The organism is Sphaerisporangium sp. NBC_01403, from assembly GCF_045040145.1.
Lineage (GTDB): Bacteria > Actinomycetota > Actinomycetes > Streptosporangiales > Streptosporangiaceae > Sphaerisporangium > Sphaerisporangium viridialbum.
The window spans coordinates 2,183,906-2,297,451 of sequence record NZ_CP109534.1 but is presented as its reverse complement, the minus strand read 5'-3'; the positions used below and the strand labels follow the sequence as shown (position 1 = coordinate 2,297,451).

The window sequence follows — 113,546 nt, the reverse complement described above, 5'->3', positions numbered from 1 at the left end:
AAGACGTCCTGGACGAATTTCTCCTGGAGGAGATCCGGCTCCTGGAGGAAACGAACCCGAGACTCGCCCCGCTGGGTTTTCAGGCGCACGTCGCGTCATCCGCGGGAAAACGGCTGCGATCGGCCTTCTGCTACTGGGGCTGGCGTGCCTGTGGCCAGCCGGACTGCGAGGAGGTCGTCAGGGCCGCCGCGGCGATGGAGCTGGTACACGCGGCCGCCATCGTCCACGACGACATCATCGACTCCAGCATGACCCGGCACGGCGCGCCGACCGCCCACGTCGCCCTCCAGGAGCTTCTCGACGGCGCTGAGCAACGGCACACGGGCGGTGTCGCCCTGGCCATCCTGGTGGGCGACCTGCTGATGACCTTGGCCTGCCAATTGTTCGCCTCCTGCGGTCTGCCCGGTTCCTACCTCGCCAGGGCCCGTCCTCTTTGGGAGACGCTCGCCAAGGAGCTGATCGCCGGCGAGTTCATGGAGATCCTCAGCACGGGCAGGCACACCGCCGTGTCGCAGTCGCTGGAGATCATCCGGTTCAAGACCGCGAAGTACACGATCGAGCGTCCCCTGCACATCGGGGGAGCCCTGGCCGGCGCCTCCGCCGACACCATGAGGGTGTTCACCGACTACGGCCTCCCGCTGGGCGAGGCGTTCCAGCTACGCGACGACCTGCTGGGCGTGTTCGGCGATCCCGAAACAAGCGGGAAGTCGAATGCCGACGACCTGAAGGGCCGCAAGCCCACCGTCCTGCTCGCCATGACCCGCTCCCTGGCCGAGCCCGCCGAACTCACGACACTGGACCGTCTCATGTCCGGCGAGCCCACCCCGAGCGCCATCGAGCGCATCAGGGAGATCATGCGGACGGCGGGTTCCCGAGAACACGTCGAAACCATGATCGACGAGCGCGTCCGCACCGCCCTTTCCGTGATCGACCGGTCACGTCTCCCTCCCGGCTCCCGCAACGCTCTGAAGGAGCTCGCACTGACCGCGACCGTACGCGAAGAGTGAAAGCGAGAAAGACATGATCTACACCGCGGAAACGCTGGCCACTCTGCGCCGGCAGGGCGACCCGTTGGCGGACGCGACAGTGGAGGAACTCTTCGCCAAGGGACAGGTCGGCGAGTTCAACGCGTTGATGCGCTGGTTCGGCCAGTCGGGGCAGGACCTGCCGAGCGGCCTGCCCGGCGTCGCCCGTGACTATCTCTCCGCGACGCGCATGCCGCCCGAGTGGGTCGACTGGACGATCATGGAGAACGCCCGGCTGTTCTTCATCGACAACAACGTCCACGTTTCCACGGCGCTGTCATTCGCGTCCATGCCCGCGTGCTACTCCGTTCCCCGGGTGGCCCGGCTGCTCAGCGCCACCCATTCGCTTGATTATCCTTCCCGGCGGATGGCGGAGACGGGCCAGTTCACGGTCTTCCTCATGCGTCCCGACGCCTTCGAGGCGGGTGGCAGGTTCATCCCCGCCGCGCAGAAGGTGCGTCTTCTCCATGCCGCCATCCGCTACCACCTGGGCAGATCAGGTCAATGGGACGAGACGGCCGACGGGCCGCCCATCTCCCAGGAGGACATGATCGGCGGCCAGATGATGTTCTCGATCCAGGTCCTCGACGCCATGGACCGACTGGGCGTCCACATGACGAGGGAGGGCGCCGACGCTTACTACTATGCGTGGCGCGTGGTTGGGGCCATTCTCGGGATCGAGGCCGCTCCCCCCGACCTCGAATCCGCCCGCCGGTACTCCGACCTCTACATGACGCACAACATGGGGCCCTCGGAGGAGGGCGCACGGCTGACGCGGCAGCTCATCAAGCTTTATGAGGACGCGGTCCCCGGCACCTTCTTCGATCCCGTGGTCCCCGGCATCATTCGCTATCTCATCGGGGACACCACTGCCGACTGGCTCGGCGTGCCCACATCCGCTTGGGACAACGTGGTCAAGGCCGTGCCTCTGGTGCAGGGGTTCCTGGAGGACCTCGAAGATCGCAGCCCGTTCGGGCAATGGCTGCTCGATCGCATCGGTAACGTCACGACGAATCTCGAACTGAGCTCGCTCACCCGCGGCAGGGTGATGCACTACGCCATCCCCGAACAGCTCAAGGCCGAATACGGCCTGAAGCCTCCCCGGACCGAGCGCTGGACCCCTCCGCCGATCACCGTGGAAGAAGTGGAAGGAGCAGTCTGAACCGGTGACGCACATCGAGGGAAACCGGTTCCCGCTGATCGCGCGAGGATGCCCACCTCGATGACGTCCTGGTCCGTCCTGAGTCCGGACACCTCGTCGATCTGCTTGATGACGCTGGGCCTGAACGGACGAGGGCTCAGGCCATCTGGTCGGCCGGCCTCTCGGCCTCGGTCGTCGGCGGCTCGTGGAAGTCGGTGAAGGTGAAGGCGTCCGGCCCGGGACCTTCCTCCCTGAGCGTCCGCAGCCTCTCCATGGCCTCCGCGAGGCTCGGGGTGTGGCCCTCGGGGATCCACCACATCACGCTGTACGGCTCGGCGACGCGATGGAACCACTCGCGGCGGCGGCGCAGGATGCCGAGGTGGGGGCTCCGGTAGACGAAGTTCCACAGGGACTCGCGGGACTCCCACACCGAGAAGTTGATCAAGAGCAGGTCGCCGTAATCGTGCTGGACGGTGTCGGTGGGGCTCTCCCCTCCCTTGAGGCGCCAGACGAAGCCCGGGGCCGCATCGGAGATCGCGTTGATCGGTTCGAGGGCGGCGACGAAATCGGCGATCTCCGGCGAGTCGATGGGGGCGCGCAGGTGGGCGACGTTGAGCTGGGCCAGGTGCATGCGCCTAGGACACCACGCCGGATCTTTCTATGTCAATCTCCATTGTTTTTAGAAAAGACGACGCAGCACTCCCCCGGCCGGGGTTCGAGCCGTGCGGTGACGCGGCGGTCCCCGAGAGCCGACAGCAGACCCTCGCACAGGGCCAGGTTCAACGAGCAGACGAGCAACGGACGCTCCTCGGCGAGCATGTGGAAAGGGCAGTTGCGCAGGCGGACCACGTCGCCGTCGTCGTAGGGCTCGTAGCCGCGCTCCCGCAGCGCCTCGCGCAGCTCGGACGCCTTGGCCCGCTCCCCCACCCGGCGGGCGGCGGCCTCGGCGGCCTCCTCGCCGCCGAGCGCGTCCAGGGCCTCGGCCAGCACGAGCGCCAGGGTGCGGTAGTCGCGCGGAGGCAGGCTGACCTGGTGCTCCACCGGGGAACGGCGGTAGACCTTGGCCGGGCGCCCGCTGCCAGGACCGGTGCGCCCGCTCAGCCGGCGGAAATCAGACTCCAGCAGGCCGGCCTCGACGAGCTTGTCCAGGTGAAAGGCGGCCAGCGTGCGGCCCACCCCCGCCGCCCGCGCGGCCTCGTCCCGGCCCACCTCATGCCCCTGCCCGGCCACGTAGTCGTACACCGCCCGCCGCACGGGATCGCGGAGGGCGCCGAGCACATCGAGGGCATCAGGATGGCCCAGATCGTCACTGCTCACAAGGGCGAGTGTATGGCGGTGCCCGCACCGCCTCTGGAAAGCCGAACGGCCGTACCCATGCCCGGAAAGGGCAGGGGTACGGCCGCGGCGAGCGAACCGGGAGGCGCGGAGGGGTCAGTAGGCGCCAAGCACGTCGACGACGAAGACGAGGGTGTCGGTGCCCTTGATCTTGTCGCCCGAGCCGGCCTTGCCGTACCCGAGGTCCGGCGGGATGGACACCAGCACCCGGCTGCCCACCGGGACGCCGACCAGGCTCTGGTCCCAGCCCTTGATGACCTTGCCGACGCCGATCGGGAACATCACCGGCTCGCCGCGGCTCCAGCTGCTGTCGAACTCGCTGTCACTGCCCCAGATCTTGCCGGTGTAGTGCACCAGGATGGTCTGGCCGGTCTTGACGACCGGGCCCGAGCCCTTGATCACGGTCTTGGCGACGAGGCCCTTGGGCGCGGGCTCGCTGGTCTTGGTGGTCAGCTTGGGGGCCTGGTCTCCGCCGGGGTTCTCCAGCTTGACGCCCGTGACACCCGGGTCGGTCGCGGTGCCCTGCGCGGCCTTGGCCGTGGGCACGCCCATCACGTCGACGACGTAGACGCTGGCGATCGAGGTGTCGGCGCCCTGCGACTTGGCCTGCTCGACCTGGTCCGCGGTCAGGCTGTCCTTGGCGACGACGGCGAGGAACCGGCCGCCGGGCTTGCTGTCCTGGAAGGCCTTGTGCACCACCGACGGGAGCTTGGCGTCGACCTTGATGAGCTGCGGCGCCCCGTCGTCGTAGGTGGAGCCCGAGGCCGCGTTGCTCTTGCCGTCCCAGCTGTAGGCGGTGAGGTTGGCGACGACCGCGTCGCCGTCCTTGACGGCGTTGCCCTGGCCCTCGGAGATCGTCTGCGCCGACGAGGTGGCGGGCGGCTTGCCCGCGGGGAAGGTGACCTGTGGTTTCTTCCCGAACTCTCCCGCCACCTTCACACCGGAGGGCGCGGCCCCCGGCTTGGCGGTCACGTCGCCGTTGTTACCGCCGCAGGCGGCGGCGAACAGCAACGGCAACGCGGCGAGAACGGCCAGTCGGCGCATGGGTATCCCTTGGAAAGACGTCACGTTCGCGTAACACTACCCGACCGTCATGACCACCTGAGTCAGCGCGACTCGATCTTGCCGAAGTGTGACCTTGCCTTCGGATTCGCTTCAGGGAACGTCCCCGGAAACACCGCCGCGACCACCGGAAACCCCGCTGCGGGCATGGATACGGGCGTAGCGCCCAGGTGGCCCGTGGCGAAACTTTCACCGGCGAAGGCCCCGGCCGGATCGTCGTGACGAACCGGCCGGGGCCTCGCTCACATGCCGGCGATCAGCTTGTCGACCCTCTCGTCCACACTGCGGAAGGGGTCCTTGCACAGGACGGTGCGCTGGGCCTGGTCGTTCAGCTTGAGATGCACCCAGTCGACGGTGAAGTCGCGGCGCTTCTCCTGCGCCTTGCGGATGAACTCCCCGCGCAGCCGGGCCCGCGTGGTCTGCGGCGGCACCGACTTGGCCTCGAAGATCTTCAGATCGGACGCCACCCGCTCCACGGCGCCGCGCTTCTGCAGCAGGTAGAACAGGCCCCTCTTGCGGTGCACGTCGTGGTAGGCGAGGTCGAGTTGGGCGACCCTGGGCGAGGACAGCGGCAGGTCGTACTTGTTGCGGTAGCGCTCGATGAGCTGGTACTTCGTGACCCAGTCGATCTCGCGCGAGACCAGGTCGAGGTCGCCGGTCTCCACGGCCCGCAGGGTGCGCTCCCAGAGCTCCAGGACCCTGCGCGTGATCGCGTCGCCGCCGCGGCGGTCGACGAAGTCACGGGCCTTGGAGAGGTACTCCTGCTGGATCTCCAGGGAGGATGCCTCCCTGCCGTTCGCCAGGCGCACGCGCCTGCGCCCGGTCATGTCGTGGGAGACCTCGCGGATCGCCCTTATGGGGTTCTCAAGGCTGAGATCGCGCATGACCGTGCCGGCCTCCACCATGCGCAGCACCAGGTCGGTGGCCCCGACCTTGAGCAGCATGGTGGACTCGCTCATGTTGGAGTCGCCGACGATGACGTGGAGCCTGCGGAAGCGCTCGGCGTCGGCGTGGGGCTCGTCGCGGGTATTGATGATCGGGCGCGACCGGGTGGTGGCGCTCGACACGCCCTCCCAGATGTGCTCGGCACGCTGGGAGACGCAGTAGACCGCGCCGCGCGGGGTCTGGAGCACCTTGCCGGCCCCGCAGATGATCTGCCGGGTCACGAGGAACGGGATCAGGACGTCGGCCAGCCTGCCGAACTCCCCGTGTCTGCCGACGAGGTAGTTCTCGTGGCAGCCGTAGGAGTTGCCCGCGGAGTCGGTGTTGTTCTTGAAAAGGTAGATGTCTCCAGCGATGCCTTCCTCGCGCAGCCGCTTCTCGGCGTCGACGAGCAGGCCTTCGAGGATGCGCTCCCCCGCCTTGTCGTGGGTGACGAGCTCCACGACGTTGTCACACTCGGGGGTGGCGTACTCAGGGTGGCTGCCCACGTCGAGATACAGGCGGGCACCGTTGCGGAGGAACACGTTGCTCGATCGGCCCCAGGACACGACTCTGCGGAAAAGGTACCGTGCCACCTCGTCGGGAGACAGCCTGCGCTGCCCCCTGAACGTGCAGGTGACGCCGTATTCGTTCTCCAAGCCGAAGATGCGACGATCCATCACATCACACTATGTCCCCGGGAGCCCGTAGGGGAGGGATCTTCTCCGGGTTTCCGGGTGAGCAGTCCGTGCCATCGCCCTCAGGTGACGAGAGGCCTACCCCGGAGGCGTGCGAATCTTCGCAACCTTGACGGTTCGCCCGCCGCCGACCGCCCGGTCATCCGAAGGCGTGGGGGTGGTGGCGGCGGGCCTGCTCCTCGCTGACGTACCCCTCGCGCACGTCCTCGGCCACGGCCGCCGGGTCGCGCTCGGCCGGGTCGCCGTACCCGCCGCCCGAGCCGGTGCGCAGGTGGACCAGCGTGCCCTTCGGCAGGTGGATGCGGGTCTTGAGCGCGTGGTCCTCGGTGGTGCCGTCCGGGTACTCGACCGTGAGCCGGTTGGGTCGTCCCGCGAGGCCGCCGGCGAGCCCCCAGGGGGCGAGGGCGGTGCGGGCAAGGGCTGAGGTCAGGTACTGGTCCTCCAGGCAGCGGAAGGACAGGTCGAGCCCGAGCCCGCCCCGGTACCGTCCCGGGCCCCCCGAGTCCTCGGCCAGCGCGAGCCGCTCGATGCGCCAGGGGTTGCGCGCCTCCCACACCTCCGCGGGGGTGAAGCGGGTGGCGGACTCCGAGATGTACATGAGGGCGCTGGCCCCGTCCGCGAACGGCGAGGCGCCCTGCCCGACAGGGTGGGGCGCGCCGTCGGCCCACGGCGCGCCGCCGTCCTCGCGGTTGCCCCACCACACGAGCGCGTTGATGTCGCCGCCGCTCGCGGCGGGCACGATGGACGGCACGGCGGGGGCCAGCGCGCGGATGACCAGCTCGATCGCGTGGTCGGAGGGGATCCCGTACATGAAGCAGGGCGCGGGCCGCACCGGGTGGAAGAGCGAGCCCTCACGGGTGACGACCTCAAGAGCCAGGAAGTGCCCCTCGTTGGGCTGCTCGCCCGCCCCCGCGAGGAACGCGATGGCGAGCCGGCAGGCCGCGACGGTGGAGGGCAGCGGGCAGTTGATCGGACCGGCCGCCTGGTCGGGGCAGTCGGTGAGGTCGACGACGATGCCGGATCCCTCGACGGTCACCTTCACCCCGAAGGGCACGGGGACCCCGCTGACCCCGTCGGAGTCGATCACGCTGGAGGCGGTGTACACGCCGTCGGGCAGCTTCTCGAACCAGCTCCGCACGAGCGCGTCGCCGTGGGCGTACATGCGGGCGACGCACTTCCTGAACGTCTCGACGCCGTGGCGCTCGACGATGGCGGACAGCGCCTCGGCCCCCGCCCTGGCCCCGGCGACCATGGCGTTGATGTCGCCGATCACCATGTCGGCCATCCGGCTGTTGGCGAGGATCATGCGGTACACGTCGGTGACCAGGCGCCCGGCGTCGTAGAGCTTGACGCCCGGGAAGATGGTGCCCTCCTGGTACACGTCCAGGGTGTCGGTGCAGTAGGGGTCCTTGCCGCCGATGTCGAGCCAGTGGGCCTTGATCGCCGAGTAGGCGACCAGCTCCCCCGCCACGAAGATCGGGACCACCATGGCGGCGTCCTGCGGGTGCGAGCCCGTGCCGTAGGGGTCGTTGTAGAGGATCACGTCGCCGGGGGCCAGGGCGCCGGGGCCGCCGACGCCCTCCACCGCCTCCCGCACGCAGAACCCCAGCGTGCCCATGAACGCGGGCAGCGTCGGGGCCTGGGCCAGCATGCCGAGGTCGTCGTCGTAGAAGGCGACCGCGAAGTCCAGGGCCTCGTAGATGATCGGCGAGAACGCGGTGCGCACCAGCGACCGCTTCATGTGGTCGGCCGCGGCGTTCAGCCCCTGCCGGACGATCTCGGTGGTGATCGGGTCGGCGCCGTCTCCGAGCCCGGGGTGGGGCTCGGCGAAGGTCGTCCTGACGATGGTCATCGGCTGCTCGCCTCCGTCCTCGCGGCGCCCTCGGCCGCCGCGATCCCACTGGGCGCGTTCCTGGTGATCAGGAGGCATCCGCTGGGGTGGGCCTCCACGGTGAACCCCTCGTCCACGTAGGTGGTCGCGGTGGGCTCGACGAGCACGAGCGGGCCCTCGGCAGGCCCGTCGAGCGCCGCGCGCGGTACGGCGCGGGTGGCGGCGAACGCGCGGCGCCTGAACGACCACAGCCGGATCTCCCGGCCCGGCTCCTCCTCGGCGGGTGGCGCGGGGACCAGCTCGTGCTCGGCCCTCATCGGGACGCGCAGGGTCGCGCGGACCGTCACGACCTCAAGCGGGTCGGTCAGCTCGTGGCCGTAGGAGCGGTGGTAGGCGGTGGCGAACCGCTCCCTGATCATGGCCGCGTCGTCGCCCGGCTCGGCCCGCACGGTCAGCGTGTGCTCCTGGCCCCGGTAGCGCAGGTCCAGGTCCAGCTCCCGCACCGCCACGGCCTCCTCCGCGTCCGCAGGTACGGCCGCGGCGCCGTCGTGTGCGGGCACGGCGCCGTCGCGCTCGGCCAGCCGGGCGAACAGCGTGGCTGCCGTCCCCGCGATCTCCTCCAGGCCGGCGTCGTCGAGGGCGCGGACGAGAGTGCGGGCGGCGCTGCGGACGATGTCGGCCTGCATGAGCCCCACCGCCGAGAAGTTGCCGGCGTTGGGCGGCACGACGACCTGGTCCACGCCGAGTTCGTCGGCGAGCAGGCATCCGAACAGCGGCCCCGCGCCGCCGAAGGCGACGATGGCGGCGCTCCGGGGGTCGGCGCCCCGGTCGACGCTCACCCCGCGCACCGCCTGCGCCATGTGCGCGGCGGCGATCCTGACGACGCCCTCGGCGACCGCGTCGGTGCCCGCCAGCCCCGACGGCCCGGCGAGCGGCTTCAGTGCCTCCGCGGCCCGCTCGGCCGACAGCACGACGCCCCCGGACATCGGCCCGGGGATGATCATGCCGAGGTGGAGCGCGGCGTCGGTGACGGTCGGCTCGGCGCCGCCGCGCTGGTAGCAGGCGGGGCCCGGCACGGCGCCCGCGCTTCGCGGCCCCACGCGCAGGAGCCCGCCCGCGTCGACGTAGGCGACCGATCCGCCGCCCGCGCCGACCGACCGCACGTCCGCCCAGGGGCTCTGCAGGGGAAGGCCCTCCACCTCGCCCTGGAAGAGCAGCGGGAGCCTGGCGTCCTCGATCAGGGCGGTGTCGAAGCTGGTGCCGCCCACGTCGGCGACGACGGCCGAGCGGATGCCGAGGGCCCGGGCGACGCGGGCGGTGGCCGCCGCCCCCGCGACCGGCCCGGACAGGATGGTCTCGAACGGCCGCGCGGCGGCCTCGGCCAGGGTGAACGCCCCGCCGCCCGAGCGGGTGACGAGCAGCCGCCCCGAGAACCCCCTGCGGTGCAGCTCGCGGTCGAGGTTGTGCAGGTAGGGGCCCATCCGCCGCCGTACGAACGCGTCGACCACGGTGGTGGTGGTGCGCTCGTACTCGCGGTACTCCCCCGACACCTCGTGTGACAGCGACACCTCTCCGGCGAACCCGGCCTCGCGCAGCAGGTCGCGGGCCCGCAGCTCGTGCGCCGGGTTGGCGTAGGCGTTGATCAGCACGACGGCGACGGCGTCGACTCCCTCGGCGCGGAAGACCTCGGCGGCGGCCAGGACGTCGGCGGGCGCGAGGTCGCGCACCGTCGTCCCGTCGTGGGCGATCCGCTCCCGCGCCTCCCTGCGGAGCCTGCGCGGCACCAAGGGAGGCGGCGGGGTCCAGAACAGGTCGTACGGGTCGTCCCGGTCGCCCCGCCGGATCTCCAGGACGTCCCTGAACCCCTCGGTGGTGATCAGGCCGACCGTCGCCCCGCGCCGCTCCAGCAGCGCGTTGAGCCCGACGGTGGTGCCGTGGACGAAGTATGAGCAGCGCTCGAGCAGACCGGCGCCTGCCGCCGCGTCGACGGCGGCCAGCACCCCGATCTCGGGGGCCTCCGGCGTCGTCGGCCGCTTGGCCACCGTGATCTCACCGGTCTCGGCGTCGTACGAGACCAGGTCGGTGAACGTGCCGCCGACGTCGACCCCTATGACTGTGGACATGTCACGGAAGGTAGGGCCGTGCCAGGCCGGTGTCGATGTGTCCTCACAACGTTCCCCCGTAGGTTGTTGTCTCCACGGCACACCCCGGTCACGCGGGGCCTGGACGGCGTCCCGGTCATGGGCCCGCCTCGGTCACGACGTGGCAGGCGAGCTGGAGGGCGAAGCGCGTCTCGGTGTCCGACAGGTCGAGGTCGAGGACCTCGGCGATGCGGCGCACGCGGTGGGCGACGGCGTTCGGGTGCAGGTTGAGCAGCGCGGCGGCCTTGGTGCGCGAGCCCCAGGTGTCGAGGTAGGCCTTGAGCGTGGGCACGGCGTGCGGCGCGAGCACGCCCAGCCGGTCAAGGGGGGCCAGCATGTCGCGGGCGGCCATGAGCGCGCTGTCGCTCCCGGCCAGCTCGGCGAGCACCGCGTGGACTCCGAGCCGGTCGAAGGCCGCCGCCTCGCCGGGGCGAGCGTGCGCGGCCGCCGTCCTGGCCTGCGCGGCGGTCCGCCGGAGCCCTTCCGCGCCCTGCTGGCAGGTGCCGATCCCCGCCACGACGCCGGTGGGCAAGGACTTGGCGGCCCGCGCCGCGTCGAGGACGTCCTCCGCGCGCGCCGGCCGCTCCTCGCAGGTGCGCACGAGCAGCAGGCCGTCCTGCCAGGGGGTGGCGAGCAGCGTGCCGCCCAGCTCCTCCTCCGCCCAGGGCGCGGGAGGCACGCCGGACTCCGCGCGGACGAACACCGCGACGTGCCAGCCGTCCACCGGCACGCCGGCGATCCTGGCCCGGCGCAGCGCGGCGGGCAGGTCCCTGGCGGGGGCGCGCACCAGTGCGAGGAGCGCGGCCGCACGCGCGGCCTCGGCGGCCCGCGCGGCGGCGCGCACCCGGCCGAGCATGGCGGCGACCACCCCGGCCACGATCGCGGCGGCCGGATCGTCATCGGCCCAGCGGACGTAGCCGTCGGCGCGGCCGTCCACGCGGATCACGGCCGAGGTGGCCGCGGACTCGGCCACCCCGGCGACCCCGTAGGCCACGCCGACCGCCTCGGAGGCGGCCCGCAGGATGACGTCCTCGCCCGCTCCGTCGACCGCGCCGAGCCGCTCCACCGCCTCCCTGGTGCGGCTCAGCAGGAGCCCCGGGTCGGACCGCACGACCTCTCTCAGGCCGAAGACCGTGTCGGACAACGTCTGGTCGAAGGAGCCCGCCAGCACGGCCACGCGTAGCTTGCGGGCCAGCTCCACGATGGCGGGAGAGGTGCCGGAGTGCCCGGGCAGCACCAGGGCGGCCAGCCCGCGCTCACCGGCGGTGCGCAGCATCGCGGCCACCCCGAGGCCGGCCTGGGTGGCGTTGCGCGACAGCACCGCGACGGCGCCCGCGGGAGCGCGCCGCAGCTCGCCCGGCTCGTCGACGATGACGACGCTCTCGACGGCGCGCGCGTCCCAGGGCCCGGCGACCAGCGTCAGCCGCCGCCCGGCCGGGGCCCGCAGCAGATCATCGACGTGGAGCAACCGTGAGGACCTCCTCCGCCCGGTGGCACGCCACGCGGCGCCCGCCGAGCGCTCGCGGCGCCGGGGCCTCGGCCGCGCACCGGTCCACGGCCAGCGGGCAGCGCAGCCGGAAGGCGCACCCGTCCTCGGCGGGCGCCGCCTCGGTGCGCCCGGTGGCCGCCGGCGGCGGGCCGCCGATGCGGGGCACTGCGTCGCGCAGGGCGAGCGTGTACGGGTGGGCGGGACGCGTGAGCAGGTCGCGGGTGGGCCCGGACTCCACCACGCGGCCGGCGAACAGCACGTGCGAGGTGCGGCAGAGCCGGTCGACCACCGCCAGGTTGTGGGTGATCAGCAGGTAGGTGAGTCCCCGGCCGGTGCGCAGGGCCTGCAGCAGGTCCAGGACCCGGGCCTGCACGGTCACGTCCAGGGCGCTGGTCGGCTCGTCGAGCACCAGCAGCCGTGGCTCGACCGCCAGGGCGCGGGCGATGGCGGCGCGCTGCCGCTGCCCTCCGGAGATCTCGTGCGGCCTGCGCGCCGCCAGGCCGGGCTCCAGCCCCACGTCGTCCAGGAGCTCGGCCACCCGCACGCGGCGGGCCGCCCGGTCGAGCCGGTGGTGGGTGCTCAGCGCCTCGGCGATCGAGGAGCCGACCCGCATCCGGGGGTTGAGCGCCTCGCTGCCGTCCTGGAACACCGGCTGCACCGCGCCGCGGAACTCCGCCAGCTCGCCGCGCCTCATCGCGGCCAGGTCGCGCGAGCCGTACAGGACCCTGCCCGAGCGGGGCGTGAGCAGGCCGAGCAGGGCACGGGCCAGGGTGGTCTTGCCCGAGCCGCTCTCGCCGACCAGCCCGACGCCGCCCTCCTCGACGGCGAGGCTGACCTCGTGCACCACCGGCGTCCGCCCGTAGGCGAGCGTCACCTCCTCGGCGCTCAGCAGGCTCATCGCCCCACCTCCGGCAGCTCGGGGACCGCGGCGATCAGCTCGCGGGTGTAAGGGGCGCGGGGGCGGGCGAACACCTCGGCGGCGGGCCCGCTCTCGACCACCGTCCCCTCGCGCATGACCAGGACGTGGTCGGCGATGGCCGACACCAGGGCCAGGTCGTGCGAGACCAGGAGCACGGCGAGGCCCCGCTCGTCGCGCAGGTGGCGCAGCACCCCGACCACCTCGGCCTGGACGGTGACGTCCAGCGCGCTGGTCGGCTCGTCGGCCACGATGACGTCGGCGCCGAGGGCGATGGCGAGCGCGATGGCGAACCGCTGGGCCTGCCCGCCGGAGACCTCGTGCGGGTAGCGGCGCAGGATCGCGCGGTCCAGCAGCACGGCGGCGACGGCGTCCTCGGCCCGCCGCACGGCCTGCTCGCCCTTGACCCCGTGGCGGGCGAGGGCGCGGCGCAGCAGGGTGCCGAGGCGCATCGTCGGGGTGAGCGCGGCGCGGGGGGACTGCATGACCAGGGCCGCCCGCGCGCCACGGATCTCCCGCAGCCGCCTCTCCGGGGCGCCGATCACGTCGGTTCCGCACACGACGATCTCGCCGGTGACCTCCGCGCCGTCCAGCAGGCCGAGAGTGGCCATCAGGGCGGTGGTCTTGCCCGAGCCGCTCTCGCCCACGATCGCGACGCACTGGCCGGGGGCGACGTCCAGGGCCGGGACGCTGGAGATCACCCGGTCGCCGATGCGCACGACCAGGTCGCGCACCCTGATGAGCGTCTCCGGGCCTTCGGGAGGGGCGCTCATCGGGGCCGCCCGGCGGGTTCGGGCAGGAGCGGGGGTGGGACGGTCATCGGGGCCGCCTGTGGGGGTCGAGTGCGGCGCGGAGTCCCTCGCCGAGCACGTTGAACGCGAACGCGGTCACCAGGATGGCCAGGCCGGGGAAGGTGACCACCCACCAGTCGGTGGTGAACAGGGTCTGCCCCTGCTCGACCATCAGGCCCCATTCCGCGGTGGGCTCGTGGGCGCCGAGCCCGAGGTAGGACAGGGCCGCGGCGGTGAGGATGACCCCGCCCCCGTCCAGGGAGAGCTGCACCAGCACGGGGGTGAGCGAGTTGGGCAGCACGTGCCGGAAGACGATCACCGGGGCGGGCACGCCGAGGCAGCGGGCGGAGTCCACGAAGCCCCGGCCCGCGACCGAGGCGGCCACCGAGGCGGTGAGCCGGGCGTACCAGGGCCACCAGGTCACCGCGATGGCCACGATCACGGTGGTGACCGAGGGCTGCAGCACCACCGCCAGGGCCAGCGACAGCAGCAGCGCGGGGAAGGCGAGGAACACGTCGGTGACCCGCATGATCACGTCGCGCGCCCAGCCGCCCGCGTACCCGGCGACGACGCCGAGCGCGACTCCGGCGACGGCGGAGACGACGAGCACGGCGGCCGCGATGAACAGCGAGGTGCGGGCGCCGAACAGCACCCGGCTCAGCACGTCCCGCCCGACCTGGTCGGTGCCGAACCAGTGGTCGGCGCCCGGCGGGAGCAGCGCCTCGGCGGGATGCGTCGCCGCCCCGCCGTCGTCGGGGAAGGGCGCGAGCCAGGGCGCCAGCAGCGCGGCGAGCACGATGAGGACCAGGATCACCAGGCCGGTGGCCGCGAGGACGTCGGCCCTGGCGAGGTCGCCCAGCCTGCGGAGGGGGGTGCGGCGAAGCGCGACCGAGGTCATCGGGTCCTCCCTGGCGTGAGTCCCACGGCGGGGGGCGGCGCGGTCATCGGGTCCTCGCCCTCGGGTCGATGACGCCTTGGAGGAGGTCGACCACGAGGTTGGCCAGCACGTACAGCAGGGCCACCAGCAGGGTGACGCCCGCGATCGCGGGGGTGTCCAGCGACCTGATCGAGTCGGCGGCGTACCGCCCGAGTCCGGGCCAGTTGAACACCGCCTCCACCAGGAAGCCGTTGACGACGGCGTAGGCGAACACCAGCGCGATCAGGGAGAGCACCGGGTTGAGGGCGGGCCGGAGGGCGAAGCGGGTCAGCACCGAGGTCTCGCCGAACCCGAGGGCGCGCGCCAGGCGGGTGTGGTCCTGCCCGGCCTCCTCGATGAGCGCGGCGCGGGTCATCTGGGCGATCAGGCCGGTGGGGTAGGCGGCCACCACCAGCGCGGGCAGCACCAGGTGGGCGAGCGTGCTGCCGAGGATCGGCCAGTTGCCGGTGATGGCCGCGTCCACGACGGTGATGTTGGTGTACACGTGCAGCGGGCTGGTGGAGTCGAGCGCGTTGTCGTACTCGCCCGCGACGGGGAACCACGCGAGGTTGCTGGCGAACACGGTCTGCACCGCGAGGGCCAGCCAGAACACCGGCACCGAGACGGCCAGCACGGACGACACCCGCACGGTCAGGTCAGGCCCCCTGCCCCGGAAGCGCGCGGCCAGCCCGCCGAGCGGGATGCCCACCACCACCGCCATGACCAGCGCGGTGCCGACGAGCTCCAGCGAGGCGGGGAACGCCGTGGCCAGGTCCTGGGCGACCGGCTGCCGGGTGTGCAGGCTGGTGCCCCAGTCGCCCGCGAACAGGTCGCGGACGTAGTTCAGGAGCTGCGCCGGGGGCGAGTCGTCCAGGCCGAACCGGGCGCGGGCCGCGGCGAGCTCGGCGGGGCTCGCCTTGGGCCCGGCGTAGGCCACCGCCGGGTCACCCGGCACCAGCCGGGTGACGACGAAGGTGAGCGCGATCACCCCGGCCACGACCAGCGCGGCCTGGCCGAGGCGATGGGCGAGGTAGCGGACCACCCGTTACGCGCCGGCCGTCAGATCGTGGACGAAGACGACGTTCGGGTAGGCCGGGTTGTCGGTGTACCCCTGGACGCCCTTGGCGTACGCGCGCTGGTAGTTCTGGGTGAACAGCACGGCGACGGCGGCCTGGTCGTCGACGATCCTGTTCTGCAGGTCGGCGTAGGCCTTCTCGGCGGCGGCCTGGTCGGTCGCGGTCAGCGCGGGAAGGCTGTCGATCTGGCCGTCCACCTGGTCGTCCTTCAGGTACGACAGGTTGAACGCGGGCTTGTCGGAGCCGCGGAAGACGTTGACGAACCAGGAGTAGGCGTCGGCGTAGTCCGGGTACCAGTACATGACGAAGATGTCCTGGCGCTTGGCGGGGTCCGCGGACTTGCCCTGGTCCCACTGGGTGTTCCACTGCAGCGGCTTGGCCTCGAGCTTGACGTTCAGCTTGTCCAGGGCCGAGCCGAGCAGGGTGGCGAGCAGCTGCTGGTCGCCGTCGCCCTGCGCGTAGGTCATGGTGAGCGTCAGCGGCTTGCCGCCCGGCCCGTAGCCCGCCTCCTTCAGCAGCGACTCGGCCCCCGCGAGGTCCTGCACGGGCTCGCGCCCCGGCGTGTGGCCGAGCAGACCCTCGGGCACCAGCCCGCTGGCCTTGACCCCCGAGCCCTTGAGCGCGGCGACCAGGCCGTCGTAGTCGATGGCCTTCTGCACCGCCTTGCGAAGCCGCACGTCCTTCAGCGGGCCGCTCTCGGTGTTGAACAGCGCGAGCAGGTTCTGGAACGAGGGGGTCTGCGAGGTCTGCGCGCCCTGGCCGCCCGCCTGGGCGAACAGCTGCGGGTTCAGCCGCTGGACGAAGTTGACCTCACCGCGCTGCAGGAGCTGCCAGGCGGTGGTCAGCTCGGGCGTGACACGGAACTCCACCCGCTTGTAGCGGGAGCCCGACCAGCCGCCCCAGTAACCGTCGAAGGCCTTGAGGGTCAGCTCGGTCTCCCGGCCCTTCTGCCAGGTGTCGACCGTGTAGGGCCCCGACCCCGCGTCGTGTCCCTCGCCGAACCACTTCTTCAGGTCGGGGGCGGCGGTGGTGTCGTAGACGTAGGCCCCGTAGTCGGAGGAGGCGACCAGGTCGAGCGGCGTCGCGTACTTGAGCTTGAACTCCACCGTGGTGGGGTTCACGGCCGTGACCGACTCCACCGAGTCCCAGATGTACGCGGGGCCGCCGGCCTCCTTCTTGGTGCGCTCGACCGACGCCTTCACGGCGGCGGCGTCCACGGGCTTGCCGGTGTGGAACGTCGCGCCGGTCCGCAGGGTGAAGGTCCAGGTCTTGCCGTCGCCCGAGGAGGTCCACGAGGTGGCGAGCCTCGGCTCCGCCTTCTTGGCCCGCGGGTCGTAGCGGGTGAGCGACTCGTAGATGTTCTCCATCGCGATGATCTCGTTGGAGTACGAGGTCGCGGGGTCCCAGTCGGTCACCACGTCGAGGTTGGGGACGTAGACGAAGGTCGCGTTCGCCGCGCCGCCCGCCGAGCCCGCCTGCGGGGTGTTCTGCGTACCCCTTACCTGGCCGCCTCCGCAGGCCGCGGCGGTGAGTGCCACCGAGCCCGCGGCCGTGAGGACGGCCAGGCTCCTGTGCCAGCGCATCATGGGGTCCTTTCTGTCAGATCAGGGGTCCGGCGGCCTTGACGTGGACGCGCACGGCCGGCTCGGGCAGGTAGCTGAGGGGGACCTCGGTGAGCTCGACGATCTCGACCCGTCCCGAGTCGGCTCCGGCCGCCACGGCCCGCGCGGCGGCCTCCTCCTTGGCCCGCTCGACGGCGGCGGCCCGTCCCGCGCCCGCGGGGGCGATGGTCTCGAACCGGCCGCTGGCCAGGGCGATGGCCGCGCCGACGGCGTTGGCGACCGCGGCGTCGGCGGGGCGGATGACCTCGCTGACGCCGGGCACCGAGCCGGGCAGGATGAACGCGCCGCCGCCCACGGCGATGAGCGGGCGGTCGGCCTTGCCGAGCGCGATCCGGTCGACCGCGTCGATCACCATCTCGTCGGCGAGCCGCACGGCGCGGCTCAGCCGCTCCGAGGCCGCCACCGGGCGGGTGCCGACCGTGCCGCGACCGGCGGCGACGGCGGCGTCGGTCATGGTCGGGGTCGGGCCGCCGAAGGCGAGCGCCTCCTCGGTGATGCGGTAGCCGACCGAGCGGGGGCCGAGGCCCTCGCCGGCCCCCTCGCCGACCACGGTGCCGCCGCCGAGTGCGACCGACAGGATGTCGGGCATCCGGAAGTTGGTGGTGACCCCGCCGATCTCCACGGCCGCCGCGGACTCGCGGGGGAAGCCGCCGGACAGCACGCCGAGGTCGGTGGAGGTGCCGCCGACGTCGGCGACGATCGCGTCGCTCACGCCGGAAAGGAACGCGGCGCCGCGCAGGGAGTTGGCCGGCCCCGAGCCGATGGTCAGCACCGGGTAGCGGGCGGCGTAGTCCACGGCCATGAGCGTGCCGTCGTTCTGGGCGAAGAACGTCTCGACGGCGAGGCCCCGCTCGTCCAGTGCCTGCCGCAGCCCCCCGGTGACGTCGCGGGCGACGCCGTACAGGGCGGCGTTGAGCACGGTCGCGTTCTCGCGCTCCAGCAGGCCGAGCGAGCCGATCTCGTGGCTGAGGCTGATCGCGACCTCCCCGCCGAGCTCGGCCAGGACGATCTCGGCCACCTGCTTCTCCTGCTCGGCGCTCGCCGGGCTGAAGACCCCCGTGACGGCCACCGCCTCGACGGGGACGCCGTCGCGGGGCTCGTTCAGGAAGCGTTTGACGGCGTCGGTGTCCAGGGGGGCGATGGGACGGCCGTCCACGAAGTAGCCGCCGCGCACGATGACGGCTCCCGCCGCGACGGCCCGGCGCAGGTCGGCCGGCCAGTCGGAGAGCGGCGGGATGGAGGTGGTGGCGGGGGCGCCGAGGCGGACGACCGCGACCTTGCCGAGGGAGCGACGTTCCAGGATCGCGTTGGTGGCGTGGGTGGTGCCGAGCATCACCCGGGACACCTCGCCAGAGCGCTCGCCGAGCTCGTCGAGGACGGCCGCCAGGGCGGCGCGCAGGCCGCCGGTGATGTCCGCGCTGGTGGGCCTCTTGGCCCGGGCGACGATGCGGTCGGCCTCGTCCAGGACGGCGGCGTCGGTGTTGGTCCCGCCGACGTCGATGCCGATGCGGAGGGTCATCGGGCGGACTTCCCGCCGGTGCCGGTGGTCATACGGCTGTCTCCTCCACGGGGACGTAGTCGAGGTCGTAACCGAAGGCCCGCGGGCCCGCGGTGCGCAGTCCCATCGGGGTGCGCCACAGGGGGTCGCAGGGCCACGCGAGGACGCTCACGCGCTGGCCGTACCTGAGCGCCTCGGTCTGCACGGCGGTGGCGGTCTGGCTGTCGACCACGCTGATCAGGTCGGGGACCATGGCGAGCGCCCTGCCCCGCTCGAAGGCGACGAGGTTCTCGTTCTGGATCTCCAGGGTGAGCGTGCGGCCCCGGTCGTCGCCGACGCCCTCGACGGTGACCGTGCCGCGCACGAACCCGCCCGAGGTGTGCCGGGCGACGTCGGTGACCTTGCCGCCGATCAGCCGCCTGGCCTCAAGCGCCTCCTGGAGGGCGGCCAGGGGGTCGGCGGCGTTCTCGGTGGCGCGCCCGACCGTGATGGCGCGGGTCACGGTGTCCTCGATGACGGCTCCGCGCGCCTCGCGCGCCGTGAGCACGTAGTCGGCCATGAGCGCGCTGGATCCGGCGGCGACGCAGACGGCGCGGGCGATCTGCTCGGCCCACAGCCCGTCGACCGGCCTGATGGTGACCACGTTGCCGACGACGTCCGTCATGATCACCACGTTGGCGGGCAGCCCCGCTACGTACATGGAGACCATCTGGACCTCGGGGAAGGCCCGGCCCATGCCGTCGGCGTCCAGCAGCGGCACCCCGAGGCGCGCGGCCCAGGCGACGGGGGCGACGCCGTTGCCTCCCCCGATCTCCGAGGACATCACCGCGGCGGGCGGGCGGCCGAAGATGCGCTCGATCTCGTCGCGGATGCGGTCGGGCTCGGCCTCGGCGTGGATCATCTCGTGGCTGACGGTCGGCGCGCCGATGCCGGAGAGGGGGACCACGAGATCATCTTCGGCGAGATCCGCGAGCGTGACCAGAGGCACTTCTCCGTGCTCCCTGATCGCCCTGCGGGCCGCGAGCGCCCCGGCCCGGACGTCACCGCCGCCTCCGGTGCCGAGCACGGCACAGCCCCGCGCGAGCGGTGCGACGTCGTCCAGCGTTATGGCTGCCTGCATGGCGAGAGCATGGTGCAATTAGGACATTCCCCTCAATGTCGTCGCATAATATGACATCCGGGTTTATTGTTACCAGACGACAATGAGGGGCTCCGCTTACCCGGGCGAAACGGCTCGTCGCGGTTCCCTCGTGCGGGGCCGGAAACGGCTCGTCCCGGCCCCCTCGCGTACGGGGACCGGGACGGAAGCAGGACCGATGAGACCTCGGCGGCCGGCTCAGCCGCCTGAGCCGTCGTCGATGTCGCCTTCGGGAGCGGTGGCCGCCGAGTCGCCCGGCGACCCGTTCAGCGCGCCACTCACGTCGTCGGCCTGCGGCGTGGAACCCGCGGGCGGCTTCTCGGCCGGCGAGGTGCCGGCGAGCAGCCGCTCCAGGCGCGGGCCGGTGAGCCGCTGGAACTTGCGGTGCTCCCTGGTGCGGTCGAGCACCGCGACCTCCAGCTGCGTGACCGGCGGGCGCTCGCCGCCGGGCTCGGTCAGGGCCCCGAGCGCGGCGTCCAGGGCCTCGGGCAGCGTCATGCCCTCGGAGAAACGCTCCTTCAGGCGGCCCGCGACCGCGTCGGCCACCCCGCCCATGACCACGAAACCGTGCTCGTCGGCGACCGAGCCGTCGAAGGTGAGCCGGTAGATCTGGTCGTCCTCGGGCGCGTCACCGACCTCGGCGACGACGATCTCAACCTCGTACGGCTTGCGCGACTCGGTGAAGACCATGCCGAGCGACTGCGCGTAGAGGTTGGCCAGCCCGCGGGCGGTGACGTCGCTGCGGTCGTAGGTGTAGCCGTTGATGTCGGCGTAGCGGATGCCGCCCAGCCGCAGCGCCTCGAACTCGTTGTACTTGCCGACGGCGGCGAAGCCGATGCGGTCGTAGATCTCACTGATCTTGTGCAGCGCCCGGGAGGCGTTGGGGGCGACGAACAGAATGCCGTTCTCGTACTGCAGCACCACGACGCTGCGGCCGCGCGCGATGCCCTTCCGCGCGAAATCGGCCTTGTCCCGCATCTCCTGTTCGGGGGACACATATCCAAAGGGCATGGACACCGGTGGTGATCCTCTCGTGGCCGTGGGTGGTGACTAGCGCAGCGGGGCGGTGGGCCCGTCGGGGTTGGTCATGCGGGCATCGAGCACCTGCCGGACGTACCCCTCGACCTCCTCGTCGGGCAGGCGGCGGAAGCCCTCGTCGGTGATCACCGCGACCAGCGGCCAGATCTTGCGGGTGACGTCGGGCCCGCCGGTCGCCGAGTCGTCGTCCGCGGCGTCGTAGAGCGACTGGATGCACGTGAGCACCGTCTCCTCGGCGGTGGCGCCCTCGCGGTAGAGCTTCTTGAGGGCGCCGCGCGCGAACAGCGAGCCCGAGCCGATCGAGGCGTAGTTGGTCTGCTCGTACGGGCCGCCGCCGACGTCGTAGGAGAAGATGCGGCCCGCGTCGCGGGTCTCGTCGTAGGCGGCGAACAGCGGCACCACGACCATGCCCTGCATCGCCATCGGCAGATTGCCCCGGATCATGGTGGCGAGCCGGTTGGCCTTGCCCTCGACCGAGAGCTCGCGGCCCTCGCGCTTCTCGTAGTGCTCCAGCTCGACCTGGTAGAGGCGGGCTATCTCGATACCCGTGCTCGCCGTTCCCGCGATGCCCATGCAGGAGTAGTCGTCGGTGCGGAAGACCTTCTCCATGTCCTTCTGGGAGATGTAGTTCCCCGAGGTGGCCCGCCGGTCGCCGGCCATGACCACGCCGCCGGCGAAGTTCACCGCGACGATCGTGGTCGCGTGCGGGATCAGGTCACCGACGGAGGCCGCCATCGAGTCGAATCTCCCCGGGAGGAGCCCTGGAGCATAGGACCCCACGAACTCGGTGAACGACGTCGATCCGGTGTCCAGGAACAGGTTGTTCGTCCAGCCCCGCTCTGCTGCCACGCGACTCCCTCCCAAGTGCTTTCGGCTTCTACGCCGACCCTACTCGTGGTGCTGTCGTGGTTGCACTTCCCACGATCAGCTCAGCGCGAACCGCTTTCGCCCATCGAGCCTCATCTTCCCCAAAAATAATCTTTACGGATCAGACCGGCCATGTAATTGTCGAGTTGTCGTGACATGTAAACAGGTATGCCTCCATCCCCCCTAGGGGAGGTCCCCCGTGACACCTACACGAACCCTCGCCGCCCTGGCCGCCACCGCGCTGACCCTCACCGCGTGCGGCTCCGGAGGATCCTCCGGAGACGGCGGCACCACTCTGACGATCACCGCGAACGCCATCTCGGGCGGGAAGAACGCGGCGACGGCCGACTGGACCAAGAACTGGCTGATCCCGAAGTTCGAAGAGGCGCAAAAGGCCAAGGGCAAGAGCGTCCACGTGCTGTTCCAGCCGAACGGCGTGGACGACGAGCAGTACAAGACCAAGATCGCGCTGGACCTGAAGTCCCGTACCGGCGCGGACGTGATCGACCTGGACGGCATCTGGGTCGGCGAGTTCGCCCAGGCGGGGTACGTCAAGCCGCTGGTGGAGACCGCGGGCCCCGAGGTCGGGCAGTGGGACGGCTGGAGCCAGATCCCCGAGGCGGTCCAGGGCCTCGGGATCTTCGAGGGCAAGAAGTACGGGCTGCCGCAGGGCACCGACGGGCGGGTGCTGTTCTTCAACAAGACCCTGTTCGCCAAGGCCGGGCTGCCCGCCGACTGGCAGCCGAAGAGCTGGCAGGACATCATCGACGCGGGCACGGCGCTGAAGAAGGCGGGGGTCCGGACGCCCGTCCAGATCAACGCGGGCACCGCGATGGGCGAGGCCACCGCCATGCAGGGTGCGCTTCCGCTGCTCGCCGGCACCGGCTCCGAGATCTTCTCCGGCGGCAAGTGGACGGGCGCCTCGCAGGCGGTCAAGGACGTGCTGGGCTTCTACCGGCAGATCTACACGACCGGCCTCGGCGACCCCCGGCTGCAGCAGGAGGCCAAGGGGCGCGACAAGTCCTTCCAGGAGTTCGCCGACGGCAAGATCGGCATCCTGGCGGAGGGCGACTACTTCTGGCGCGCCGTCATCGAGCCGAAGGCCGGGGTCGCGCCCATGCCCGATCGTGACAAGGTCGTCGGCTACGCCCTCATCCCGGCAAAGCAGCCGGGGGCCGGGGTGCGCGGCCAGGACTTCGTCAGCATGTCCGGTGGCGCCGTGCGGGTGCTCAACCCGAACTCCAAGAACCCCAAGCTCGCCTGGGAGCTGCTGGCGTTCATGCACTCGGCCGAGGCGACCAAGGCGGGCCTGGCGGGCGAGGCGAGGATCACCTCGCGCACCGACGTGAACGAGGAGGTCCTCGCCGCCGACCCGATGCTGGGCTTCGTCTCGGAGAAGGTGCTGCCGATCACCTCCTTCCGCCCGGGACTCGCGGTCTACCCGCAGGTCTCGGTGGCCTTCCAGGAGGCGACCGCCGACATCGTGGCCGGCAAACCCGTCGAGGAAGCCGCCGCCGCGTACGAGAGGAAACTCGAATCCCTGGTAGGCGGCCCCTCCAACGTCTCCCGGTGACCCCAGGAGCCACAAGGTGACCACATCGGAAACAAAAGAGCGCGTTCGGGCGCGCCGGTGGCCTGACCGAGGAAGGAGGAAGCGCGAGGAACGAGCGCTTCCGAGTGACGAGGGAAGGCCGCCGGCTCAAAGGCGCCCGAACGCCGCGCGAGCGAAGCGAGCGCCATGAACACGGACGCGGCTGGGCTTGGGAGGGCGAGGGCGGTCGGGTTCGTGCTGCCGGCCCTGGTGGTGGCCGGGGTGTTCCTGATCTTCCCGGCGCTCTGGACGATCTATCTCGGCCTCACCGACTTCCGGCTCACCGGGCTCGCGGCGGCCGATCCCCGGGTCGTGGGCGTGGAGAACTACACCACTGCGCTCGGGGACGAGCGGTTCCACACCTCGCTGTGGCTGACCGTCCAGTTCGTGCTCGGCTCGGCGGTCGTCGGCCAGGCGGGGCTGGGCTTCTCGATCGCCTGGGCCCTGCGCAACCGGACGGGCCCGGTCAAGCGGGTGGTCGAGGGCCTGGTGCTACTCGCCTGGATCCTGCCCTCCTCGGTCGTGGCGTTCCTGTGGATCGCCCTGCTCGACCGCGACCAGGGCACGCTGAACGCCCTGCTGCACACTCCCGGGTTCGCCTGGCTGCTGGACCACCCCATGCCGTCGATCATCGTCTTCAACGTCTGGCGCGGCACCGCGTTCTCGATGATGCTGTACGGCGCCGCGCTGGAGAACGTGCCCCCCTCGCACCTGGAGACCGCCAGGCTCGCCGGGGCCTCGACGTTCCAGCAACTGCGCGACGTGGTGTTCCCGAGGATCAGGGGGCACATGCTGACCAACCTGCTGCTGATCAGCCTGTGGACGTTCAACGACTTCACGAGCTTCCAGATCACGGCCGGCGGGCCCGAGGGCCGGTCGGAGATCCTGCCGGTCTACATCTACGACGTGGCACTCGGCGCCGGGCGGCTCGGCTTCGGCGCCGCGGTGTCGTTCCTGGTGCTGCTCGTCAACCTCGTGCTGGCGCTGGTGTACCTGCGCCTGCTCCGCGGACGCAGGGGGGTGGCGGCGTGAGCGTGCGAGATCGCGGCGCGGCCGGGACGCCTGCCGGGACGGTCGCGGGCGAGCGGGCGCGCCACGCGGTGGCGGCGATCGGGCGGGCTACGTTCCTCGCGCTCGTGGCGGGGTTCTTCGCGCTGCCGCTGCTGTGGCTGGCCACCGCCCCGTTCGACGCCCATCCGGCGATCACCGCGTCGGTCCCCGCGTTCACCCTGGACAACTTCAGGGCGCTGCTGGACAACCCGTACGTGCTCAGCTCGCTCGGCAACTCCGTGCTCCAGGCGGCGGCCAGCGCGGCGCTGGTGGTGGTGCTGGCGGCGCTGGCCGCGTACGCGCTGTCCCGGGTGCGCGTCCCGGGCAGGGACGCCCTGCTGTACGTCCTGCTGCTGCTGTCGTCTGTGGTCACCGGCACCGCCGCCATGGTGCCGATCTTCGAGCTGGCCACCCGGCTCAACCTGGTCGACACCCACCTCGGCGTCGTGCTCACGCTGTCCGGGGGGCTACTCCCGGCCGCGATCTTCATCCTGAAGGACTTCATGGACGGCACGCCCACCTCCTACGAAGAGTCGGCCCGGGTGTTCGGCGCGAGCCCGCTGCAGATCCTGCGGCACATCGTGGTCCCGGTGATCCGCCCGGGCCTCGCCACGATCGCGGTGTGGGCGGTCGCCTCGGTGTGGGGCAGCTTCCTGACGCCCTTCATCCTGCTGCGCGACCCGGAGAAGTCACCCGGCGCGGTGATCCTCTACACCCTCTACACCGAGGGCGGCTCGCCGCGCCTCGACCTGATCTCGACGTTCTCGCTGCTCTACTCCCTTCCCGTCGTCCTCATGTACGTCTTCGTCAGCCGCAGGTACGGCTTCCGCTTCCACGGAGGGATCAAACGGTGATCTCGCTGCACGGCCTGACCAAGGAGTTCGCCGGTGGCGTCCGGGCGGTCGACTCCCTCGACCTGGAGATCGCCGATGGCGAGTTCTTCGCGCTGCTCGGCCCGTCCGGATGCGGCAAGACCACCCTGCTGCGGACCATCGCCGGCCTGGAGACCCCCACGTCGGGAGACATCGTGATCGGCGGAGCCGATGTGACCGGGCTGCCCCCTGGCAGACGCGACGTCGCCATGGTCTTCCAGGACTACGCGTTGTTCCCGCACATGGACGTCACCGCGAACATCGCCTACCCGCTGCGGATCAAGAAGGTGCCGCGCGCCGAGCGCGAGGCCAAGGCGGCCGAGACGGCCGCGAGGCTCAGCCTCTCTGAGCTGCTCGCGCGCAGGCCCGCCCAGCTCTCCGGCGGCCAGCAGCAGCGGGTGGCCCTGGCCAGGGCCATCGCCTGCCACCCCACGGTGTTCCTGTTCGACGAGCCGCTGTCGAACCTGGACGCCCGGATGCGCCTGGAGGCGAGGACCTTCCTCAAGCGCCTGCAGCGGGAGCTCGCGGTCACCACGGTGTTCGTCACCCACGACCAGGCCGAGGCGCTGGCCATGGCCGACCGGATCGCGGTCATGTCCGCCGGGCGGATCACCCAGGTCGGCACCCCCTCGGAGGTGTTCCAGCGGCCGGCGAGCACCTTCGTCGCCTCCTTCATCGGCTCCACGCCGATGAACCTGCTGCCCGGCGTCGCGAAGGACGGCGCGCTACGGGTGGCCGGGGCCGTGCTGCCCATGCCGCCGGGCGTCGCCGACGGCGAGGAGATCGTGTACGGGCTGCGCCCCGAGTACATGGACCTGTCGCCGTCCCCCAGGCAGGATGCCTTCGCCGGGCACGTCTCGGTGGTGGAGAACCTGGGCACCTCCTATCTCGTGACCCTCGAAGTGGCATCGGAGGAGGGCGACCGCCTGGTCCAGGCGGTCGTCCCGGAAGACGCCGAGCCCGCGCAGGGCGGCCCCGCCTGGGCCGTCCCCCGCCATGCCCGCGCCCTGGTCTACCGCGACGGCGAGCTGGTGGTCCCGTGAGCGCCGTTCCCGCGCCGATCAGGATGAGCGGGCGGTGGACCCTCGACGACCGGCTGGCCGAGCAGGTCCACGCGGTGCCCGTCGAGCTCCCGCCCGGCACCCGCGCGTTCACCGTGGAGCTGTCCTACGACCGCTCGTCGGGCGTGCTCGATCTCGGGTGCGAGGGCCCGGCGGGCTTCCGCGGGTGGTCGGGCGGCGCGCGTTCCCGCTACACGATCGCGCCCGGGTGGGCCACGCCCGGCTACCTGCCCGGAGAGCCCGAGGCGGGCGTCTGGCGGGTGCTGCTCGGGCTCTACCGCATCCCGTTCGCGGGCCTGCCGTACGAGCTCACCGTCACCCCCCACGCCACTCCCCCGCCCGGCCCCGGCTCCCCTCCCCTGCCCGGGCCGCCCGCTCCGTCCTCCGCCGTCGTGCCCGCCTCGGCACTGCGGGGGCTTCCTGAGCTGGACGGCCGGCGCTGGCGGGCCGGGGAGCTGCACGCCCACACCGTGCACTCCGACGGCTCCCTGACCGTGGCCGAGCTCGCGGTCCTGGCCCGCTCCGAGGGCCTGGACTTCCTGGCCGTCACCGACCACAACACCGTCAGCCACCACGCCGAACTTCCCGGGGTGGCCTCGGCCGCCGGGATCACGCTGATCCCCGGTCAGGAGGTCACGACCGACCTCGGCCACGCGAACGCCTTCGGCGACCTCGGCTGGATCGACTTCCGCGAGCCCCCGGACGCCTGGGCGCGAGCCGTACGGGAGGGGGGCGGCCTGCTGTCGGTCAACCATCCCCTGGCCGCCGACTGCGCGTGGCGGCACCCGTTCACCGAGCGCCCCCGCACGGCCGAGATCTGGCACTCGGGCTGGTGGGACCGCACCTGGGGGGCGCCCCTGTCGTGGGCGCAGGCCTGGCGCGACGACCTGGTCTTCGTCGGCGGCGGCGACTACCACCGGCCAGAGGAGAACCACCCGCCCGGCGCCCCCTGCACCTGGGTGCTCGCCGAGGGGCACGGCGCGGGTCCCGCGATCGTGGAGGGCGTACGCGCCGGGCGCACCGCCGTCTCGGCCGGCCCCCTCGGGCCACTGCTGCTGCGGCACGGGGACGAGTTCCTGGTGCTGGGCGGCGACGGGCTCGTCCTGTGGGGCCCCGAGCACCGGTCGGTGATCCGCGGCGACCGCGTGACCCTGCCCGCCCGCCCCGGCCCGCACCGGCTGGAGACCACACGGAACGAGGTCATGGCCCTGTGCACCTGACCTCGGGCAGACCCTGGAGGCAATCGCGTTGAGTGAGATCGTCGTCGTCCCCCACACCCACTGGGACCGCGAGTGGTACCTGCCGTTCCAGCGCTTCCGGATGGGACTGGTGCGGATGCTCGACGAGGTGCTCGACACCATGGCGGCCGACCCGGCCTACCGGTTCACCATGGACGGCCAGCTCGCCGCCGTCGAGGACTACCTGGAGATCCGGCCCGAGCGCCGCGCCGACCTCACGCGGTTCGTCACCGAGGGGCGCTTCGCCGCCGGGCCCTGGACCATCCTGGCCGACGAGTTCCTGTGCTCGGGCGAGACCCTGATCCGCAACCTTGAGTACGGCCTGCGGGGCGCGCGTGAGCTGGGCGGGGCCATGGAGGTGGGATACCTCCCCGATCAGTTCGGGCACTGCGCCCAGATGCCGCAGATCCTCGCCCTGGCCGGGCTGCCGGTCGCCTGCCTGTGGCGCGGGGTCCCCCTGTCGGTCGAGCGCGACGCGTTCGCCTGGAAGGGCGCCGACGGCACGGTCATCCGCACCCAGTACCTGCCGGGCGGGTACGGCAACGCGGTCGCCATGTTCACCGGGCCGCCCGAGGGGCTCTCCGACCGGCTGGACGCGTTCACCTCGACCATGCGGCCCTGGCATCCGAAGGGCCCCCTGCTGGCGATGTACGGGGCGGACCACTCCGCGCCCTCGGGGGACATCACCGCCGCGGGCCTGCGCCTCGCCACGCTCGGCGAGTATCTCCGGTCCACGACCGGACGCGCGGAGACGAGCGGCCTTCCGGTCGTGGAGGGGGAGCTGCGCTCCCACGCCCGGGCGAACATCCTGCCGGGCGTCATCTCCGCCCGTATCCCGCTCAAGCAGGTCATGGGACGGGCCGAGCGCATCGTCACCCGCTACGCCGAGCCGCTGTCGGCGCTGTGGCTCGGCGACGACGCCCCCGGCCGGCACAGCGAGCACGAGGAGCACGGGACCGGCGGCCGGGCGGCGGGCGAGCGCAGCGCGAGCGAACGGCTGATCGAGCTGGCCTGGCGGGGCCTGGTGGCGTGCAGCGGCCACGACTCGATCACCGGGTGCGGCGCGGACGAGACCGCCCGGCAGGTCGAGGCGCGCGTCGCCGAGGCCGAGCAGATCGGGCAGGCGGTGGTCGACCTGGTGAGCGCCTCACTCGCCGCGAGGGCCGGGCGTGACCGGCTCGTCGTCGTCAACCCCTCGCCGTTCGCACGCACCGCGCTCGTCCTGGCCGACCTGCCGGAGGACCGGTCGCGCCTGACCGCGCCCGACGGCTCCGCGGTGCCGGTGCAGCCGCTGGACCGGGCGCCGCGGCTGCTGGACGAGTCGTCCATGGACGACCTCGCGCAGCTCCTCGGGCGGATCCACGAGCGCGAGCTGTTCGGCCACGAGATCGTCTCCTGGTCGGCGGACACGGCGGCCGGAGGGAACGTCTTCACGGTCGTCGTGAGCCGCCACGCGACCACGGGCTACCAGTACGCCGACCTGAGGGCCGCGATCCTCGCGGCGGCGGCGTCCGCTCCCGGCGCGTGGCGGGTGCGCACGGTCGCCGAGCCGGTGGTCACCGTCGCGGCGCGGGTGGAGGTGCCCGCGCTCGGACGCACGGTCCTCACATCCGCGGCCCCCACCGGCGAGGCGCTCCCGCCTGACGGGCAGAGGGGCCCTGGAAGGCCCCAGAACGGCGCTGGGGCGCCCGCGGACCGCGCAGCGGAGATCATCACCGAGGGGGTCGTGGACAACGGCCTGCTGAGGGTGTCCGCCGCGCCCGACGGGACGCTGTCGCTGCGCACCGCCTCGGGCCTGCGGGCCGACGGCGTGGGCCTGATCGTCGACGGCGGAGACGCCGGTGACACCTACAACTACGCGCCCCCCGCCGCCGACCGGCCGATCAGCGCCCCCGCCTGGGTGAAGGTCGCCACGGTGTGCTCGGGGCCGCTCGTGTCGGTGATGGAGGTGTCCAGGGGATACCGCTGGCCGAGCCACGCCACGGCCGAAGCGCGCTCGGAGGAGGACGCCGAGGTCACCGTCACCACCCGCGTGGAACTGAGGGCGGGCGAGCCGTACGTCCGGCTGGCGACGACGTTCGGCAACCCGTGCCGCGACCACCGGGTGCGGTGGCACGCGTCCCTGCCCCGGCCGGCCGGGGAGTCGTACGCCGGGGGCCAGTACGCGGTGGTGCGGCGGGGGCTGACCGGCGAGGGCGGCTGCGGCGAGGTGCCGCTGCCCACCTTCCCCGCGTCGGGGTTCGTCGCCGCCGGAGGCCTCGCGGTGCTGCTCGACCACGTCAGCGAGTACGAACTGGTGTGCCCGCCCGGCGGCGGGACGAGCGGGGAGCTGGCCGTGACGTTGCTCCGGGCCGTCGGCTACCTGTCGCGCAACCACAACGCCTACCGGGACGAGCCGGCCGGGCCGCAGATCGCCACCCCGGACGCCCAGTGCCCGGGGACCGTCACGACGCGATTCGCCGTGCATCTGTACGAGGGGACCTGGGACGAGGCGGGGCTCGTGCGCCTGGCCGAGGAGTACCGGCATGACCTGCTCGCCGTGCCCGGCTCGGGAAGCGCGGGATCGGCCCGCGATGCCGGGACCGGCCCGCTTCTCGCGGTGAGCGGCGACGGCGTCACGCTGGGCGCCCTGCGCGGGCGGGACGGGTGGCTGGAGCTCCGCCTGGTGGCCCAGCACCCGTCACCCACCGAGGCGGTCGTGCGGGGCCCGTTCACCGCGGCGCGGCTCGCGGACACCCTTGGCCGCCCGATCCGCCCGCTCGATGCCGCGGGCGGGGTCGTGCGACTACCGCTCCGCCCCTTCGAGATCGCGACGCTTCACGTCACCTGACCGGAGGCCGTGCGCGGGGGGCGGAGCGGGGTGACCCTCTGACCCTTACTGACCGCCCTTTTGCACGTAGCTGCGGACGAACTCCTCCGCGTTCTCCTCCAGAACCTCGTCGATCTCGTCAAGAATCGCGTCGACGTCGTCGGTGAGCTTCTCCTGACGCTCCTGGACGTCCGGAGACGCCTGTGCCTCGGTCTCCTCGACCTCGGTGTCCTGCCGACTGGTCTGCTTCTGTCCGCCGGTGTCCTTCGTCGCCATGTGGTACCTCCGCTTGGGGGACGCATCTGATTCATATCTTCCCCGAACCGGACGACAATTCGCGCGGATCGTTCTGTGATCTACGCGAGACCGTCTGGAGGAGGGCCGTCCTGTCAGACAACCTCCCCGCAAGGGGCTATGGCAAATCAGGCGAATTGGTGTGAATTATCCAACTGGACAGTGCCCCTATCCAATGATTGGATAGGGGCACTGTCCAACTATGGAGGTTCCCAGATGTCCCCCGCATCTCTCACCACCGCAGGAGTTCTCCTCATCACCGTCCCCGCGGTGGCGATCGGCGGCGCGTCCCTGCTGTCGTTCATCGGCCGCAGGACCCCCGGTTACCTCGACAACCCGGTGCGGCGCGGCCTGTGGCGGGCCGGCCACGCCCACGCGGGCGTGCTGGTGCTCTTCGCCCTGGTGGTCATGCTCTATGTCGACCAGGCCGACCTGACGGACGGTTTCAGGCAGCTCGTGCGCGTCCTGGTCACCGCGGCGCCGATCCTCATGCCCCTGGGGTTCTTCCTGTCGGTGGTGCGGCCCGGCGACACGCGGCCGAGCAAGCTCATCTGGCTGACCGGGCTCGGCGGCGCCTGCCTGGCCGCGGGCACCCTCATCCTGGGCATCGGCCTCCTGTAAAGCAGATCGTTACCCCGTACGTTGTGGCATTCTGTGGTGATCCACCCATAGGCATCCCGCTCCAGACGGAAAATGGAACGGCCGTGGGGGCAGGGGCATGATGCCGAGTGTGAACGGGTGAGATGAGAGCGGACCACGCACAGCTGCTCGGAGATCGGTACCGGCTGATCTCGCCGCTGGGCCAAGGGGGCATGGGGATCGTCTGGCGCGCGCACGACCGGCGCCTGGCGCGCGACGTCGCGATCAAGGAGTTGCGGCCGGCGCGCGACGACGAGCTGGACGTGCACACGGCCAGGCGCCACGCGCTGCGCGAGGCGCGGTCCGCCGCCAGGCTCAGCCATCCGGCCATCGTGACCGTGCACGACCTCCTGGAGGAGGACGGCCGGCTGTGGATCGTCATGGAGCTGGTGGAGGCCCTCACCCTGCAGGCGACCGCGTGGCACCTCGGGCGCCTTCCCGTCCACTGGACGGCCTGGATCGGCTTCCACCTCCTCAGCGGCCTGCGGCACGCCCACGCGGCCGGGGTGCTCCACCGGGACATCAAGCCGGGCAACGTGCTGCTGACGGGCGAGCGCGTCGTCCTGAGCGACTTCGGGATCGCGGTGCTCCAGGGGGAGTCCTCGCACACGAACACCATGCCGATCGTGGGCTCCCCCGGCTACATCGCGCCTGAGCGGCTGCACGGCCATCCGGCGACCCAGGCGGCGGACCTGTGGTCGTTCGGCGCGACGCTGTACTTCTCGGTGGAGGGCAGGCCCCCGGCCACCGGGGGCGGGGACATCCTCGCGGCCCGCTCCCCCGACGAGCCCCGCCCGCCGAAGCGGGCCGGGGCGCTGGGCGCGCTGCTCCAGGGGCTGCTCGAACCGGATCCGGCGGAGCGGCTCACCAGCGAGCAGGCCGCGCTGGTGCTGTCGGACATCCTGCGCAAGGAGGGCATCGCGGTGCCCCCCATGCGGCTGACGGGCAGCGGGCTGTTCCCGCCCGGCGCCTTTACAATGTAGATCAGCGACCTTTCAGGGCCGCGCGGCCCACCGCCGCGAGGTGGGCGCGCGGTGGGCGGTCAGCGCTCCCCGGTGAGGGCGCTGACCAGGTCGGCGGCGGTGCGGCAGCGGTCGAGCAGCTCGCCCACGTGGGCCTTGGTGCCGCGAAGCGGCTCCAAGGTGGGCACCCGCTGCAGCGACTCGCGCCCCGGGATGTCGAAGATCACGGAGTCCCACGAGGCGGCGGCGACCGACTCGCTGTACTGCCGAAGGCACCGGCCGCGGAAGTAGGCCCGGGTGTCGTTCGGCGGCAGCTCGATGGCCCGCTGGACGTCCTCCTCGGTCACCAGGCGCTGCATGCGGTCGCGCGCCACGAGGCGGTTGTACAGGCCCCGGTCGGGACGGATGTCGGAGTACTGCAGGTCGACGAGCTGGAGCCGGGGATGCGACCACGGCAGGCCGTCACGCGAGCGGTAGCCCTCCAGGATCTCCAGCTTGGCGACCCAGTCGAGCTCCCTGGACAGCTGCATGGGGTCCTCGGCGAGGCGCGTGAGCACGGACTCCCAGCGGTTGAGCACGTCCTTGGTGAGATCGTCCACGGCCGAGCCGAAGCGGTCCTCGACGTACTTGCGGGCCTGCTCCAGATACTCCATCTGGAGCTGGACGGCGGTCATCTTGCGGCCGTCCCGCAGGGTGATCTCGTACTTGCACGCCGGGTCGTGGGAGACGGCGCGCAGCGCGGCCACGGGGCTCTCCACCGACAGGTCGCCGGTGAGGAAGCCGTCCTCGATCATGGCGAGCACCAGCGCCGTGGAGCCCAGCTTGAGGTAGGTGGAGATCTCGGACATGTTGGCGTCGCCGATGATGACGTGCAGGCGGCGGTACTTCTCGGGGTCGGCGTGCGGCTCGTCACGGGTGTTGATGATCGGCCGCTTGAGCGTGGTCTCCAGCCCGACCTCCACCTCGAAGAAGTCGGCCCGCTGGCTGATCTGGAAACCCTCGCCGCGGGAGTCCTGCCCGATGCCGACCCGGCCGGCCCCGCAGACCACCTGGCGGGAGACGAAGAACGGCGTCAGGTGCCTGACGATGTCGGCGAAGGGCGTCGCCCGCCGCATGAGGTAGTTCTCGTGGCAGCCGTAGGAGGCGCCCTTGTTGTCGGTGTTGTTCTTGTAGAGCTGGATGGGGGCGTTCCCCGGCATCGCGGAGGCGCGGACCGCGGCGTCGTGCATCACCCGCTCGCCGGCCTTGTCCCAGATCACGGCGGCCCGGGGGTTGGTGCACTCGGGCGTGGAGTACTCGGGATGGGCGTGGTCGACGTACAACCGCGCGCCGTTGGTCAGGATGACGTTGGCCAGCCCGAGATCCTCGTCGGTGAGCTGTGTGGGGTCGGCGATCTCGCGGGCCAGGTCGAAGCCGCGGGCGTCGCGAAGTGGATTCTCCTCCTCGAAGTCCCATCTGGCGCGGCGCGCCCGGGCGGCTGAGGCCGCCAGGTAGGCGTTGACCACCTGTGAGGAGGTCACCATCGCGTTCGCGCCCGGCTGCCCGGGTACGGAAATACCGTACTCGGTCTCGATGCCCATCACCCGCCGTACCGTCACGCTCTCAGCCCTTCATCTGTGCTTCGCACCCGGACCATCGCCGTCGCGTCGCCCGTCACCACGAGCCTAGACCGTCGCACGGCCACCGAGACCGTCCGGTCCGCTGCCCGCGGACCGGGCTCGGAAACAGCGACGGCGCGGCTCCGGGAGGAACCACGCCGTCGCATGCCGGTATCAATCAGAGGTACTGGCCGGTGTTGGCGACCGTGTCGATGGACCGCCCGGCCTCTGTGCCCTGCTTGCCGGACACCAGGGTGCGGATGTAGACGATCCGCTCGCCCTTCTTTCCGGAGATGCGGGCCCAGTCGTCGGGGTTCGTGGTGTTGGGCAGGTCCTCGTTCTCGCTGAACTCGTCCACGCAGGCGGCGAGCAGATGCGAGATCCGCAGCCCCTTCTGCTTGGTCTCGAGGAACGCCTTGATGGCCATCTTCTTCCCCCGGTCCACGATGTTCTGGATCATGGCTCCGGAGTTGAAGTCCTTGAAGTACAGGACTTCCTTGTCGCCGTTGGCGTAGGTCACCTCGAGGAAGCGGTTCTCCTCGCTCTCGGTGTACATGCGCTCGACGACTCGCTGGATCATGCCGGCGACGGTGGCCTCGCGAGAGTCGCTGTGCTCGCCGAGGTCCTCCTCGTGCAGCGGGAGCTCGGTGGTGATGTACTTCGAGAAGATGTCCTTCGCCGCCTCGGCGTCCGGCCGCTCGATCTTGATCTTGACGTCCAGGCGGCCGGGCCGCAGGATCGCCGGGTCGATCATGTCCTCGCGGTTGGAGGCGCCGATGACGATGACGTTCTCGAGGCCCTCGACACCGTCGATCTCCGACAGGAGCTGGGGAACGATGGTGTTCTCGACGTCGGAGGAGACACCTGAGCCACGGGTGCGGAAGATCGAGTCCATCTCGTCGAAGAACACGATCACCGGTGTGCCCTCGGAGGCCTTCTCACGGGCCCTCTGGAACACCAGGCGGATGTGCCGCTCGGTCTCGCCGACGTACTTGTTCAGGAGCTCGGGGCCCTTGATGTTGAGGAAGAAGCTCTTGCCGGACTGGCCGGTCTTCTCCGCGACCTGCTTGGCCAGGGAGTTGGCGACGGCCTTGGCGATGAGCGTCTTGCCGCAACCGGGCGGGCCGTACAGCAGCACGCCCTTGGGCGGGCGCAGCTTGTGCTCGCGGAACAGGTCGGCGTGCAGGTAGGGAAGCTCGATGGCGTCCCTGATCTGCTCGATCTGCCGCGTGAGCCCGCCGATCTCCTCGTAGGAGATGTCGGGGACCTCCTCGAGCACGAGCTCCTCGACCTCGGATTTCGGAATGCGCTCGTAGACGTAGCCGGAGCGGGGCTCCAGGAGCAGCGAGTCGCCCGCGCGGATGGGCTGGTCGAACAGCGACTCCGCGAGACGGACCACGCGCTCCTCGTCGGCGTGGGAGATGACCAGCGCGCGCTGGCCGTCCTCCAGGAGCTCCTTGAGCATCACGATCTCGCCGACGGTCTCGTAGCCGAGCGCCTCGACGATGTTGAGCGCCTCGTTGAGCATGACCTCCTGACCGCGCCTGAGCGAGTCGACGTCCACCGCGGGGCTGACGTTCACCCGGAGCTTGCGCCCGCCGGTGAACACCTCGACGGTGCCGTCGTCACGGGCCTCCAGGAACACGCCGAAACCGGATGGCGGCTGGGCCAGCCGGTCGACCTCCTCCTTGAGTGCGACGATCTGATCCCGCGCCTCCTTGAGGGTGGCCACCAGTCGTTCGTTCTGACCGGTGACGGCGGCCAGACTGGCCTGCACCTCATGGAGCCGCTCCTCCAGGACTCTGGCTTGCCGGGGAGACTCGGCCAGCTTCCGGCGCAACGCAGTGATCTCCTCCTGGAGGAAGGAGACCTGAGTTGTGAGGTCAGCGACCTCTCGTTCGCGCTGGGCGGCTCGAGCCTCAGCGTCTTCGCGAGCTGCCACAGTCACCTCCTTCCCAGTCGAGGGCGACTACTCAAGACCCTACCTATCTCGGGGGCATCCGTAACCTGGCCAGGGAGTGTTCGTGTCATTACATCCAGTGTTCAGTGTTTAATGCCTTATTGGCGGCTCATTGCTTGTAAGCAGCTACGCACGCGTTTCTGTTCCCATGGTGCGCGCACAAGCATGATTGTTTGCCGGAACGCCTTGCCAGGCTTCGGAGCTCATGTGCCCGACTCCTCCCCATAAGCACCCTTGGCAGGGCGCCTGCGCCTGGGCGGGGGCGTGACGCCGTCCGCCATGCGACGGGACACGACGAGGAAACCCGTGTGCCCGATCATCCGGTGACCCGGACGTACGGCGAGCCCTTCGACATGCCAGTCGCGGACCAAGGTTTCCCACGAATGCGGCTCCGTGAAACTTCCGTGATCGCGCAGGGTTTCCACCGTACGGGACAACTGTGTGGTTGTCGCTACATAACAGCAGATAACACCGCCAGGTGTAAGGGCCTTGGCCACCGCGTCCACGCATTCCCACGGCGCGAGCATGTCGAGGATCACCCGGTCGACGTCCGGCTCGTCGAGGGAGGCGACGAGGTCTCCCACCACCAGCCGCCACTGCTCCATGGGCCCGCCGAAGAACTTCTCGACGTTCTTGCGCGCCACGTCGGCGAAGTCCTGCCGGCGCTCGTAGGAGGTGAGCCGCCCGCTCTCGCCGACCGCCCGCAGCAGGAAGCAGGTGAGCGCCCCCGAGCCGACCCCTGCTTCCACGACCCTGGCCCCAGGAAAGATGTCGGCCATCGCGACGATCTGGGCGGCGTCCTTGGGGTAGACGACCGCCGCGCCGCGCGGCATCGACACCGCGTAGTCCTCCAGAAGGTGACGGAAGGCGAGGTAGGACGTGCCGCCCGAGGAGCGCACGACCGAGCCCTCGGGCTGCCCGATCAGGTCGTCGTGGGGGATGGACCCCTTATGCGTGTGGAAGACGCCGCCCTCCCGCAACGTCACGGTGTGACGCTTGTCCTTGGGGTCGGTGAGCTGAACCTGATCACCGGGCTGGAAGGGCCCGTGCCTGCGAAAACCCATGCGCGCAAGGCTATATGCGCGCGCCGCCCACTCGTGGCGGACCGCATGGCCCGTGGGAGGCGTGAGGCCAGTGCGAAAAAGGTTCGCCCTCAGCGTCCGTACCTGGTAGCAATTGGGCATGTTCCCCCGTGACGTGATCCCGGCGGGCCCGATCGTCCTGCGCGAGCACCTGAAGACCGACGCCGAGGCGATCAGCCGCGGCTGCGCCGATCCTGAGATCGTCAGGTTCATCCCGACCGTGCCCTCCCCCTACGGCCGTGACGACGCGCTCGCGTTCGTCACCGAGGTGGTCCCCGCCGACTGGAGCCATGGCGGCGCCGCCTTCGCCATCGCCGACGCCGCCACCGGCGAATGGCAGGGCAACATCGGGCTGAAGCCGCTCAACGCACGCGGCGCGGGCGAGATCGGCTACCTGCTGGCCCCGTGGGCGCGCGGCAGGGGGCTCGCGACGCGGGCCGCCCGTGCGCTGGCCGAGTGGGCGTTCTCCCAGGGGGTGCACCGCGTCGAGCTGGTCGCCGACGTTGAGAACGTCGCGAGCCAGCGCGTTGCGATGGCCGCCGGGTTCCAGCGCGAGGGCATCCAGCGCGGCGCCGTCCCGCGCCGGGGCGGCGGCTACGGCGACGCGGTCGGCTACGGCCGCCTGGCCCTCGACCCGGGGGAACCCCAGCGGTCGTTCCTGCCCGACCTGCCCGGCGGGTCGCTGTCGGACGGAGTCGTGCTGCTGGCGCCGCTCACCCTGGCCGACGCTGGCCCCTACCACGAGATGATGAGCGAGCCCGAGGTCCTGCGGTACAGCGTGCCCCCTGAGGCCCCCGACATGGAGGACACCCTGCGGCGCTGCCGGTACACCGGGATGTGGTGGTCGTCGGGAGAGCGCGCCGAGCTCAGCGTCAGGGACGCCTCGACCGGTGAGTTCGCGGGCCACATCCAGCTCATGAACATCGTGCCGCCGCTCGGGCAGGCCATGGTCGGCTACAGCCTCAAGCAGGGGTTCCGCGGGCGGGGGTTCATGACCAGGGCGGTGAACCTCCTGGCCGAGTGGACGTTCACCGGCACGTCGCTGCACCGGCTGGTGGCGGGCACCGCTCCGGGCAACACCTCGTCGCATCGCGTGCTGGAGCGCGCGGGGTTCTCGCGGGAGGCGCTGATCAAGTCGCTGCTCCCGGGCGCCGACGGCGTCCGGCACGACGACCTGCAGTGGGTGCGCTTCCGCGGCTGAGGGCCGAGCTCAGGCGAGGGGCGCGGCGGCCGGGGTCGTGATCGGGGCGACCCGCGCGCCGAGCACCCTGACGAGGTCGGCCGGGGCCAGCTCCAGCTCCAGGCCGTGCCGGCCGCTCGCGACGTACACGGTGCGGTGGCCCAGGGCGCTCGGGTCGACGACCGCGGGCACATTCAGCGGCACCCCGAGCGGGCTGACCACGTCCGTGCCGAGCGTGCTGACCTCGGGCGCCGAGGCGACCCGGGCCTGGACGCCGCCGGCGGCCAGGGCCAGGCCCACCAGGTCGACCGCGGCGCCGACCGGGGCCACCGCGAGCACCACGTGCCCGTCGACGTAGGTGACGACCCCCTTGAACAGCCGGTCGTGGCTCACCCCCAGCTCCGCGGCGACCGACTTCTGGGATCTCGCCTTAGCCGGATCGTGCGAATAGGAATGGGCCGAGAAGGCGACCCGTGACCGGCGCAGCCTCCTGACCGCCAGCGTATCGGGAAGCCGCTCGCGCGCCGGGGCGGGAAAACGCGTCCCGGCCGCCTCACGCCTCTTTCTAAAGTCACGATATTTCGGGGTAAATACGTACAAATAATCGAGCAGTGCCTCGGCGAGCACCACCGCGTCCCTCGCGTCCTCGGCGGGGATCCGCCCGGCCCGGATGTGCGCCGCCTCGTTGCCGATCAGGCGCAGGTCCTCCGCCCACACCAGCAGCCTGCCCTCGATCAGGCCCCGCCTGCGCAGCTCCCTCAGCGCCTGCGACAGCGGAGAGACCCGCACGCCGTGATCTGCGCAGACGCCCTCCAGGAGCCGCCGCACCATCACGACGGCGGACGAATGCGCGCCCGCCCGCAGGCAGGCCTTGGCCTCGCCCAGCTCCGCGCGCAGGTGCTCGGGAAGCTCCCCGCCCTCGGGCCGTCCTGCCCCCGGCCACAGCACGCGGGCCGCGCGGGGCGGCCGCTCGGCCATATCCTCCTCGAACGGGTCGCCGGATTCCTCGGGTGCGAGTAAAAGGACGTGCATGCACACCTGGCACACCGATAATGAATAAGGAGCGAGCAAAGGAGACAGAAAGGACCGGTGCGGGCCGTCGGGCTCGCGCGCCAGGGTGCCCCGTTCACACCTCGGGCACTCGACCAGATATCTGGCTCCCCAGCGTTCCACAAGCGGACGATAGACGATCGCGAACAGGCCGGACAAGGAAGCGGGCGGGAGGCGGCAGATGGCGATGTGGCCGTTCGCGGGCCGCCGGGACGATCTCGCCCGGCTCGTGCGCCTGGCGCACGACGGCACGGCGCACGGCGTCGTCATCGCCGGCCCCGCCGGGGTGGGCAAGAGCAGGCTGGCCACCGAGGTGCTGCGCACGTTCGGCTCCTCGGCCTACGCCGTCATCCCGATCAGGGCCACCAGGGCGGCGGGCGGCATCCCGTACGGCGCGCTGGCCAGGCTGCTGCCGCCGGAGGCGCCTCCGGGGCTGGTCAACCCGCTGCGGTGGGCGGCGGACGCCGTGCGGGCGCACGCGGGGGGCCGCAGGCCCGTGCTGGCCGTCGACGACGCCCACCTGCTGGACGGCCCCTCGGCCGCCGCGGTGCACCACCTGGTGACCGTGGAACGTGCCCTGATCGTCGCGACCCTGCGCACCGGCGAGCCCGCGCCCGACAGCGTCACCGCCCTCTGGCGCGACGGGCTGGCCACCCGGGCGGACATCGGGCCGCTCACCCTCGGCGACAGCGCGGCCATCCTCACCGCCGCCCTGGGCGGCAGGCCCGACGACGCCACCGTGCGGCGGCTCGGCACGGCGACGGAGGGCAACGCCCTGCTCCTGCACGAGCTCGTCGGCGCCGCGCGCGAGGCGGGCACGCTGCGGCAGGTCAGGGGCATGTGGCAGCTCACGGGCGAGCCGCCGCTCGCGCCACGGCTCACCGAGCTCGTCGGCGAGCGCATCGGGGCGCTGTCCCGTGAGGCGGGGGCCGTGCTCGAGCTCACCGCCTTCGGCGAGCCGATCAGCCTGGCCGCGCTGCTGGAGCTCACCTCCGCCGAGGCCGTCGAGCAGGCCGAGGGGCGCGGCCTGATCCGCATGACCGGCGACGGCCGTCGCGTGGTGGTCCGCCTCGGGCACCCCCTCTACGGCGAGGTCGCCCGCGCCGGGTGCCCCCCGCTGCGCCGCCGCAACCGCTACGCCACGCTGGCCGGCGCGCTGGAGCGCAGCGGCGCCCGGCGGCGGGACGACCTGCTGCGGCTCACCGTGTGGCAGCTCGAAAGCGGCAGGCAGGCGCCGGCCGGCCCCCTGCTGTCGGCGTGCCGGCTCGCCTGGGCGACCCACGACTACACCCTCGCCATCCGGCTCGGCCGGGCGGCGCTGGCGGCGGGCGGCGGGGTCGAGGCGGCCATCCTGCTGGCCACGGTCCTCGACTACGCGCAGTTCCCCGACGAGGCGCACGCGGTGCTGACCTCCCCGCAGACCTGGCCCCGCACCGGCTCCCCGTACGGGGCCGAGGTGCTCCCCGAGGCCGCGGACACGGCGGCGGGCTGGGACTCCCGGCTGGACGAGTCGACCGGCACGCGACTGGCGCTGGCGCGTGCGAGCAACCTCGCCTGGGGGATGAACCGCCTGGACGAGGCGCTCGACCTGCTCGACCGCACCGAGGCCGCCCTCGGCGACCCCGCGTCGCGCCGGCAGATCGCGATGCGCCGCCTCGACCTCGCCTCCAGCGCGGCCAAGCCGCGCACCGCGCTCGGTCTCGGCGCCGAGCTGCTCCGCGCGGTGCCCGCCGGGCCCCAGCGCATCCAGACGCTCAAGGCGCAGGCGCTCGCCCTTTGCTACGCCGGGCGGACGGGCGAGGCCGTGTCCGTCGCCCGCCAGGCGCTGACGGACGCGGGGTCCTGGCAGGACTCCATCCCGGCCATGGTGTCGCCGCTGCACTCGGCGTGGTCGATGGCCGGGCTGTTCGCCGGGGACCTGCCGGCGATGGAGGAGGCGGCCGGCTCGATGGAGGAGGCCGTCGCGGCCCAGCGCGGCTGGTCGCTGGGCGAGGGCAGCCTCGCGCTGGCCAAGGGGCACCTCGCCACGGCGCGGGGGCAGGTGCAGACGGCCCTCGGCGTGCTGCACGACGCCGCCCACCATCCGACGGCGCTCACCGTCGGCGGCTGCATGGGGGCCTACGCCGCCGCCCAGGCGCTCCTCGGGGACGCCGAGGGCGCCCAGGGCACGCTCGACGACGCGCTCGCCCGCAACCGGGCCACCTGGACCGGGTTCACGCGCTGGGTGTCGCTCACCCGCGTGTGGGTCGCCGCGGCGTACGGCGACACCGGCGCGGCCGTGGAGCTCGCGCTCGCGTTCGCCGAGGAGTGCCGTGCGGCCGAGCTGCCGGGGTTCGAGTTCGTCGCCCTGCACGACGCCGTGCGGCTCGGCGGCGCGGCCCACGCGCTCGCCCGGCTGGAGGAGCTGCCCGCGCTGCACGACGGGCGCCGGGTGCTGCTGGCCCGCGACCACGCGCGCGCGGCCGTGGCGGGCGACGGCGCCGCCCTGCTCGCGGTGGCCGACGGCTTCGAGGAGCTCGGCATGATCCTGCACGCGGCCGAGGCGGCGGCGCAGGCGGCGCACCGCCTGCGCAAGGACGGCAGCGAGAGGGCGGCGCTCGCGGCCACCACCCGCGCGTGGACCCTCGCCCGCAGGTGCGAGGGCGCCCGCACTCCGGCGCTCCACGGCCTGTCCGCGCCGGAGCTCACCGCGCGCCAGCTGGAGATCGCCCAGCTCGCCATGCACGGGCTGAGCAACCGCGACATCGCCGACCGGCTGGTGCTGTCGATCCGCACCGTCGGCAACCACCTGCGCGCGGTCTACGAGCGCACGGGCCTCAGCGACCGCGCCGAGCTCCGCCGCCTCTTCGACGGCACCGACTGAGCTCCCGCCGTTCCGCCGTTCCGCCGTTCCCGGCGTTCTGGCTGTCGTAGCCAGGACGGCCAGGACGGCCGTGACGGCCGTACGGCCGCTCTAGCCGCCGGCAGCGCGCCAGGCGTCGGCGAGCATGGCGACGACGTCCACCTCGCCCGTGCCGTTGCGCTCGGTGACCCGCCCGCCGATGCGCACCATCGCGGTGACCTCGTCCCCCCGGCCGCGCAGCCACATCTCCCAGGACCGCGTCCCGGCCCGGCCGCCGGGCGCCCGTCCCACCGGCCCGAGCCGTGACACGGCGCCGCACCCGGGGCAGGCGAACTCCCCCGGTGCCACCTGCCCGTCCACGCTGTCCACGCTGTCCACGCGCGTGTACGGCCGCGTCTCCGCCTGCACATCCATGGCTCCCGCTTTCCGAGGCGCCGCCCCCGGCCACGGTGCCGCTGGGCCGCCTCGCCTATCAAGAGCGGGCAGGCGCCGCCCTGATACCTCTCCCGGGGACGGCTACGCGATCAGTCGGAGCCGAACTTGGCCCTCAGTTCGCCGAACGCGGCGTCGGTGCCCGCGAGCGCCCTGTCGATGTCGGCGTCGGTGTGCGCGGCCGACAGGAACCAGTTGTGCCACGGGTGGAGGTAGACCCCCTGCGCCAGGCAGGCGCTCGACCAGAACATGCCCTTCTCCAGGGTCTCGTCCCCCTCGAAGGACAGCCACGGGATCTGCGCGGGGCCGGTCTGGTTGACCACGAACCCGTGGGAGGCAGCCTGCGCCGCGAGGCCCTCGCGCAGCCGGGAGCCCGCCCGCTCCATCAGCGCCACGCCGCCGGTGTCGCGCAGCGTCTCGATGGTCGCCTTGGCCGCGGCCATGGCCACCGCGGAGAACCAGAACGACCCGGTGGAGTAGAGCGTCTGGGCGGGGCCGCGGAGGGCGTCGGTGCCGGTGACGGCCGCGATCGCGTACCCGTTGGCCATGGCCTTGCTCCACGCCGTCAGGTCGGGCCGCACGCCGAGGGGCTCCCAGGAGCCGCGCAGGTCGAGCCGGAAGCCGGCCCGGACGTCGTCGATGACCAGGGCCGCGCCGATGCGGTCGGCGAGCGCGCGCAGGCCTCGGGCGAACACCGGGTCCACCAGCTCCTGGTCCTCGAAGGAGTCGTGCTTGAACGGGGTCACGATGATCGCGGCCACGTCCCCCTCGGCCCGGGCGGCGGCGGCCTCGGCGCCCGCCAGGTCGTTGTAGGGGTACTCGATCAGGTCGGCGCGCTCGCTTGGCGTGGTGCCGGCGAGGCTCGGAGTGCACCACGGGTCGGCTCCGTGGTAGGCGCCGTGGGCCACCAGCACCTTCTTGCGCCCGGTGGCGGCACGCGCCACCATCAGGGCCTGGGTCGTGGCGTCGGTGCCGTTCTTGGAGAACATCACCCAGTCGGCCGAGGGGATGGTGTCGACCATCAGCTCGGCCAGCTCCACCATGACCGGGCCCGGCCCGTTCAGGCAGTCTCCGGCGGCCTGCTGCGCGGCCACGGCCTCCTCGACGCGCGGGTGCCGGTGGCCGAGGATGACCGGTCCCCAGCTGCACATCAGGTCGACGTACTCGCGCCCGTCGGCGTCCCACTGGCGGCAGCCCTCGCCCCGCACGAAGAACTGCGGGAAGCCGGGGGCGAAGATGGCCGCGTTGAGATGGCCGTACATGCCCCCGGGAATGACCTTGGCCGCCCTCTCGCGGAGGTGTGCGTCAGACATGTCGCTCAGATCCCTTCGGTGCCTTCGGTGCCTTCTGAGTCCGCCGCGGACCGGGCCCCTTCGATGAGTTCGATGGACAGGCCGTCGAGTCCCGCGTCGGAGCCGAGGCCTCCGGCGACCCGGGCCGCCACGGCCGTGCCGAGCCGGGCCGCCGCCACGACGTCACGGCCGCCGAGCAGCCCCGCGATGAACCCGGCGCAGTAGGCGTCGCCGCACCCCGTCGTGTCCACGACCGGCACTTCCAGGGCGGGCACACGGGTGAGGCCGGACGCCGTGGCGACCAGGCTGCCCTCGCTCCCGAGGGTGATCAGGACCCCGGACGGCCCCTCGGCGAGAAGCTTGGCCGCCGCCTCCTCCACCCCGGAGGCGCCCGTGATCATCAGGGCCTGCTCCTCGTTGGGCAGGAAGTAGTCGACGTGCGGCAGGAAGGCACGGGCTCCGGGCATGAGGTCGGGCATGTTGGACAGCAGGTCCATGGTGATCCGCGTCCCGCCGTGCCGCGCGGCCCCGAGCGCCTCGAAGAAGGCCGGGTCGTGCAGGCCCCAGGTCACGTCCATGCCGCCGAGGTGGACGATCTCGGCGCCCGCGAGCAGGCCCGGGTCGAGGTCGGCGAGCGAGAACCCCAGGTTGGCGCCGGGCACGTGGAACGAGGGCCGCCCGCCGTCCGGGCGGATGGGCAGGATCGACGCGGCCGTCTGCTCGCCGGGCTTGCGCACCACGCCCCGGACGTCGACCCCGTGCCGGCCCATGATCATGACGAGGAAGTCGCCGAGCTCGTCGTCACCGACGGCTCCGGCCGAGGCGACCGGCACCCCGAGCTTGGCGAGGTCGACGGCGGTTCCGGCCGCGGCCCCGGCGGCCGTGACGCGGATCTGCTCCAGCAGGTGGGTGTCCTGGCCCTCCGGGATGAACTCCACCGGCCTGGCCAGCACGTCGACGATGTGCACCCCGAGCGTGACGACGGTCATGTCTGGTCCTTCTGGATGTATGAGATTGCCGGATAATAGACGGGCGACCGACTAAAATGTCAAGGCCCCGGGAAGGGAGAGGGATGCCGAAGATCGTCAATCACCAGGAGCGCCGCGAGGAGGTCGTGGCCGCCGCCCGCAGGGTCATCCTGCGCGAGGGCATCGACGCGGCGACCACCCGGGCGATCGCCAAGGAGGCCGGCTACTCCAACGGCGTCCTCACCCACTACTTCGCCGACAAGGACGACATCCTGCTGTCGGCGCTGAGGTCGTCCCACCGCCGCATCGTGCACCGGCTGAAGGGCAGGCTCGCCGGTCGCACCGGGCTGTCCGCGCTGCGCGAGGTGCTCGCCGACAACCTCCCCCTGGACGAGGAGCGAGCCCAGGAGACCGCCCTGGAGGTGGGGTTCTGGGGCAGGAGCCTGGCGGGCGGCACGCTGCTGGAGGTGCAGCGCGAGGAGGCCGCCGAGCTGCGCTATCTCGTGCGCACCCTCCTCGACGCCGCCGCGGAGGCGGGTGAGATCAGCACGGGCGAGGATCTCGGCGATGTCACCGAGCGCCTGCTGGCCCTGGTCGACGGGCTCAGCGTGCACCGGCTGCTGTATCCCGACCGGATCTCCACCGAGGTGCTTCAGCGCCTCATGGCGGCAGAGCTGGACCGCCTGACCCCATGAACGACACGACCGCGCACCGCGAGAACGACGAGGGTGAGATGAAGCTGGCCGAGGAGCGGGAGCGGCTGTGCGAGATCGGCCGCCGCATGGTGGACACCGGGCTCGTGCTCGGCACCTCCGGCAACATCAGCGTCCGCAGGGGCGACCTGGTGGCGGTGTCCCCCGGCGGGGTGGCGCTCGACCGGCTGGCACCCGCCGACTGCCCCGTCCTGGACATGTCGGGAAACGTGCTGGAAGGCGAGCGCAAGCCGTCCTCCGAGGTGCCCATGCACCTGGCGATCTACGAGAGCACCGGCACCTCGGCGGTCGTGCACACCCATTCGTCGTACGCCGTGATCGTCTCCGCCACCATGACCGAGCTGCCGCCCGTCCACTACAACGCGCTGCTGCTCGGCGGCGTCATCCGCGTGGCGCCCTACGCGACCTACGGCACCCCCGAGCTCGCCGACCACGTCCGCACCGCCATGGAGGGCAGGCAGGCCGCTCTGATGCAGAGCCACGGGGCCGTGGCCGTCGGCGGCGACCTGGACCAGGCGCTCGAAGGCGCGCGGCTGCTGGAGTGGCTGTGCTCGGTCTACGTGCGGGCCAAGATGATCGGCGAGCCGCGCGTGCTCACCGAGGAGGAGCTGGCCGCCGTCATCGAGCGGGCCGCCAGAGGCTAGCGCCCGCGCCTCCTTCAGGACACCAGCTGGTACAGCCGGTCGGCGAGGCCGAAGGCGGTGGGGCGCTTGGCCGCGTCGCCGATGCACGAGCCGACCAGCTCGGCCAGCTCCGGCTCCAGCTCGGGCCTGATGGAAGGCGGGGTGCTGTACACCTTCCTGAGCGTCATGAGCGGGTCGTGGGTCGGCAGCTCGCCGTACAGGCCGTGGCCGGTCATCGACCAGTGCAGGGTGGCGCCGAGCGCCCACACGTCGCCGCCCGGCGAGGGCTGCTCCCCCTGGAGCAGCGCGGGGTCGGTGAACTCCACCGAGTTGAGCCCGCCCATGCCGGTGATCGTCGCGCCCGGCATCAGCACCTGGGACAGGCCGAGGTCGGACAGCTTGCCGCCGCCGGGCGTCAGCAGGACGTTCCCTGGGTTGATGTCCCTGTGCACGATGCCCTCCTCGTGCAGGGCCTGGGCGGCCCGCGCCGCGCACGCGACCGCGCGCAGCGCCCCCTCACGCGACGGCCGCTCGGCCGGACCGGCGAGCGAGCCCCCGGCGATGTACTCCATGGAGTAGTAGAACACCCCGCCCTGCTGCCCGGCGTCGTACAGCGTCACCAGGAAGGGCGAGCGCACGGCGGCGAACGCCTTCAGCTCGCGGGCGGCCCGCCTGAACGCGTCCTGGCCGGTGCCCCCCACGACCTTGACGGTGACGTACTCCGTGTCGACGGGCAGCCTCCGCGGCTTCCTCGCCAGATAGAACTCGCCATGGTTGCCCGCTCCAAGCGGCCGGACGAACTCGTAGTCGGCGATGCCCTCCACCTTGCGTTCCTCTCGTCAGCACGCACAGAACGGCCCGGCGTGCGATGCCGGGCCTCGCGGCGCCCGCCCAACTCACGGTAACGTCGCGTTGACCATTATCGGGGGCTTTGATCAGAGTGTCTTTACTTGCGGGGACGATGTTCGATGCTGCACGTGGATGTGCTGCTCCTTGATCTTGTAATCGTGCTCGCCGCCGCGCGGCTCCTCGGCGCGCTGGCAAAGCGTCTCGGCCAGCCCCCGGTGATCGGCGAGATCGTGGCCGGCATCCTGCTCGGGCCGACGCTGCTCGGCCCGTGGATCGGCGACGACCTGTTCGGACCCGACATGCGGCCCGCGCTGACCGCCCTCGCCGACGTCGGGCTGATCCTGTTCATGTTCGTGGTCGGGCTGGAGCTCGACCAGAAGCTGGTACGGGGCAAGGGCAAGGTCGCGGCGAGCATCTCCCTCGGCTCCACCATCGTGCCGTTCGTGCTCGGCACGCTGCTCGCGCTCGCCCTGGCCGGGGAGCACGCCCACGGCAACACGCTCGCGTTCGTGCTGTTCCTCGGGGCGGCGATGTCGGCCACCGCGTTCCCCGTGCTCGCGCGCGTCCTGACCGACCGCGACATGCACCGCACCACGCTCGGCGGGCTCGCGCTCGCCTCCGCGGCCGTCATCGACGTCCTGGCCTGGACCGTCCTCGCCGTCGTGGTCGGCATCGCGAGCGCCGAGGCCGCCAGCGGCCAGTGGCAGGTGCTGCTGGCCGTGCCCTACGCCGCCGTGATGTTCCTCGTGGTACGGCCGCTCCTGGCGCGCCTCGTGCCGGCCTTCGAGCGGGCGGGACGGCTCACGCCGGGGCTGCTCTCGGTCGTGCTGATCGGCCTCGTCGCCTCGGCCTGGGCCACCGAGTGGATGCACGTCCACTTCATCTTCGGCGCGTTCCTGTTCGGCGCGGTGATGCCCCGGGAGGGCGCCAAGCGCCTCAACCACCAGATCCTGGAACGCCTGGAGCAGCTCACCGTGCTCCTGCTGCTGCCGATGTTCTTCGTGGTGTCCGGCCTGAACGTGAACCTCCGGACGCTGACGGTCTCCAGCCTGGGCGTGCTCGCCGCGATCCTGGTGGTGGCGGTCGGCGGGAAGCTGGCCGGCTCCTACCTCGGCGCGCGGCTGCGGCGGGTGCCGGTGCGCCAGGCGTCCGCGCTGGCCGTCCTGCTGAACACCCGGGGCCTCACCGAGATCGTCATCCTCACGGTCGGCCTGCAGAAGGGCGTGCTGGACGGCGAGCTGTACTCCCTCATGGTGCTCATGGCACTGGTCACCACCGCGATGACCGGCCCGCTGCTGCGGCGCGTCTACCCCGACCGCCGGGTCGCCAGGGACATCGCCGAGGCCGAGCGCGCCGCCCTCGGCGTGACCGCCTCCTACCGCGTGCTCGCCGTGGTCCCCGGACGTCCCGGGGACGCCGGGCCGCTCGCAGGCCTGGCCGCCACCCTGGCGACGGCCGCCGCCCCCTCGGAGGTGGTGCTCGGGCACCTGGAGCCGTACCCCGACGGCCGCCTGGAGGTCGGCACCGGGCTGTCGTCCGAGCTGGCCGAGATGGCCGAGACGCTGGGCACCCTGGAGGGCCTGGCCGCCGGGGTGCGCGAGCGCGGGCCTGAGGCGCGCGTGGTGACCCGGTTCTCGGCGGACCCGGCGGCCGACCTCCCCGGGCTCGTCGACAGCGCGCGGCCCGACCTGGTGGTGGTCCCGCACGACACCCCCGGGTACGAGCGGATCGTCGCCGAGTCGACCGGCAGGACCGTCACCGTACTTCCGGGGGCCTACGACGCCGCCGGGCCGGTGGCGGTGCGCCACGGCTCGGGAGACGCCGCCGCGCACGTCGCGCTCCAGATCGCCCTGGCCACCGGCCGCCCGCTGGTCGTGCTGGGCCGGGGCAGGAGCGCCGCCCTGGCCGAGCGCCTCGCCAGGCTCGGCGTGGACGCCACCTCCGCGGCCGAGGCGCCCGCCGGAGCCCTGGTGGTCGCTCCGGAGGGCGCCTCCCCGCCGTCCGGAGCGCACCTGCTCGTACGCGCCGAGCAGGACGCCGACCCGATCGAGTGGGCGGCCGTCACCCCGGCGCGGGCCGCCACCTGACGGCCAACGCGTGAGGGCCGGGTACCCCCGCCGATCGGGAGCGCCCGGCCCTCACGCGTCGCGCGGCCCGGCTAAGCCTTGCGGTGGGACTCGTACCGCATCGTGCGGGACACCCCGATGCGCACCGTCGTGCCGGGCAGGACGGGCACCGGCTCGTTCGGCGGGATGTCGTAGAAGTTCGGGTCGCCGGGCGGCTGCACCTGGGTGCCGTTGACCGAGCCCAGGTCGATCAGGTTGACGTCCCACCCGTCGAGCCGGACCCGCAGGTGACGGCGGGACACCGAACCGTCGGGGCTGGTGACCCTGGCCGGCCTGGCCTCCCCCGAGGTGACCTCGGGCGCGCGCTCGGGGTCGCGCCCGAGCAGGTAGTCGCTGTCGAGGCGCAACGTGAGCCCGTCGTCGAGCAGGAGCACCCCGAGCGGCGGCCTCTCCCCCTTGTACGGCACGAGCGTGCGCTGCACCAGGGCGATGCCGCACACCGCGCAGTATGGGACGCGGGGATCGTTGAAGTGGTCGTTCTTGCAGTCGACGCCGTAGACCATCGGGCGGCTCAGCGGCTCGGGGGTCGGGCCCGCCTCGGTGGGCTCCAGCATGGAACCCGGCGTCTCCTGGTGCCCCTCGGGCCCGTTGATCAGCAGGAACGACTCGAACTCCGGCGCCTCCTCTTGCGGGGGCCGCCCGCCCGCCGAGCCGTTGGCGCCCAGGGCCGCCATCTCGGGGTCGGTGACCAGGCCCGGCGCCCGTTCGAAGTCGTGCGGGGGCGGCGGGGAGGACTCCGGGGGCGGCGCCGAGGCGACCGGCGGAGGGGGCGGGGCCACCGGAAGCGGCGGCGGGGCCTCGATAGGGGGCGGCACGCTCATGGCGGGCCCGTGGTCCATCGCGAGGGCGGCGGAGACGGCGCCCTCCGCGAGAGGGGAGGACTCGGGCGCGGCCGGCTCCGAGGGGCGGAACGGCTCGGGCGCCACCGCCTCAGGGGCGGGGCGCGGCGGTTCGGGCGCGGGGCGGGGCGGCTCGTACGCCGGGGCCGGCTGCGGGACGGACGGCTGCGACACCATGGGCGCGAACCGGTCGCCGGCCTCGCCGAAGTCGCAGGTGACGCCGCCGCCCGCGATGACGCCCGCGTCGAGGCGCGCCCTGCCGATCGGGCGCCCGGCGCCGGGCAGCCGGAGCTCCACCGTGGTCACCGGGCCGGGGACCAGGCGGTCGGTCCAGGTCAGGGCGTCCTTGCCGTCGAGCCGCACGTCGGCGCCCGAACCGATGACAAGGGCCTGCGCCTCACCGCTGACCAGCACCGCGATGCCGCCGCCCGCGCGGCCGGCGACGGCGCAGGTGATCGGCTCGGCCGTCATCGACCGCGCGAGCACCTGGGCGGCGCGCCGGGCGAGCGCCCGGCCGTCGCCGCCACCGGCGGCGGTCTCCTGGACCGCCGCCAGCAACTCGTCCGCGACGGCGTCGGCCGCGTCGCACACCAGCAACAGGCCGCCCACATGGGCGATCAACCCGTTGCCGGGAAGCGGACGCACCACCCCCACGCCTTGCTCCGTCACAGAACTCTCCCTCCCCGAAAACGCCACCGGACGAACGGCACCCGCATCGGACCGTTGGCCACCAGCCAAACACAGATCCAGACCACCACGAACTGCGTCCAGAAGGCGGCGGCGGGCGGAACCGGGTCGATGAGGCTGCCGATGGCACCGGACCGTAGCAAAAAGAACAGCAGAAGTCCTTCAGGCACGAGTGTGACCAAACCGAACAAAGTGGGCCAGTCCTTCTCCCAGCGGAACTGCATGAGGAAGTGATAGACCAGCTCCCACACCACCCCCAGCACGGCGACCGCCGCGAGAACCAGGAAGCCCACGCGGTAGTCCTGGGAGAGCGGGCCGGACAGGCCGGGCAGCACGGGCACGATCAGCACCGTGATCACCACGCCCACGGTGGCAAGAAGGAACAGCCGCGTCTGGATGCGGCCGATCAGAGTTGGAACCACGGGGGGACTCTCCTTAGACGGGCTTGTTGAAGGCCCACTTGAACCACTGGGAGGTCGAGCGCATCGGGCCCATCTTTCGGCAGAAGCCGCGCCTCGCCAGGTCGTCCGCGATCTCCTGGGCCGCGATCTGCAGGCCGAGGAACGTGTCGACGCCGGGGAAGTAGCCGCCGAGGGTGGCGGAGCCTGAGGCGTAGAGTGCTCCGTCGCCGCTGGCGGTGCCCTTGACCTCGAAGTGGCGCTCGACCTCGAGCCGGCCGACCGGGTTGCGGTAGGCGCCGCCGTGCTGGAGCAGGTCGGCGAAGACGCGGTGCTCCGCGATGTCGGCCTCGAGGCCCGTGCAGTCGATGATGTAGTCGGAGACCGGCTCACGGACGGTGCCGTCCTTGCTGCGCACGTAGCTCAGCATGCGGCCGTCCTGCGCCCGCTCCACCCGCTCGACCGTGCCCTGCACCGCGTGGTAGTAGCCGCCCGCGCGGCCCTGGCGCATCTGCTCCTGCCAGCGCCTGCGCTTGGGGGTGTTGGTGCCGCCCATCTGCTTGTACTTCTGGGCGCGCTCGGGGCCCTCCAGCCTGCGCATCTCGGCCTTGAGCTGGCCGCCCCACACGGACTTCGGGTAGTTGAAGCCCTGGTAGGCCCAGCCGTCGCCGCCCTTGCGCCTGCTCCACAGGTGGGGGCCGTGGGCGCCGGTGACGAACGTGCGGAAGATGTGGATGACCTGCGTCTGCAGGTGGTACTTCTCCCGGTCGTCGAACAGGCGCTGGAGCACGCGGGAGGCGACGATGCCGCCGCCGCGGATCACGACCGTGCCCGGGCGGGTCTTCAGGAACTCATAGACCTGCTCGTGGGGCTCGTAGGCGTTCACCACGTGCTGGTAGTCGCCGTACTTCTGCCGGAACTCCTGCAGGTCGGGCAGGAACTTCAGCCCGGGGTAGCCGATCGCGATGTGCACGAACCGCGAGCGGAAGACGATGCGCTTGGTGGGCGATGTGCCCTCGGGCGGGGTGACCACCGTGAAGTAGCCCCCACCGGCCCTGCGCCGCACCATGCGTACCTGGCCCTTGACGAGCATGTCCCAGTAGTCGATGCGCTTGGCCTCGCGCTCGAGGTTGCGGAAGACCGTGCCCGCCCGAGGGGTCCAGTAGTCGTTGAAGATGGGCTCGGTGGCGATCTGGAACAGGTGGCCCGGGTTCTTGTCGCGCCAGGCCTCCTCCAGCGCGTACGACGGGAAGCCCCACAGGTTGTCGGGCCTTGAGGAGGAGTCGGAGCGGATGCGCTCCTGCCGGGGGATCTGGGAGCACCTGGTCAGGAACTCGTACGTCTGCCACGGGTGCTCGATGTTGGACACGACGCGCATCTGCGAGGTCGGGACGCCGTAGACGCGGAGGTAGTCGAGCGTGACGAACGACCCGATGCCACCTCCCACCGTGAGGAAGGGGATGTCGTACATGGGGATGCCCGCCGCGGCGACCAGCTGGTCGCTCCACTCGGACGCTCCCAGCAGCTCCGGCGTCAGATCACCGGCGGCGGGGGGTGTGTGAGGCGTAGCCAATGCGAACGTTCCTAATCTGCTTGGCCGACCGGATCGGCGATCAGAACAGTAGTCTCGGCGCGCACGGAAAACGAGTGGGACAAAGCGGGCGATCTTCCCCCCGATGCCGCCGCCCGCCCCCGTCGCGCGCCATTGATCAGACGCCTGACCGATGCCGGAGGTTCGCCCCGTCACCGAGCCGAAACCTTACGTGCCCGTGACGTCCCCCGCGATCACGCCGCCCGGCCGCGCCCGATGGACACGGGCCGGCCGGAGGGGCGCGTCAGACTCCGGAGAAGACGCGGTTGACGTCGGCCGTGACCAGCACGCCGAAGACGTCGCCTCCGCGCTCCACCAGCAGATACTCACCGGAGGGGGCGCCTCGCATGGCGTCCAGCAGCGACTCTCCCGCGAGGTCGGCCGGCAGGACCAGCGACGGCTCGAGGCTGCGCGCCAGCGAGCCGACGGTCACCCACGGCCTGCGCTGCTCGGGCGTCGCGGTGACGGCCGCCTCGTTGACGATCGCGATCGGGTGCCCGTCGTGGTCGACGATCACCATCGCCCCCGCCTGGGCCTCCCTGGCGCGGCGCATGCCCTCGGCCAGGGGCACCTCGGCGGTCACCGGGATGGCCCTGCGGGCGAGCGAGCGGGCCTGGACCTGCGGCATGCGGGCGCGCACCCGGGCCACCCGCAGCGACTGGGTGGCGCCGACCCAGATGAAGGACGCCAGCAGCACCGCCCACAGCAGCGAGCCCCAGCTCGGCTCCTGACCGGTCATGAGCGGCAGCCCCACCGGCACGGCGACCAGCGCGACCGCCAGCGCCCGGCCGAACCAGGCGGCGGCGATCGTGCCGGAGCCGGCATTGCGGGTGAGCTTCCACACCCCCGCACGCAGCATGCGGCCGCCGTCGAGCGGCAGGCCGGGCAGCAGGTTGAACACGCCCACGATGAGGTTGGAGACCCAGAGCTGCAGGACCAGGACGTGCGGGATAGTGCCCTCGGGGATGAACCCGCTGGCGACGAAGCCGATGCCGGCGAGCCCGAGCGACAGCAGCGGGCCCGCGAAGGCGACGAGGAACTCCCTGGCCGGCGTCTCTGGCTCGCGCTCGATCTCGGAGACCCCTCCGAGGAGGTAGAGCGTGATGCGGCGCACGGGAAGCCCGAAGTAGCGGGCCACCACGCAGTGCGCCAGCTCGTGCAGCAGCACCGAGACGTAGAGGAAGACGGCGAACACGAAGGCCACGAGGTAGGTGGTGACCGTGTCCCTGCCGGGAAGGTTCCTCGCCACCTCGGGCTGGAAGGTGTAGGTGATGAACGCCGCGACGATCAACCAGGTCGGCGAGACGTAGACGGGGATGCCGAAAGGCCGTCCCATGCGCAGCCCCGGAGACTCAGGCCGTTGCGGGGTCTGGGTGCTCATGATTGTCGTCTTCCCTCCTTGTGCCTAGATGCTACGCGCCCCTGGGCGGTGATCGGCCGTTCACGTGCACGCCTCCGGCTTAAAGTGTCGGCCGACTGACCTACAGTTCCGGCATGAGCATTTCGGAGCCGCCCGCGGTAGTCGGCACTCTCTCCCCCTCCCGCGCGGGCGACTTCATGACATGTCCGCTGCTCTACCGCTTCCGCGTGATCGATCAGCTTCCCGAGCGGCCCTCGCCCGCCGCCGTGCGCGGCACGCTGGTCCACGCGGTGCTCGAGCGGCTGTACGACCTGCCGGCCGCCGAGCGCACGGTCGCGGCGGCGCAGGCCCTGCTCGACCCCCAGTGGGCGCGCCTGCTGGAGCACACCCCCGAGTACTCCACGCTGTTCGACGACGACGCCGAGCACGACCGCTGGCTCGGCCAGGCGCGGCAGATGCTCGAGCGCTACTTCGCCCTTGAGGATCCGAGCCGCCTGGAGCCCGCGCAGCGCGAGCTCTACGTCGAGTCCGTGCTCGACAGCGGGCTGATGCTCAGGGGCTACATCGACCGGCTCGACGTGGCGCCGAGCGGCGACGTGCGCGTGGTCGACTACAAGACCGGCAGCGCCCCCGGCCCCGACTTCGAGGCCAAGGCGCTGTTCCAGATGAAGTTCTACGCCCTGGTGCTGTGGCGCCTGCACGGCACGGTGCCCCGGCTGCTCCAGCTCATGTACCTCGGCAACGGCGAGGTGCTGCGCTACTCCCCCGACGAGGCCGACCTGCGGGCGACCGAGCGCAAGGTGCAGGCGCTCTGGGAGGCCATCGAGCGGTCGCTGACCACCCGCGAGTGGCGGGCCCGGCGCAGCCGCCTGTGCGACTGGTGCGACTACCAGGCCATCTGCCCCGAGTGGGGCGGCACTCCCCCGCCCGTCCCCGACCGCCGCCCCGGCGACACCACGCGCGGCTCCCGCCGCGCCGCCACCGACGAGCTCTGACGACCCCGCCCTCACAGGCCCGGGCGACGCCGGGGTGACGCGGCGGCTCACCCGGAGCCGTGGATGGCGTCCCACTCCTCGTCCTGCAGCGGCGGGATGCCGAGGGCGGCGGCCGCCTCGTCGAGCTCCTCGCGGTCGAGGTGCCAGGAGGTGATGAACCCCTCGGCCAGCCGCCTGCGGCGCTCGGCCTCCACCATGCCCGCGACCACCTTGCTCACGCGCCGCACCGTCTCGAGGTTGGCGTGCCGCTGCTCCTCGGGAACGTCCGAGCGGTCGTAGACAGGGAAGATCATCGGCCCTCCTCAGGGCGGGCGGGGCCGTGCCCGCCCCCGATGGACACGTCCCCCGCCCGCGCTCCGGCCATCTCGGGCGAATCCGCCGGCGCTCGCTCTGGACTCCGTGATTCCACACGTTCACGATGATGCTGTGGCATGTTCGTCATCGCCTCCGCCGTTCACCCGGCCGCCGATCGTCCGCCCTTCCCAGACTGCCGCCTGCCGACTACTCTCGGTACCCAATCACCTGCACTTCGTATTCAACACATCGTGTGAAACGCGGTGTGGCAGAGCCGAGAGCCGCCGGACCAGTTGAACGGAGCGATGATGCCCGCCCCCCGCGAGCTGGACCCGAGCGCCTCGCCCCAAGCACTCTTCGGCTACGAGCTGCGCAGACACCGCACGGCCGCCGGCTGGACGATGGAGCAGCTCGCCCAGAAGATCTGCTTCTCGCTCGCCCTGGTGGGCATGGTCGAGACCGCCAGGCGCACCCCCTCCCGCGACTTCGCCGAGCGCTGCGACGAGGCCCTGAAGCTCGACGGGGCACTGCTCAGGCTCTGGCCCTTCATCAACCGCGCGTCCACTCCCGCCTGGTTCCGCCCCTGGCTGGACGTCGAGCGCGAGGCGGGCACGCTGCACACGTGGCAGCCGCTCATAGTTCCCGGTCTGCTGCAGACCGAGGAGTACGCCCGGGCGATCCTGCTCGGCGAGCCCCGGGTGTCGCCCGAGCAGGTGGAGGACCACGTGGCCGCGCGCATCGAGCGGCAGCGCGTCTTCGAGCGCCCGGAGCCGCCGATGTTCTGGGCGGTGCTCGACGAGGGCGTGCTCCGCCGGCCGGTCGGCAGCGCCCAGGTGATGGCCGACCAGCTCACCCGCCTGCTGGAGGCAGGGACACTTCCGTACATCACCATCCAGATCCTGCCGCTCAGCGCGTACTCCACCACAGGGCTCGAAGGAGGATTCATCATCGCCCAGACCCGGGGCGTCCCCGATACGGTGTACCTGGAGTCAGCGGGTCATGGCCAGGTCGTCGACCGGGCGGAAGCGGTCGAGGATCTCACGACCAGATACGAAGTGATCCGCGCTGAGGCGCTCCCCCAGCGCGCGTCGCTCGACTTGATCAGGGAGACGATAGAGCGATGGACGAGCTGAACGACGAGCTGCGCGAGGCCGCGTGGTTCAAATCCTCCTACTCCGGCAGCAGCGGCGGTGACTGCGTCGAGGTCGCCGCCCTGCCGGGCGCGCGGGTCGGCGTCCGCGACAGCAAGAACCCCGGCGGCCCCGCGCTGGTCTTCACCGCCGGCGAGTGGACCGACTTCAGCAGGCGCATGAAGGACGGCCGCATCGACGTGTGACGTCCGGCCGGGTCCGTGCGGCCACACCGGCGGCCGTACGGACCCGGCGTGCGCGAAAGGCCGGCCGGGGTCACCGGGCGCGCGGGGCGCGCGTCCTTCTGCGGGATGAGGGCGATATCCGTCCTGAGCAGGGTGGCCAGCAGCAAAGACGTCCTAAATTGAGAGGGTGCGCACCACCCCTGGCAGTCCGCGAGCATGGCTGAGAGCCCATCCCCTGTTCGGCGACTCGGCTCTCGCGGCGGTGGTGACGGGGCTTTCCCTCGTGGCGGCCGAGTTGTCCGGCTCCGGACAGGGCCAGGTGCGGCCGCCCACCGTGCTGAGCGTCGCGCTCGTCGTGCTGGCGTGCCTTCCGCTCGCGCTCCGCAGGCGCTGGCCGTTCGCGCTGCTCTGCCTGGCCGAGCTTCCCCAGATCATCCTGGCCGCGCTGAACCACGACGGCGGGCTCGCCGGGCTTGCCTCGCTCATCCTGCTGTACACCGTGGCCGCGTACCGCGGCCTGGCGCTCAGCCTGGTCGCCGCCGCGGTCAGCTCGCTGGCGTACGCCGTCGGCAGGATCCTGGCCGACGACCGGGGCGACTGGACCCAGCACACGTTCGCCGCCATGGTCGCCCTGGCGGTGTGGGTGGTCGGCCGCTCGGTGCGGCTGCGCCGGGCGTACCTCGCCGAGCTGGTCGACCGGGCCGAGCGGCTGGAGCGGGCCAGGGACGCCGACACCCGCGCCGCCCGCGCGGAGGAGAGGTCGCGCATCGCCCGCGAGCTGCACGACGTGGTGGCCCACCACGTGAGCGTGATGACCGTCCAGGCGGCCGCCGCCCGCAAGGTGCTGGACACGCGGCCCGAGGCCGCCAAGGACGCGCTGGTGGCCATCGAGGAGATGGGCAGGACCGCGATGCGCGAGATGCGGGGCATCGTCGGGGTCCTGCGCACCGACGGTGAGACCGGCGAGCTCGCGCCTCAGCCCGGCATGGGCGACCTGCCCGGCCTGGTCGACCAGATGCGCGAGGCGGGGCTGCGCGCCCAGCTCTGGATCGAGGGCGAGCGGCGGCTCCTCCCCCCGGGCATCGACCTGGCCGCCTACCGCCTGGTCCAGGAGGCCCTGACCAACAGCCTGCGGCACGCGGGGCCTTCGGCGCGGGCCTGGGTGACCGTGCGCCACGAGCCGAGCGAGCTGCTGGTGCAGGTGGAGGACGACGGGCGTGGCGGGACGGGCGAGTTCACCCGCGGCCCCGACGACCGGCCCGGGCACGGTTTGGTGGGCATTCGCGAGCGAGTTGCCCTTTATGGTGGAATCCTGCGGATCGGCCCACGCCAGGGGGGCGGATTCGAGGTCCGGGCCCGCTTCCCCCTCAAGGACTGACAAATGACTATCCGTGTGCTGCTGGTCGACGACCAGCCGCTTCTGCGCACCGGCTTCCGGCTGATCCTCGAGGCCGAGCCCGACCTCACGGTGGTGGGAGAGGCGGGCAACGGGTCCACGGCGCAGGACCAGTCCAGGGTCCTGCTCCCCGACGTGGTCCTCATGGACATCCGCATGCCCGGCGTGGACGGCATCGACGCGACCCGGCGCATCGTGCGCGACGCGGCCCCGGGCGCCCACGTGCCCCGCGTGCTGGTGCTGACCACCTTCGACCTGGACGAGTACATCGTGGAGGCGCTGCGGGCCGGGGCCAGCGGGTTCCTGCTGAAGGACGTGCCCCCCGACGAGCTGGTGCAGGCGATCCGGGTGGTGGCGGCCGGAGACGCGATAGTGGCGCCGAGCGTGACCAGGCGGCTGCTGGACAAGTTCGCCGCCCGCCTGCCGTCGGCCCACCAGCAGGCCACCCCGGCCCGCGTCCACCGGCTGACCGAGCGCGAGTTGGAGGTGCTCCGCCTCATCGCGAGGGGGATGTCCAACGCCGAGATCGCCGCCGAGCTGGTGGTCAGCGAGACGACCGTGAAGACCCATGTGGGCAACGTGCTCACCAAGCTGGCGCTGCGCGACCGGGTGCAGGCCGTGGTCCTGGCCTACGAGACCGGGCTGATCACCCCGGGCGCCATCCCCTGACGGGCCCTCCGGGCACGGCCGCCGTGCGCCGTACCCGGAGAGTGAGCCCGAGGGCTCAGGCGGGGACCGGCGCCCCGGCGTCGCCGGGCACCGCGTCCCGCGGAGCGTTCTCCGGGAAGTGGCAGGCGACCTGGTGGCCCGTGGCGAGCTCCGCGAGGGGCGGCTCGACGGTCTTGCAGATCTCCTGCGCCTTCCAGCAGCGGGTGTGGAACCGGCAGGCCGGCGGCGGGTTGATCGGGCTCGGCACGTCGCCCTGCAGGCGGATGCGCTCGCGCTCGGTGCGCCGCTTGACGTCCGGAACCGGCACCGCCGACAGCAGCGCGGTGGTGTACGGGTGCATCGGCGACTCGTACAGGTCCTTGCGGTCGGCGACCTCGACGATCTTGCCGAGGTACATGACCGCGACCCGGTCGCTGATGTGCCGGACCACCGACAGGTCGTGCGCGATGACGACGTAGGTCAGGTCGAGCTCGTTCTGCAGGTCCTCCAGGAGGTTGACCACCTGGGCCTGGATGGACACGTCGAGCGCCGACACCGGCTCGTCAGCGATGATGAGCTTGGGCTTGAGCGCCAGCGTCCGCGCGATGCCGATGCGCTGCCGCTGGCCGCCGGAGAACTCGTGCGGGTAGCGGTTGTAGTGCTCGGGGTTGAGCCCGACCAGCTCCAGGATGTCCTGCACGGCCTTCTTGGTGCCATGCTCGGTCTTCACGCCCTGGATCCGGAACGGCGCGCCCACGATGGCGCCGACGGTGTGGCGCGGGTTGAGCGAGCTGTAGGGGTCCTGGAAGATCATCTGCATGTCCCGGCGGAGCGGGCGCAGCGAGCCCTGGGACATGTGGGTGATGTCCCGGCCCTCGAAGAGGATCTTCCCGCCGGTGGGCTCCAGCAGCCGGGTGATCAGGCGGCCGGTCGTGGTCTTGCCACAGCCGGACTCCCCCACCAGGCCGAGCGTCTCGCCCTTCCGGACGTCGAAGGACAGCCCGTCGACGGCCTTGACGGCTCCGACCTGACGCTTGATGAGCCCCTTGGTGATCGGGAAGTGCTTCTCCAGGCCCTGGACGGACAGCAGAGGCTCGGGCGACTCACTCACGCGGACTCCAGGTTGGGCTTGATCTCGTTCTCCCAGATGCCGCGCCGTTCCTCCAGGGTCATGTGGCAGCGCACCAGGTGCCCGCCCTCGGTCTCCAGGAGCTCGGGCACCTGTGTGCTCGCCCGGCCCTCCGTGCGGCCCTCGAAGGCGCAGCGGGGGTGGAACGCGCAGCCGGCGGGCACGTTGATCAGGGACGGCGGGGTGCCCTTGATCGGCATCAGGCGCTCTGTGCGCTCGCGGTCGAGCCGCGGCATCGACCCGAGCAGGCCCCAGGTGTAGGGGTGCTCGGGACGTTCGAAGATGTCCTCGGCGCTGCCGTACTCGATGCACTTGCCGCCGTACATCACAAGGATGTCGTCGGCCAGCTCGGCCACCACGCCGAGGTCGTGGGTGATGATGATCAGCGCGGAGTTGAACTCCTCCTGCAGATCGCGCATCAGGTCGAGGATCTGGGCCTGCACGGTCACGTCGAGGGCCGTGGTCGGCTCGTCGGCGATCAGCAGCTCCGGGTCGCACGAGAGCGCCATGGCGATCATCGCGCGCTGGCGCATGCCGCCGGAGAACTCGTGCGGGTAGCTGTCGACGCGCCTGTCGGGCTGCGGGATGCCCACCCGGCCGAGCATGTCGATCGCGTGCTTGCGCGCCACGGCCTTGCTGACCTGGTGGTGGATGCGGTAGGCCTCGATGATCTGCGCGCCCACGGTGTAGTAGGGGTGCATGGCCGACAGCGGATCCTGGAAGATCATCGCCATCTTCTTGCCGCGCAGCGTGCGGACGTGCTCGGGGGTCGCGGAGACCAGCTCCTCGCCGTCGAGCCAGATCTCACCGGAGATCTTGGCCCGGGTGCCCTTGTGCAGGCCGAGGACGCCGAGGCTCGTGACGCTCTTGCCGGACCCGGACTCGCCCACGATGCCGAGGGTCCTGCCCCGCTCCAGCCCGAACGAGAGCCCGTCGACGGACTTGACCAGGCCGTCGTCGGTCGGGAAGTGGATGCGAAGGTCCTTGAGCTCCAGGAAGGCCTTCTGCCCGGCGATTCGCCCGCTCACGTGAGCCTCACTCTCGGGTCGACCACCGCGTACAGGAGGTCCACGACAAGGTTCGCCACCACGACGAAGAAGGCGGCGACCAGCGTGACCCCCATGACCTTCGGCAGGTCCTGGTTGGTGATCGCGTCGATGGCGTACTTCCCGATGCCCGGCAGGGAGAAGGTGCTCTCGGTGAGCACCGCGCCGCCCATCAGCAGGCCGAGGTCGAGGCCGAAGATGGTGAGGATCGGGGTCAGCGCGCCGCGCAGGCCGTGCTTGAAGACGACCACGCGCTCGGTGAGGCCCTTGGCCCGGGCCGTGCGTATGTAGTCCTCGTTCATCGTCTCAAGCATGCCCGACCGCGTGAGCCGCGCGTACCCGGCGGCGTACAGGAAGGCCAGCGTGATCCAGGGCAGGATCAGGCTGTACGCCCACATGACGGGGTTGTCGAAGAACGGGGTGAAGCTGCCGCCCGGCGCCGTGAGCGCCAGTGGACGGCCGTAGCTGAAGACCACCAGCGAGACGATGCCGGTGAAGAAGATCGGTAGGGAGACGCCGGCGAGGGCGATGCTCATCGCCGCCCTGTCGAAGATGCTGCCGCGTCTCAGCGCGGAGATCACTCCGGTGGCCACGCCCGCGATGAGCCAGATCACCGCGGCTCCGAGGGCCAGTGACATCGTCACCGGCAGCCGGTTCAGCAGGTCGGGCCACACGGGCAGCCGGGTGAGGAACGAGTAGCCGAAGCACGGCGCCGGGCAGCGCTCCACGCCGGGACCGTAGTCATAGTCGGCGCCCGCGACGATGCCCTTGGCGAACCTGCCGTACTGCACGATCAGCGGATCGTTGAAGCCCAGTTTCTCGGCCGCGACCTTGACCTGCTCGGCGCTGGCCGTACGCCCGACGTAACGGGTGGCCAGGCTCTCGGAGGTGGCGCCCGCCAGGCGCGGCACCAGGAAGAAGATCGCAAAGGTGATCACGCTCACGATGGCGAGCATGAAGACACCCCAGATCAGGCGCCGGATGATGTATGTGACCACAGTCCCCCCGGCTCCGGGGGCCGGCCTGTCGGCCGGCCCCCTGCCGCGTTCACGTGTCTATCGGATCTATCGGATGGTACGGGCTGTTACTGCAGGCCCATGTTGATGTAGTCGTACATGCCGGTCGCGTCGCTGACGTACACGTTCGTCACGCCCTTGCCCCGGATGAGGAGGCTCTTGGCCCACAGGCCGGGCAGGACGTAGGCGTCGTCCATCACCTTCTGGTCGATCTGCGCCCAGATCGGCTCACGCTTGGCGATGTCGGTCTCCAGCGAGGCCTGGTCGATCAGCTTGTCGACCTCGGGGTCCCGGACGCTGATGTTGGAGGAACCACCAGTGTCGCGGATCACCCGGCTGTCGACGATCTGCTGCAGGAAGCCGTATCCGTCCGGCCAGTCGGCGCCCCAGCCGTTGACGGCCAGGCCCAGCTTGTTGTCCTTCGCGTAGCCCGGCTTGCCGGCGTACAGCGCGAAGTAGTCGGCCTGCGGGAACGGCTTCAGCGTGAGCTTGATGCCGACCTTGGCCAGCGACTGCTGCAGCGCCTCGGCCGTGGCCTTCTCCTTCGGGCGCTCGGCCCGGTAGGAGATGTTGGTCTCGAAGCCGTTCGGCTGGCCGCAGGCCGTGAGGGCCTCCTTGGCCTTGGTCACGTCACCGTGGTTGTCCGCGCCGGCCGGGTACGGGTTGATGTCCGCGTGGCCGGGGATGCCCGGGGGCAGCAGGCTCGTGGCGATCTGGCCGCCGGAGAACTCGCCTCCGTAGGCGGTCTGGTAGGCGACCTTGTCCGCGGCGTACTCGACGGCCTTGCGGCACTCGAGGTTGTCCAGCGGCTTCACGTTGCCGTTGATCGACGTGTACCACAGGCGGGTGATCGTCGGGTTGTCGGCGTTGGCCTTCAGCGCCGGGTCCGTCAGCACGCGGCCGAGGGTGGCGGGCTGGGCGCCGGTGCCGGCGATGTCGACGTGCAGGTCGCCGGAGAGCAGGCGGTTGTCGATGTCGTCGGCGTTGACGTTCGTCGAGACCTCGTAGCCGTCGGGCAGCGCCTTGCGGTTCGGGTCGCTCGCCTGGTCCCACTGGTCGTTGCGGACCAGGTTGAAGCCCTTGCCGATCTCGTTCTTATCGAACTTGTACGGCCCGGAGGAGATCACGTGCTCCTTGTACTTCGCGCCCGTGTCCTTGGCCTCGGGGACCGGGATCGTCGCGGGAAGCTGCGCGAAGTAGTCGAAACCGCTGTAGGACTGCTTCAGGTGGAAGACGATCGTCTGGTCGTCGGGGGTCTCGATCGCCTTGTCGGTGTTGACGCCCTTGGACTTGTACGGACCCTTGTAGTCCTTCGGCAGGTCCAGCGTGTCGTTGAAGTAGGTGTACCCGTCGGGGAACACCTCCTTGTCGAGCGACCGCAGGACGCCGTACTTCACGTCCTTGGAGGTGATCGGGGTGCCGTCCTCGTACTTCACGCCGGCCCTGAGCTTGTACGTCCAGGTCTTGGCGTCATCGCTCGGGGTGCCGAGGTTCTCGGCGAGGTCGGGGACGAGCTGGCTGCTCTCCTTGCCGGGAGCCGGCTTGAACATCACCAGGGCACGGCCGTAGAGCCGGATGAAGTTCCAGGAGTAGCCGTAGTAGGTGTCGGCGGGGTCAAGGGAGTCCCAGTCGCCGGCGTTGGCGAACTTCATGATCCCCCCCTTCTTGTCAGAAGGGTTGAACACCTGCGTGAGGGCGGCGTTGAACTCCGCCTTCGCGCCGTCACCGCCCGCGGACGCCGCGCCGGACTGGCTCGGCGTCGCCGACCCGCCTCCGCCGCAGGCGGACAGCCCCAGGGCGAGAACCGCACCTAGGGCGGTCACCCCCAGTGTGGTCTTTCTCATCATGTACGAAACCCCTTGTTGTCGGAGCCAGGGAACTTATGGGGGAAACAGATCGAGCTCAGCGGGCCCTCGGGTCGAGGGCGTCGCGAAGGCCGTCACCGAGGAGGTTGAAGGCCAGGACGGTGATGAAGATCGCCATACCCGGGAAGAACATGAAGTGCGGGATCGTGTAGAAGCGCACGGCGTCCGACAGCATGCCGCCCCAGGTGGCCGTGGGCGGGCGCACACCGACGCCGAGGAACGACAGCGCGGCCTCGAAGAGGATGTTCGTCGGGATCAGGAGCGTGGAGTACACCAGGATCGGCGCCACCAGGTTGGGCAGCATCTCCCGGAAGATGATGTAGGGCCCGCGCGCTCCAAGGCTGCGGGCCGCGTCGACGAACTCCCGCTCGCGCAGCGACAGCGTCTGCCCGCGCATGATGCGCCCGATGTAGGGCCAGTTGAAGAAGCCGATGATGAACACCAGGAGCGAGACGCGCAGCGCGTCGCCGGACAGGCCGAACGCGGTGTCGGGCACGATGCCCGCCAGGGCGATGGCGAAGACCAGCAGGGGGAAGGCCAGGAAGACGTCCATCGTCTTGCTGATGACCGAGTCGACCCAGCCGCCGAAGTAGCCGGCCATGACGCCGAGCGTCGTGCCGATGACCACCGACAGCAGCGTGGCGAGGAAGGCGATCAGCAGCGAGATGCGGGCGCCGTACACGATGCGGCTGAAGATGTCGCGCCCGTTGACCGGCTCGACGCCGAACAGGTGGTCCAAGCCGATGCCGGTGCCGTCCTTGGGCGCCAACGTCTCGGAGCTGATGAGGTCCTGGTTGAAGTCGTTCGGGGGATGCCCGATCAAGCCGACGATCAGCGGGGCGAAGACCGCGACCAGGATGAGGAAGATCACCACGCCGCCACCGATCAGCGCGACCTTGTCCCGCTTCAGGCGCATCCAGGCGATCTGGCCGAGAGATCGGCCCTGGATCGCCTTGGCCTGCGACCCTCCCAGCACGGCTTCCGGCGCGGCCTCGAGCTCCGTGCCGGAGACGTCGAGCGGTGCGGTCATAGTGTCGGCCCCCTGGATCCCAGACGACGTTGTCCGTCTGACGCGTCGCCCGCCACCGGTGGCCGGCGGGCGTCGTCCATTTCAGGCAGGCCGCGTGTACGGCCCCCGGACGCAGAATCTACGTGCTGAGCTGCACTGACCAGTACCTGAGCGCGCTATGTGGCTCAACTGTGATTCATGCGAAATTCATTCGTGTTGATCTTGGATGGTATGTCCGGGGGCTGTTCGGGTTGTGTACCGGAACCGTGACACGCCGCAGGGAGCCGCTGCGGCGCAGGGGATGCGGCGCCCGGCGGCGATCTCCGGCCGCCCGGAGGGGGCGTGGATCATGGCGGGGACCATGCCTGCGTGATCATATCCAGGGCATCGGAGGCCCGATCGGCCGATCTTGAAGACTGAGACGCCGTTATCCGAACGTAACCCGCTCCGAGGACGTATCTGCTCGTGATGGCGCACGCCGGACGGCAGCAAGGAGCATCGATGATCGGCACTCCCCAGGGATACCGGACCATGTCCTGCGAGCTACCGGGCGACCGGGCGGCCGTCGCGGAGACCCGGGACATGGTGCGGCGGACGCTCATGGGCTGGGGCCTACGGACGACGTGGTGCTCATGGTGAGCGAGCTGGTGAGCAACGCCATCGCCCACGGCGCACCGGGGGCGCCGGCGCGCGGGAGGGCTAGCTGATGCCCCGGCGCTTGAGGATCTCCTCGATGTCCGCGAGGTCGTCGTCCGCGGCGGGGGCGGCGGGCTTCTGCGGCAGGGGCCTGCGGTTCGGCTTGGTGGGGGCGGCCGCGCCCGGGGCCGCCTGCTTGGGCGTCTGCTTGGGCGTACGGCCCTCCGGCGCGCCCTCGGCGGCGCCCCCGCGCCTCCTGCGCAGCACGCCCGAGACCAGGAACAGCACCGCCGACAGGCCAGCCACGGCGACGCCGGCCCAGACCGTCGGCGAGAAGACCAGGCCCGTGAAGAAGCCCACCACGGCCGTGCCGACCTTCCAGGCGGCCGGCAGCGCGCCGGTGAGGTAGGCCGCGATCGGGATCAGGGACCAGGCGGCGACCCGCAGGCCCGCCGCGGCGCCCCGTCTGCGGAATGCCAGGAAGCCGAGCACCAGCCCGACCGCTGTCAGCCCGGCGCACAGCGGGAACCAGGCGATCTGGTCGAAGGACATAACGGCTCGCCCCCTTTGTATGGCTTACCGTTCCATCCTGGCACGCGATCGCGCCGGGTCCTCTCCTCCCCAAGGAGGGCACGTCCCCTACCTGGAGGAGGGGCGGCCCCCTAGGGGATCACGCGGCGGGGCCCTCGGACAGGACCAGGCTCCGGAGCGTCGCCAGGTCGACCTGCTTGAGCGACTCGACGACCAGGCGCCGCGGCGCGGGCGGGATGGCGAGCACGCTGGGGACGGCCACGACCGCGCATCCCGCCGCGGTGCCCGCGGCGACGCCGGTCGGCGAGTCCTCAAGGACGGCGCAGCGTGCCGGGTCGACACCGAGCAGGCGCGCGGCCAGCAGGTAGGGCTCCGGGTCGGGCTTGAAGTGCCGGACGTCGTCGCCGGTGACCACGATGTCGAAGTTGTCACGCCCGATGCCGCCGAGCACGGCGTCCGCCATCAGCCGGCTGGAGGAGGTCACGAGGCCCACGGGCACGCCGGACGCGCGCACCTCGGCCAGCAGCTCCGCCGCTCCCGGCATGACCTCGAAGCCGTCGGCCAGCAGGCCGAGAATGCCGTCGAGCATCCAGCTCTCGACGTCGGCGGGATCCCGGCCGGATCCACTCGCCTGGAGCATGTAGGCGACGGTCGCCGGCATGGAGCCGCCGACCAGGTTCTCCTGGTCGGCGGTGGTCCACCCCGCGCCAAGGCGCCGCATCACCTGTGACTCCGCCTGGAACCAGAGCTTCTCGGTGTCGACGAGAGTCCCGTCCATGTCGAAGAAGACCGCGTCCACGCAACCCCCTGACAAACGCGTGCGTATACCCCCAGAACCGTACCGTCTGGGCGCGAGGTCAGACGTTGAAGTAGCTGGCCTCGGGGTGATGCACGATCAGGGCCGAGGTCGCCTGCTCGGGATGCAACTGGAACTCCTCCGACAACGACACCCCGATCCGCTCCGGATCCAGCAACTCGAACAACTGCACCTGATCCTCCAGATTCGGGCACGCCGGATACCCGAACGAATACCGGCACCCGGTCACGTTCACCTTCAGCATGTCCTCCAGCGACTCCCGGCCACCGATCCCCAGCTCCGAGCGCACCCGGGCATGCCAGTACTCCGCCAGCGCCTCGGTCAACTGCACCGACAACCCGTGCAACTCCAGATAGTCGCGGTAGGCGTCCTTGGCGAACAACTCCGCCGTCGCCCGCGACACCTTGCTCCCCATCGTGGCCACCTGGAACGCCACCACGTCCACCTCACCCGACTCCCGGGACCGGAAGAAATCCGACAGGCACAGATGCCGGTCACGCCGCTGCCGCGGAAAAGTGAACCGCGTCCGCTCCTCCCCCGCCTCGTTCAGGATGATCAGGCTGTCGCCGTCGCTGACACACGGGAAATACCCGTACACCACCGCCGCCTCCAGCAACCCCTCGGTCTGCATCCGCTCCAGCCACATCCGCAACCGCGGACGCCCCTCGGTCTCCACCAGCTCCTCATACGAGGGCCCACCACCACCACGGGCCGCCTTCAGCCCCCACTGCCCCATGAACGTCGCCCGCTCGTCAAGGAACGCGGCGTACTCCCCCAGCGAGATCCCCTTCACCACCCGCTCCCCCAAGAACGGCGCCCGGGGAATCGGGTTGCCGGCCGCCACATCCGAACGCGCCGGTAGATCCTGCTCAGGGGTGCGGATCAGGGTGGCGCCGGTCTTGACCCGCCGCTCCCGCAACGGCGGCAACGCCGCCCCCGCAACCCCGCGTTTGACCGCCATGAACGCGTCCATCAACCGCAAACCCTCGAACGCGTCCCGCGCATAACGCACCTGACCCTGGAACACATCGGCCAGATCCTGCTCCACATACGCCCGGGTCAACGCCGCCCCGCCCAGCAACACCGGGAACCGATCAGAGATCCCCCGGACGTTCATCTCCTCCAGGTTCTCCCGCATGATCACCGTGGACTTCACCAGCAACCCCGACATACCGATCACATCGGCCTTGCTGTCCTCCGCCGCCTCCAAAATCGTCGACACCGGCTGCTTGATCCCGAGGTTCACCACCTCATAACCATTGTTGGACAAAATGATGTCCACCAGGTTCTTCCCGATGTCATGCACATCACCCTTGACCGTGGCCAGCACGATCCGCCCCTTGGTCTCCCCCTCCACCCGATCCATATGCGGCTCCAGATACGCCACCGCGGTCTTCATCACCTCAGCCGACTGCAACACAAACGGCAACTGCATCTGACCCGAGCCGAACAACTCACCCACGGTCTTCATACCGTCCAGCAGCACCTCATTGATGATCTCCAAAGCAGGACGCCGCCCCAGACCCTCCTCCAGATCGGCCTCCAGGCCCTTCTTCTCCCCATCCACGATCCGCCGCTTCAACCGCTCCCACAACGGCAGACCCAACAGCTCAGCCGCCCGATCCTGCCGCATCGACGCGGCATCGACCCCCTCGAACAACTCCATGAACCGCTGCAACGGGTCATAACCCTCCCGCCGCCGGTCATACACCATGTCCAACGCCACCTGACGCTGCTCATCAGGAATCCGCGCCACCGGCAAAATCTTCGACGCATGCACGATCGCCGAATCCAACCCCGCGTTCACACACTCATTCAAAAACACCGAATTCAACACAATCCGCGCCGCCGGGTTGAGGCCGAAGGAGATGTTCGACAGGCCCAGCGTGGTCTGCACCTCCGGGTACAGCCGCTTGAGCTCGCGGATCGCCTCGATGGTCTCGACGCCGTCGCGGCGGGTCTCCTCCTGCCCGGTCGCGATCGGGAAGGTCAGGCAGTCGACGATGATGTCGCCGACCTTCATGCCCCAGTTGCCCTTGAGGTCCTCGATGATGCGGGAGGCGACGCGGATCTTCCACTCGGCCGTACGGGCCTGGCCCTCCTCGTCGATCGTCAGGGCCACCACGGCCGCGCCGTGCTCCTTGACCAGGCCCATGATCTTCTGGAAGCGCGAGCCCGGGCCGTCGCCGTCCTCGTAGTTGACGGAGTTGATGACCGCGCGCCCGCCCAGCATCTCCAGGCCCGCCTGGATCACCGCGGGCTCGGTGGAGTCCAGCACGACCGGCAGCGTCGAGGCCGTCGCGAAGCGGAACGCCAGCTCCTTCATGTCGGCCACGCCGTCACGGCCCACGTAGTCCACGCACAGGTCGAGCATGTGCGCACCGTCGCGCGACTGGGCACGGGCGATGTCGACGCACTCGTCCCACTGCTCGGCCAGCATCGCCTCGCGGAACGCCTTGGACCCGTTGGCGTTGGTGCGCTCGCCGATGGCCAAATACGAGGTGTCCTGCCGGAACGGCACGTGCTGGTACAGCGAAGCGGCGCCGGCCTCCGGGCGAGGGCGCCGCGCGGCGGGAGCCTGGCCGCGCACCCGCTCGACCACCCGCCGCAGGTGCTCGGGGGTGGTGCCGCAGCAGCCGCCGACCAGAGAGAGGCCGTAGTCGTGGGTGAAGGTCTCGTGGGCGTTCGCGAGCTCGCCGGGGCTGAGCGGGTAGCGGGCGCCGTCGGAGGTGAGCTCGGGCAGGCCGGCGTTGGGCATGCAGGACAGCGGCAGGCGGCTGTGCTTGGCGAGGTAGCGGAGGTGCTCGCTCATCTCGGCCGGACCGGTCGCGCAGTTGAGCCCGATCACGTCGACGCCCAGGGGCTCGATCGCGGTCAGCGCGGCGCCGATCTCGGAGCCCAGCAGCATCGCGCCGTTGGTCTCGATCGTCACCTGCGCGATGATCGGCACGTCCCGCCCGGCCGCCTCGATCGCGCGCCGCGCTCCGACGACCGCCGCCTTGACCTGCAGCAGGTCCTGGCACGTCTCGATGATCAGCGCGTCGGCGCCACCCGCGATCAGCCCAGCCGCGTTGTCGCGGTAGGCGTCGCGCAGCGCCTGGTACGGCTTGTGCCCGAGGGTGGGGAGTTTCGTACCGGGACCCATCGAGCCGAGGACGAAGCGGGGCCGCTCAGGCGTCGACCAGTGGTCGGCCCGCTCACGGGCCAGCCGGGCGCCCGCCTCGGAAAGCTCGTAGACGCGGCCGGGGATGTCGTACTCCCCCAGGGCGGCGAGGTTCGCGCCGAAGGTGTTGGTCTCCACGCAGTCGACGCCCACCTCGAAGTACGCGTCGTGCACGCCCCGCACGATGTCGGGGCGGGTCACGTTGAGCACCTCGTTGCAGCCCTCGTGGCCCTCGAAGTCGTCGAGGGCCGGGTCGTAGGCCTGCAGCATCGTCCCCATGGCCCCGTCCGCGACGATCACCCGATCGGCCAGGGTCTGCCTGAAGGACGCTCTGCTGTTCATGGAGTCAAGCCTAGCGGGAGGCATGATGTGACCGCCCGATGCCGGAATTGCACCAGCCGTCCAGTCCTTTCCCTCCTTTCCGGGCCCTCGCCGAGGGTTCTGAGCGGCTCTGACGTCCGGCTGTCGCCTCTCCGTGACACTGAACGCCCCTCAACGAATAGGCTTAGACAGGCACAAGGCCGCCGCCGGCGGCCGAGAGGGCGTCCCCGTCAGGTGGGCGGCCTCGGCCAGGCGAGGAGGAGGCGGCGCGTGATCGAGCTCGAAGGACTCCCCGAGCTCGTCGACCCGGTGCTGATCGCCGCGTTCGAGGGCTGGAACGACGCGGGGGAGGCGTCGAGCGGCGCGCTCGCTCACCTGGAGGCGGAGTGGAAGGCCACCCCGCTCGTCGAGCTCGACCCCGAGGACTATTACGACTTCCAGGTCACCCGCCCCGTCGTCGAGCTGGGCGACGGCGTCACGCGCTCCATCGTGTGGCCCACCACCCGCCTGCTCGTGGCGCGTCCCCCGGGCAGCAACCGCGACGTGGTGCTGCTGCGCGGCATCGAGCCCAACATGCGCTGGCGCACCTTCTGCGCCGAGCTGGTCAGCATCAGCCTGGAGCTCGGCGTGGAGACCGCGGTGCTGCTCGGCGCCCTGCTCAACGACTCCCCCCACACCCGGCCGGTGCCGATCGTGGGCTCCGTGAGCGATCCTGGCCTCGCGCGCTCCCTCAACCTCGAGCTGACCCGCTACGAGGGCCCGACCGGCATCGTCGGGGTGCTCCAGCACTCCCTCGGCGCGGCGGGCACCAAGACGGTCTCGCTGTGGGCCTCGGTGCCGCACTACGTCGCCCAGCCGCCCAACCCCAAGGCCACGCTGGCCCTCCTGCGCCGCATGGAGGACCTGCTCGACATCCCGATGCCGCTCGGCGAGCTTCCCGACGAGGCGCAGGCGTGGGAGCACGGGGTCGACGAGCTGGCCGCCCAGGACTCCGAGGTGGCCGAGTACGTGCGCGAGCTCGAGGAGCGCAAGGACGCCGCCGAGCTGCCCGAGGCCAGCGGCGACGCCATCGCGGCCGAGTTCGAGCGCTACCTGCGGCGGCGCGACAACGACACCGAGGGCTGACGGGCGCGACACCTCTCAACCGAGGGCATATTAACGATGAAGTCCCCTAAAGGGGGCAATTTACATACTTCCCGTTATTACCCACGCTCCTCCGAGATTTCGGGTAATAATTGGCCGCTGCGCCGTTCCGCACCATTGCACCTGGGCGGCACCCCGCGCGCGGCAACGATTCGATAACGGAGAGAAACACGACTCCGCAAACATCGTGAACGACGCCACCCGCGTGCTGAACCTACACATGTGACTGCGCACCTTGGGACCCCCATGGCGACTCAATATCCCGATCCGCACAAGAGAGCACAGGAGACGCGGCGACGCGTTCTTGAAATGGCCGTTTTCATGAAACAGGACGGCGGAGACGGGGCCGCCCGGCCCGGAGAGGGCGCCGCGCACCCGGTAGGCGGCGCCGCCTACCCCCAGCTGCGCGGCGCGACCCCCGCCCAGGCCGTCGAGATGTTCCTCGCCCTGCTCCAGGACCGCCTGCCGGTCTGGCTGCGCACCCTCGACACCCTGATGCACCTGGCCGGCAAGGGACGGGTGAACGACAACCTCCTGCCGGTGGCCCGTGCCGGCATCGCCTACTACGCCGAGGTTCAGGCGGCGGCGATGCCCGCCTTCATCTCGCCCTCGATCACCGTGCGGTTCCGCGAGGCGCTGCGCGAGACCGAGCTCGGCCCCGCCTCCGAGATCGCCCCCCTCGCCGAGTACCTCGCGGTCGAGCGCGGTCTCGGGCGGGTGTCGCCGGACGTGACCCCCGAGGCCAGCGCGCGCCTGCTGCTCGCCGGTTGCTTCCGGCACGCCTACTACGAGATGTTCATGGGCTCCGGCCTGTCGCGGGACGACGGCGCGGTGGAGATCGTGCGCGAGCTGCGGCTGGAGACCGTCACACCCCGGGCGCCCGCGCTCTCCTGAGCCGCCTGCGCGTGGCCTCCCCTGCCGATCGCGGCGGCGGCCTCGTCGAACCTGTGCCACGCCAGGGTCGCCAGGTCGTTCTCCGCGCCGAGCGGGCGGCTCACCACGTCCGCCCCGCTCGACTCCAGCCGGCCCTGGAAGAACCCCGGGGCCAGCAGGTAGGAGGCGACCGCCACCCGTGGCGCGGGCCCCGAGCGCAGCCTGTCCATGGCCGCCGCGACCGTCGGGCTGCCCGCCGAGGCGAACGCGGCGGTGACCGGGCGCGACAGCCGTACCGACAGCAGCCGGGCGGCGGAGCGCACGTCGGCGAGGGCGGCGGGGTCCGAGGAGCCCGCCGCGGCGAGGATCACCGCGTCGGTGGAGCGCAGGCCGGCCGACGCCAGCCGGCGTACCAGCACGGAGGTGATCAGCGGGTGCGGGCCCAGCCGGCCGGCCACGACGGCGTCCGGCCTGCACCTGGCCACGACCGCGGGCAGGTCGATGTGGAGGTGGTAGCCGCCCGCGAGCAGCAGCGGGACCACGACCACCGGCCCCGGCACGCCCGCCAGCACGTCGGCGAGCAGGGGTGAGCTGATCTCCAGGTAGGCCAGCTCGACCCGGTGGCCGGGACGCGCCCTGCGCACCCGTTCCGCGAGGGCGGCGTGCGCGGCCTCCCCCGCCGCGCTCCGCGTGCCGTGCGCGACCAGCACCAGCGTCCCCGCGGCTTCCGCCGCGGGGGGCTTGCCTCGGGAACCGCCCCTCTGCGGGACCTCCCGGTTCCTCCTCACCCGTCGTCCTTCCGCTCGTGGCCTCCGCCGGCCGAGGGCGTCACCGGGCGTCCAGCCGGTCACAGGCCAGCCGGTAGCCGCGCTTGACGACGGTCTCGACGATGCCCGAGGGCCCGAGGGCACGCCGGAGCCGGGTGACCGCCATCTCGACCGCGTGCTCGGCGGAGTCCCTGGACGGGCCGCCCGGCAGCACCACGCGCAGGTCGGAGCGGGGCACGACGTGGCCGGGACGCTCGGCGAGGCGCTTGAGCACGGCCATCGGCGCGGGCGGCAGCGGCTTCAGGTCGCCGTCGACGGCGACCGCGTGCCCGCGGATCTCCAGCTGGTGGGCGCCCGCGGTGACGCGCGTGACGCTGTGCTCGGGAAGGTGGCGGGCGAGGGTGCGGGCCAGGGCGCCGAGGCGCGAACGCTCCGGCTGGATCACCGGCACGCCCTTCGCCAGCAGCGGCGCCGCCGTCACCGGGCCGACGCACGCCGCCACCACCGAGCCGCTGAAGGCCGACAGGAGCGAGTCCTCCAGGCTCTCGGCCCTGGCGGCGTTGAGCATCGCCAGCACGGCGGGGGCGCTGGTGAAGGCCACGGCGTCCACCGAGCCCGAGATCGCCTGGGTGATCAGGCGGCGCAGCGGGGAGGCGTCGCGGTAGGGCAGCCAGCGGTAGACCGGCACCTCGATCACCGTGGCGCCCGCCGCCCGCAGCTGGGCCACGAACCCGGTCAGCGGCTCTCCGTGCAGCTGCACCACGATGCGCCGCCCCCGGAGGTCCTGGCCGAGGAGGTACTGCTTGATCTCCTCGCAGGACTCCGTGAGCGGGGTCCAGTGGTCGTTGAGCCCGGCGGCGCGCACCGCCCCGCGTGCCTTCGGCCCCCGGGGCAGCAGCCGCGCCGCCGCGAGGTGGTCGGCCAGGTCGGTGGAGAGCCCCCAGCCCTCGGCGGCGGCCATCCACCCACGGAACCCGACGCCCGTGGTGACCACCACGTCGTGGACCGGCCCGTCCAGGGACTCGCGGGTGGCCGCCAGCAGGTCGGCGTCCTCGGCGAGGGGCACCAGGCGGATCGCGGGAGCCCGTACGACCCGGGCTCCCCGCCTTTCCAGCAGGGCCGCGAACTCCTCCCTGCGGCGGGTCGCGGTCACCCCGATGGTGAACCCGGCCAGCGCGTCGGGCGCCGTCTCGAGGGTGGTCAGGGGATTGTCCAGAAGCGCGGCTGTCATTCCACGCTCACCTCCACGGTGCCGTTGGTGACACGGGTCGGATATGTCGGTAGTGCAATTGCCGGATCGTCCAGGCAGACGCCGGTGACCAGGGAGAACACCTGCTTGTACATGGGCGTCGCCACCACGGGCTCCTCGCCCCTGGTGCCGGTGATGCCGCGTGACATCACGTACGCCCCGCTGTAGGGGTCGCGGTTCCCGACGGCGAACAGGCGCCCGTCGTGCGCGCGGAACAGCGCGATCTGGCGGCCCCCGACCAGTGCGGCGGCGCCGCGCTCGGGGATCAGGTCCGTGTAGGCGCAGAGCGCCACCCAGCCCTGCGCGGTCGCGGTCACCAGAGTCTTCCTGGCGGCGCTCATCGGCGGGTCACCTCCACGAGAACGGGCTTGATCTGGTCGCGTTCGGTCTCGAAGGCGATCGAGGGGTCGGGGGTGCCGGGGGCGTTGACGAAGCTGACGAACCTGCGCAGCTTGTCGGGGTCCTCCAGGGTGGCGCGCCACTCGTCGAAGTAGCCGGCGACGTGCCGCTCCATGCCCGCGTCCAGGTCGGCGGCGATCCCGAGGGAGTCCTCGACGATCACGTCGCGGAGGTGGTCCAGGCCGATGCCCTCGACCCAGGCGGCCGTGCGCTGGAGGCGGTCGGCCGTGCGGATGTAGAACATCAGGAAGCGGTCGATCGCGCGGACCAGCTCGTCGTCGGTCAGGTCGCTCGCCAGCAGGTCGGCGTGGCGGGGCTTGAAGCCGCCGTTGCCCCCGACGTAGAGGTTCCAGCCGTTCTCGGTGGCGATGATCCCGAAGTCCTTGCCGCGCGCCTCGGCGCACTCGCGGGCGCACCCGGAGACGGCCGCCTTGAGCTTGTGGGGCGAGCGCAGCCCCCGGTAGCGCAGTTCGAGCGCGATGGCCATGCCGACCGCGTCCTGGACCCCGTACCGGCACCAGGTGGACCCCACGCAGGACTTCACGGTGCGCAGCGCCTTGCCGTAGGCGTGCCCGGACTCGAAGCCCGCGTCGACCAGCCGCTTCCAGATCGCGGGAAGCTGCTCCACCCGGGCTCCGAACAGGTCGATGCGCTGGCCGCCGGTGATCTTGGTGTAGAGGCCGAAGTCGCGCGCGACCTCCCCGATCACGATGAGCCGCTCCGGGGTGATCTCACCGCCGGGGATGCGCGGCACCACCGAGTACGTGCCGTTCTTCTGGATGTTGGCCAGGAAGTGGTCGTTGGTGTCCTGCAGGGCCGCCCGCTCGCCGGAGAGGACGTGCCCGCCGTGCAGCGACGCCAGGATCGAGGCCACGACGGGCTTGCAGACGTCGCAGCCGCGTCCCCTGCCGTGCTCGGCGATGAGCCGCGAGAACGTCGTGATGCCGCGCACCCGGACGATCTCGAACAGCTCGGGCCTGCTGTGGTCGAAGTGCTCGCACAGCGCCTTGCCCGGGACGACGCCCTCCGCGGCGAGGATCGAGACGAGCGCGGGCACGCAACTGCCGCAGCTCGCGCCCGCCCGGGTGCACCTCTTGACGCCCGCGACGTCGGTGAGGCCGTGCTCGGCGATGGCCGCGCTGATGGCGGCCTTGGTGACGTTGTTGCAGGAGCACACCTGCGCGTCTCCGGGGAAGTCCGCCCCGGAGACCCCCGCCGAGCCCGTGCCCGCGAACAGCAGCTCGCTCGGCGGGGCGGTCAGCTCCCTGCCTACCATCGGCCGCAGCAGGTCGTAGGGCGAGGCGTCGCCGACGCAGACGCCGCCGAGCAGGGTGCGGGCGTCGTCGCTGACGAACAGCTTCTTGTAGACGCCCCCCACCGGGTCCATGTACGTCACGTCGAGCTCGCCGGACAGCCGCCCGAAGCCGGCCACCTCGACGCCGAGCAGCTTGAGCCTGGCCGACAGGTCGGCGCCGGTGAACGACGCCGTGCCGCCGAGGATGCGGTCGGCGGCCACCTCGGCCATGGTGAAGCAGGGCCCGGCCAGGCCGTAGACCACGCCCCCGGCCAGGGCGCACTCCCCGATGGCGTAGATCGCCGGGTCGGCGGTGCGCATCCCCTCGTCGACGACGACGCCGCCGCGCTCGCCCACGGGCAGCCCGGCCTGGCGGGCCAGTTCGTCGCGCGGCCGTACGCCCGCCGAGAAGACCACGACCCCCGCCTCGACGGCCGTGCCACCGGCGAGGACCACCCGGTCGTCCTCGACGCGGTCGAGGCCCGTGCCGGTGTGCACGGTGAGGCCGAGCCGCTCGATGTGGCCCCTGAGCATCGCCCCGCCGCCCTCGTCGAGCTGGCGGGGCATCAGCCAGCCGCCCATCTCGACGACGTGCGTGGACAGGCCGAGACGGCGCAGCGCGTCGGCGGCCTCCAGCCCGAGCAGGCCGCCGCCGACGACCACCCCGGAGGTGGCGTGCGCGGACGCCGCGCGGATGGCGTCGAGGTCCTCGATGGTGCGGTAGACGAAGGCCCGCCCTGCCCCCGGCACCGGCGGGACGAACGGCGCCGACCCCGTGGCCAGCACCAGCACGTCGTACGGCTCGTCGTGGCCGGCGCCGGTGGTCACCGTGCGGCGGGCGCGGTCGATCGAGGTCACCCGGTCGCCCAGCCGTGCCACGACCGGTCCGCCGGGAGCCGGGTAGGTGAGGTCCTCCGCGCTCGTGCCCGACAGGTAGGAGGTCAGCGCCACGCGGTCGTACGCGGGCCTCGGCTCCTCCCCGAGGACGGTGATCGTGCCCGTGAAGCCCCGGGCGGCCAGCGTCTCGACGAGCCGGTGGGCCGCCGGGCCGTACCCCGCCACCACGATCCTCATGCCCGGACCTCCTCCTGCTCGCGCAATGAGCCGATGAGGCCCTCGACCGCGGCGCGGCAGGTGCCGCACCCGGTCGTGGCCCTGGTGGCGGCGACCACGGCCGCCGTGTCGCGGGCGCCCGCCTCCCAGCAGGCGCGGATGCGGCCCTTGGTGACGTTGTTGCACTCGCACACCCGCGCCGAGTCGGGCATGCGGGCCGGGCTGTCGGCGGTCGCGGCGCCGTCGAGGCCGGGGAACAGCAGCCCGGCCGGGTCGCCGGGAAGCGGCCCGCCCCGGTCGTAGAGCTGTGTGAGCGTGCCCACCGTGGCCGACTCGCCGAGCAGGATGGCGCCGACCAGACGGTCGTTCCTGATCACGAGCTTGCGGTAGATGCCCCGGGCCCTGTGGCTGAAGCGGACGACCTCCACCGCGTCCGAGGGGTCCTCGGTCAGGTGCGTCTCGCCCATGGCCGCCAGCTCGACGCTCCTGGCCTTCAGGCGGGTGACCAGGCGCGAGCCGCGGTACCTCGCGGCGCCGTCGGCCCCGGTGACCAGGTCGGCCACCACGGCCGCCTGCTCCCACGCGGGCGCCACCAGCCCGTACACCGTGCCGTCGTGCTGCGCGCACTCCCCGATGGCGTAGATCGCCGGGTCGGCGGTGCGCAACCGGTCGTCGACGACGACGCCGCCGGCGACCTCCAGGCCGGCGTCCCTGGCGAGGCCGGTCACCGGCCGCACGCCGCAGGCGAGCACCACCAGCTCGGACCCGAGCGTCTCCCCGGTGTCAAGCTCGACGCCGTGGGCGTGGATCGCCGAGACGCGGACCCCGGTCCTGACGGTCACCCCGAGCCCGGCCAGCGCCTCGCCGAGCACGAGCCCCGCCTCGGCGTCGAGCTGGCGGTCCATCAGGTGCCCGGCCAGGTGGAGCAGGGTCACCGGCAGGCCGCGCCCGGCGAGCCCTCGCGCGGCCTCCACGCCGAGCAGGCCGCCGCCGACCACCACCGCGCCGGTCGCGGTCGCCGCGGCGGCAAGGATGCGGTCGCAGTCGTCCAGGGTGCGGAACGCGATCGCCCGGGTGGCGCCGGGGATCGCCGGCACGACCGGCTCGCTGCCCGTGGCCAGCACCAGGACGTCGTACGGCTCGCGGCCGCCGTCCGAGGTGCGCACCGTGCGGGACTCGCGGTCGATCGCGGTGACCGTGACGCCGAGACGGGCGGTCACCCCTTCGGCCTGCGCGGGCAGGCGCACCTGCTCGGGGCTCGCGGTGCCCGCGAGCACGTTGGACAGCAGCACCCGGTTGTACGGCCCCCGGGTCTCGGCGCCGAACACCGTGACCTGGACGCTCGTGTCCCTGGCGCGGACCTCACTCGCCAGCCGCGTGCCTGCCATGCCGCTGCCGATGACGACGAGCCTCACGCGCCCCGCCCCCGCTCCCCCGCCGCGAGCGGGTCGCGCCGCTCGACGCGCACGGCGCAGACCTTGAACTCCGGCATACGGGACACCGGGTCCAGGGCGGGGTTGGTGAGGCGGTTGGCGCCCTCCCAGTGGAAGGGCATGAAGACCGTGTCGTGCCGGATGCCGCGGGTGACCCTGGCGACGGCCTCGGCGGAGCCCCTGCGGCTGGACACCGTGACCATGTCGCCGGGCGCCAGCCCCAGGCGTTCGGCGAGGTGCGGATGGAGCTCCACGTAGGCCTCGGGAGCCGCCTCGTTCAGCTCGGGGATCCGCCTCGTCTGCGCGCCGCTCTGGTAGTGCGCGAGGACGCGGCCCGTGGTCAGGTAGTACGGGTAGTCGTCGTCGATGTCCTCGGCCACGGGCCGGTGGTCGACGGGCACGAACCTCGCCCGCCCGTCCGGCGTCGGGAACCGGTCGAGGAACGGGCGCGGCGTGCCCGGGTGGTCCTTCGAGGGAGCCGGCCAGAACACGCCGGTCTCGGCGGCGATGCGCTCGTAGGTGATGCCCGAGTAGTCGGCGACGCCGCCCGCGCTCGCCCTGCGCAGCTCGTCGAACACCACGCCGGGGTCGCTGGAGAAGCCCTCGTCCCGGCCGAGCCTGGCGGCCAGGCCGGACAGGATCGCGAGGTCGCTCCGCACCCCCGAGGGCGGAGCGACGGCCTGGCGGCGCAGCAGGACCCTGCCTTCCAGGTTGGTCATCGTGCCGTGCTCCTCGGCCCACTGCGTGGTGGGAAGCACGACGTCGGCCATCGCGGCGGTCTCCGACAGTACGAAGTCGGAGACCACGAGCAGGTCCAGCGCGGCGAGCCGCTCGGCCACGTGGCTCGCGCGCGGGGCCGACACCACCGGGTTGGAGCCGAACACCAGCAGCGCCCGTGCCCCCTCGGCGGTGCCGAGGGTGTCGAGCAGCTCGTACGCCGAACGGCCCGGCCCGGGAAGCTCGCCGGGGTCGACTCCCCAGACCCCCGCGACGTGCGCGCGGGCGGCGGGGTCGGCGATCGAGCGGTAGCCGGGGAGCTGGTCGGCCTTCTGGCCGTGCTCGCGCCCGCCCTGGCCGTTGCCCTGGCCGGTCAGGCAGCCGTACCCGGAGCCGGGCCGTCCCGGCAGGCCGAGCGCGAGAGCGAGGTTGATGTACGCGGTGACCGTGTCGGCGCCCTTGGCGTGCTGCTCGGCGCCCCGGCCGGTGAGGATCATCGCCGTGCCCGCGCCGGCGAGGAGGCGGACGGCCTCGCGCATCCGGGCGACCGGCACACCGGTGACCCGCTCGGCGCGCTCGGGCCACCACGACGCGACCGACGCGCGTACCGCCTCGAACCCGGTCGTGCGGGCGGCGACGTAGTCCAGGTCGGCGTGGCCCTCGGTGATCGCGATGTGCAGCAGGCCCAGGGCGAGGGCCAGGTCGGTGCCCGGGGTGACCCGAAGGTGCAGGGTGGCCCGCGCGGCCGTGCGGGTGTCCCTCGGGTCGACGACGATCAGGGTGTTCCGCAGGTGCCGCAGGAACGGCGGCATGGTCTCGGCGACGTTCCCGCCGACAAGCATCACCGCGCCGGCCTCGGCCACGTCGGTGATCGGGAACGGCAGGCCCCGGTCCATGCCGAACGCGCGGTTGGTGGCCGCCGCCGCCGAGGACATGCAGAAGCGGCCGTTGTAGTCGATCTGGCTCGTCCCCAGCGCCACCCGGGCGAACTTGCCGAGCTGGTAGGCCTTCTCGTTGGTGAGGCCGCCACCGCCGAACACCGCCACCGCGTCCCTGCCGTGCCCGGCCTGGATCCCGCGCACGGCCGACGCGACGCGGTCGAGCGCCTCGTCCCAGCTCACCGGCTCAAGGGGGCTCGTACGGCTCGCGCGGGCGAGCGGCGTGGTGAGGCGTGCGCCGCCGGCCAGCAGCTCGCCCGCCGTCCACCCCTTCTGGCAGAGCGCTCCGGCGTTCGCCGGGACGTCGTGGCGGGGGGTGATCGTCACCGTGCCGCCGGGTGTCCCGCCGGTCCCACCGCTGACGTTCATGCCGCACTGCAGGGCGCAGTACGGGCAGTGCGTCGCCTCTCCCCTGTGCACCGGCGACATCACAGGCGCCGGCGGGGAAAGTGAGATCAGCATGGATTCGATGGTGCTTTCGGGCCGTTTCACCGTTGGGTCCCTCCTGTTACCTCTGTGCTACAAGCCGCCAACCGTGTTCACATCCGGAGCGGATCGCCTGTGCGCACATCGCCGCGATCGCCCCGTGAGGGACCTCGCTCAGACGCGGGCCGCCGCGAGGCTCGGCGCGATCCGGGCGCCCACCGTGCGCAGGTAGCAGAACCAGGTCAGCGCGCCGCAGGCCGCGTAGAAGCAGGCGAACGCGGCGAGCGCGGCGCCCGCGCCGCCCGTCGCCGCGATGGAGGTGCCGAAGCCGCGGTTGATGAAGAACCCGCCGAAGGCACCCACCGCCGAGATGATCCCGACGGCCGCCGAGCTGTCCCGCCTGCCCGCCGCGACGGCGGCCGCGTGCGCCGCCTCGTCCCCGGCGGGGACGCCCTCGATCGCCTTGGCCTTGAAGATCGCGGGGATCATCCGGTACGTCGAGCCGTTGCCCACCCCCGTCAGCGCCACCAGCAGCAGGTAGGCGCAGAAGAACAGGGCGAAGCTGTTCGCGCCCAGCCCGTAGGCGACCAGCGCGACGGCCGCCGCCATCGCGGCGAAGTTCCACAGCGTGACCCGCGCCCCGCCGAGCCGGTCGGACAGCCGCCCGCCGACGGGCCTGATCAGGGAACCGACCAGGGCGCCGAGGAAGGCCCAGGTGACGGCAGAGGCGTGCCCGGGGAACTGGCTCTTGATGAGCAGCGGGAAGGCGGTGGTGTAGCCGATGAACGAGCCGAACGTGCCGATGTAGAGCAGGGACATGATCCAGGTCTGGGCCCTGCCCGCGATCTTCAGCTGGTCCCTCGCGCTCGCCTTGGCGGAGGTGAGGTTGTCCATGAAGAAGAACGCGCAGACGGCGGCGGCCACGATGAACGGCACCCAGAACAGCCCGGCCGCCGCCAGCCCGAACCCGGTGATCACCAGGGGCATGGCGAGCTGCACGGAGCTGACGCCGATGTTGCCGCCCGCGGCGTTCAGGCCGAGCGCCCAGCCCTGCCTCCTCTCGGGGTAGAAGTAGGTGATGTTGGCCATGCTGGAGGCGAAGTTGCCGCCGCCGAGACCGGCGGTGGCGGCGATGAGCAGGAAGGCCCAGTACGGCGTCGCCGGGTCGCCGACCGCCACGGCCAGCAGCACGGCGGGCACGAGCAGCAGCAGTGCGCTCACGACGGTCCAGTTCCTGCCGCCGAACCTCGCGGGCGCGAACGTGTAGGGCAGGCGCAGCGCCGACCCGACCAGGTTGGGCAGTGAGACCAGCCAGAAGAGCTGGTCGGTGGAGAAACGGTAGGCGCCGAGCTTGACGGCGACGATGCTCCAGACGGTCCACAGGGTGAAGCCGAGATGCTCGGCGAGGATCGAGAACACCAGGTTCCTGCGGGCGACGCCCTTGCCACGGCTCTCCCAGAAGCCGGGGTCGTCCGGGTTCCAGTCGGCTATCCAACGACCCTTCGCCGGCACGGTCCGCGCAGCCTCAGCCGTCACGGTTCCTCCTATTTTGGTGTGAAACGGGAGGTCCGAACGTACCGGAAAAGATCACACCGTCTGACGACGGTTGTCAGATATCGGCGTTACGTCGGACGCACCGGCGAAACGTGTGATCCACCGGCATCACGGCGGCAACATGGATTTAACAAAGATTGCCTGAGCAGAAGACCGGGCACTCCTCTGGGGAACCTTCCAACGGAGTCGTCACCCCCCAGGAGCGGGCATGACCAGCGTCCAGCCGATCAGGCTCTTCGCCGACCCGGTGCTGCGCACCGTCGCCGACCCGGTCAGGGAGTTCGACCGCTCCCTGCGCGAGCTGGTCAAGTCGCTCCAGGCCACCACCCGCGCCGGGTCCGGCAGGGCCGGGCTCGCCGCTCCGCAGATCGGCGTGCCGCTGCGCGTGCTGGTCTTCGAGGTGGACGGCAGGTCGGGCCACCTGGTGAACCCCCGCATCGAGGCGTCGGAGCGCACCGTCGTCGCCGACGAGGCCTGCCTGTCGGCCCCCAACATCTGGTGGCCGCTGGAGCGTTCCTACTCCGTCGTCGCCCGTGGCCGCGACATGCACGGCAGGCCCGTCACCGTGCGCGCCCTCGGGACGCTGGCCAGGGTGCTCCAGCACGAGGTGGACCACCTCGACGGCGTCCTGTTCAGCGACCGCCTCCCCGCCGAGGAGCGGGAGCGCTTCCTGGCGGCCATGGCGTAGGACGGGCTCCTCCGCCGGCCTCGGGACGGCCCGGCATCCCCGGGCACCGCACACCTTGATCCTCTGTGTGCTATGTCCCTTTTTTCCGAAAATGAGCGTTGCATGCCCATGTGGTGGGGTAGGGCAATCGACGATTCGGCAGGCCAGAGAAGGAGGCAATTGTGACAGGCGGACTGAAGGTTGCCCTGGCCGTCGCCATCGGCTACTTCCTCGGCCGGCATCGCCGGTTCAAGCTCGCGGTCGCGCTCGGGGTGGCGGGAGCCACGGGCAAGCTCGGCGGGACCCGGGGGAACCTGCTGGAGCAGGGACTGAAGCTGGTCAGCTCGTCCCCGGAGCTGGAGAAGATCATCAGCAGTGTCCGCGGCGAGCTGTTCGAGGCCGGGAAGGCCGCGGCCAAGGCCACCGCGAGCAGGCAGGTGGGCTCGCTGAGCACCAAGCTCCAGGAGCGTGCCGAGGCCCTGCAGCACGCGGCCAACGTCGCCGCGGGCCTGGAGGACGTCGCGGGCACCGCGACCGGCGCCGCCGCCGGTGCCGCGACGGGCGCGGCCGGTGCCGCGACGGGCGCGGCCGAGGGCGTCACGAAGACGGCGAGAGGCGGGGTCAGGGGCCTTCGCGACCGGGCGACCGGCGGGATGCGCGCCGCCAGGTCCCGCGTCCGCCCGCCCGCCGCGGAAGAAGAGGAAGAGCCCTACGAGGACGAGTACGAGGAGTACGAGGACGAAGAAGCGGAGTACGAGGAGGAGGCGCCCCCGCGGCGCGGGCCCGCGGGCGGCAGGACGACCGGACGCGGAGTGAGGGAGCCCCTGGACGACGAGGAAGAGGACGAGGAGGAGGAGCCGGAGCCGCGCGGTCGTGTGGTCCGTGACCAGCCGCCGCCGCGTTCCCGTCCCATTCGCCGGACCCGGGGGTGACTTCCATGGCGGACAAGGGCAAGGGGGGAGCGGCCGGAGGGCTGCTCAGCCCGATCAAGCACCAGCTACGCGGCATCGCCGGCATCGCCGGCAAGCTGGCGCTCGCCGCGGTGAAACGCAAGGTCGAGCAGACCACCCAGCAGCTGACCGGAATCGCGGAGGGCGGCGGGCTCAAGACGCTGGGCCAGCTGGCCGGCTCCGAAGGCAAGATGGGCAGGGTCAAGGGTCTTGCCAAGATGGCCTGGAGCGGCCTGAAGCAGAAGCTCGGCTTCGGCGGGGCGGCGGGCAAGAAGAAGCTCAAGCTCACCAACATCGTCGAGTCGCTCGACTTCGGAGCCCCGGTCCGCCTGGTCTACGACGTGTGGACGCAGTTCGAGGACTGGCCGACCTTCACCAAGAAGATCGAGAAGGTGGTCCAGGACAGCGACGAGAAGCTCACCTGGCAGGTGAAGATCTTCATCCCGCGCCGGACCTGGGAGTCCACGATCATGGAACAGGTCCCCGACGAGAAGATCATCTGGCGGTCCAAGGCCGCGAAGGGCTACGTCGACGGGGCGGTGACCTTCCACGCGGTCACCGACGACATGACGCGGGTCCTGATGGTCCTCGAGTACCACCCCAAGGGCCTGATAGAGCACATCGGCAACCTGTGGCGGGCACAGGGACGCCGCGCACGCCTTGAGTTCAAGCACATCCGGCGCCACATCATGACGCAGGTGCTGCCCCACCCCGAGGAGGTCCAGGGCTGGCGCGGCGTCATCCACGAGGGCGAGGTCGTCAAGGACCACGAGACCGCCCTCCGCGAGGAAGAGGAGCGCGAGGAGCGCGAGCGGGAGGAGCGTGGCGAGGCCGAGCCCGAGGAAGGCGAGTACGAGGGCGAAGAGGCCGAGGAGGGCCGGGAGCCCGAAGAGGGCGAGGAAGGCGAAGAGGCCGAGGCCGCGGAGGCGGCGGAGCCTGGGGAAGAAGAGGAAGAGGGCGCGGAGGAGCCTCGTGAACGGCGCCGCCGTCCCTGGGGCAGGCGAGGAGAGCGCCAGACCCGGGGCGCCGTCCCGGCGGAGGAAGAGGAACCGAGGGCACGGCGCCGCAGGCCCGAGCCCGGGGAGGGCCCGCCCCGGCGGCGCAGGCCCGAGAGCGGGGAACCGGGAGAGCCACCGGTACGGCGGCGCAGGCCGGAGGGCGGCGAGCCCGGTGAGCCGCCGGCACGGCGGCGCAGGCCCGAGGCCGGCGAGGGCGAGGAGCCGCCTCCCCGGCGGCGCCGCGAGCCCGAGCCCAGGGGCCGATGAGATGACCCGCCACTCCGCAGACACCGAGACCAAGGAGCGCAGCGTATGACCATCGTGCAGCCCTCAGGGGGCGGAGCGGCCGGCCGGTCGTCTTCGGGCGGCGGACTGGCCGACGTCATCGACACGATTCTCGACAAGGGCCTCGTCATCGACGTCTACGTCAGCGTCGCCCTCGTGGGCATCGAGCTTCTGACCATCAACGCACGCGTCGTCGTCGCCAGCGTGGACACCTACCTGCGCTTCGCCCAGGCGGTGAACCGGCTGGACCTCGCGGAGGGCCAGAAGGGGCTTCCCGAGCTGATGCAGGACATGACGCAGGGCGTCGCCAAGTCGAAGACCAAGGGCATCGCTCAGGGCGCGCTGGAGGCCGCGGGCGAGAAGCTCCGCGACTTCATCACCGAGCCCGAGGAAGAGCCGGCGCCGCGTCGCAGGCGCAGGCGGGAGGAGGACTGATATGGCCCGCTCGACCCCAAGTGCCGCGGCACCCGGATCCGGCCAGAACACCCGCGAGACCCGGCAGGACGTACCCGAGGGCTCCCAGGCGGGCGAGGCCTCCGGCATGCCCGGGCCCCCGAGCGAGCAGGCGACCGCCTCCTACATCTACGGGATCCTGCCGGCGGACGTCGAGCTGACCCCCGAGGCCCGGGGCGTCGGGGATCCGCCGGGCGAGATCAGGCTGGTGCGCCATGACGACATCGCGGCGCTGATCAGCGACCTCCGCCTGAACCGGCCACTCGGCAAGCCCCAGGACCTCGTGGCCCACCAGAGCCTGCTCGACGACGTCGCCGCCGAGGTGCCGGTGCTCCCGCTGCGCTTCGGCGCGGTCATGGAGAGCCCGGAGGCGATCGTCAACGAACTGCTGGCGCCCCATCACGACGAGTTCCGCTCCGCGCTCGAAGACCTCGAAGGCCGCGCCCAGTACGTCGTCAAGGCGCGCTACGAGGAGGGGACGGTGCTCATGGAGGTGCTCCAGGAGCAGCCGGAGGCCAGGCGGCTGCGCGAGGAGATCCGCGACCTGCCCGAGGAGGCGACCTGGGACTCCCGGATCCGGCTCGGGGAGATCATCAACCAGTCGATCGAGGCCAAGCGGGACGCCGACACCCAGACCCTGGCCGAGGGCCTGGCGCCGCACGCCGTCGCGGTCGTCATCCGCGAGCCGACCCACGAGGAGGACGCCGCACACCTGGCGGTCCTGGTGGAGACCGACCGGCAGGAGGAGTTCGAGGAGGCCCTGAACGAGTTCGGCCGCAGGTGGGCCGACCGCGTCACCCTGCGCCTGCTCGGCCCCCAGGCGCCCTACGACTTCGTCACGACACAGAGGGCCTGAGACATGGGTTTGTTCGGCATGCTCGTCAGCTGGCCGCTCGCACCGGTGCAGCTGCTGATCAAGCTCGGCGAGCTGATAGAGCAGCAGGTGGACCAGCAGCTCCACGACCCGGCGTCCGTGCGCCGCCAACTGGAGGAGGTGGAGGAGGCCAGGGCCGCCGGCCTGATCTCCGAGGAGGAGGAGGCCCGCGCCATGGAGGACATCCTCCAGCGGATGATCTCCTGAGCGGCGCGACCGCCTCGTGAGCGGCGAAAGGAAGTGATGTCGTGCCCGTGAGCCGCGGATCCCACGGTGAGCGTGGTGGGCGCGCCGCCGGCGGTTACGCGCGCGGCGACTCCTACGAGTACGACGACGCGGTGGACGAGGAGACCCCGGCGGAGGACGACGAGCTGCGGCCGCCGCCGGGACGCCGTGCCGGACGGGTGCGGCCCCCGCGGCGCCTGACGGCGGCCACCGCCGGCCAGGCGGGGCTGCGCTACATCAGCGAGCTGACCGGCAAGGACGTCGAGGGCGTCACGCTGGTGCAGCCCGCGGGCGACGGGTGGACCGTCGAGGTCGAGGTCGTGGAGGACCACCGCGTCCCGTCCTCGGGCGACACCCTGGGGATCTACGCGGTGGACCTGGACTCCGAGGGCGACCTGGTGTCGTACCGGAGGGTCCGGAGCTTCAAGCGCGCCAAGGGCGACACGGGCGGGGTGTACTGACATGTCCGACCCGACGCGCTCCGCGCGCGTGACGCCGCAGCCGTACGGCTCGCGTGCGCCCGTGGCGCGTGACTCCGGTGGCAATCTCGGCGACATCCTGGAGCGCGTGCTCGACCGGGGTGTGGTGATCGTGGGCGACATCCGCGTGAACCTCCTGGACATCGAGCTGCTCACGATCAAGCTGCGGCTGCTGATCGCCTCGGTGGACACGGCGCGCGAGCTGGGCATCGACTGGTGGGAGCACGACCCGTGGCTCAGCTCCAAGGACCGCGACCTGGTCGAGGAGAACCGCACCCTGCGCCGCCGCCTCGCCGCCGTGGAGGGCGAGGAGGAGCTCCCGCCCATCGAGCGGGCGCGCGGGACCGAGACCTACGAGAGCGACACGGCGTACCGGGGCGCCGGCCGGAAGGACCGCGGTGGCTGACACGGGAACGTATCTGTACGCGGTCACCCGCGAGGAGGAGCGCCTCGACCCGGCCGCCCTGGAGGGCCTGACGGGCGTGGCAGGCACGCCCGTCCACACGGTGGCGCACGCCGGGCTTGTCGCGTACGTGGGCACCGTGCCGCTGGAGGAGTTCGGGGAGGGGCCGCTGCGCCGTTCGCTGGAGGATCTGGACTGGGTCGGCGAGACGGCCCGGGCGCACCACCGCGTCGTGGAGGCCGTCGCCGAGGCGGCCTCCACCGCCCCTGTGCGGCTGGTGACCGTGTACAGCGGCGAGGACCAGGTCCGCGACATGCTGGACCGCAGGCGCGACGACTTCGCGGCGGTGCTGGCGCAGGTGGCCGGACGGCGCGAGTGGGGTGTGAAGGCGTACGCCGAGCGGGCCGCCGAGCCGCCGCCCCCGGAGCCGGGCGCTCAAGAGGCCGCTCCCACGAGGCCGGGCACCGACTACCTCAGACGCCGCAAGGAGAGCCTGCGCAGCCGGGACGACGCCTGGCGCGACGCGGCCCGGCGCGCCGAGGAGATCCACGCGGCCCTGGCGGCCGTCTCGGTGGCGAGCAGGCGCCACCGGCCCCAGGATCCGCAGCTGTCCGGCCGCGACGAGTGGATGCTGCTGAACGGCGCCTACCTCGTCGAGGAGGACCTGAGCGAGGAGTTCGCCGCCACCCTGGAAGCGCTTCGCGGGCCCGGAATGGAGATCGAGCTCACCGGCCCGTGGGCGCCGTACTCCTTCACCCAGCTTGAACCGGGCGGCCCGGAGGCCGAGCCCGGCGGCCAGGAGGCGGGGGCGCGCGATGGCACGTGACCTCGCCCCGAGAGGGGCCCGGCTGGCGGCCGACGGACGGCTGCCGGCCGAGCGGGTCGCCCTGGTGGACCTCCTCGACCGGCTGCTGGCGGGAGGCGTCGTGATCACCGGCGACCTGGTGCTGTCCATCGCCGACATCGACCTGGTGCGCATCTCCCTGCGGGCCCTGATCATGTCGGTCCGGGCGTCCGAACCGCTGGAGACGGGGGTGCGGCATGAGCGGTCCCCACTCTGAGCACCCCTCCGCGCCGCGCGGTCCCGCGCCCGCGAGGGTGCGCCGGGCGCCGGAGGGCGCCGGGCGCGAGGCGGCGGAGTCACGCTCGGGAAGCTGGCATCTCGAGACCGACCCCGAGACGGTCGAACGCGACCTGACCCGGCTGGTCCTCACCCTGGTCGAGCTCGTCAGGCAGCTCGTGGAGCGCCAGTGCGTGCACCGCATGGACCAGGGCGACCTGACCGAGGACCAGATCGAGACGCTCGGCCTGACGCTGATGCGCCTGGAAGAGGCCATGACCGAGCTGTGCGAGCGCTTCGGCCTGTCCCCCAAGGACCTGAACCTCGACCTCGGGCCCCTCGGCACGCTGCTCCCGACCGACTGAGCCGGGCTAGAGCGCGACCCCGAGGAGCGTGTCGGCGATGGCGCGCACCAGGGCGGGCGCTCCGGGGTCGGTCGCCTCCCCTCCGGACGCGCGGGCGGCCCAGGCGTCGACTGCCGCGAGGGCCCCGGGTGTGTCCAGGTCGTCGGCCATGCGCTCCCTGACCTCCCGCAGCACGGGCAGGGCGTCCGGGCCGGCGGGCAGGCCCGCGGCGGAGCGCCAGAGCTCAAGCCGCCGCGTCGCGGAGCCGATCTGGTCGCCGGTCCACTCCCAGTCGGATCGGTAGTGGTGGGCGAGCAGGGCCAGCCGCACCGCCATGGGGTCGTGCTCGGTGCGAAGCCGGGAGACGAACACCAGGTTGCCCCGGGACTTCGACATCTTCTCGCCGTCGAGCGCGACCATGCCCGCGTGCACGTACGCCTTGGCGAAGGGCCACTCCCCCGTGGCGACATGCCCCTCGCTGGCGCCCATCTCGTGGTGGGGGAAGATCAGGTCCGAGCCGCCGCCCGACACGTCGAACCCGCTGCCGAGGCAGTTCAGCGCGATCGCGGTGCACTCGACGTGCCAGCCGGGCCTGCCTGGGCCGAAGTCCGACGGCCAGGACGGCTCGCCGGGACGCTCGGCCCGCCAGAGCAGCCAGTCGAGCGGGTGGCGCTTGCCCTCGCGCGCGGGGTCGCCGCCGCGCTCGGCGAACAGCTCCAGCATCCGCTCCTCGGAGTAGCCCGAGACTGCGCCGAACTTCGGCGCCGCGGCGACCGAGAAGTAGACGTCGCGGCCGACCTCGTAGGTGGCGCCCTTGTCCTTCAGCCGCCCGATCAGCTCGGCGACCTGGGCCACTACCTCGGTGACGCCCACGTACTCGTCGGGCGGCAGGATGCGCAGCGCCTCCATGTCGGTGCGGAAGAGCTCGATCTCGCGCTCGGCGAGGTCGCGCCAGTCGATGCCCGTCTGCTCCGCGCGCTCCAGGAGGGGGTCGTCGACGTCCGTGGCGTTCTGGGTGAAGTGGACCCCGTGGCCGGCGTCCCGCCAGACGCGGTTCACCAGGTCGAAGGCCAGGTAGGTGTTGGCGTGCCCGAGATGGGTCGCGTCGTACGGCGTGATGCCGCATACGTACATACGCGCCTCCGGCCCAGGGGATATCTCCCTGATCTCCCGCGCCGAGGTGTCGTAGAGCCGGAGAGGAAGGCCGGCGCCGGGCAGGGGGGAGATTTTCGGAGCGGACCACGATCGCATGCCCTGAGCCTATCCAGGTGGCAGGGTGGTGCGATCACACCGGGGTGTCCGTTTTGGGGCCTGAGAGCCCATCGTGGCCAATGACACAAAACAGTACTTAGGTACGTTCCAACGTGGCAGAATCTTGCCGCCGCGGTTCGGGGACCGGCGCTGAGCATCACATGCCAAGGGAGAGCACATTTGCCGGCTTTCAGGCCCCTGGGGCCCACCGATCCCACGAAGATCGCCTCCTATCGGGTGACCGGACGGATCGGTGAGGGCGGCCAGGGGGTCGTCTACGCGGCCGAGAGCGCGTCGGGCGAGCGGGTGGCGGTGAAGCTGCTGCACCGGCGTTTCTCGGACGACCAGCAGGTGCGGCGCGCGTTCGGCGTCGAGCTCCGCCAGGCCCAGCGGGTCACCGATCCCCGCGTCTCCCGCGTCCTGGCGTACGGCATCCACGACCACCGCCTGTACTACGCCGGGCAGTACGTCGACGGCCCGTCCCTGTGGGAGGTCGTGGAGAGGCAGGGCCCCCGCCCCGAGGGCGAGCTGGCCGGGCTGGCGACCGCCACGCTGGCGGCCCTGGCGGCCATCCACGAGGCGGGCGCGGCGCACGGCGACTTCCGGCCCGGATGCGTGCTGCTGGGTCCCGACGGGCCGCGCGTGATCGACTTCGGGGTCGGCCGCGCTCTGGACGGCACGGCAGCGACCGGCCGGCCGGCGGGCACCTCGCCGTTCACCGCGCCCGAGCACCTGGCGGGGACGGTCCCCGGCCCCGAGGGCGACCTGTTCGCTTGGGCGGGCACGATGGTCTACGCCGCCACCGGGCGGGCCCCCTTCGGCCAGGACTCGGTGCCCGCGGTGATCAACCGCATCCTGAACGGCAGGCCCGACCTGTCCGCGCTGACCGGGGCCCTGCTCGGCGCCGTCGAGGCCTGCCTGGACAAGACCCCCGCCCGGCGGCCCTCCGCGCGTGAGCTGCTCGCCCGCCTCCAGGGACCCGGCTCCTGGTCCGGCTCCCTGCCCCCCGCGCCGCCGCCCCTGCCGCGCCTGCCCCCCTCACCGCCGCCCGTACTGTCCCTGCCCCCCGCGCCGCCGCCCGCGCTGTCCCTGCCCGCCGCGCCGCCGCCTGTGCCGTCCACGCCCGGCGTGCCGGCGCGGCCGGGACGCGACGCCTCCCCGCCGCCCAGGTCGTACGAGGGGCCCATCCCGCTGAGCTCGCGGCCGATGTGGCCGAGGCCCAGGGAGGTCGCCCACCTTGACCCGGCCCCCCGGCGGCCGACCGCGGCGGTGACGGACGCGCCGCCTCGGCCCGGCGAGTTCCCGGCGCAAGACGCCGTGCCGCCGGACAGGCAGGCCCTGACCCGCCGCAGGCGCCGCGAGCGGCGCAACCGCGCCCTCGCCGTGGGCGGCCTCGCCCTGGTGTCCGCCGTCGCGGTGGCCCTCGTCGCCGCGCCCGGCGGCTCCACGAAGGGGGAGGTGCCGGGGGTGGCCCTCGCCCCCACGCTGGACCTCGCGCCCCCGCCCACCCCCGAGCCGGAGGTCACGCCGGCCGCCGAGCCGACCCCGGTGCCCTCGCCGTCGGAGAGCGGGTCCAAGGCGGCGGAGGACCTCGCGCCGAGCTGGAAGGCGACCACGACCCGGGTGGCCAGGCCGGTGCTGGCGGTGACGCCCGCCAAGGTCCGCGTCCAGTCCGACTACATCTTCTACGTGAACATCAGGCTCAAGGCGCCGGGCGCGGCCGTGCACTGGCGCGCCTCGATCACCGAGGGCGGCGTGCTCAGCTCGACCAAGGGCCGCATCAACGCGGGCGGCTCGGCCATCGTCACCGCGTACGGCACGCCGTACTGCAGCACCTCGAAGGTGCGGTTCACCTCCGACGGCGGCGACAAGACCGTGACGATCATCTGGGGCGGTGTGCTGTGCTGAACGGGCTCACGCGGTGCCCGGCACCCGCATGACCTCATGCCACGAGCCCGGGTCGGCGGGACGCGGGCAGAACTCATAGCGCAGGGCCCCAGCGGCCAGGGCGACCAGCGTGATCGAGGACGTGCCCCACACGCGCCCGTCCGCCAGCTCCTCGCGGACCACCAGCGCCCTCGGATCGGTGAGGTCAAGCCCCGCGCCGGACGCGAGCCCGCGCCATGCCGCCCACCCCTCCCCCGGGCCGTCGCCCGTGTCGCGCGCGGAGGGGCGTCCGGCGCCGGCGAAGAGCGGCCGGAAGAACGCGGCCCGGGCGCCGGCGGCGGCGCGGTCCCACCCGCTGTTGACGATGACGTGCACGCCCGCCGGGAGCTTGTCGTCGTTCACGTCCCGCCCGTCCCAGGTCCACAGCCGCACACCGCCGAGGTCGGCGACGAGCAGATGGAACGGGTCGTAACAGGACAGGTCTCCCTGGGGAAGCTCGCCCGAGGCCGCCGCCCGGAGCGGCAGGTCGCCACGGGACCTGCGGGCCGAGGGATCGGCCTCCCGGCCGCACCCGTTGAGCAGCGCGGCCACGCGGGGGCCGCCGGGGTCGGCTGCGAGCCAGGTGCCGCCCGCCGACAGGTCGCGCCCGCCCACCAGGCCGGGGAACTCCGGCCAGTGCGCCGCGGGCGGCTCCCAGGGCCGCGCCGCGAACTCGTCACGCACCCCCGCGAGCACCACGGGCGTCTCCGCGCCGGGCTCGACACCGATGATCACAGTGCACACGCCATTCCCTCCAAGGCCGGTAGAGATGGACAGGCCAACCAGGGTACGCCTCCGGCGCGGCGGGGTCAGTAGCGCGTCAGATGGGCGGCCAGGGGATCGCGGGCCAGTCGTCGGAGGGATACGGGTGGATGCCGGTGCTGAGCAGCCGGCGCACCCGTTCCCACGTGGCCTCCACCTCCGGGAGCGTCAGCAGCTCGCGCAGCCGGCGGCCCAGCCTGCCGCGCTCGATCTCGCGCTCCAGCCTGGCCAGGACGTTCACCGCCTCGCGCGGAAGCGGCTTGCCGCGCCACTGCCACAGCACGGTGCGCAGCTTGTCCTCGGCGGAGAAGCAGACCCCGTGGTCGACGCCGTAGATGTGCCCGTCGGGCAGCGGCAGCAGGTGGCCGCCCTTGCGGTCGGCGTTGTTGACCACGGCGTCGAAGATGGCCATGCGGCGCAGCACGGGGTCGCGGCTGCGGATCAGGGCCATGAGGTCGGCCTCGGGGTCGGTGTCGATCCAGAGCTGGCACATGCCCGGACCGAACGGGCCGTCGCGGTAGACGCTCGGCGGCACGATGCGCCAGCCGGTGGCCGCCGAGACCTCGAAGGCGGCGACCTCCCGCGCGGCGAGGGTGCCGTCGGGGAAGTCCCACAGCGGCCGCTCGCCCCTGACCGGCTTGTAGACGCACTCGGCGACGAGCCCGTCGAGGCGGATGGAGCAGTAGAGCGTCATGTTGGTCGCCTCGACCAGACGGCCGGCGACCTCGATGGTGCCCTCGCGGAGCAGGCGCAGGGCGGTGACGTCGTCCAGCCCGGATGTGCCGGGGATGCTGCTGAGCCGGGGGTCGCTCTCTGCACTCACGTAGTGTCCCCCCGGTGGCCGTTCAGGCGAACGCAGATGTGTCCCTCCGCGTCGAGTGGCTGCCCGCAGAGCGGGCATGGCGGGCGTCCCGCCGCGACGATCTCCAGTGCCCGCTGGGTGAACGCGCGGGCGGCGGCGGCGCTGATGTGCACCCGCAGGACGGCGGAGCCGGGCCGGTCGTCGTCGATGACGGGCTGCTCCTCCTCGTCCTCTCCGGTGACCTCCTGCGCCTCGATGACCACCTGCGAGGTGTCGGGGTCCCAGGCCAGGGCCATGGTGCCCACCCGGAAGTCCTCGTCGATGGGAAGGTCGAGGGGTGCCTTGTCAGCGAGCTCCACCGGGGCCATGGCGGGCACCGGGGCGGTGCCTCCGCTGCGGCGCAGCACCTCGTCGAGCAGCTCGTCGAGCCGATCGGCCAGGACCGCGACCTGGAATTTCTCCAGGCCCACCGTCGTCATCCGCCCCTGTGCACGGGCCTGCAGAAAGAAGGTGCGTGATCCCGGTTGCCCAACGGCACCGGCCACGAACCTTTCTGGCGGATCGTAGTCGAAGACCGGCATAGCCCGACCTTACGTGGTCCCGGCTCCGCCGCCGACAGCGGCGTCGCTCTCGGTGGAACTTTCTCCCCCGTCTTGCCGCTCCGAACCCTCAGGCCGGGGCGGGGGAGGTACGAGATTCTCCACCCCGCCGCCCACGTCGTTGACCCTGAGGACGAACGGCCGCAGCGGGGTGTAGCGGATCGCCGTGAGGGACGCGGGATCGGCCGTGATGCGCTGGAACTGGTCGAGGTGGACGCCCATCGCGTCCGCCACGATCGCCTTGATCACGTCTCCGTGGCTGCACACCAGGTAGACCGCGTCGTCGCCGAGCTTGGTGTTCCAGTGCCGTACGGCCGCGACCGCGCGCCTCTGCACGCCCGCCAGCGACTCGCCGCCGGGGAAGACCACCGCGCTCGGATGCTGCTGCACCACCCGCCACAGCGGCTCCTCGGCCAGCTCCTTGAGCGGGCGCCCGGTCCACTCGCCGTAGCCGCACTCGCCGAACCGGTCGTCGCTCTCGACCTTGAGGCCTTCGCGCCCCTGGAGCACCGCCTGGGCGGTCTCCTGGCAGCGCTCCAGAGGGCTGGACACGATCGCGTCGAGGCGGAGGGGTGCCAGCCGCGCCGCGAGGGCCTCGGCCTGGGCGCTGCCTTGCTCGCTCAGATGAACCCCTGGGGTCCAGCCGGCGAGCACCGGCCCGGTCATGTGTGTCAGACCGTGCCGCACCAGAAGCAAAGTGGTCACAAAAGACAACCCTATTGGGCCGTGATCACCCCTAGAGACAACAGTGTCAACAGGAAGGCGCCGATGAAGACGCGATAGGTGACAAAAACCATCATCGAGTGCTTGGTGATGTAACGCAGCAGCCAGGCGATCGAGGCGTACCCGACGGCGAACGACACGACGGTGGCGATGAGGGTCGGCACGAGGTCGGGGCCGCCGCCCGCGCCGACGTCCTTCAGCTCGAACAGCCCCGACAGCACCACGGCGGGGATGGAGAGCAGGAACGAGTAGCGGGCGGCCGCCTCGCGGGTGAAGCCGAGGAAAAGCCCGCCCGTGATCGTCGAGCCGGAGCGGGACGCGCCGGGCACCAGGGCGAGCGCCTGGAAGCCGCCGATGATGAGGCCGTCCTTCAGCGTCAGCTCGTGGATGGCGGTTCGCTGCCGTCCGAGCTGCTCGGCCAGCAGCAGGAGCAGGCCGAACACGATGAGCACGGTGGCGTTGATCCACAGGTTGCGCGCCGGGCCCTCGATCTGGCTCTTGAACACCACGCCGAGCAGGCCGAGCGGGATCGTGCCGAGGCCGATGTACCACCCCATGCGGGCGTCCATGTCGCCGCGTAGCTCCGGGGTCCACAGGCTGCGCAGCCAGGTCCAGACGATGCGCACGATGTCGCGCCAGAAGTAGATGACCACGGCGAGCATGGTGCCGAGCTGGATCACGGCGGTGAAGGCGGCGCCCGGGTCGGACCAGCCGAACAGCCGGGGAACGATGAGCAGGTGCGCGGAGCTGGAGATCGGCAGGAACTCGGTCAGCCCCTGCACGATGCCGAGCACGATCGCTTGCAGTGCGTCCATAGTGCGCGCCAGCCTAGGGCAGCCCCGGCGTCCCGGTCAGCACGGCGGGTGAGGACCCGGCGAGGAACCGGTGAAGTAATGGTCGCGAAGGTGATGCGGGAGTGAACGTTCCGTGAGGAGCGAGCCCTCGGGGCGCGTCCTGCGCCATCGAGGGAAGTGAGACGTTCCAACGCGGTAACCTGGCCGGATCATGGATCAGCGATTGGTCGGTCGTAGCGGTCTTTCGGTGTCACGGGTGGGGCTGGGCACCATGACCTGGGGGCGTGACACCGGCGCGGAGGAGGCCGCCGCGCAGCTCGTCGCGTTCGCCGAGGCCGGGGGCACCCTGGTGGACACCGCCGACGTCTACGCCGGCGGCGACGCCGAGCGGCTGCTCGGCCGCCTGCTGCGCGACTCCGTGCCGCGCTCTGAGATGGTCGTCGCCACCAAGGCCGTCCTCACGCCCCGCGGGCCCCGTTCGAGGAACGCCTCGCGCCGCAGCCTCATCTCCGCGCTCGACGCCTCCCTCGCCCGGCTGGGGGTCGAGGAGGTCGACCTGTGGCAGTTGCACGCCTTCGATCCCGAGGTGCCCCTCGACGAGACGCTGGCGGCCGTCGACACCGCCGTGTCCTCCGGCCGCACGATGTACGCCGGGGTGTGCAACTACGCCGGGTGGCAGCTCGCGGCGGCGGGCGTCTGGCAGCGGGCGGCTCCCGGGCGGGCGCCGATCGTGTCCGCCCAGGTTGAGTACTCCTTGCTCGCCAGGGACGCCGAGCGCGAGGTCCTGGCCGCCGCCGAGCACGTCGGCGCCGGGGTGCTCGCCTGGTCGCCGCTCGGCCGGGGAGTGCTCACCGGCAAGTACCGCGTGGGCATCCCCGCCGACTCGCGGGCCGCCACGCCGCACTTCGCCGACTTCGTCCAGCCGTATCTCGACGAGCGGTCCCGCCGCGTCGTCGAGTCGGTCACCACCGCCGCCGAGGGGCTCGGGGTGTCCCCTCTCGCGGTCGCCCTCTCCTGGGTGCGCGACCAGCCGGGGGTGGCCGCGGCCATCGTGGGAGCGCGCACCCACGCTCAGCTCAAGGGCGTGCTGCAGGCGGAGGAGCTGACGCTGCCAATGGAGATACGCGAGGCCCTGGACGACGTCTCCGCCGACTAGCGCGAGCCTCGCGGACGGACATCTACGCCCACCAGCGCGAGCCTCGCGGACGACGTCTCCGCCGACCAGCGCGAGCCTCGCGATCGACCGAATCAGAATTCCGTTCGCGTATCACTACTCGGTACCGAATCGCACCTTTTCATGGAAAGACCGGCGTGTTGGCACACGATGGTCGAGGAGACAGCGGGAGGGGAGCCCGCGTCTCCACTACGCGTGTGGATGACGATGGAGGGGAACCATGCGTAAGGGGACGACCGCCATCTCGGCGGGAGCACTGACGCTCGCGCTGAGCGGGGGGACGATGCTGCTGGTGGCGGCGCCCGCCACGGCGTCCTCGCCGTCCTTGCTACGCGTGACCGACTGCGACAGAGGCGCAGGCCCGCTGTCCAGCCTCACCGGCCAGGTCTGCGACCTGGTGGGCGGGGTCACCGGAACGGTGGACGACCTCACGGGCGGCAAGGCGACGCCGGTCACCGGCCCCCTGAACGACCTCACGGACGACACGCTGAAGCCGGTCGCCGACACCCTCGGGAAGACGGCCGACAGGATCCTCGGCGTCGCGTCGCCCTCCGCGGCCCCGCCCACCGCCACGCCGGTGCCGAGCGCGGAGCCGAGCGAGGCCTCCGGCGCCGCGGGCCTGCTCGGGGTCGACATCGACGCCGGGTGCCTGCCGGTGGTCTCGGCGCCCGACTGCGGGCAGGCCGAGCCCTCCGCGGCCCCGAGGGCGCCCGCCGGACAGGACCGTTCCATTCCGAGCCACCCCCCCGCCGTGCCGGCCCCGCTTCCCGCTCCGCGGGGGCAGTCCTCGCCGCCACCGGCCGGCTCCCCGTGGCAGGGCACCCGCACCGGCGGCACTGGGCTCGACGACCACGGTGCCCTCGGTGACACGGTGGAGCGTGCCACGCCGTCCGCCCCGCCGTCGACACCGCCCTCGGCCGACGTGGAGTCACCGCCGCTCACGCCCCTGTGGCCGGGCCAGCCCCTCCCGATGCTGGCCGGCCGCCTGGACGCCCGGAAGGTCGTGCCGACCAGGCCGCCCTACGACGTGGTGGGCACCGCCCTGACGGCGGCACTGCTGGCCTCGGCGATCCTGGCGACCCGCATCGTGCAGGCCCGCAGGATCGACGGCGAGCCGCGGTCGATGCCGTTCGAGGGCCTGCGCCGCCCCGACTCGGGGCGGCACCGCCTGGCCTGACCCGGGGGTGGAGGCGCGTCAGACGCCCATGGCGTGGACGCCGCCGTCGACGTGCACGATCTCGCCGGTCGTGGCAGGGAACCAGTCGGACAGCAGGGCCACGCAGGCCTTGGCGGCCGGGGCCGGGTCGGCGAGGTCCCACCCGAGGGGGGCCTTGGCCGGCCAGCTCTCCTCGAACTCCTTGAACCCGGGGATGCTCTTGGCCGCCATGGTGCGCAGCGGGCCCGCCGCCACGAGGTTGACCCGGATGCCCTGCTTGGCGAGGTCGCGGGCGAGGTAGCGCGAGCAGGACTCCAGGCCGGCCTTGGCCACGCCCATCCAGTCGTAGACCGGCCAGGCCTTGGAGGCGTCGAAGTCGAGGCCGACGACGGCGCCGCCGTCCTTCATCAGCGGCAGGCAGGCGACCGCCAGCGACTTGAACGAGAAGGTCGAGACGTGCACGGCCGTGGCCACGTCTTCCCAGGTTGTGTTGAGGAAGTTGCCGCCGAGCGCGGTCTGCGGCGCGAAGCCGATCGAGTGGACCACGCCGTCGAGACCCCCGAGATGCTCGCCGACGCGGTCGGCGAGGGTGTCGAGGTGGTCGGTGTTCTGCACGTCGAGCTCGACCACCGGCGGCGTCTCGGGAAGCCGCTTGGCGATGCGCTCGACCAGGCTGAGCCGGCCGAAGCCGGTGAGCACGATCTGGGCGCCCTCCTCCTGGGCCAGCTTGGCCACGGAGAACGCGATCGAGGCGTCGGTGAGCACTCCGGTCACCAAAAGCCGCTTGCCTTCGAGAATTCCCATCAGTGCCCCATTCCAAGGCCGCCGTCGACCGGGACGACAGCCCCGGTGATGTAGGCGGCGTCGTCGCTCGCCAGGAACTTGACCGCCCGCGCGATGTCGGCCCCGCTGGCGGCGCGGCCGAGCGGGATGTTCTTGAGGATGGCCTGCTGCTGCTCGGGCTCGAGCGCGGCGGTCATGTCGGTGTCGACGAAGCCGGGGGCCACGACGTTGACGGTGATGCCGCGCGAGCCGAGCTCGCGGGCCAGCGACCTGGCGAAGCCGATCATGCCGGCCTTGGAGGCGGCGTAGTTGGTCTGGCCGGCCGAGCCGAGCATGCCGACGACCGAGGAGATGAGGATGATGCGCCCGCGCCGCATCCGCAGCATGCCGCGCGTCGCCCGCTTGGCGACGCGGTAGGCGCCGGTGAGGTTGGTGTCGATGACGTCGGTGAAGGCCTCTTCCTTCATCAGCGGCAGCAGGGTGTCCCTGGTGATGCCCGCGTTCGCCACGACGACCTCGACGGGCCCGTGCTCGGCCTCCGCCTTGGAGAAGGCGACGTCCACGTCTTCTGAGCTTGTGACGTCACACTTGACGCCGAAGAGCCCCTCGGGGGGCTCTCCCGAGCGGTAGGTGACGGCGACGGCGTCACCCGCCGCGGCCAGCTCGCGGGCGATAGAGAGGCCGATGCCGCGATTTCCACCGGTTACCAGTACTGAACGAGCCATGGCAACGACGCTATCGCCTACTCACAGGTAAACCCTTATCCGCGCCGTACAAGATCACAGGGCTAGGATCGTGGACATGCGCCAGATCGATCCCGACTTTCTCGCCCTGCCGCTGCGGCAGCTGGCGGACGCGGCCCTGGAACGTGCCCGTGAGCTGGGCGCCGAGCACGCCGACTTCCGGCTCGAACGCGTGCGCGGCGAGACGCTGAATCTCTTCGACGCCCGCCTCGAAGGCTCCATGGACGCCGACGACCTGGGTTACTCCGTGCGGGTCATCCGCGGCGGCACCTGGGGCTTCGCGGCGGGCATCGAGCTGACCCCGCAGGCCGCCGCGGCGGTCGCCGAGCAGGCCGTCGAAGTGGCCAAGGTCGCCGCCGCCGTCAACCGCGAGCCCGTGGAGCTGGCCCCGGAGCCGGTCCACGCGGGCGTCACCTGGGTGTCGCCCTACGAGGTCGACCCCTTCACCGTGCCCCTGAAGGACAAGGCCGACCTGCTGGCCGACTGGTCCTCCGGCCTGCTGAAGGATCCCAGGGTCGACCACGTCTCGGCCTCGCTCATGCAGGTCAAGGAGCAGAAGTTCTACGCCGACACCGCCGGCACCGAGGCCACCCAGCAACGGGTCAGGATCCACCCGGTCCTCACGGTGATGCGGGCGGCCGACGGGCGCTTCGACGACATGCGCACGCTCGCCCCTCCGGTGGGCCGCGGGTACGAGTACCTCACCGGCACCGGCTGGGACTTCCCCGCCGAGCTCGCCACGCTGCCCGAGCTGCTGGAGGAGAAGCTCAAGGCCCCCTCCGTCGAGGCGGGCACCTACGACCTGGTCATCCACCCCTCCAACCTGTGGCTGACCATCCACGAGTCGATCGGGCACGCCACCGAGCTCGACCGCGCGCTCGGCTACGAGGCCGCCTACGCCGGCACGAGCTTCGCCACCTTCGACAAGCTCGGCACCCTGGAGTACGGCTCGCCCGTCATGAACGTCACCGGTGACCGCACCGCCGAGCACGGCCTGGCCTCGGTGGGCTACGACGACGAGGGCGTGGCGACACGGCAGTTCGACATCGTGCGCGACGGCACGCTGGTGGGCTACCAGCTCGACCGCCGCATGGCCCTGCTGAAGGGCCTCGGCTCCTCCAACGGGTGCGCGTTCGCCGACTCCCCCGGGCACGTCGCGATCCAGCGCATGGCCAACGTCTCGCTGCGGCCCGCGCTCGACGGCCCCTCGACCGACGAGCTGATCTCCCGCGTCGAGCGCGGCCTCTACGTGATGGGCGACAAGAGCTGGTCCATCGACATGCAGAGGTACAACTTCCAGTTCACCGGCCAGCGGTTCTACCGCATCGAGAACGGCCGGCTCACCGGGCAGGTGCGCGACGTCGCCTACCAGGCCACCACCACCGACTTCTGGCGGTCGATGGAGGCGGTGGGCGGCCCGCAGACGTACGTGCTCGGCGGCGCCTTCAACTGCGGCAAGGGCCAGCCGGGCCAGGTCGCGCCGGTGAGCCACGGCGCCCCCTCCGCGCTGTTCCGCGGAGTCAAGATCCTCAACACTGTTCAGGAGGGCGGAAAGTGACTCCTCAGGAGACCGTCGAGCGTGCCCTTGCCCTCAGCAAGGCGGACGACTGCGTCGTGATCGTCGACGAGGGGTCCACGGCGAACCTCCGTTTCGCCGGCAACACCCTGACCACCAACGGCGTGGCGCGCTCGTCCCAGCTCACCGTGATCTCGATCACCGGGCGCGGCGTCGGCGTCGTCTCGCGCTCGGCCGTACGTCCCGAGCAGCTCGCCGACGTCGTCACCGCGGCCGACCTGGCCTCGCACCAGGCCCCGCCTGCCGAGGACGCCCGGCCGCTGGTCGCGGCGGCCCAGTCGCCCGACTGGGACCGGCCGGCCGAGTCCACCTCGATCGGCGTGTTCGGCGAGTTCGCGCCGGCGCTCGGCGAGGCGTTCGCCGGGGCCGAGACCGCCAACCGCAAGCTGTACGGCTTCGCCGAGCACACGGTGACCTCGACGTTCCTCGGGTCCTCCACCGGGCTGCGGCTCCGGCACGACCAGCCGACGGGCAGGCTGGAGCTCAACGCCAAGTCGCCCGACATGAGCCGTTCCGCCTGGACCGGCGTGGCCACCAGGGACTTCACCGACGTCGACGTCGCCTCGCTGGACGAGACGCTCGCGCGCCGCCTCGACTGGGCCAAGCGCCGCGTCGACCTGCCCGCCGGCCGCTACGAGACGCTGATCCCGCCCACCGCGGTGGCCGACCTGATGATCTACCTCTACTGGTCGGCGGGGGCCAGGGACGCCGCCGACGGCCGCACGGTCTTCTCCAAGCCCGGCGGCGGCACCCGGGTGGGCGAGTCGCTGTCGGCCTCCGCCGTCCGGCTCCACAGCGACCCGGCCGCCGGAGGCATCGAGTGCGCGCCGTTCGTGGTCGCCCACGCGGGCGGCCGCGAGCGGTCGGTCTTCGACAATGGCCTGCCGCTGTCGGCCACCGACTGGGTCGGCGACGGCTCGCTGGCGGCCCTGCTGCAGACCCGCTACTCCGCCGAGCTGACCGGGCTCGCGGTCACCCCGCCGATCGAAAACCTGATCATGTCGGGGCCCGGGGGCGGGCGCTCGCTGGACGAGATGGTCGCCTCCACCGAGCGGGGCCTGCTGCTCACCTGCCTGTGGTACATCCGCGAGGTCGACCCCCAGTCGCTGCTGCTGACCGGCCTCACTCGTGACGGCGTCTATCTCGTCGAGAACGGCGAGGTCGTGGGCGAGGTCAACAACTTCCGGTTCAACGAGAGCCCGGTCGACCTGCTCGGCCGGCTCACCGAGATCGGCCGGGAGGAGCAGACGCTTCCCCGCGAGTGGAACGACTACTTCACCCGCACGATCATGCCGGCCGTGCGTGTGCCCGACTTCAACATGTCGACGGTCAGCAAGGCCAGCTGAGGCGCCTTCGCCGGTGCCGGGAGCCCTCTGCCTCTCGGCACCGGCCTCAGAGGGCTCTCACGGGGCTCTGGGAGCCGTCCGAGGGGTCAGGAGTCCTCCAGGCGGAAGCCGACCTTCATGCCCACCTGGTAGTGCCCGATCTCGCCGTCCTCGATATGGCCGCGGACCTCGGTGACCTCGAACCAGTCGAGGTGCCGCAGCGTCTCGGCGGCACGCCGTATCCCGTTGCGGATCGCGTGGTCCACGCTCTCCGACGACGTGCCGACGATCTCGGTCACGCGGTACGTACGATCGCTCATGCAACTCTCCTCACCATCGGCCTTGATCGTATGACGGCCGGGGTCTCCCACGGCCGCCGTCGGACCCCCCTGCCCGAAGGTCTACCGTGGAGCTTGTGAAGGTATGGCATGGCCGTACGGTCGTACATCAGGTCACCGACGCGAGGCCCTCGCTCACGGCCGACATCGGCCGCAGGGAGAAGCGCTATTTCATCCAGATGGGCATCCGCACCCTGTGCCTCATCCTTGCCGTCGTGCTCAACGTACCCTGGCCGATCAGAGCGCTGCTCGTCGCCGGGGCGATCTTTTTGCCCTACGTTGCCGTCATCGGGGCCAACGAGCCGACTCGTGGTGCGAGCTCGCCCATTGACTCGGAACTACCTAACCAAACCGAGATACCAAGGCACCGACGCGAGATCGGGTCGTGACAAAGTCTTGACGCACCCCATGGGTTGTAGGTGTACGCTTTAGACAAGCGCTCTGGTCCCCCGTCGGAGCGCTACTGCCGGCGTTCCGGGCCCCCGTCGGAACGCCGATGAAGCGACGCCGGGTGGTTTGCCCCCGTAACCACCCGGCGTCGCCCATTTCTGCGTTTAAACATCCGAAACTATGTAATTCGGATGACTCAACGGTCACCCAGCGTCTCCGCCGTGGCCTGACCCCAGTTCCGCGCCAGCGTCGACAGGCGCTCCAGCGCCTCCGGTGACGCGGTGCCCGCGCCCTGCGCGAGACCGAGCAGGTACGCCGTGAGCGGCGCCGCCGGCCGGGCCACCCCGTGGGCGACGTCCCTGGTCAGGTCGAGAACCGCGTCGCGATCCACTTTCTCCGGGTCGATGCCCAACTCCTTGCAGACCAGCGCCGTCCACTCGACCAGCACGTTCATGAGATCCCTTTCGTCCTAATCATTGGCGAACGACAAAGCCCGTTCAACGTTTGTCGGTCACGCTCGGGAATCGCTTTCTGGCGTCACTCACGTCGTCGAACGTGTCGCAATCGAACCACGGAACACGGCCGTCGTCGCCCACCGCCAGGCTGAGCCGTACCGGTTCGAGCGGGCCGAGCAGCCCGTACAGGGACCGCCCGTCGTACGCCGCCAGCGCGCCGGCGAGCGCGTCCGTGCGCCAGACGCCGGTCAGCCACTGCTCGCGCCCGCCGTCGTCCACCAGCACCGCACCCGGCCGCGGCCCCGCCGCCGCGCGTAGCGCCTTGACATGTCCTGTCAGCAGGAACGGCAGATCGGCCGCCAGCAGCGCCACCCATGGCGAGGAGACCCTCGCCAGTCCCGCGCGAAGGGCGGGGACCGGTCCGCCTCCGGGCGGGTCCTCCCGGACGAACTCGGCGCCCGCCAGGCCGGGACGTTCAGGCCCCACCACGACGAGCCGGACGGCGTCGGGGACTGCGGCGACGACCCGCTCGATCAGCGTCAGGCCGCCCACGCTTACGCCGGGCTTGTCCCCTCCCCCGAGCCTGCGCGCCCCGCCCCCGGCCAGGACCACCGCGTCGTACGGCCCGGGCGGGTCCACCTGCTGGTACGGACTGGACGGGGCCACCTGCTCGTACGGACTGGACGGGGCCGCGTGGTCGTTCTGGCCGGGTGGGACCGGATGCTCGTAGGTACCTGGCGGGGCCGCCTGCTCGTACGGGCCGCGCGGGGGCGCGTGCTCCCCGGGGGGCACCTCAGCCGCCGATGGCCGACATGGGGCGCGCCGGCTGCAGGAAGCTCGGGTCGTCGATGCCGTGCCCGGCCCGCTTGCCGCGCACGGCGGCGACCCACCGCGCGGCGAGCTCGTCGTCGGAGGCGCCCGCGCGCAGGCCCGCGCGCAGGTCGGACTCCTCGGTCGCGAACAGGCAGTTGCGGATCTGGCCGTCGGCGGTCAGCCGCACGCGGTCGCAGGCCCCGCAGAACGGGCGGGTCACCGAGCCGATGACCCCGACCCGCGCGGGGCCGCCGTCCACGAGGAAGATCTCGGCGGGGGCGCTGCCCCGCTCCCCCGGGTCGTCGGGGGTGAGGGCGAACTCGGGGGTCAGCATGGCGAGGATCTCGTCGGCGGTGACCATGTCCTCGCGGCGCCAGCCGTGCTGCGCGTCAAGCGGCATCTGCTCGATGAACCGCAGCTCGTACCCCTTCTCCAGGCAGAACCGCAGCAGCTCGGGCGCCTCGTGGTCGTTGACGCCGCGCATGAGGACCGCGTTGACCTTGACCGGGCGAAGGCCCGCCGCGTCGGCGGCGGCGAGGCCCGCGACGACGTCCGCCAGCCGGTCGCGGTGCGCGAGCCGTACGAAGGCCTCGCGGTCGAGGGTGTCCAGCGAGATGTTGACCCGGTCGAGACCCGCGGCGGCCAGCGGCGCGGCGAGGCGGGCCAGGCCGATGCCGTTGGAGGTGATCGACACCTGGGGCCGGGGCCGCAGCGCCGCCGTGCGCGTGACGATCTCGACGAGCTCGCGCCGGAGCAGGGGCTCGCCGCCGGTGTAGCGGACCTCGGTGATGCCGAGCCGCTCGACGCCGATCGTCACCAGGCGGCAGATCTCGTCCGCGGTGAGCAGGGCGGGCTTGGGCAACCAGTCGAGCCCCTCCGGTGGCATGCAGTAAGTGCAGCGAAGGTTGCACTTGTCGGTCAGCGAGACCCGGAGGTCGGTCGCCACTCGCCCGAAGGAGTCAACGAGCACCGGGGGGCCTCCTGTCGTGCGTGCGGGTGTTACCGGTCAGACCGCCAGCCTACGGCGAACCGCGAAACCCCCTTCACGTTAGGCCCTCATCCCCGGCCTCCGGGGCCCCCAGCCCGACCTTCTGGGGTCTTCTAGGGTCGCCAGCCCCTGTCCGGGGACTTTCCGGCGATGAGCCTCGTACCGGACTTCTCCCAGATTGCCCAACCCGCGGCACGGCCCCTGACCTTGCCCTCGGCTCCGAACCTCCAAGCGTCAGGTCCGCGCGATCCAGGTTCTGAAGGTCGTCCTGCGTACCGAGCTCACCCGTCCGGCGAGGAGGCGCCGGCCACGGATCTTCCCCGAGAAGGTCGACCCGGCGAAGTTGCCGCCCGCCCCCGACTGCGAGGAGCCCGTGCGTACCCGGCGAAGGGAGCCGCGCGCGGTCCGGCGCCGGCAGGACCCGGAATGAGCAGCCCGCCGAAACCTCCGCCTCTTCCCGGAAGCGGGGGTTGACCGTGCACGGACACCCCCGCCTCCTTTCCGGAAGCGGGGGTATCAGCCGTACTGCCGTCAACCCTTGATGCAGATGATCTGGCGCAGGTGGGCGACGACCTCCACCAGGTCGGTCTGGGCGGCCATGACCGACTCGATGTCCTTGTACGCGCCCGGGATCTCGTCCAGCACCCCGGCGTCCTTCCGGCACTCGACTCCGCTGGTCTGCGCCTCCAGGTCGCTCACCGTGAAGGTCTTCTTGGCCTTCGTCCTGCTCATCTTCCGGCCGGCCCCGTGCGAGGCGGAGTTGAACGCCTTGGCGTTTCCGAGGCCCTTGACGATGTACGTACCCGTCGCCATCGACCCCGGGATGATGCCCAGCTCCCCCTGCCCCGCCCGGATGGCCCCCTTACGGGTGACCAGGAGCTTCTGCCCGTCGTAGGTCTCCTCCGAGACGTAGTTGTGGTGGCAGGAGATGGGCTCCTCGAAGCGGATCCGCTTGAAGTGCTTGCGCAGCACGTTGCAGACCAGGGCGAGCATCACCGCCCGGTTGCGGCGGGCGTAGTCCTGCGCCCAGAACAGATCGGACCGGTAGGCGTCCATCTTCTTGGTGCCCTGGACGAACACCGCGAGGTTGGGATCCGGCAGCCCCTGGTTGTGTGGGAGCTTGCGCGCCTGCTCGATGTGGTACTCGGCCAGCTCCTTGCCGATGTTGCGCGACCCCGAGTGCAGCACCACCCACACCACACCCTCATCGTCGGAACACACCTCAAGGAAGTGGTTACCTCCACCGAGCGTGCCCATCTGGACCTCGGCCCTGGCCCGCAGACCCCGCACCGAAGGAGCCAGCCACTCGAAGTCCTCCCAGAACTCCTTCCACCCCTCCTGCGCCAGACCGAACACCTTCGACGGATCCACCGGACTCTTGTGCTTGCCGAACCCCACCGGCACCGCCTGCTCCAAACGCCCCCGCAGATAGGGCAGATTGTCCGGAAGGTCCGCCACCTTCAGCGACGTCCGCACCGCACTCATCCCACACCCGATGTCCACCCCCACCGCCGCAGGCGACACCGCGTCCCGCATCGCGATCACCGAACCCACGGTGGCCCCCATACCGTGATGCACATCCGGCATCACCGCGACACCATGCGTCCACGGCAAATTCGCCACATTACGCAACTGCTGCATCACCTGCGGCTCGACCTCATCAGGATCAGCCCACATCCGAACAGGCGCCCGCCCCCCGGCCACCTTCATGAACACCATCGCGCGTCGCCTCCCTTCACAGGACCCTTCCTGACACCACCAATAACGCCAGACCACCCCCAACCACCGCAACCGAATTAACGATCACCCGGAGCGCCCGAACCCTTCCGGCCGATTTCTCGTCCGCGATCCACCCATGTCGGTGCCGGCAGATCCGGCCTCGCTATGGCCGTGCGACGTTCAGACGGTCGGAGGTGTGGGCCGAACCATTGGGATCGGGTTGCGGTGGATCGACGGCAGGCCGCCAAATGCGGGACTATCCAGGATGCCTTGGAACCACGACGGGAAGACATCCGCAAGATGCCGGAACTCGATCTAGCATGGCCATATTGGTCAGATAGATCGATAGCCCGTCAGGCCAGGAGTCATCATCCTGGTTCACGAGCCGATGTGCCATAGGACTGCAAACGGCATCAACTGCCTTGTTGCCATCCTAATGGGCTGTTTAGTGACGATATTATAGGCTCGCTGCACCCTTTGGATGCACTCAATGACTCTATCGAATGCATCGCTTATATCATCTTTGCCTGGCTCAAATTCGGCTTCCATGACGATAGCCGCTTCTACCACAGTGACATCACGCTCTCGCCGTCACACCGATTCTCGGAATGCAATTTATCAAGAGCGTCGATCATGTTGCGGGGGTAAGTGAACGTGATAACGTTCCCGTGCGGTATCGCCAGATAATCGGGAAGAGGCATGAACCAGTAAACCAGATGATGGTTCCCGTCCGAGATCAGCTCATTTTCCACATACTCGGACATATGCTACCGACCCAACCAGCTCGCCCAGCGGCACATCGCCGAGGCCAAGAAGACGATGGCGCAGTACTTCATCCAGCTTGAGGATCCCGACCTGGCCTACCTGGTCCAGAGCTCCCCGCAGTTCGGCACCTACATCCGCGACATGCTGTGGGCCCAGGCCTACGCCGTGGCGTCCCCGGCGCGCATTCACCACGTCCTGTCCGCCGCGCTGTTCTCCATCGTCGGCGTCGGCGAGCGCCTGCGCACGATCAGCTGCTTCGCAGGTGAGACCGGCGTAGTGACCAGCTTTGGCGTACGGCCGATCGCCGAGCTGGCAGGCGGTATCCATGAGTTGCTCACCACGGAAGGCGAATGGGTCAAGGCGCCCATCCGGTCCTTTGGTCGACAGCGGCTCATGCGCGTACGGCTCTCGCGCAACAAGGTCGAGAAGGTGATCTACGCCACCCCCGAGCATCGATGGCTGCTGCGCACCCATTCCAGCGGGGGCACACGGTACTGGGGTAAGAGGCCCGCCGAGGTCACCACAGCGGAGCTGAAGCCAGGTGACCGCCTCGCCTGGAGCTTCCCTCTGCGTCCGGAAGGCATAGTCGTCGACCACGAAGGCGCTGCCAGAGGCTTCGTCTTCGGTGACGGGACTGTTAGCCCTCCCAATAGGTCTCGTGCGAACTTCTGTGGCGAGAAGGACATCGCCCTGTTACCCCTCTTCCAGGGCCTCGGCAGGCCGCCACGGACGTACCCAACCATGACGGTCATCAACGGGTTACCCCTGAAATGGAAGACGTGCGTGCCGAGTCTCGACTGCGCACCCTCCTACCTGTACGGCTGGCTGGCAGGATACTTCGCCGCCGATGGTGATGTCGGCAAAACAGGCCGCCCTACCCTCGTCTCGGCGGTCCGCAAGAACCGCGAGCAGGTGCGCACAATGTGCAACTTGCTCGGCATCGGAACGTACGGAGTCCGGACGAATATGAGATCGGGGTACGGCGAGAAACCCACGCCGATATACCTCCTGGGGATCATGCGCGGCGATGTCGACCCTTCCTTCTTCCTCATCCCCGCCCATCGAGAGCGGTTCGAGGCAGGAATTGCCCACCACAACTTCATACAGATGGAGAGCACCACGGCCAGGACCTGTGGATCACCCGTAAGGGCGCCATCACCGACGTCGGCGAAGAGGGGTGATCCCCGTCTCGATGGGGACCTGGTGATACATCTCCGCGGCCGCAGGAACCCGGGCTCGTACAACTCCTGCTCCCACGGCGCCGGCCGCCGCATGTCACGCAGCCGAGCCAAGCGAGAGCTATCAGCCAAGTCACTCACCGAAGCGATGCACGGCCGAACCTGGAACGCCAACCGCGCCGCCGCCCTCGTCGACGAACACCCTGAGGCGTACAAGTCCATCGACCAGGTGATGCAAGACCAGAAGGACCTGGTGGAGATCCAGCACACCCTGCACCAGATCTTCAACTACAAAGGCTGAAGCACAGACACGCGCCCCGCCGCCCAACACCAGGCGACGGGGCACCCCTCTCCGAGAGTCAAATGAACGACACCCTCGTTAGGAGAGCGGTGACGTGGAGGAGCCGTCAGGTGCGTTGATGCGCGAGGCTAGGCTCGCCCATCCAGTCCGGATTGCCGGCCTGTCAAAACCTCCGGCGGCAGCACTGGAGGCCGGGCCGTTCCTACCCCGCCCCGCTACTCGCGCCAGAGCCAGGTGACCCGCTCGTACAGCGGCTCGAAGCCGGTGCGCAGCATGTTGTGGAGGGATGTGTTGTGGTCGCCGGGGGTTTCCGCTCCGGTCTCGGCGACGAGCCATCGGCAGCCTGCGGCCTGGGCTGCCCGGGCGCGGGCGGTGAGCAGTGCTGAGTGGGCGCCGCGGCGACGGCCTTCCGGGAGCGTTGCTCCGCCGAACATGTCGGCGCACTCTCCGTTGATGAAGATGCTCCCGACCGCGATGATCCGCTCGCCGTCCCAGACGGCGTACTGTCGCCAGTTCGGCTTGCCCACGCACGACGCGGCCATGTCGATCATGTCCGGCGTGTTGAAACCGAAGGCAGTCATCATGACGGTGGCCCACTCGTTCGCCTGGTGTGGCTCGACCAGGCCGACGCGCAGGCCGGGGTCGAGCGGCGCGATGCCGTCGCCTGCGGACAGCGTGGTCTCGGTGTCGCAGCCCAGCTTTACGTAACGACGTCCGTTCGTGAGGTCCAGTTGGGCGACGGCCGAGGCCCAGTCCGGTGGCAGCAGCGGCGGCGCGATCATGAACGCGCCCTGGGACACGCCCTGCTTGCGGTAGAAGTCGCAGACTTGTGCCAGGACGTCTGCGGTGATCGGCTCGCCTGCGCCGAACCCGCCGGCCCGGTTGAAGAAGTGGCTCGGGTCCTCGCGGACCGCCAGTGCGAGCGCCGAGCCGATGTGCAGCGAGCCGATGCCCAGCGACTCCCGTACCGGCGTCGGCGCGCCGGTCACGAAGTCGACGTACGCCGCGATCTCGGTCTGCTCGGCCAGGCTGAGCGGCACGGTGGTTTTCACTTCCGGTTTCCCGTCTCTTGGTCGTGTATGAAGTCCAGCACGGCGGAGGCGAACTCGTCGGCCTGCTCGATGTGCCCGAAGTGGCCGCTCTCCCGTAGCTCGCACAGCCGTGCGTTCGGCATTGCTGCGTGCATCTCGTACGCCAAGCGGGGTGGGCAGATGAAGTCGTAGGTGCCGACGATCACCAGTGTTGGCACGTTGATCGTGCCGAGCCGGTCCCGCACGTCCCAGCTGACCGGGAGCCGGTTCGGGTCGTGGATGACCACCAGGGCAAGCTCGCCCAGCCGTTCCACCGTCTTGCGGTAATCGGCGAAGTAGGCGGGCAGGATGCCGTTTATGTAGCGCCCGAACGACTCGTCGTCGGTGACTTCCATCGTCCGTGACAGATTGACCGCGTCCCACATCCGGCCTGCCTCGACCGCCTCCGGCCGATCCGCCCAGCGCTGGACGAAGGACGCCATCTCCTTTGTCGCGGTCTCTCTCTCCCGCCGCCCGTTCGCAGGCGCGGTGTCGTAGAGGATCAGCCCGTCGAGACGGTCAGGGTGGTCGAGGCCGAACTGGAGGGCGACGAAGCCGCCGTGTGAGTGGCCGAGGAAGTACCCGGTGGGAGCACCGATGTCGTCGAGTACGGCTTCGGCGAAGCGCGCGTAGCGGGACACGGAGTAATCCCCGTCCGTTAGCAGGTCGCTGTCGCCGGAACCGACCGGGTCCAGGTAGACCAGGGTCAGCCCGCGTTCCAACCCGGGTATCCGCAGGTACTCCGGGTGCACGCCCGGGCCTCCGGAGTGCACGAGGCACACGGGGCCCTCACCCGCGATGCGGTAGACCTGGCGTATGCCGGCGACGACGGCGGTCCGTGCCTCACCCACGGCGGCTCCCGTAGGCCGCCCCGGTACTCGGGACTGTGGTTGTTGGTTTCATACCAACAAGATGCGGTGAGGATCAGGGAAGTTCGATCGGTCGCAGGATTTGCCGGCGATTCGTTTCAGCGGCGGCGTGGATGGTGAAGGCGCAGCTTGCTGACACGGCCCCGGTCCAGGAAGTGCGCCCACACGACACCGGGCGGGCAGTGGAACGGGTCCTCCGGCGGGTTGAGCAGGGCAGCCTCCCAGATGACCACTTCGCGGCCGGCCACGACGTTCAGCAGCTTCTGGCGTACGCCAGCGGACACATCACGATCGAACGCGGCGGGCAGGTAGTCGATGCCCGTGCGTTTGCCGGTCGGCCATATCACATCCGCCTGTGGTGACCACCGGTCGGACAATGCCGAGGCGAGTTCGCCACGGTACGCGGACACCATGGTTTCCTCGGCCAGCCTGCGGTGCAGTGCGCTCAGGGCGGTGGCATCGTCGTGCACCCGATCGGCCGAGCTCAGCAGAGCACCGGCCAGCTTTGTGCGCGCCTGGTTGAGCCTGCTGCGCACAGTGCCGACCGGCGTGGCACACAGCGCCGCGATGTCCTCGTAGGACGTGACGTCGGTGAAGTAACGCAGCATCGTCACCAGCCGCAGCCCGGGAGACAGATCCTCCAGCGCGCTCCAGACCCAGTCCCGCAACGCGTGCCGGTCGAGAACCTCCGCCGGGTCCGGTGGACCGCCCGACCGGTCCACCGCGACGGCCTTCGCGGGTTCGGCCATCGGAACCGCCGACATCTTGCGCAGCTGTGCACGACACACATTGCGCACCACCATCCGCAGCCACGGACCGACCGCGTCCGGATCCCGTATATCCCCTATACGGCGCAGCGCGATGAGCGCCGCCTCCTGCACAGCATCCTCGGCGTCCTGACTATGGCCCAGCAAGCCCAGTGCGACCGCTCGCATACCCGCTCGGTGTCTGGCGAGGAGCAGGCCAAGACAACCGGCGTCGCCCAAGTGTGCGGCGCGCACCAGTTCGGAGTCTTGAGGCGCTCCGCCCACCAGAAGGTCGTCCACCTCACGATAGTACGCAAAGTCTTTACCAAGACAGCAGCGCCTGCAGCGAGTTGCCGGTGATCGGGAAGGGTGATTGCTGTTCATCACCGCCAGCGGCCCGGTGCGGCAGGCATGCAGCGCTGTGCACTGGTGTTGGGGCTGGCGGCCCCGGCGTTGTCCGTCGGGTGTTGCCCAGGCGCGAGTCTGCGGGGGTCTGGAGTTCGCCCCGGGGCTATCGAGCCCCCACGTCAGTCCTTCTCGGTCCCGCTGGCGGGAGCCGGGGTCAGGACTCGGGTGAGCCAGTCGTTGCGCGTCCGGCGCGCCCCGGCGGAGACTGCGGCCTGCGGGAACAGGGCGTCGAATCCGTGGAAGCCTCCCGCCCAGATGTGCAGTTCCGCCTGGCCGCCGGCTGCCCAGATCCTGGTGGCGTAGTCGACGTCCTCGTCGCGGAAGACCTCGGCCGCGCCTGCGTCGATGTAGGTGGTCGGCAGGCCCGAGAGGTCGTCGGCCACCGAGGGTGAGACATAGCCGGGCACTTGCTCGTCCTCGATGTCGCCGAGGACTGATCGCCAGCCGAACTCGTTCATCTCGCGGGTCCAGACGCCGGGTGTGCCGGAGTACTGCCGGCTGGAGGTGGTGATGTTGCGGTGGTCGAGCATGGGGCCGATCAGGACCTGGGCGGCGATCGCCGGGGTGCCGCGGTCGCGTGCCATCAGGGTGACACCGGCGGTGAGGCCGCCGCCGGCGCTGGCGCCCGCGACGACAATGCGGGCGGGGTCGATGCCCAGTTCGGTGGCGTGTTCGGCGATCCAGAGCAGTCCCTGGTAGCAGTCGGCGACCAGGGTCGTGCCGGTGGCCTCCGGTGCCAGCCGGTAGTCGACGGAGACCACGACGGCGCCGAACAGGTCGAGCCACTCCAGCGGGATGTCGATCTGTGAGAAGCGGTCGCCCATGACCATCCCGCCGCCGTGCATCCAGTAGATGCACGGTGCCCCAGTGGAGCTCTCGACTCCGGCGGGGCTGAAGACCGACAGTGGAATTTGCGCACCGTCCGCGGCGGGTACGGTGACCTCACGCCGCTCGACTGCGCGACCTGCGAGAAGAGGCTCGACCGGCATTGATGAGAAGGGGCGGATCTGTGCGAGCGCCTCGGAGTCGAGCTCGGACCGGAGGGGCATGTCGGCGAGCAGCGCGCGCAGTTCGGGGTCTAGGTCGGGTCGGGTCGGGGTCACGGTGGGCACCTTTCGTCGGGTTGTGCCGGGTGATCGGGGAAGGAGTGGGCCGGTCAACAGGCGCTGTCGCCGGTTGACCGTGCCTGCGAGGCAGGCGGGGATGCGAGACAGATGCGGAGCCGTCGGGCCTGCGGAGCCGCCAGACCTGAGGGGCGCTCAGACCCGCGGAGCCGCCAGGCCGGATTGCGAGGATTGAGGAAGGACCGGCCGACTGGCCGGCGGTCCTCAGAAGGCGGCTTTGCCGCGGACCGGTACGTAGTCGGTGTGCTCGGATTCCTTGGCCAGCAGTCCGTCGATCTGCGCCACGATGGCCTGGGCGGCTTCGCCGGCGAAGATCCGGTGGTGGTCCTCCTCGCTGGTCCAGCCTTCGGTGACGTGGACGACGTCGGGGTCGGAGGCGGAGCGGGAGACGA

The 113,546-nt window shown here is 71.4% G+C and carries 104 protein-coding genes (2 of these 104 running past the window's edge); 41 read left to right on the top strand and 63 right to left on the bottom strand.

Translation table 11 applies throughout. The features are described from left to right. A protein-coding gene (locus OG589_RS10030) for a polyprenyl synthetase family protein (protein ID WP_405148131.1) crosses the window boundary here: on the top strand, nucleotides 1–1,007 show its 3' portion. The gene continues 34 nt to the left of window position 1, outside the view; only the last 1,007 of its 1,041 coding nucleotides appear in the window; the start codon falls outside the window, past its left edge; it ends in the stop codon at nucleotides 1,005–1,007. A gap of 13 nt (nucleotides 1,008–1,020) precedes the next feature. Then, nucleotides 1,021–2,187 carry an oxygenase MpaB family protein gene (locus OG589_RS10025; RefSeq protein ID WP_405148129.1) on the top strand — a complete coding sequence of 389 codons (1,167 nt, stop codon included), beginning with the start codon at nucleotides 1,021–1,023 and terminating at the stop codon, nucleotides 2,185–2,187. A gap of 136 nt (nucleotides 2,188–2,323) precedes the next feature. Here the strand turns inward: OG589_RS10025 and OG589_RS10020 are convergent, their stop codons facing one another. From OG589_RS10020 to prcB, 16 genes are all read right to left on the bottom strand, one after another. Beyond that, nucleotides 2,324–2,797, bottom strand: coding sequence for a DUF3291 domain-containing protein (locus tag OG589_RS10020; RefSeq protein WP_405148128.1), 474 nt, complete (start codon nucleotides 2,795–2,797; stop codon nucleotides 2,324–2,326). 32 nt (nucleotides 2,798–2,829) lie between these two features. Continuing rightward, the gene (locus tag OG589_RS10015) at nucleotides 2,830–3,483 is read right to left on the bottom strand and encodes a helix-turn-helix transcriptional regulator (RefSeq protein ID WP_405148127.1); all 654 of its coding nucleotides are present in this window, start codon (nucleotides 3,481–3,483) and stop codon (nucleotides 2,830–2,832) included. 114 nt (nucleotides 3,484–3,597) lie between these two features. Beyond that, nucleotides 3,598–4,545: an FKBP-type peptidyl-prolyl cis-trans isomerase gene (locus OG589_RS10010; RefSeq protein WP_405148125.1), complete on the bottom strand. Its 948-nt coding sequence runs from the start codon at nucleotides 4,543–4,545 to the stop codon at nucleotides 3,598–3,600. Nucleotides 4,546–4,805: 260 nt separating this feature from the next. After that, on the bottom strand, nucleotides 4,806–6,164 hold the full coding sequence (gene pafA, locus OG589_RS10005) for a Pup--protein ligase (RefSeq protein WP_262844541.1): 1,359 nt from the start codon (nucleotides 6,162–6,164) through the stop codon (nucleotides 4,806–4,808). A gap of 157 nt (nucleotides 6,165–6,321) precedes the next feature. Then, nucleotides 6,322–8,034, bottom strand: coding sequence for a hydantoinase B/oxoprolinase family protein (locus tag OG589_RS10000; RefSeq protein ID WP_405148123.1), 1,713 nt, complete (start codon nucleotides 8,032–8,034; stop codon nucleotides 6,322–6,324). Beyond that, nucleotides 8,031–10,136: a hydantoinase/oxoprolinase family protein gene (locus tag OG589_RS09995; RefSeq protein ID WP_405148121.1), complete on the bottom strand. Its 2,106-nt coding sequence runs from the start codon at nucleotides 10,134–10,136 to the stop codon at nucleotides 8,031–8,033. The genes OG589_RS10000 and OG589_RS09995 overlap by 4 nt, the downstream gene beginning before the upstream one ends. Nucleotides 10,137–10,251: 115 nt before the next feature. After that, the gene (locus OG589_RS09990) at nucleotides 10,252–11,622 is read right to left on the bottom strand and encodes a PucR family transcriptional regulator (RefSeq protein WP_405148120.1); all 1,371 of its coding nucleotides are present in this window, start codon (nucleotides 11,620–11,622) and stop codon (nucleotides 10,252–10,254) included. Continuing rightward, nucleotides 11,606–12,541, bottom strand: a complete 936-nt coding sequence (locus OG589_RS09985) for an ABC transporter ATP-binding protein (protein WP_405148118.1) — start codon at nucleotides 12,539–12,541, stop codon at nucleotides 11,606–11,608. Before OG589_RS09985 ends, OG589_RS09990 begins: the two co-directional genes overlap by 17 nt. After that, nucleotides 12,538–13,332, bottom strand: coding sequence for an ATP-binding cassette domain-containing protein (locus OG589_RS09980; RefSeq protein ID WP_405148116.1), 795 nt, complete (start codon nucleotides 13,330–13,332; stop codon nucleotides 12,538–12,540). Before OG589_RS09980 ends, OG589_RS09985 begins: the two co-directional genes overlap by 4 nt. 43 nt (nucleotides 13,333–13,375) lie before the next feature. Next, nucleotides 13,376–14,248 carry an ABC transporter permease gene (locus OG589_RS09975; protein ID WP_405148114.1) on the bottom strand — a complete coding sequence of 291 codons (873 nt, stop codon included), beginning with the start codon at nucleotides 14,246–14,248 and terminating at the stop codon, nucleotides 13,376–13,378. A 43-nt stretch (nucleotides 14,249–14,291) separates the two neighbouring features. Further along, nucleotides 14,292–15,308, bottom strand: a complete 1,017-nt coding sequence (locus OG589_RS09970; protein WP_405148112.1) for an ABC transporter permease — start codon at nucleotides 15,306–15,308, stop codon at nucleotides 14,292–14,294. A 3-nt stretch (nucleotides 15,309–15,311) separates the two neighbouring features. Beyond that, entirely contained in the window at nucleotides 15,312–16,928 is a 1,617-nt protein-coding gene (locus OG589_RS09965) for an ABC transporter substrate-binding protein (RefSeq protein WP_405148111.1), read from the bottom strand. Between the two features lie 13 nt (nucleotides 16,929–16,941). Next, on the bottom strand, nucleotides 16,942–18,483 hold the full coding sequence (locus OG589_RS09960) for a hydantoinase/oxoprolinase N-terminal domain-containing protein (RefSeq protein WP_405148110.1): 1,542 nt from the start codon (nucleotides 18,481–18,483) through the stop codon (nucleotides 16,942–16,944). Between the two features lie 28 nt (nucleotides 18,484–18,511). After that, nucleotides 18,512–19,582: a DUF917 domain-containing protein gene (locus tag OG589_RS09955; RefSeq protein ID WP_405148108.1), complete on the bottom strand. Its 1,071-nt coding sequence runs from the start codon at nucleotides 19,580–19,582 to the stop codon at nucleotides 18,512–18,514. Nucleotides 19,583–19,798: 216 nt separating this feature from the next. Next, nucleotides 19,799–20,611, bottom strand: a complete 813-nt coding sequence (gene prcA / locus OG589_RS09950) for a proteasome subunit alpha (protein WP_405148106.1) — start codon at nucleotides 20,609–20,611, stop codon at nucleotides 19,799–19,801. 39 nt (nucleotides 20,612–20,650) lie between these two features. Beyond that, on the bottom strand, nucleotides 20,651–21,487 hold the full coding sequence (gene prcB / locus OG589_RS09945) for a proteasome subunit beta (RefSeq protein WP_405148104.1): 837 nt from the start codon (nucleotides 21,485–21,487) through the stop codon (nucleotides 20,651–20,653). 217 nt (nucleotides 21,488–21,704) lie between these two features. Between prcB and OG589_RS09940 the strand changes: the two genes are divergently transcribed. From OG589_RS09940 to OG589_RS09915, 6 genes are all read left to right on the top strand, one after another. Next, nucleotides 21,705–23,078 (top strand): extracellular solute-binding protein, encoded by a 1,374-nt coding sequence (locus tag OG589_RS09940; RefSeq protein WP_405148102.1) that lies wholly within the window; start codon nucleotides 21,705–21,707, stop codon nucleotides 23,076–23,078. Between the two features lie 165 nt (nucleotides 23,079–23,243). Beyond that, nucleotides 23,244–24,128 (top strand): carbohydrate ABC transporter permease, encoded by an 885-nt coding sequence (locus OG589_RS09935; protein ID WP_405148100.1) that lies wholly within the window; start codon nucleotides 23,244–23,246, stop codon nucleotides 24,126–24,128. Then, nucleotides 24,125–25,000, top strand: a complete 876-nt coding sequence (locus tag OG589_RS09930; protein ID WP_405148098.1) for a carbohydrate ABC transporter permease — start codon at nucleotides 24,125–24,127, stop codon at nucleotides 24,998–25,000. Before OG589_RS09935 ends, OG589_RS09930 begins: the two co-directional genes overlap by 4 nt. Beyond that, the gene (locus OG589_RS09925) at nucleotides 24,997–26,061 is read left to right on the top strand and encodes an ABC transporter ATP-binding protein (protein WP_405148096.1); all 1,065 of its coding nucleotides are present in this window, start codon (nucleotides 24,997–24,999) and stop codon (nucleotides 26,059–26,061) included. The genes OG589_RS09930 and OG589_RS09925 overlap by 4 nt, the downstream gene beginning before the upstream one ends. Next, on the top strand, nucleotides 26,058–27,299 hold the full coding sequence (locus OG589_RS09920; RefSeq protein ID WP_405148095.1) for a CehA/McbA family metallohydrolase: 1,242 nt from the start codon (nucleotides 26,058–26,060) through the stop codon (nucleotides 27,297–27,299). The genes OG589_RS09925 and OG589_RS09920 overlap by 4 nt, the downstream gene beginning before the upstream one ends. A gap of 28 nt (nucleotides 27,300–27,327) precedes the next feature. Beyond that, a complete protein-coding gene (locus OG589_RS09915) occupies nucleotides 27,328–30,147 on the top strand; it encodes an alpha-mannosidase (RefSeq protein ID WP_405148093.1) in 2,820 nt (939 codons plus the stop codon). A 45-nt stretch (nucleotides 30,148–30,192) separates the two neighbouring features. Here the strand turns inward: OG589_RS09915 and OG589_RS09910 are convergent, their stop codons facing one another. Further along, the gene (locus tag OG589_RS09910; protein WP_405148091.1) at nucleotides 30,193–30,402 is read right to left on the bottom strand and encodes a ubiquitin-like protein Pup; all 210 of its coding nucleotides are present in this window, start codon (nucleotides 30,400–30,402) and stop codon (nucleotides 30,193–30,195) included. 234 nt (nucleotides 30,403–30,636) lie between these two features. Here OG589_RS09910 and OG589_RS09905 point away from each other — a divergent pair, with 234 nt between their 5' ends. Then, the gene (locus OG589_RS09905; protein WP_405148090.1) at nucleotides 30,637–31,041 is read left to right on the top strand and encodes a hypothetical protein; all 405 of its coding nucleotides are present in this window, start codon (nucleotides 30,637–30,639) and stop codon (nucleotides 31,039–31,041) included. Nucleotides 31,042–31,163: 122 nt separating this feature from the next. Continuing rightward, a complete protein-coding gene (locus OG589_RS09900; protein ID WP_405148088.1) occupies nucleotides 31,164–32,042 on the top strand; it encodes a serine/threonine-protein kinase in 879 nt (292 codons plus the stop codon). Between the two features lie 59 nt (nucleotides 32,043–32,101). Here the strand turns inward: OG589_RS09900 and dop are convergent, their stop codons facing one another. The 3 genes from dop to OG589_RS09885 form a co-directional block, all read right to left on the bottom strand. Then, entirely contained in the window at nucleotides 32,102–33,619 is a 1,518-nt protein-coding gene (dop, locus tag OG589_RS09895; RefSeq protein ID WP_405148086.1) for a depupylase/deamidase Dop, read from the bottom strand. 178 nt (nucleotides 33,620–33,797) lie between these two features. Next, on the bottom strand, nucleotides 33,798–35,561 hold the full coding sequence (arc, locus tag OG589_RS09890) for a proteasome ATPase (protein ID WP_405148085.1): 1,764 nt from the start codon (nucleotides 35,559–35,561) through the stop codon (nucleotides 33,798–33,800). 221 nt (nucleotides 35,562–35,782) lie between these two features. Further along, nucleotides 35,783–36,643, bottom strand: a complete 861-nt coding sequence (locus OG589_RS09885; protein ID WP_405148083.1) for a tRNA (adenine-N1)-methyltransferase — start codon at nucleotides 36,641–36,643, stop codon at nucleotides 35,783–35,785. A 118-nt stretch (nucleotides 36,644–36,761) separates the two neighbouring features. On the opposite strand from OG589_RS09885, the gene OG589_RS09880 reads away from it, so the two are divergent. Further along, entirely contained in the window at nucleotides 36,762–37,862 is a 1,101-nt protein-coding gene (locus OG589_RS09880; protein ID WP_405148081.1) for a GNAT family N-acetyltransferase, read from the top strand. A 9-nt stretch (nucleotides 37,863–37,871) separates the two neighbouring features. Here the strand turns inward: OG589_RS09880 and OG589_RS09875 are convergent, their stop codons facing one another. Continuing rightward, a complete protein-coding gene (locus OG589_RS09875; protein ID WP_405148079.1) occupies nucleotides 37,872–38,873 on the bottom strand; it encodes a YbaK/EbsC family protein in 1,002 nt (333 codons plus the stop codon). Between the two features lie 199 nt (nucleotides 38,874–39,072). Between OG589_RS09875 and OG589_RS09870 the strand changes: the two genes are divergently transcribed. Continuing rightward, nucleotides 39,073–41,754 carry a LuxR C-terminal-related transcriptional regulator gene (locus OG589_RS09870; RefSeq protein WP_405148078.1) on the top strand — a complete coding sequence of 894 codons (2,682 nt, stop codon included), beginning with the start codon at nucleotides 39,073–39,075 and terminating at the stop codon, nucleotides 41,752–41,754. A gap of 90 nt (nucleotides 41,755–41,844) precedes the next feature. Here OG589_RS09870 and OG589_RS09865 read toward each other — a convergent pair whose 3' ends face one another. From OG589_RS09865 to OG589_RS09855, 3 genes are all read right to left on the bottom strand, one after another. Beyond that, nucleotides 41,845–42,147: a hypothetical protein gene (locus OG589_RS09865; RefSeq protein ID WP_405148076.1), complete on the bottom strand. Its 303-nt coding sequence runs from the start codon at nucleotides 42,145–42,147 to the stop codon at nucleotides 41,845–41,847. Between the two features lie 110 nt (nucleotides 42,148–42,257). Next, a complete protein-coding gene (locus tag OG589_RS09860; protein ID WP_405148074.1) occupies nucleotides 42,258–43,478 on the bottom strand; it encodes an aminotransferase class III-fold pyridoxal phosphate-dependent enzyme in 1,221 nt (406 codons plus the stop codon). Between the two features lie 5 nt (nucleotides 43,479–43,483). After that, complete coding sequence (locus OG589_RS09855) at nucleotides 43,484–44,446, bottom strand: carbohydrate kinase family protein (RefSeq protein ID WP_405148073.1); 963 nt, start codon at nucleotides 44,444–44,446, stop codon at nucleotides 43,484–43,486. Nucleotides 44,447–44,529: 83 nt separating this feature from the next. Between OG589_RS09855 and OG589_RS09850 the strand changes: the two genes are divergently transcribed. Next, a complete protein-coding gene (locus OG589_RS09850) occupies nucleotides 44,530–45,120 on the top strand; it encodes a TetR/AcrR family transcriptional regulator (protein WP_405148072.1) in 591 nt (196 codons plus the stop codon). Further along, entirely contained in the window at nucleotides 45,117–45,782 is a 666-nt protein-coding gene (locus tag OG589_RS09845; protein ID WP_405148071.1) for a class II aldolase/adducin family protein, read from the top strand. Before OG589_RS09850 ends, OG589_RS09845 begins: the two co-directional genes overlap by 4 nt. Before the next feature lie 14 nt (nucleotides 45,783–45,796). Here OG589_RS09845 and OG589_RS09840 read toward each other — a convergent pair whose 3' ends face one another. After that, nucleotides 45,797–46,585: a protein kinase domain-containing protein gene (locus OG589_RS09840; RefSeq protein ID WP_405148070.1), complete on the bottom strand. Its 789-nt coding sequence runs from the start codon at nucleotides 46,583–46,585 to the stop codon at nucleotides 45,797–45,799. A 144-nt stretch (nucleotides 46,586–46,729) separates the two neighbouring features. On the opposite strand from OG589_RS09840, the gene OG589_RS09835 reads away from it, so the two are divergent. After that, a complete protein-coding gene (locus tag OG589_RS09835; RefSeq protein ID WP_405148069.1) occupies nucleotides 46,730–48,697 on the top strand; it encodes a cation:proton antiporter in 1,968 nt (655 codons plus the stop codon). 71 nt (nucleotides 48,698–48,768) lie between these two features. Here the strand turns inward: OG589_RS09835 and OG589_RS09830 are convergent, their stop codons facing one another. The 4 genes from OG589_RS09830 to OG589_RS09815 form a co-directional block, all read right to left on the bottom strand. Further along, nucleotides 48,769–50,244, bottom strand: coding sequence for an FHA domain-containing protein (locus OG589_RS09830; protein ID WP_405148067.1), 1,476 nt, complete (start codon nucleotides 50,242–50,244; stop codon nucleotides 48,769–48,771). Further along, nucleotides 50,241–50,684 carry a hypothetical protein gene (locus tag OG589_RS09825; protein ID WP_405148065.1) on the bottom strand — a complete coding sequence of 148 codons (444 nt, stop codon included), beginning with the start codon at nucleotides 50,682–50,684 and terminating at the stop codon, nucleotides 50,241–50,243. The genes OG589_RS09830 and OG589_RS09825 overlap by 4 nt, the downstream gene beginning before the upstream one ends. Before the next feature lie 13 nt (nucleotides 50,685–50,697). Next, complete coding sequence (locus OG589_RS09820) at nucleotides 50,698–52,233, bottom strand: hypothetical protein (protein WP_405148063.1); 1,536 nt, start codon at nucleotides 52,231–52,233, stop codon at nucleotides 50,698–50,700. Between the two features lie 262 nt (nucleotides 52,234–52,495). Next, nucleotides 52,496–53,632, bottom strand: coding sequence for a site-2 protease family protein (locus OG589_RS09815; protein WP_405148061.1), 1,137 nt, complete (start codon nucleotides 53,630–53,632; stop codon nucleotides 52,496–52,498). A gap of 113 nt (nucleotides 53,633–53,745) precedes the next feature. Here OG589_RS09815 and OG589_RS09810 point away from each other — a divergent pair, with 113 nt between their 5' ends. Then, nucleotides 53,746–54,606 (top strand): RecB family exonuclease, encoded by an 861-nt coding sequence (locus tag OG589_RS09810; protein ID WP_405148060.1) that lies wholly within the window; start codon nucleotides 53,746–53,748, stop codon nucleotides 54,604–54,606. A 47-nt stretch (nucleotides 54,607–54,653) separates the two neighbouring features. Here OG589_RS09810 and OG589_RS09805 read toward each other — a convergent pair whose 3' ends face one another. Further along, entirely contained in the window at nucleotides 54,654–54,899 is a 246-nt protein-coding gene (locus OG589_RS09805) for a hypothetical protein (protein WP_405148058.1), read from the bottom strand. Nucleotides 54,900–55,205: 306 nt separating this feature from the next. Between OG589_RS09805 and OG589_RS09800 the strand changes: the two genes are divergently transcribed. The 4 genes from OG589_RS09800 (at nucleotide 55,206) to OG589_RS09785 (ending at nucleotide 58,280) form a co-directional block, all read left to right on the top strand. Next, the gene (locus OG589_RS09800) at nucleotides 55,206–56,033 is read left to right on the top strand and encodes a Scr1 family TA system antitoxin-like transcriptional regulator (protein WP_405148057.1); all 828 of its coding nucleotides are present in this window, start codon (nucleotides 55,206–55,208) and stop codon (nucleotides 56,031–56,033) included. After that, complete coding sequence (locus OG589_RS09795; RefSeq protein ID WP_405148055.1) at nucleotides 56,021–56,236, top strand: DUF397 domain-containing protein; 216 nt, start codon at nucleotides 56,021–56,023, stop codon at nucleotides 56,234–56,236. Before OG589_RS09800 ends, OG589_RS09795 begins: the two co-directional genes overlap by 13 nt. Before the next feature lie 166 nt (nucleotides 56,237–56,402). Beyond that, nucleotides 56,403–57,593, top strand: a complete 1,191-nt coding sequence (locus OG589_RS09790) for a sensor histidine kinase (protein WP_405148054.1) — start codon at nucleotides 56,403–56,405, stop codon at nucleotides 57,591–57,593. Between the two features lie 3 nt (nucleotides 57,594–57,596). Next, nucleotides 57,597–58,280 (top strand): response regulator transcription factor, encoded by a 684-nt coding sequence (locus OG589_RS09785; protein WP_363916310.1) that lies wholly within the window; start codon nucleotides 57,597–57,599, stop codon nucleotides 58,278–58,280. A gap of 55 nt (nucleotides 58,281–58,335) precedes the next feature. Here OG589_RS09785 and OG589_RS09780 read toward each other — a convergent pair whose 3' ends face one another. From OG589_RS09780 to OG589_RS09760, 5 genes are all read right to left on the bottom strand, one after another. Continuing rightward, nucleotides 58,336–59,370: an ABC transporter ATP-binding protein gene (locus tag OG589_RS09780; RefSeq protein ID WP_405148053.1), complete on the bottom strand. Its 1,035-nt coding sequence runs from the start codon at nucleotides 59,368–59,370 to the stop codon at nucleotides 58,336–58,338. Continuing rightward, on the bottom strand, nucleotides 59,367–60,416 hold the full coding sequence (locus OG589_RS09775) for an ABC transporter ATP-binding protein (RefSeq protein WP_405148052.1): 1,050 nt from the start codon (nucleotides 60,414–60,416) through the stop codon (nucleotides 59,367–59,369). Before OG589_RS09775 ends, OG589_RS09780 begins: the two co-directional genes overlap by 4 nt. Beyond that, nucleotides 60,413–61,432 (bottom strand): ABC transporter permease, encoded by a 1,020-nt coding sequence (locus tag OG589_RS09770; protein WP_405148050.1) that lies wholly within the window; start codon nucleotides 61,430–61,432, stop codon nucleotides 60,413–60,415. Before OG589_RS09770 ends, OG589_RS09775 begins: the two co-directional genes overlap by 4 nt. An 86-nt stretch (nucleotides 61,433–61,518) precedes the next feature. Further along, nucleotides 61,519–63,297: an ABC transporter substrate-binding protein gene (locus OG589_RS09765; RefSeq protein ID WP_405148049.1), complete on the bottom strand. Its 1,779-nt coding sequence runs from the start codon at nucleotides 63,295–63,297 to the stop codon at nucleotides 61,519–61,521. Between the two features lie 55 nt (nucleotides 63,298–63,352). Further along, on the bottom strand, nucleotides 63,353–64,345 hold the full coding sequence (locus tag OG589_RS09760; RefSeq protein WP_405148048.1) for an ABC transporter permease: 993 nt from the start codon (nucleotides 64,343–64,345) through the stop codon (nucleotides 63,353–63,355). A 480-nt stretch (nucleotides 64,346–64,825) separates the two neighbouring features. Between OG589_RS09760 and OG589_RS09755 the strand changes: the two genes are divergently transcribed. Then, nucleotides 64,826–64,963: a hypothetical protein gene (locus tag OG589_RS09755; RefSeq protein WP_405148046.1), complete on the top strand. Its 138-nt coding sequence runs from the start codon at nucleotides 64,826–64,828 to the stop codon at nucleotides 64,961–64,963. Nucleotides 64,964–65,023: 60 nt separating this feature from the next. Here the strand turns inward: OG589_RS09755 and OG589_RS09750 are convergent, their stop codons facing one another. The 3 genes from OG589_RS09750 to metH all read right to left on the bottom strand — a co-directional run bounded on the left by OG589_RS09750 (nucleotide 65,024) and on the right by metH (nucleotide 69,813). Beyond that, a complete protein-coding gene (locus tag OG589_RS09750) occupies nucleotides 65,024–65,512 on the bottom strand; it encodes a cellulose synthase (RefSeq protein WP_405148044.1) in 489 nt (162 codons plus the stop codon). A 118-nt stretch (nucleotides 65,513–65,630) separates the two neighbouring features. After that, complete coding sequence (locus tag OG589_RS09745) at nucleotides 65,631–66,290, bottom strand: HAD family hydrolase (RefSeq protein WP_405148042.1); 660 nt, start codon at nucleotides 66,288–66,290, stop codon at nucleotides 65,631–65,633. Nucleotides 66,291–66,348: 58 nt separating this feature from the next. Continuing rightward, nucleotides 66,349–69,813 carry a methionine synthase gene (gene metH / locus OG589_RS09740; RefSeq protein WP_405148040.1) on the bottom strand — a complete coding sequence of 1,155 codons (3,465 nt, stop codon included), beginning with the start codon at nucleotides 69,811–69,813 and terminating at the stop codon, nucleotides 66,349–66,351. A 249-nt stretch (nucleotides 69,814–70,062) separates the two neighbouring features. Here metH and OG589_RS09735 point away from each other — a divergent pair, with 249 nt between their 5' ends. Together OG589_RS09735 and OG589_RS09730 are read left to right on the top strand one after the other, a co-directional pair. Beyond that, entirely contained in the window at nucleotides 70,063–70,917 is an 855-nt protein-coding gene (locus tag OG589_RS09735) for a PAC2 family protein (RefSeq protein WP_405148039.1), read from the top strand. A gap of 327 nt (nucleotides 70,918–71,244) precedes the next feature. Continuing rightward, nucleotides 71,245–71,829, top strand: coding sequence for a hypothetical protein (locus tag OG589_RS09730; protein ID WP_405148037.1), 585 nt, complete (start codon nucleotides 71,245–71,247; stop codon nucleotides 71,827–71,829). Here the strand turns inward: OG589_RS09730 and OG589_RS09725 are convergent. The 7 genes from OG589_RS09725 to OG589_RS09695 all read right to left on the bottom strand — a co-directional run bounded on the left by OG589_RS09725 (nucleotide 71,721) and on the right by OG589_RS09695 (nucleotide 81,620). Next, nucleotides 71,721–72,596, bottom strand: a complete 876-nt coding sequence (locus OG589_RS09725; protein ID WP_405148036.1) for a sirohydrochlorin chelatase — start codon at nucleotides 72,594–72,596, stop codon at nucleotides 71,721–71,723. The two genes, OG589_RS09730 and OG589_RS09725, sit on opposite strands and share 109 nt — an antisense overlap. Before the next feature lie 40 nt (nucleotides 72,597–72,636). Next, nucleotides 72,637–73,806, bottom strand: coding sequence for a uroporphyrinogen-III synthase (locus tag OG589_RS09720; RefSeq protein ID WP_405148035.1), 1,170 nt, complete (start codon nucleotides 73,804–73,806; stop codon nucleotides 72,637–72,639). Next, on the bottom strand, nucleotides 73,803–74,165 hold the full coding sequence (gene nirD, locus OG589_RS09715; protein ID WP_405148034.1) for a nitrite reductase small subunit NirD: 363 nt from the start codon (nucleotides 74,163–74,165) through the stop codon (nucleotides 73,803–73,805). Before nirD ends, OG589_RS09720 begins: the two co-directional genes overlap by 4 nt. Next, nucleotides 74,162–76,591, bottom strand: coding sequence for a nitrite reductase large subunit NirB (gene nirB, locus OG589_RS09710; protein WP_405148033.1), 2,430 nt, complete (start codon nucleotides 76,589–76,591; stop codon nucleotides 74,162–74,164). The genes nirD and nirB overlap by 4 nt, the downstream gene beginning before the upstream one ends. Continuing rightward, nucleotides 76,588–77,985: an FAD-dependent oxidoreductase gene (locus OG589_RS09705; protein WP_405148032.1), complete on the bottom strand. Its 1,398-nt coding sequence runs from the start codon at nucleotides 77,983–77,985 to the stop codon at nucleotides 76,588–76,590. Before OG589_RS09705 ends, nirB begins: the two co-directional genes overlap by 4 nt. Continuing rightward, nucleotides 77,982–80,120 carry a molybdopterin oxidoreductase family protein gene (locus OG589_RS09700; RefSeq protein ID WP_405148031.1) on the bottom strand — a complete coding sequence of 713 codons (2,139 nt, stop codon included), beginning with the start codon at nucleotides 80,118–80,120 and terminating at the stop codon, nucleotides 77,982–77,984. Before OG589_RS09700 ends, OG589_RS09705 begins: the two co-directional genes overlap by 4 nt. A 138-nt stretch (nucleotides 80,121–80,258) precedes the next feature. Continuing rightward, nucleotides 80,259–81,620: an MFS transporter gene (locus tag OG589_RS09695; protein ID WP_405148029.1), complete on the bottom strand. Its 1,362-nt coding sequence runs from the start codon at nucleotides 81,618–81,620 to the stop codon at nucleotides 80,259–80,261. A gap of 226 nt (nucleotides 81,621–81,846) precedes the next feature. Here OG589_RS09695 and def point away from each other — a divergent pair, with 226 nt between their 5' ends. The 11 genes from def (at nucleotide 81,847) to OG589_RS09640 (ending at nucleotide 88,397) form a co-directional block, all read left to right on the top strand. Further along, entirely contained in the window at nucleotides 81,847–82,326 is a 480-nt protein-coding gene (gene def / locus OG589_RS09690; RefSeq protein WP_405148027.1) for a peptide deformylase, read from the top strand. A gap of 161 nt (nucleotides 82,327–82,487) precedes the next feature. Continuing rightward, on the top strand, nucleotides 82,488–83,237 hold the full coding sequence (locus tag OG589_RS09685) for a hypothetical protein (RefSeq protein WP_405148026.1): 750 nt from the start codon (nucleotides 82,488–82,490) through the stop codon (nucleotides 83,235–83,237). A 5-nt stretch (nucleotides 83,238–83,242) separates the two neighbouring features. Further along, on the top strand, nucleotides 83,243–84,520 hold the full coding sequence (locus tag OG589_RS09680; RefSeq protein WP_405148024.1) for an SRPBCC family protein: 1,278 nt from the start codon (nucleotides 83,243–83,245) through the stop codon (nucleotides 84,518–84,520). A gap of 45 nt (nucleotides 84,521–84,565) precedes the next feature. Then, a complete protein-coding gene (gene gvpJ, locus OG589_RS09675; RefSeq protein ID WP_405148022.1) occupies nucleotides 84,566–84,973 on the top strand; it encodes a gas vesicle protein GvpJ in 408 nt (135 codons plus the stop codon). 1 nt (nucleotide 84,974) lies between these two features. Then, entirely contained in the window at nucleotides 84,975–85,847 is an 873-nt protein-coding gene (locus OG589_RS09670; RefSeq protein ID WP_405148020.1) for a GvpL/GvpF family gas vesicle protein, read from the top strand. A gap of 3 nt (nucleotides 85,848–85,850) precedes the next feature. Then, nucleotides 85,851–86,072 carry a gas vesicle protein GvpG gene (locus tag OG589_RS09665; RefSeq protein ID WP_405148018.1) on the top strand — a complete coding sequence of 74 codons (222 nt, stop codon included), beginning with the start codon at nucleotides 85,851–85,853 and terminating at the stop codon, nucleotides 86,070–86,072. Between the two features lie 47 nt (nucleotides 86,073–86,119). Next, nucleotides 86,120–86,551 (top strand): gas vesicle protein, encoded by a 432-nt coding sequence (locus OG589_RS09660; RefSeq protein ID WP_405148016.1) that lies wholly within the window; start codon nucleotides 86,120–86,122, stop codon nucleotides 86,549–86,551. A 1-nt stretch (nucleotide 86,552) separates the two neighbouring features. Then, nucleotides 86,553–86,975: a gas vesicle protein gene (locus tag OG589_RS09655; RefSeq protein ID WP_405148015.1), complete on the top strand. Its 423-nt coding sequence runs from the start codon at nucleotides 86,553–86,555 to the stop codon at nucleotides 86,973–86,975. Next, nucleotides 86,968–87,798 (top strand): GvpL/GvpF family gas vesicle protein, encoded by an 831-nt coding sequence (locus OG589_RS09650; protein WP_405148013.1) that lies wholly within the window; start codon nucleotides 86,968–86,970, stop codon nucleotides 87,796–87,798. The genes OG589_RS09655 and OG589_RS09650 overlap by 8 nt, the downstream gene beginning before the upstream one ends. Beyond that, entirely contained in the window at nucleotides 87,788–88,033 is a 246-nt protein-coding gene (locus OG589_RS09645; RefSeq protein ID WP_405148011.1) for a gas vesicle protein, read from the top strand. The genes OG589_RS09650 and OG589_RS09645 overlap by 11 nt, the downstream gene beginning before the upstream one ends. Beyond that, complete coding sequence (locus OG589_RS09640) at nucleotides 88,014–88,397, top strand: gas vesicle protein K (RefSeq protein ID WP_405148009.1); 384 nt, start codon at nucleotides 88,014–88,016, stop codon at nucleotides 88,395–88,397. Before OG589_RS09645 ends, OG589_RS09640 begins: the two co-directional genes overlap by 20 nt. A 6-nt stretch (nucleotides 88,398–88,403) precedes the next feature. Here OG589_RS09640 and mshC read toward each other — a convergent pair whose 3' ends face one another. Next, nucleotides 88,404–89,627 carry a cysteine--1-D-myo-inosityl 2-amino-2-deoxy-alpha-D-glucopyranoside ligase gene (mshC, locus tag OG589_RS09635; RefSeq protein WP_405148007.1) on the bottom strand — a complete coding sequence of 408 codons (1,224 nt, stop codon included), beginning with the start codon at nucleotides 89,625–89,627 and terminating at the stop codon, nucleotides 88,404–88,406. 237 nt (nucleotides 89,628–89,864) lie between these two features. Between mshC and OG589_RS09630 the strand changes: the two genes are divergently transcribed. Next, entirely contained in the window at nucleotides 89,865–91,535 is a 1,671-nt protein-coding gene (locus tag OG589_RS09630) for a serine/threonine protein kinase (protein ID WP_405148006.1), read from the top strand. A gap of 6 nt (nucleotides 91,536–91,541) precedes the next feature. Here OG589_RS09630 and OG589_RS09625 read toward each other — a convergent pair whose 3' ends face one another. The 5 genes from OG589_RS09625 to OG589_RS09605 form a co-directional block, all read right to left on the bottom strand. Next, entirely contained in the window at nucleotides 91,542–92,297 is a 756-nt protein-coding gene (locus tag OG589_RS09625) for an NRDE family protein (protein ID WP_405148004.1), read from the bottom strand. Between the two features lie 76 nt (nucleotides 92,298–92,373). Continuing rightward, entirely contained in the window at nucleotides 92,374–93,138 is a 765-nt protein-coding gene (locus OG589_RS09620) for an SCO1664 family protein (RefSeq protein WP_358561944.1), read from the bottom strand. Beyond that, nucleotides 93,135–93,698 (bottom strand): DUF3090 domain-containing protein, encoded by a 564-nt coding sequence (locus tag OG589_RS09615; RefSeq protein WP_405148003.1) that lies wholly within the window; start codon nucleotides 93,696–93,698, stop codon nucleotides 93,135–93,137. The genes OG589_RS09620 and OG589_RS09615 overlap by 4 nt, the downstream gene beginning before the upstream one ends. Before the next feature lie 9 nt (nucleotides 93,699–93,707). Beyond that, nucleotides 93,708–94,421, bottom strand: a complete 714-nt coding sequence (locus OG589_RS09610; protein ID WP_405148002.1) for a histidine phosphatase family protein — start codon at nucleotides 94,419–94,421, stop codon at nucleotides 93,708–93,710. Between the two features lie 11 nt (nucleotides 94,422–94,432). Continuing rightward, a complete protein-coding gene (locus OG589_RS09605) occupies nucleotides 94,433–95,254 on the bottom strand; it encodes an undecaprenyl-diphosphate phosphatase (protein ID WP_405148000.1) in 822 nt (273 codons plus the stop codon). A gap of 190 nt (nucleotides 95,255–95,444) precedes the next feature. Between OG589_RS09605 and OG589_RS09600 the strand changes: the two genes are divergently transcribed. Both OG589_RS09600 and OG589_RS09595 read left to right on the top strand, forming a co-directional pair. After that, a complete protein-coding gene (locus OG589_RS09600; protein ID WP_405147998.1) occupies nucleotides 95,445–96,389 on the top strand; it encodes an aldo/keto reductase in 945 nt (314 codons plus the stop codon). Nucleotides 96,390–96,627: 238 nt separating this feature from the next. After that, nucleotides 96,628–97,584, top strand: coding sequence for a hypothetical protein (locus OG589_RS09595; RefSeq protein WP_405147996.1), 957 nt, complete (start codon nucleotides 96,628–96,630; stop codon nucleotides 97,582–97,584). Between the two features lie 18 nt (nucleotides 97,585–97,602). Here the strand turns inward: OG589_RS09595 and fabI are convergent, their stop codons facing one another. Both fabI and fabG read right to left on the bottom strand, forming a co-directional pair. Continuing rightward, nucleotides 97,603–98,367 carry an enoyl-ACP reductase FabI gene (gene fabI, locus OG589_RS09590; RefSeq protein WP_405147995.1) on the bottom strand — a complete coding sequence of 255 codons (765 nt, stop codon included), beginning with the start codon at nucleotides 98,365–98,367 and terminating at the stop codon, nucleotides 97,603–97,605. Continuing rightward, a complete protein-coding gene (gene fabG / locus OG589_RS09585) occupies nucleotides 98,367–99,071 on the bottom strand; it encodes a 3-oxoacyl-ACP reductase FabG (protein ID WP_405147994.1) in 705 nt (234 codons plus the stop codon). The genes fabI and fabG overlap by 1 nt, the downstream gene beginning before the upstream one ends. A gap of 76 nt (nucleotides 99,072–99,147) precedes the next feature. Here fabG and OG589_RS09580 point away from each other — a divergent pair, with 76 nt between their 5' ends. Both OG589_RS09580 and OG589_RS09575 read left to right on the top strand, forming a co-directional pair. Continuing rightward, a complete protein-coding gene (locus OG589_RS09580; RefSeq protein ID WP_405147993.1) occupies nucleotides 99,148–100,647 on the top strand; it encodes a TldD/PmbA family protein in 1,500 nt (499 codons plus the stop codon). After that, complete coding sequence (locus OG589_RS09575) at nucleotides 100,644–102,011, top strand: metallopeptidase TldD-related protein (protein WP_405147991.1); 1,368 nt, start codon at nucleotides 100,644–100,646, stop codon at nucleotides 102,009–102,011. Before OG589_RS09580 ends, OG589_RS09575 begins: the two co-directional genes overlap by 4 nt. An 86-nt stretch (nucleotides 102,012–102,097) precedes the next feature. On the opposite strand, the gene OG589_RS09570 is transcribed toward OG589_RS09575, so the two are convergent. Next, a complete protein-coding gene (locus tag OG589_RS09570) occupies nucleotides 102,098–102,310 on the bottom strand; it encodes a dodecin (protein WP_405147989.1) in 213 nt (70 codons plus the stop codon). An 86-nt stretch (nucleotides 102,311–102,396) separates the two neighbouring features. Between OG589_RS09570 and OG589_RS09565 the strand changes: the two genes are divergently transcribed. Beyond that, nucleotides 102,397–102,717, top strand: coding sequence for a DUF3099 domain-containing protein (locus OG589_RS09565; RefSeq protein ID WP_405147988.1), 321 nt, complete (start codon nucleotides 102,397–102,399; stop codon nucleotides 102,715–102,717). A gap of 197 nt (nucleotides 102,718–102,914) precedes the next feature. Here OG589_RS09565 and OG589_RS09560 read toward each other — a convergent pair whose 3' ends face one another. The 4 genes from OG589_RS09560 to OG589_RS09545 all read right to left on the bottom strand — a co-directional run bounded on the left by OG589_RS09560 (nucleotide 102,915) and on the right by OG589_RS09545 (nucleotide 106,693). Further along, a complete protein-coding gene (locus tag OG589_RS09560; RefSeq protein WP_405147986.1) occupies nucleotides 102,915–103,172 on the bottom strand; it encodes a DUF6457 domain-containing protein in 258 nt (85 codons plus the stop codon). A 43-nt stretch (nucleotides 103,173–103,215) separates the two neighbouring features. Then, nucleotides 103,216–103,965, bottom strand: a complete 750-nt coding sequence (locus OG589_RS09555; RefSeq protein WP_405147985.1) for a molybdenum cofactor guanylyltransferase — start codon at nucleotides 103,963–103,965, stop codon at nucleotides 103,216–103,218. A 1-nt stretch (nucleotide 103,966) separates the two neighbouring features. Next, the gene (gene moaA / locus OG589_RS09550) at nucleotides 103,967–104,956 is read right to left on the bottom strand and encodes a GTP 3',8-cyclase MoaA (RefSeq protein ID WP_405147983.1); all 990 of its coding nucleotides are present in this window, start codon (nucleotides 104,954–104,956) and stop codon (nucleotides 103,967–103,969) included. Between the two features lie 549 nt (nucleotides 104,957–105,505). Then, nucleotides 105,506–106,693, bottom strand: coding sequence for an RtcB family protein (locus OG589_RS09545; RefSeq protein ID WP_405147981.1), 1,188 nt, complete (start codon nucleotides 106,691–106,693; stop codon nucleotides 105,506–105,508). Between the two features lie 735 nt (nucleotides 106,694–107,428). Here OG589_RS09545 and OG589_RS09540 point away from each other — a divergent pair. Beyond that, the gene (locus OG589_RS09540) at nucleotides 107,429–108,937 is read left to right on the top strand and encodes an RtcB family protein (RefSeq protein ID WP_405151998.1); all 1,509 of its coding nucleotides are present in this window, start codon (nucleotides 107,429–107,431) and stop codon (nucleotides 108,935–108,937) included. A 215-nt stretch (nucleotides 108,938–109,152) separates the two neighbouring features. Here OG589_RS09540 and OG589_RS09535 read toward each other — a convergent pair whose 3' ends face one another. From OG589_RS09535 to OG589_RS09515, 5 genes are all read right to left on the bottom strand, one after another. Then, nucleotides 109,153–109,989, bottom strand: a complete 837-nt coding sequence (locus OG589_RS09535; protein WP_405147979.1) for a GNAT family N-acetyltransferase — start codon at nucleotides 109,987–109,989, stop codon at nucleotides 109,153–109,155. Next, on the bottom strand, nucleotides 109,986–110,858 hold the full coding sequence (locus tag OG589_RS09530) for an alpha/beta fold hydrolase (protein ID WP_405147977.1): 873 nt from the start codon (nucleotides 110,856–110,858) through the stop codon (nucleotides 109,986–109,988). The genes OG589_RS09535 and OG589_RS09530 overlap by 4 nt, the downstream gene beginning before the upstream one ends. Before the next feature lie 116 nt (nucleotides 110,859–110,974). Next, a complete protein-coding gene (locus OG589_RS09525; RefSeq protein WP_405147976.1) occupies nucleotides 110,975–111,922 on the bottom strand; it encodes an RNA polymerase sigma factor in 948 nt (315 codons plus the stop codon). A gap of 227 nt (nucleotides 111,923–112,149) precedes the next feature. Continuing rightward, nucleotides 112,150–113,133, bottom strand: coding sequence for an alpha/beta hydrolase (locus OG589_RS09520; protein WP_405147975.1), 984 nt, complete (start codon nucleotides 113,131–113,133; stop codon nucleotides 112,150–112,152). A gap of 225 nt (nucleotides 113,134–113,358) precedes the next feature. Beyond that, nucleotides 113,359–113,546, bottom strand: the 3' portion of a protein-coding gene (locus tag OG589_RS09515; RefSeq protein WP_405147974.1) for a putative quinol monooxygenase. It continues 130 nt past the right edge of the window; the window shows 188 of its 318 coding nt (coding positions 131–318); the start codon falls outside the window, past its right edge — the gene reads right to left on this strand; its stop codon occupies nucleotides 113,359–113,361.

What these genes read in the sequence shown, in the direction of transcription:
- OG589_RS10000 (WP_405148123.1), bottom strand. Translation starts at nt 8,034, where the DNA reads ATGACCATCGTCAGGACGACCTTCGCCGAGCCCCACCCCGGGCTCGGA.
- OG589_RS09975 (WP_405148114.1), bottom strand. Translation starts at nt 14,248, where the DNA reads ATGACCTCGGTCGCGCTTCGCCGCACCCCCCTCCGCAGGCTGGGCGAC.
- OG589_RS09845 (WP_405148071.1), top strand. Translation starts at nt 45,117, where the DNA reads ATGAACGACACGACCGCGCACCGCGAGAACGACGAGGGTGAGATGAAG.
- OG589_RS09935 (WP_405148100.1), top strand. Translation starts at nt 23,244, where the DNA reads ATGAACACGGACGCGGCTGGGCTTGGGAGGGCGAGGGCGGTCGGGTTC.
- OG589_RS09700 (WP_405148031.1), bottom strand. Translation starts at nt 80,120, where the DNA reads ATGCTGATCTCACTTTCCCCGCCGGCGCCTGTGATGTCGCCGGTGCAC.
- OG589_RS09645 (WP_405148011.1), top strand. Translation starts at nt 87,788, where the DNA reads ATGGCACGTGACCTCGCCCCGAGAGGGGCCCGGCTGGCGGCCGACGGA.
- prcA (WP_405148106.1), bottom strand. Translation starts at nt 20,611, where the DNA reads ATGCCCTTTGGATATGTGTCCCCCGAACAGGAGATGCGGGACAAGGCC.
- OG589_RS09905 (WP_405148090.1), top strand. Translation starts at nt 30,637, where the DNA reads ATGTCCCCCGCATCTCTCACCACCGCAGGAGTTCTCCTCATCACCGTC.
- pafA (WP_262844541.1), bottom strand. Translation starts at nt 6,164, where the DNA reads ATGGATCGTCGCATCTTCGGCTTGGAGAACGAATACGGCGTCACCTGC.
- OG589_RS09885 (WP_405148083.1), bottom strand. Translation starts at nt 36,643, where the DNA reads ATGGGTTTTCGCAGGCACGGGCCCTTCCAGCCCGGTGATCAGGTTCAG.
- OG589_RS09795 (WP_405148055.1), top strand. Translation starts at nt 56,021, where the DNA reads ATGGACGAGCTGAACGACGAGCTGCGCGAGGCCGCGTGGTTCAAATCC.
- OG589_RS09850 (WP_405148072.1), top strand. Translation starts at nt 44,530, where the DNA reads ATGCCGAAGATCGTCAATCACCAGGAGCGCCGCGAGGAGGTCGTGGCC.
- OG589_RS09680 (WP_405148024.1), top strand. Translation starts at nt 83,243, where the DNA reads ATGGCGGACAAGGGCAAGGGGGGAGCGGCCGGAGGGCTGCTCAGCCCG.
- OG589_RS09810 (WP_405148060.1), top strand. Translation starts at nt 53,746, where the DNA reads ATGAGCATTTCGGAGCCGCCCGCGGTAGTCGGCACTCTCTCCCCCTCC.
- OG589_RS09595 (WP_405147996.1), top strand. Translation starts at nt 96,628, where the DNA reads ATGCGTAAGGGGACGACCGCCATCTCGGCGGGAGCACTGACGCTCGCG.
- OG589_RS09730 (WP_405148037.1), top strand. Translation starts at nt 71,245, where the DNA reads ATGGCCGTTTTCATGAAACAGGACGGCGGAGACGGGGCCGCCCGGCCC.
- OG589_RS09965 (WP_405148111.1), bottom strand. Translation starts at nt 16,928, where the DNA reads ATGATGCGCTGGCACAGGAGCCTGGCCGTCCTCACGGCCGCGGGCTCG.
- OG589_RS09785 (WP_363916310.1), top strand. Translation starts at nt 57,597, where the DNA reads ATGACTATCCGTGTGCTGCTGGTCGACGACCAGCCGCTTCTGCGCACC.
- OG589_RS09655 (WP_405148015.1), top strand. Translation starts at nt 86,553, where the DNA reads ATGTCCGACCCGACGCGCTCCGCGCGCGTGACGCCGCAGCCGTACGGC.
- OG589_RS09805 (WP_405148058.1), bottom strand. Translation starts at nt 54,899, where the DNA reads ATGATCTTCCCTGTCTACGACCGCTCGGACGTTCCCGAGGAGCAGCGG.
- OG589_RS09760 (WP_405148048.1), bottom strand. Translation starts at nt 64,345, where the DNA reads ATGACCGCACCGCTCGACGTCTCCGGCACGGAGCTCGAGGCCGCGCCG.
- OG589_RS10025 (WP_405148129.1), top strand. Translation starts at nt 1,021, where the DNA reads ATGATCTACACCGCGGAAACGCTGGCCACTCTGCGCCGGCAGGGCGAC.
- OG589_RS09875 (WP_405148079.1), bottom strand. Translation starts at nt 38,873, where the DNA reads ATGCACGTCCTTTTACTCGCACCCGAGGAATCCGGCGACCCGTTCGAG.
- OG589_RS09605 (WP_405148000.1), bottom strand. Translation starts at nt 95,254, where the DNA reads ATGGACGCACTGCAAGCGATCGTGCTCGGCATCGTGCAGGGGCTGACC.
- def (WP_405148027.1), top strand. Translation starts at nt 81,847, where the DNA reads ATGACCAGCGTCCAGCCGATCAGGCTCTTCGCCGACCCGGTGCTGCGC.
- mshC (WP_405148007.1), bottom strand. Translation starts at nt 89,627, where the DNA reads ATGCGATCGTGGTCCGCTCCGAAAATCTCCCCCCTGCCCGGCGCCGGC.
- OG589_RS09955 (WP_405148108.1), bottom strand. Translation starts at nt 19,582, where the DNA reads ATGCAGGCAGCCATAACGCTGGACGACGTCGCACCGCTCGCGCGGGGC.
- OG589_RS09880 (WP_405148081.1), top strand. Translation starts at nt 36,762, where the DNA reads ATGTTCCCCCGTGACGTGATCCCGGCGGGCCCGATCGTCCTGCGCGAG.
- OG589_RS09755 (WP_405148046.1), top strand. Translation starts at nt 64,826, where the DNA reads ATGATCGGCACTCCCCAGGGATACCGGACCATGTCCTGCGAGCTACCG.
- OG589_RS09600 (WP_405147998.1), top strand. Translation starts at nt 95,445, where the DNA reads ATGGATCAGCGATTGGTCGGTCGTAGCGGTCTTTCGGTGTCACGGGTG.
- OG589_RS09960 (WP_405148110.1), bottom strand. Translation starts at nt 18,483, where the DNA reads ATGACCCTCCGCATCGGCATCGACGTCGGCGGGACCAACACCGACGCC.
- OG589_RS09545 (WP_405147981.1), bottom strand. Translation starts at nt 106,693, where the DNA reads ATGGTGTTCATGAAGGTGGCCGGGGGGCGGGCGCCTGTTCGGATGTGG.
- OG589_RS09750 (WP_405148044.1), bottom strand. Translation starts at nt 65,512, where the DNA reads ATGTCCTTCGACCAGATCGCCTGGTTCCCGCTGTGCGCCGGGCTGACA.
- OG589_RS09980 (WP_405148116.1), bottom strand. Translation starts at nt 13,332, where the DNA reads ATGAGCGCCCCTCCCGAAGGCCCGGAGACGCTCATCAGGGTGCGCGAC.
- OG589_RS10020 (WP_405148128.1), bottom strand. Translation starts at nt 2,797, where the DNA reads ATGCACCTGGCCCAGCTCAACGTCGCCCACCTGCGCGCCCCCATCGAC.
- OG589_RS09865 (WP_405148076.1), bottom strand. Translation starts at nt 42,147, where the DNA reads ATGGATGTGCAGGCGGAGACGCGGCCGTACACGCGCGTGGACAGCGTG.
- OG589_RS09815 (WP_405148061.1), bottom strand. Translation starts at nt 53,632, where the DNA reads ATGAGCACCCAGACCCCGCAACGGCCTGAGTCTCCGGGGCTGCGCATG.
- OG589_RS09765 (WP_405148049.1), bottom strand. Translation starts at nt 63,297, where the DNA reads ATGATGAGAAAGACCACACTGGGGGTGACCGCCCTAGGTGCGGTTCTC.
- OG589_RS09615 (WP_405148003.1), bottom strand. Translation starts at nt 93,698, where the DNA reads ATGCCGGTCTTCGACTACGATCCGCCAGAAAGGTTCGTGGCCGGTGCC.
- OG589_RS09855 (WP_405148073.1), bottom strand. Translation starts at nt 44,446, where the DNA reads ATGACCGTCGTCACGCTCGGGGTGCACATCGTCGACGTGCTGGCCAGG.
- OG589_RS09720 (WP_405148035.1), bottom strand. Translation starts at nt 73,806, where the DNA reads ATGACAGCCGCGCTTCTGGACAATCCCCTGACCACCCTCGAGACGGCG.
- OG589_RS09570 (WP_405147989.1), bottom strand. Translation starts at nt 102,310, where the DNA reads ATGAGCGATCGTACGTACCGCGTGACCGAGATCGTCGGCACGTCGTCG.
- OG589_RS10010 (WP_405148125.1), bottom strand. Translation starts at nt 4,545, where the DNA reads ATGCGCCGACTGGCCGTTCTCGCCGCGTTGCCGTTGCTGTTCGCCGCC.
- OG589_RS09800 (WP_405148057.1), top strand. Translation starts at nt 55,206, where the DNA reads ATGATGCCCGCCCCCCGCGAGCTGGACCCGAGCGCCTCGCCCCAAGCA.
- fabI (WP_405147995.1), bottom strand. Translation starts at nt 98,367, where the DNA reads ATGGGAATTCTCGAAGGCAAGCGGCTTTTGGTGACCGGAGTGCTCACC.
- OG589_RS09560 (WP_405147986.1), bottom strand. Translation starts at nt 103,172, where the DNA reads ATGAACGTGCTGGTCGAGTGGACGGCGCTGGTCTGCAAGGAGTTGGGC.
- OG589_RS09665 (WP_405148018.1), top strand. Translation starts at nt 85,851, where the DNA reads ATGGGTTTGTTCGGCATGCTCGTCAGCTGGCCGCTCGCACCGGTGCAG.
- OG589_RS09910 (WP_405148091.1), bottom strand. Translation starts at nt 30,402, where the DNA reads ATGGCGACGAAGGACACCGGCGGACAGAAGCAGACCAGTCGGCAGGAC.
- metH (WP_405148040.1), bottom strand. Translation starts at nt 69,813, where the DNA reads ATGAACAGCAGAGCGTCCTTCAGGCAGACCCTGGCCGATCGGGTGATC.
- OG589_RS09835 (WP_405148069.1), top strand. Translation starts at nt 46,730, where the DNA reads ATGCTGCACGTGGATGTGCTGCTCCTTGATCTTGTAATCGTGCTCGCC.
- nirD (WP_405148034.1), bottom strand. Translation starts at nt 74,165, where the DNA reads ATGAGCGCCGCCAGGAAGACTCTGGTGACCGCGACCGCGCAGGGCTGG.
- OG589_RS09900 (WP_405148088.1), top strand. Translation starts at nt 31,164, where the DNA reads ATGAGAGCGGACCACGCACAGCTGCTCGGAGATCGGTACCGGCTGATC.
- OG589_RS09670 (WP_405148020.1), top strand. Translation starts at nt 84,975, where the DNA reads ATGGCCCGCTCGACCCCAAGTGCCGCGGCACCCGGATCCGGCCAGAAC.
- OG589_RS09580 (WP_405147993.1), top strand. Translation starts at nt 99,148, where the DNA reads ATGCGCCAGATCGATCCCGACTTTCTCGCCCTGCCGCTGCGGCAGCTG.
- OG589_RS09640 (WP_405148009.1), top strand. Translation starts at nt 88,014, where the DNA reads ATGAGCGGTCCCCACTCTGAGCACCCCTCCGCGCCGCGCGGTCCCGCG.
- nirB (WP_405148033.1), bottom strand. Translation starts at nt 76,591, where the DNA reads ATGAGGATCGTGGTGGCGGGGTACGGCCCGGCGGCCCACCGGCTCGTC.
- OG589_RS09870 (WP_405148078.1), top strand. Translation starts at nt 39,073, where the DNA reads ATGGCGATGTGGCCGTTCGCGGGCCGCCGGGACGATCTCGCCCGGCTC.
- OG589_RS09860 (WP_405148074.1), bottom strand. Translation starts at nt 43,478, where the DNA reads ATGTCTGACGCACACCTCCGCGAGAGGGCGGCCAAGGTCATTCCCGGG.
- fabG (WP_405147994.1), bottom strand. Translation starts at nt 99,071, where the DNA reads ATGGCTCGTTCAGTACTGGTAACCGGTGGAAATCGCGGCATCGGCCTC.
- OG589_RS09985 (WP_405148118.1), bottom strand. Translation starts at nt 12,541, where the DNA reads ATGAGCCTGCTGAGCGCCGAGGAGGTGACGCTCGCCTACGGGCGGACG.
- gvpJ (WP_405148022.1), top strand. Translation starts at nt 84,566, where the DNA reads ATGACCATCGTGCAGCCCTCAGGGGGCGGAGCGGCCGGCCGGTCGTCT.
- OG589_RS09995 (WP_405148121.1), bottom strand. Translation starts at nt 10,136, where the DNA reads ATGTCCACAGTCATAGGGGTCGACGTCGGCGGCACGTTCACCGACCTG.